Raw genomic sequence first — 115343 nt, forward strand, 5'->3', positions numbered from 1 at the left:
CCGCTGCCACCACGACGTCAGTGACGAACTCATGCAGCAGATGCACGACTACGTCATCAAGATCAACGAGTGGTTAGGCTACGATTTCAATACCGTTGAATTCGCGGTACGCGACGGCATTCCCTACGCCATCGATTTCTGCAACCCCGCTCCGGATGCTGACAAGTTCAGCGTTGGTGAAGAGAACTTCAACTGGGTTATCGAGCACGCCGCCAAGTACGCCATCGAGCGGGCGCAGGCGCAGGAACCCGGCAAGAGCAACCTTACCTGGGGTAAGTTCATCTCCGAATCCGTTGCTGGCACCTACGATTCACGTCGATAGGGCCACGCCAGATTAGACTTGAAAGTCCCCCGCACCAATCTTTGGTTCGGGGGATTTTTCATTCCACCAAAGTGATCTCCTTCACCCAGAAGCCCGGATGCGCCACGGGCGTGGACACACTCAGCAACGTGCTCCCCGCGGGGACCGTTACTCCCCTCAGCGTAGCCTCAGCCCATTCGCGGGGGTAGACTTCCTTGCGTTTGGTACGGTCGGCGACGGGTATCTCCCGCGTCATTGCGGGTGGCAACTCCATGCTATAGGCCTCTCCCTTATCCGTTCCTACGACGATTTCGCGGGGGGCTTCGTCATCCAGGTGGTAGCGGATGTTGACGGTGTAGGCGCGGTCCTCAGACGTGGCGATCGGCCAGGCGGCGCCCTCCGGTCCCAGGTTGATGAAGTAATCATTTGCCCAGCCGTACTCATCGTTGAAGGTGGTCTTGCCATTAGGCTCCCCTTCGTGCGCCAGGAACCGTACGAGGCCGGAGGATGCATCCAAACTAATTGGCGGCGCGATGATGCCGGTCGGTGGAGCTACTTCCACAATCTTTTGCTGGTAAACTTTCATCATCTTTAGGAAGACGTCCGATTGACCTACGAGCAAGTCTCCGGAATTAGGGAGCAGCAAATCTTTCTGTTGTCCCGGATCCCGCTCCAGATCGTAGGCTTCGAAGCGGTCCGCCGCGCGGGCAACGAGGAGGTAACGACCATCACGGACGCTACCCGGGTAGCCAGTAAAGTCGTAGCCCTGTTTGAAGGTATAGATGTACCGGCCGTCTTCCGGCAGCGCTTCGGTAGCCGTTAGGCCGGGCAGTAGGCTGATACCATCTACATCTGCGGGAATAGATTCGCCGATGTAGTCCAGTAACGTGGGCAGTAAGTCAATGTGGGCGGCCGGGCGGTCCGTTACCGTTCCGTTGGCTGGGTGGTCGCCCGGAAAGGTGATAGAGAAGGGCACGCGCACGCTGCCTTCGTTCACCTGCCCCTTCGTCCCCTTCAGTCCCATCCGGAATCGGTCTCCGTTCGGTCCGTTGTCGGTGGAGAAAATGACGACGGTATTGTTCAGGACGCCGGCCGCGTTGAGCCGTTCCAGTAGGCCGCCGAGCCGTTCGTCGATGGATTCAATCATGGCGTAGATGCCGGTATTGTAATCGGTGAGTCCCCGCTGTTTGACGTCGTCCCAGTACTTATCCGCCACCTGCACCGGGGTGTGGGGGGCTTGATAGGTGATCATACTGAAGAAGGGGCGGTCGTCGTCCGCCAGCATGAAGGCGGCGGCGGAGTCTGTTAGAATACCCGTGAGGTCGCCGTGGAAGGAAACAAGTTCGTTGCGCTCGTTCTCCAGTTCACCGTCGAAGTAATCATTGAAGTGGCCGAGGGTAAAACCCAGGAATTCGTCGAAGCCTTGCCCAGCCGGGTCGTAGGGTTTGGTGGCTCCGTTGTGCCACTTACCGAAGAGGCCGGTCCGGTAGCCCGCTTCGCGGAGGTATTCGGGGATGGTCTTTACTTCGGCGGCCATCGTCTCGCGGCGGCGGGTGACGAAAACCGCCCCGGTGCGGGGGTGGTACTGTCCAGAGAGGAAGCTCGCCCGCGTTGGTGCGCAAACGGGGCTTACGTAGAATCTGTTGAACTTAGCGCCGGAACTTAACAGTGCATCCATATTCGGCGTCCGGATCGAGTCATTTCCGTGGAGGGAAAGGTCGCCTATTCCCTGGTCGTCCGTCAGGATGAAGAGGATGTTCGGTCGGTTTTCGTCTGGGTATTCCCCTTCCCTTTCCACGGCACCCGCGCAAGCGCCCAGAATGAAAAGCAGGAAGAAGAAAGGGAGTAAATTAAAAAGTCTCATCTCCACGAATGTACGCAGGGATGAGACTTTCGAAACGGTTTCGGAGCCGCTTACTTGATCACGTTGGTAAGATCGATCCCCATGGATTTGGCCCGGTTGCGCCACCGCTCGCGGGCTAGTTTTTGCATGTCGGAGCTGGTGTCCATCTCGTCCATGATCTCAAGTCCGAGGAGGGTTTCCATCGCGTCTTCCATGGTGACGATGCCTTCCATGCCGCCGAATTCGTCGACGACCATCGCGATCGGTTCGCGGCGTTCCAGCATGTTATTGATCAGATCGTGCAAGGAAGTCGTCTGCGGGATCATCAGCAGCGGGCGGATGAGTGTTTTGATGTTCTCCTGATCCTGATTGTTAATGATGGCCTTATAAACCAGGTCCTTCAGTACGTAGCCTTCGACCTGATCACGCGTCTCCCCGAAGACCGGGTAGCGGCTGAAGGGGCTGTTGTCGTACTTCTCGTAAAACTCACGAATGGTGAGGTGGGACTTAGCTCCGACCACCACCGTGCGGGGCGTCATCACGTCGTGTACCGTCAGGCTGTCGAACATGAGGAGGTTCTGCAGGATCCGGCCTTCCTCCTTGGCGAGTTGTCCGCTTTCGGTCTGGGCGTCGGCCATGGCCATAAATTCGCTACGGCTGAGGGCGCTGGAATGGGGATCGTCGCCGCGCAGCAACAGCTTTTTGATCTTATCGGAAATCCAGATGAAGCCCGTCCAGGTAAAAATCTTCACCATGATGTTGAGGGACTTCACGGTGAAGGGAGCGAGTTGCTTCCAGTAGGTGGCCCCCAAGTTTTTCGGGATGATCTCGGAAAGAATGAGGATGGCCAGCGTCATCACTACGGAGACGATGAGTTCGTAACCGACGGCGTAATCAATGAATGGAATCGTGAAAGCAACCGCATCTACCCCAAAGGCACCCGCCGTGCTGGTACCGACCATGATGGCACCGACCGTATGCGCTACGGTGTTGAGCGAGAGAATGGCCGTGAGCGGGGCGTTGACGTCTTCCTTAAATTTCGTCAGCAGCTCTCCGGTGCTACCACCTTCCTGCTGCTTGATCTGTACGTAACTGGGGGTAACGGAGAGTAAAACGGCTTCCCAGATGGAACACAGGAAGGAAAAGGCAATGGAGACGATTGCAAAAAACAGGAGGGTTCCCATAAGCAAGTGCGGACCACCAGGGTCGCTTTGTGGATATTCAGCACGCCACACGAGCGCACACGGATCATGGTTCGATCCAGTTACTAAGATAAAGCGTTCGTGCGCTTGGTGTTCTACTCAATGTAGAGTTTCTGAAAGGGCGCCGGTACGTCACCATTCCCCATTTGATTCAGTTGGCGCAGTCGCGTCGTAGAAATACCGTAGCGCTGCGCAATGGCGAACATAGTTTCCCCCTCCTGTACAACGTGGTAGGCGCGGGTGCTGGGCTGGTAAGCGGGGGGCGTATTTGCCTCCGGTTGTGGTTGCGCCGGCGCTAGCATCGCCGGTGGCGTTGCGTTCAGCGGCGTACCGCGGAAGGGATCTCCCTGCACGCTGGGTTGCGGGGTCGGCTGTGGCCTAGCGTAGGGCTGGGGCTGAGGGTTCTGGCGGGGCGCCGGCGTTACCCCACGGCCTTCAAGTTGGCTGAGGGTACGCGGTGCCGGTGCTGGGGCTGGTGCGGGCGTCGGGTCACGGTAGGCCGGCCAGGCATTGTTGTACGCCGAGGGGCCGGGGGGCGTGTAGGATGGCGCGGAAGCACCGTAACGCGGCTGTACCGTCCGGGGAGCCGGCTCAAACTCAGGTGGCGCGGGTGGCGCGTAGGGCTGGTTCTGAGGCGTATCCGGCAAGGTGAGTGGCTGCGCCGTCGTCGTCGGGGCCGGCTGAGAATGGTTACAGTGGTCGGTAATTACGCGTTGGCCCGCGTACAGGATATCCGTCGGAGACAGGTTATTGATCTGGCGAAAACGCTCTTCTGTATATCCGCTCAGATAAGCCACACTGGCTACCGTCTCACCGGCGCGAACGATGCGGGTCTTGCCATCCGTCTGGTAAACGGTCGCATTAGGTACGGGCGCGGCTGCACGAGCAGTGGGCGCTGCCGCAGGTGCCGAGTAAGGGGTTGGAGCCGGAGCTGAAGCACTAGTAGTTGAGCTAATCTTAAGGACCTGCCCAGGGTAGATCGTCGTACCCGACATTCCATTGATGCGTTGGATGGCATCCGCCGTCGTACCGTACTTCCGGCTGATACCGTAAAGGGTTTCCCCTTTCACGACGCGGTGGTCCTGGGTCGTTACCGTAGGTGCTGTACTTTCCCGGTAGGCTCGGCTTTCGGGCTGCGGCGCGGGCTGCCGGTAAGGCTGCTGAACGTAGGGTGTTGGTTGCGCGTAAGGCTGCGGCGCTGGCGTGACCCTTGAAGGCTCCGAAGGTGTCACTTGCGTGGACGGAACCGGGACATTGTTATAAGGATTGGACCGGACGACGGCGCCCGTCCCCGCAGTGGCTGCACCCTGCTTCAGGCGGGCACAGTTCTGTACGAGGTACTCCGCCAGTGGGATACCATTCACCGACCGGGCCTGGATGACGGAGCCCATGGAAGTCGTCCCGTTACTACCGAGGCGGCGCTCCAGCAGTCCGATTTCCGGAGAGATCCGGTACTGAATGAGCGGGTGTGCGCTACCCGGCTCCTTGTGTTGGATCAACAGTTCGGGAGAGCAGTTACCCGGTTCCGCTCCTTCCAGAATGACGGATGCTTTGGGGCGTTGGAAGCTGATGTCCGTATTAAGCTCCGCGTACCGCTGGTTGAGTTTGAAGCGGGTGTACTTGGAAGTGTAAATGATTTGGTCGCCCTGCTTTTGCATCACGCTGGCGCCCACAACGGGCGTCACCCGGAACTCACCCGTAAAGGCCCGGCGGATGATGAAGACCTGGTCCGACTGCGTCCAGATGCCCAGACTGAGATTGGAGGTCAGGCGGCTGTCGTTGCAGGAAAGGTAATTGGCGGGGATGGTGCTTTGCGTTTGCCGGCCTTCCATTCCCGTCTCCAGCGTCAGTACGTAACCGTTGGGGAGGTGAAAAGCGTAAGCGTAGTAGTCGTTATTCATTTGCCCCGAACTCGCCTCCTGGTATCGGATTCGGTCGGCGCAGCCATCCTCGGCGAAAATGTAAATGCTTTCCGCGGAAAGCGTCACCACAGCGCACAGCACTGCGGCAATAGCAAGGAGAAAACGTGTCATGATTTTAGATTTGGGATAAGTAAAGGTGGACGTAAACCTATTGGGAGTGTGTATAAAATAAGAAACACAAAGTAACAGAAATTTTCAGAGGTAAGCTCTCTACCTATTGCGACCTACCTCTAGCTGGGTTTGAATCGCGCCTACTCCGTCACATCCGTGTTAAGGAAAGCGCTACCCCGCCTGCGAGACCCGTCGCCTTATTATATTTGCGAAGCGTCGGAATCCGGCTAGCGAATTAATGTGGTAATGACCCTGCCACTCGTTCAGCCCCGGCCGCGCCTTATCAACAACCTCTCTACGTGAATTCATCACCGATAATCGGAAAGCACGGCTGGCCAAAATTGGTCGCCCTTTCTGCCCTCTGCCTCGCCCTCGTGGCGGGCATCGTGGTCGCCAGCCTTACCGCGATGGCCACCCCACCACCGGCACCGGCCCTCACCGAAGCGGCCTTCCCGATGGTCAAGCCCAACCTCCGCTACGGCGTGGCCCTGGATACATTTGACGTCCGGATCGACACGATCCAGAACGGGCAAACCCTGTCCGACCTGCTTTCCGATCAGGGGCTCACCGGCCAACAAAGCTTCGAGTACGCCAATACCTTTAATGGTTTGTTGGACGTCCGGAACCTCCGCGCCGGCCGCGCCTACACCGTGCTGAACAATCCCAAAACGGAAGGCCCCGACTACCTGATTTACCAGCCGAGCATTTACGAATTCGTAAAGCTTGATCTCCAGGGCCAAGGTGGCGACGAGCGCGTAAAACTCCCCGTCGAAACGGAGATCGTCTCCGCCGGCGGCACCATCGAAAGCAACCTCTGGAACGCCATGACCGGCGCCGGCATGAGCATCGCCCTGACCGACCGAATGGAGGATGCCCTGCAGTGGTCCGTCGACTTTTACCACGTCCAACCCGACGATGCATTCCAGCTCGTCTACGAAAAGAAACTCGTGGAAGGTGAGGTAGAAGCCGCCCCCGGCATGGTCAAAGCCGCCCGCTACAGCAGCAACGGAGAAGATATCTATGCTTTCTGGTACGAAAGCGCGGACACTACCCAATCCGGCTACTTCGGCCTGAACGGTGAACCGATGAAGTCCACCTTCCTGAAGTCGCCACTCCGCTTCAGCCGGATGTCCAGCGCATTTAATCGAACGCGTTTCCACCCCGTGCTCAAACGGGTGAAGCCCCACCTGGGTACGGACTACGCCGCTCCCCGCGGCACCCCCATCATGAGCGTTGCCGATGGCGTAATCATCGAACGCGGCCGCCGTGGTGGCAACGGTAATTTCGTCAAGATCAAGCACAACGAGACCTACACGACCCAGTACCTCCACATGCAGAAGTTTGAGGACGGCCAGCGCGTCGGTACCCGCGTCCGCCAGGGGGAGACCATCGGTTACGTTGGTTCCACGGGTTTGGCGACTGGCCCCCACGTTTGCTTTCGGTTCTGGGAAAAGGGCCGGCAGGTGGACCACACCAAGCTCCGCTTCCCCCCCGCCAAAACGATGCCGGATACCCTTATGCCCGGCTTTATCGAGCAGCGGGACGCTTACCTCGAGCAACTCAACGCCGTCGGCAATCCCCACCAGGATACCCAGCAGCAAATCATCGACGGGTTGCAACGGATGGAGGAAATGAAGGGTATCGGAGACGCCAAGTAAGCAAAAAGGCGATCGGCCCGTTACACTCTCAGCCGCCCCAAGTAGCGGCGGTAAATTCACATGCTCCGCGCCTTGCTCTATTTCCTGCTATCCTTATTTGTCCTCGGATGCGTAGCCGCCTACGTCGTGGTCGATCACGTCCTCCCCTACGCCATCCTGAAACCACGGCGGGTCGTCAATAATTCGTTGCCGGACAGCGTTGGGTTGGATTTTGAGCACTTTCGGCTCCAGTCCTCCTCCGATACCATTGAGCTAGATGCCATCTTCGTTCCGGCTACCGTTCCGGCCCGGGCCAATCTCATCATGTTGCACGGTATCGGTTCGTGCAAGGAGGTCTACCTCGGCACCCTGCCGCGGCTCTGCGAACTAGGCTACAACGTACTTCTGTGGGACCAACGCGCACACGGTAAGAGCGGCGGCACCTACGTCACTTACGGTGCCAAGGAGAAGGTGGACGTCTGTCGGGGCATTGATTGGTTAGAAAATAAGGCACCGGATCTCCCGACGGGTATTTACGGAAATTCCATGGGCGGGGCCGTTGCGCTGCAGAGCCTGGCCTTCGAAAAGCGCCTCCAGTTTGGACTCATTGAGAGCACCTTTACGAACCTGCCCGAAATCACCCAGGCTTACGGCACTCGCCTGAGCGGCTACGAGCTTCCGCGCTGGCTCACTGACCGGGTGCTGCGGCGGGCCGGTCGGGTGGGTGACTTCAAACCTTTCGCGATCCGCCCCGTCGACGCTGCCGTCGACATCACCCAGCCGGTTCAGCTCATCCACGGGGATGCGGATTCGAACATAAACGTCAGCCACGCCCACCTGCTGTTCAGCGCCCTTGGCTCGGCGGATAAGGACCTTTACCTCGTCGCCAACGGAGACCACGCCGATCTCTGGCACAAGGGAGGGGAGGACTACGAGGAAGTCTGGTACGGCTTTTTCCGGCGCATGGTCGCTAGGTAATCGGGCGGGTTCTTACCTTCCGGGTATGAACCGACGCAAAGCTCTCCAACTCTCCGCTGCCCTCCCCTTCGCCGCTACTTCCTGCGCCACGGCGAAGTCAACTGCCAGTAACCAGGGCGCTGCCGCAGGTGCCGGGGAAGTGGGAACGGGACCGAGCGCAACACCTTTCAACCTCGCCTTCGCGCCCCACGCCGGCACCTTCAAAGCCACGGCCGGCACGGACGTCCTGGACCAGATCCGCTACGCCGCGGACCAGGGTTTCACCGCGTGGGAAGACAACGGCATGCCAGGGAGAACGCCCGCACTGCAACAGCAAATGGGGGAACTCCTGGAGCAGAAGGGAATGCGGATGGGCGTATTCGTCGCCAATACCATCGATTGGCAATCTCCCACCCTGACGCTGGGGGCGGGTGAACACCGCGATAAATTTTTGGTAGATATCCGCAATTCCGTGGAGGTCGCCAAGCGTTGCAACGCCACCTGGGCCACGGTCGTCCCCGGCGTCCTGGACCACCGTCAGGAACCCATGTACCAATTTGCCAACGTAATGGAGTCCCTCAAGCAGGCGGCGGGCATTTTGGAGCCCCACGGCATCGTGATGGTCCTGGAACCCCTCAATTATCGGGACCACCCCAGTTTGATGCTGACCAAAGCTGCGCAGGCCTACGCCCTCTGTAAAGCGGTGGATAGCCCCAGCTGCAAGATCCTTTTTGACATTTACCACCAGCAAATCCACGAGGGCAACCTTATCCCCAACATCGATGCCAGTTGGGATGAGATTGCCTACTTCCAGATCGGGGATAACCCCGGCCGGAAGGAACCGACCACAGGGGAGATCAATTACCGGAACGTCCTGGCTCACATCCACTCCAAGGGCTTCACCGGTATTTACGGGATGGAGCACGGGAATAGTATGGACGGTAAGGAAGGGGAAGCCCGCGTCATCCAGGCCTATCGAGAGGTGGACGTACTGGGTTAAATGTTATCATTTTAAGTCATCGTTAAAGTCTTGGAGCAGCCTTTGGTCTTACGCAGCGCAGCAAGTAAGGTCAATGGTTCTCCTTTAGACTTGCACGAACTTAATTTTCACCCCAAAGCTGATAAGTTAGCCTGACCGGACCGCCACCCTTGGCCCGGTCCGGTCAGGCTATCTTATCTTAAGTCGGCCACCCTTGGGGTGGTTTCATCCAGTAGATGAATCTGAATCACCGGGGGCACGCTATTGGGTTCTCCAACCCTACGTCTTGGAAGGCTAAGCTTGGATTAAGCACCCCCGGTGAATTCTACTGACGACAAGCCCAAATAGCAGTCCATATTACTAGCATAATAAAGGAGAAGGGACATCGACAGTATTCAGATCAACTGCGATAAACAGTGTTCGAAGATATGAAGTATTCTTTCATCATGGGTATCGACGCCGCCGCCGGCAAGTTCGATTACCACCTCATGGATCGTCAAGAAACCGAGATTTGCTTTGACGAAGTTCAATTGGCCGGGCTCAATGTACAAGCTTGGTTCAGCCAACTCTGCCAGACGGTAGATTGTCCCGTCGACGGCGTGTTAGTGTGCATCGAAAACACGGGCGTATACAGCATTGGCGTGGCTTATGAACTCCACCTGGCGGGCGTAGCCGTTTGGCTAGAAGATGCCTTCCAAATCAAACAGAGTAGCGGGCGAGTAAACAGCAAAACGGATCGCCTGGACGCCATGCGTATTGCTCGTTATGGACTTCGAAACCATACTGATTATCAAGCCTTTGTCGCCGACGCTAAAATCGTCATCAACCTCAAGTCGCTCAACCAACAGCGCGGCCGACTACTTAAAGCTAAGAACCAACTGGCTAATGCTATCGGTGAAGAACGCCGCTACGTACCGACCGACTTACGCCCCACGGATGACTACTACGCCGATACGGAGGATGTGCTCAACCGAATCACTCAAGCTATAAAAGCTATTGAAGCTAAAGTAGCTAAACTCATCCGGCAGGACGCCCGCTGTAAACGCATGAATGAAGTTTTGACTTCACTGCCTGGCATCGGTCCGGTGACGGCTCTCAAACTAATGCTAAAGACAAACCTATTTGCTCGTGGCTTTGACCACCGCAGGATAGCTTCCTATCTAGGCATTGCACCTCATCAGAGGCAATCTGGAAAGCGACTAAACGAGAAGCCTCGAACGCGTAAAAACGTCGACAAAGCTTGCAAAGCCAGTCTGTATATGGGCATGCTACGTCATGTTAATAGCGACAACCGTATCGGCCACTATTACCGCCGCAAGATCGCCGAAGGCAAGCATCACAACTCAGCGATTAACGCTGTATCAAACATCATTTTAGAGACTGCCTGTGCTTGTCTAAGAAAGGATGAACTTTATGTAGAAAAGTTCGCCAAAAACTTGCAAACGTCATAGCAATCCAAGCGCCCGGTCCTGACCGCCAAGCGCCCGGGCTTGACCGCCAAGCGCCCGGTCTTAATCGAGCAGACATTATCAAAGGTGATTCCTAAGTCAGAGATAAGCGACAGAAATAACGCATGAGTATTTCCCACATAAGTTAAATCCCGGATTTTAACGCTCGCTACTGATACGAAGCGCAACACCCGGTGGGGGTCCACGTTTAAGCCTCGAATTGCACTTCGAGGGTCTTCGCGAGACCTGCCCCTTTTGAACTACGCCCCGGTTTCATCGTCATAAACCAACCGACATGAATTCCTTATTTGTTTTACTGCTGGTCTTTACCGGCTTTGCTTCCGCGGGTTTGCACGCCCAGGAAGAATCCCCCACCAACATGGCTGATGCGCTCGCCGCCGATGCCAGTACGAGTACCTTGCTTTCCGCCCTCAACGCGGCCGAGTTAACCGATGCGTTGAGTACGGACGGCACCTTCATCTTGCTAGCACCGACCAATGATGCCTTCGAGAAGTTGCCCGAAAGCACCGTTGCGGGCTTGATGGCTCCGGACAACGTGGATGCCCTACGTTCCCTCCTTCAGTTCCACCTTCTGAGCGGTGCCGAGGACGGCGGTGGCGAAATGGCCTCCGAGAAAATCGAGGCGGCCGGCGCTTCCGTCACCCGCACCATTGATTGTACGAACGGGACGATCTACCTGATCGATACCGTATTACCACCACCTCCCATGCAGGAGGAGGGTGGTGAATAATCGAGCCCCTGACCGAACCCGATGCAAAACCCGTCCCCCGGCGCCTTTATGGTGGCCGGGGGATTTTTATTTTGGGGTTATCTTCCCAAAAATTCAGCCCCCACGTGAGACCAATTGTCACCCTTACCTCGCTTTTCCTATTGCTTTGCACCTGCGTCAGCGCCCAACTATTTGCGCAGACGACGAACTCGGAGACGCCGAAAGAACTGACCTACTACCTGCCGGATCTGGACTACAATCCAAACATCACCACGCCGGAGGAATTTCTGGGATGGCAGATTGGGGACTGGCACATTAGCCACGATCTGCAGCAGGCGTACATGCGTTTGCTGGCCAGCCAGAGCGACCGGATGACGCTCGAAGAAATTGGCCGCAGCTACGAAGACCGTCCCCTGCTGAACCTCATCGTAACCAGCCCGGAAAACCAGGGGCGGCTAGAGGATATGCGCGAGCAACACTACTTCTGGAGCTCGCGGGGAAGTGGCGTGAAGGAGAGCGCCATCAATAACGTGCCCGCTGTACTGTACCAGGGCTTCAGTATCCACGGCAACGAACCGAGCGGGGGAAATGCCGCGCCGTTGGTAGCCTACTACCTGGCCGCCGCGCCTTATTCGGCCGTAGCAAAGGTGCTGGATGACAACATCGTACTCTTCGACCCCTGCTACAATCCGGACGGTTTTAACCGCTTCGCCAGCTGGGTGAACAGCCACAAAAACAAGACGATGACCGCCGACGGGGCCGACCGAGAATACAACGAGGCCTACCCCCGCGGGCGGACTAACCACTACTGGTTCGACCTCAACCGCGACTGGTTGCCCGTGCAACACCCCGAAAGCCGCGCCCGGATCAAACAGTTCCACGAATGGCGGCCGAACGTACTGACTGACCACCACGAGATGGGGAAGGATGCGACTTTTTTCTTCATGCCCGGAGAACCAACGCGGGTGCACCCGATGACGCCAAAAGTGAACCAGGACCTGACTTACAAAATCGGCCAATTCCACGCCGCCGCGCTGGATGAAATTGGTTCTCTTTACTACTCCGGGGAAGGTTACGATGACTTCTATTACGGTAAAGGATCAACTTACCCGGACATCAATGGATGTGTGGGAATTCTCTTTGAGCAGGCCAGCTCCCGCGGCCACCTGCAGGAGACGGATAATGGTTTGCTGAGTTTTCCCTTCACGGTGCGAAACCAGGTCACGACTGCGCTGAGCACCCTGACGGCCTTCGGCGAACTGCGCAATGATTTGCTGACCTACCAACGGGAATTCCTACAGGAAGCCTACGCCGGCAGCACCGGCTACCTCGTCGATACCGACGGTGACCAGGGCCGCGCCCGGGAGCTGATGGACTTGCTCCGCATCCACGATATTCCCGCCAAGCAAAACGGGGACGGACGTGACGTGAAGGAGATATTCGTTTACGAAACGCCGGCCTCCCGCGCCTTCTTTGAACCGATTACGGAGTTTGAGGACAGCCTCTTTTACGACGTATCGACCTTCGTGCTTCCCTACGCCTTCAACCTACCCTACCGAAAGGTGTCGGGTGGCCTACCGCGTGGAGGCGATTGGATGCCGACGGGTGGCACCACGATTGCGAATGAATTGCAAGGGACAGTCAGGGCGAAATACGCCTACCTGCTGCCGTGGGATGACTACTATTCCGCCAAGGCACTCTACCAGCTTTTAGATGAGGAATTGATCGTCAAAGTCAGCGACAAATCCTTTAGCGTGGAAGGGGAAGATTACGGACCTGGGTCCATCATCGTCCCGGTAGAAAACAACCAGGAGCAGACACCGGAAGAGATTTACGCAATCATTCAGCGCGTGGAAAGGGAAGTTGGCATCCCCTTCGTCCCCCTAGCCGGTGGACGCGTAAGTAAGGGACTGATGCTGGGTAGCCGCTCCGCTTACCAGACCCTCAGGAAGCCGGAGGTCGCCATCATCGTGGAGGGCGGCACGGCCAGCCTGGAGGTGGCTGACGCCTGGCACTTGTTGGACCAACGCTTCAACATCCCCGTCACCAAACTACCGATGGACCGCGTTGGCCGAACCGACCTGGACCGCTACAACACCATCATCATGGTGGACGGCAACTACGGTGACCTTGGGAGCGCCGGCACTGACGCCCTTAAAGAGTGGATGGGTTCGGACCGGGTGCTGATCACGCTGAAGCGGGCGGCCTACTGGGCAAAATCCGCCGGCATCTCGAAAGCTGCGGTGCGCAACGCGCCCAATCCAGATAAGGACGATGAAAGTCGCCGACCCTACTCACGCTACGCCCGCGATGGCGGCGGCAAGGTGCTGGGAGGTGCCATTTTCGAAGCGGAAGGAGATCTGAGCCACCCCTTATTATTCGGCATGCAGCGGGCAGATATACCTGTATTCAAGCGTAGTACTTTGTTATTTGATCTGCCCAACAACTACTATGCCTCTCCCCTCACCTTTGGGGATAATGCTTTGCTGAGTGGTTACTCTCCGCGCGGTTTTGAGGAAGAGTTAGCTGGCACGGCCGGTATCGTGGTGAGTGGTTACCGGGGCGGCCGCGTCATTAGTTTTGCGGACAACCCCAATTTCCGGGCCTTTTGGTACGGTACCAACCGGCTGTTCATGAACGCAATCATGTTCGGACACACCATCTCCGGGCGGGCGACGGAATAGCTTATTTACAGAAGAGGGCTTAAAAGGGCGCTCGTCCCAATACCCTTAAAATCACAAGCCCCCCCCTTTACTGGGTTGGGGGGATACTCACAAATCGTAATATGGTACTGGTTGCCTAGCTCACTCCTCGTTAAGCCATAATTCGGACAGACAGCTGACCAATCACCCGCCGGCTTTCTCAACATTACTATCACTACGTCGTTTTTGTGTCCATGATTGCACTGCTTTACGTTGGCATTACCCTCCTCACTATCGCCGCGATGGAGTTCACGGCCTGGGCGGCGCACAAGTACCTGATGCACGGCGCGCTGTGGTTCCTGCACGAAGACCACCACAAGCACGACCACGAGGACGATGGATTCTTTGAGAAGAATGATTCCTTCTTCATCATTTTTGCGGTGCCCAGTGCTTTGTCTTACATGATCGGCCTGAGTTGGCCAGGGTACATGTGGCTGACCTTTGTGGGGATTGGCATCAGTATTTACGGCCTGATCTACTTTCTGATTCACGACGTCTACATCCACCGCCGTTTCAAGTGGTTTAAGCACCTCGATAACAAGTATTCCCGAGCCATTTTGCGGGCGCATGGGCACCACCACGCCGTAACGGAAAAGGACGGAGCCGAGAGTTTTGGTCTTCTAGTGGTTGATAACAAATACTACGGCAAGCGCAAGGACTGGGACAAGTGATCTTATATACCTGAATCAAAGTGGTTTAGGGACAGTAATGCTTACCTTGGGCTACTACGGCGTCTACCTTGCATAGTTGGAAGCCGACTTACTGAATAGCCAAACCTCCAAAATCTTCCATTTCCGTGGATGATCGTTTACTAGACAAGATTGCCCAGCCCTTCAACATTGAGTTGGAGGAGCGGGAAACGATGCGGGAGATGATCGATGAGATTCTTCCCGCCATTCGCCCCTTCAGTGAGCCTCACCTCGACGATGAGGACAGTCCTCTCTTTTCCCGCAACTGGGTTCGGATGACCGACAACCCGGGAGATACCGTAGTGAAGTTGCACACCTTTAGTCGGACGGGAGAGATCATGGTCTCCAACGACGGGGAAATGGATTCTTTGAGCTTTAAGATCACCGATCCGAACCGCATCATCATCGGGGAGGCCATCCACCGCAACAGCTTCCTGTTTGAGTTGGCCTTTATGGATAATGATTTCCTGATCCTCGTCCGCCACGGCAACGAGCGCAACTTCGATAATAAGTACATTTTCTACGCCGTGGAACACATTGGTACCCGGCTGAAGTACAACGAGGCGCTGACAAAACTCGTCACGAAATACCGGAATAATGCGATGCCCTGGTGGCTCGTAGTGGTTGCCCTGTTGGTGATTGCGGCCGTGGTGCTGTACCTGACTTGATTTTTAAATGGTGACTTGACTTAGCCACCGTAATGGTTCCTCTGATGGCAGAGATCCAGCCAAGAATTTACCTGGCTTACTTTCAATATACCTCCGCTGCCATCCGGTAAGTATTGGCGTGGGCTTCAATGATGGTAGCTAAGCGTTCGGAATAGCCGCCGCCCATACTGACGGCTACTGGGAGGCCCCGCTTTTGACACTGTTCGAAAACGAAACGATCACGCTGTTTGCAGCCCTGGATGGTACAGGCTAAGCGCCCCAATTTGTCGGTGGCCAGGATGTCGACACCGCTGAGGTAGAAGACTATGTCCGGCCTCACCCGGTCGAGCAGGGAAGGCAAGATTTCTTCCAGTTTATCCAGGTAGGCTTTGTCTTCCGTGCCGTCCGGGAAGCCCACGTCCAGGTCGGAGGTCATTTTGCGGGTCGGGTAGTTTTTGGCGCCGTGGAAGCTGAGGGTAAAGACTCGGTCATCCCCCGCGAAGATGCTGGCCGTCCCGTTACCCTGGTGGACGTCCAGGTCCACGACGATTGCTCGCTGGATCTCTCCAGTATGGAGCAACTCATTAGCCGCGATGGCGATATCGTTATAGACGCAGAACCCTTCCCCGCGGTCGGCAAAACTGTGGTGGGTGCCGCCAGCGATGTTTAAGGCGACGCCGTCCTGAAACGCAAACCGGGCGCAGTCTAATGTTCCCTGTGCGATGACGCGACCCCGGGCGATCAGGTCCGGACGCATGGGGAATCCGATGGCGCGGATCTCCTTTTTGGAGAGGGTGTTCGTCTTCAGTTTATGCCAGTATTCTGCCGTGTGGGTGCGGAGGATGGCGTCCTCGGGTAGGGGTTCGGGGGCGAAGAAATTTGCTTGGGTGATCGTGCCCTCGTACAGCAATTGCTCCGGGAGTAGGGAATACTTTGCCATGGGGAAACGGTGCTTCTCGGGGAGCTGGTAGCGGTAGGTTGGGGAGAAGGCGATTTTCACGGATGGCGAGGAGGGCTTGGTACTTTGTGTACTTGTTTTCGCAAAGAAGTTTAAGGAGATAAAGAGGGATAAGAAGAAAGGTGCGGTGGGGATCGGCTATTCACTTTTCTGCTGAATCACCTGAGGAAATTATTATGGCTCTGTTTCGCAAAGAAGTATAGGACGGCAAAGAGGATAAAGAAGAGGGGTAAAATGACAATTGCTCTCTATATAGCTTCTTGCGTCGAAGAAATTTATGGTGCTTTGGTGCTACCGGTCCCGCAACAAGTTATCCTGCCAGTGGGAGTGGCCGCCGAGGCGGAACTTGGCGGGGATGACGTAATTCATCGACTCATTGATCTCAAGGCGGCAGAAGAAAGCTAGGTGGGGGAGCGTCTGTGTGTACGAGAATTGTTGCCCGCGGAGACCGTTGAGTACAGGTAGATTATTGGGCCAGCCAAAGATGAAATCTTCGCGGTCCACGAAACTTGGGGGGAAGGTGAATCCCTTCAGTTGAAAGGAAGGGATAGTCACCTTTTTGCCTTGCACCTCGTAGGTCCGGGAGGCAGGCTTTTCCCGCAGAAAAGGGGGGACTTCCTGGCCGAAGGTGGATATATTACGACCCGACACTTGGGCGGAAAGCGTACCGCACCACAATGTGGCAAGGAGGAGTAGTAGGAATGAGGAAGTACGGTAAGTCTTCATCAGCGCTTCTTTTTGTTGTCCTTATAGTCACGGAAGATAAAATCGCCGAGGCCTTGCAAGCCGGAGAAATAGGCTTTGCCACCGTTTGTCTCGGTAAATTTCTCGACGAAGCGGACGAGCCACGGGTCCTTGGCGATCATGAACGTGGTAACCGGGATGGAGAGCTTGCGCAATCTGCCAGCTAGGTTCAGGGTTCGGTTGACGATGGTGCGGTCGAGGCCGGCAGAATTTTTAATGTAGCGTTTCCCCCGTTTGATGCAGGTGGGTTTCCCGTCCGTGATCATGAAGATCTGCTTGTTGGGATTGCGACGGCGGCGTAGGATGTCCATGGCCAATTCTAGCCCGGCTACGGTATTGGTATGGTAGGGGCCAACCTGGAGGTACGGTAGGTCCTTCACCTCAATCTCCCAGGCGTCGTTACCGAAAACGATGATGTCCAGCGTATCCTTGGGGAAGCGGGTGGTGATGTATTCGGAAAGCGCCATGGCGACCTTCTTGGCCGGCGTGATGCGGTCCTCACCGTAGAGGATCATCGAGTGGCTGATGTCGATCATAAGTACCGTCGACATCTGTGCTTGGTAGTGGGTTTCGTAGACCTCCAAGTCGTTTTGAGTCAGTTGAAACTCGCCAATACCGTGGTTGATCTGGGCGTTGCGGAGGGATTCGGATACGGCCAGCTTGTCCAATGCGTCACCGAATTCGAAGGGCCGTCGCTCGCTCGTCCGCTCGTCACCCCGGCCGGAGAAACGGGTGGAGTGGTTGCCACGCTTCGACTTCTTGATATCCCCAAAAATATCCTTCAGTGCCTTTTGGCGAATCTCTCCTTCCATCTTGGCAGTAGGCACGAACGGCGGAGCTCCCGGCCCGTCACCCGGCTTGATGAAGTTCTTATCGATGAGCTCCTGAATGAAATCGCCGAGGGAGTAATCGTCGTTCGTCAGTTCGTACTGCCGGTCGAGCTGGGTTAACCACTGCAGTGCTTCCTGGACATTGCCGGAGGTATGCGTCAGCAATTCCTGGAAGAGTTTGAGGAGTTTTTCGAAATCCGTTTCGTCGCCCTCCCCCGGTAAATAGTTTCTAAAGCGCCAGCCTAGCATAGATAGTTACTTGTATATGGGCAAACGACGGGAGGCCGGGATAGTTGAAGGTGAGTATGTCGGGCAAGGTCTCAATCCGTAAGTGTTGGAGGTTTCAGCCGAATCGCTCGCTTCACTGTTAGATTGTAGCCAGCGCTATTGTCAGCGCCCTAACTATCTTGTCCGCTCATGCGACATCTGTTCATCTCCCGAAATCTTGCACCGGAAAGTCCACTGCGGGCATTTGCCAAAGCACAAGGATGGGCACTTACCGATCGATCGCTCCTCACCTTCTCTCCCCTACCCTACGATCCGCCGAAGGATGCAGATATCTGGTTTTTCTACAGCCCCCGTGCCGTGGAGTTTGGAGTGGGAGGGTTGCGGGATGTAACCTCTAATCCAGCCGTTGCCGCTCTGGGGAAGGGTACGGCGACGGCTCTGACGGAACACGGAATTACAGTGAATTTTACCGGCACGGGCAGCCCGGCCGCGGTCACGAATCAGTTTATTCACCACTTTGAATCTGGACGAGTTTTCTTCCCCCGAGCTCGGCAATCGCGGCTGAGCGTACAGACTGCGTTACCGCCAGAATTTCAAGTGATGGATGCCGTTTGCTACGACAACGTCCCCGTCGCGGAAGTACCCCAAGTCATTGCCGACATTTACGTCTTTACCAGCCCGCTGAATGCGCGTACCTACTTACAAACGCACACTTTACCGGAGAAGGCTACGGTAGTAGCCATCGGGCCAAGCACCGGCGGCGAACTCGCTGCACTACGTATAAATCATCACATTGCGGCGAGTCCTTCGGAGGAAGGAATCATAAAGTTATTGGAAACGCTGAAGGGCTAACCTACCAGACATTATCACTCCCCCCCGGCTCCATCTCGCCAGTTTCGACGAAGCTGTTGATCTTGGGTTGAAGGATCCAGGCGCCAATAACCAGCAGGTAAGTGAGGATGGCGTAGCCGGCGACTTCCCCACCTTTCGCGGGGCGCCCTAATTCTACTGATTTAAGCGCCTTACCGATCCAGTAAGCGGTGTAGACCTGGGCGGCGAAGGCAATGAGGCCTCCGATTACCAGGACAGGTAGCAGGTAGAGCAAATTTTTGATATATTCTTCGCTGGGTGAACCGCCCTCTTCCAGTCCCGCTATTGTACCAATAAAGCTCATCAAGAAATAACCTACACCTCCGTACAAAGTAATCGTGGCGATGAATTGGCCAATGAGGGAAGATCTGACGGAGCTTAGTTTTAGGTTCGTTCCCAGCGGCAGTTCCGTAGAGAATCGGTTGGCGACGGACCAAGCCCACACGTAGTAGACAATCATTCCAAGCAGGGTAAGTGCGGCAAACCCAATCAAGTAGGGTGTGGCTGCGGAGAAGTCCGTAAAGAAGTCCTGAATCACCTCACTATCCTCCTCCTGCAAACTCAGCACGGCGTTATTGACCTTAGCGGATACAAAGTAGCCGTATAGTGTAGGTAGGAGAAGCAGGCCTCCGATGACGTAATTTTTGGCGCGTAGTACGGCTTCCATAGGGTGGTATTGTGGTGTGCTTGTTTGAAGGCTAATTTAGGGAGGCTTGTTCTGTTACTACTACCTCTTACGATGAAGGTAGATTTGAAATCGACGAAATACCTATTAAAGCCGTTACTAGGGTAAATAAGAGCCCTTATCTTCCGGCAAATCCATCCTATGGGACGACCACCAATAGCCAAGCAACACCTAAGTATCGACGAGTGGTTAGCCCTGGAAAAATCCACCGGCGAACGCTACGAATATCATCTCGGGGAAGTATTTGCGATGGCGGGTGGGACGCGTGCACACAGTCTCATCAGTGGGAATGCTTTTTACGCACTGGAGGAAAACACTCGCGCTAAAGGCCTGCCGTGTGAAACGCATGCGTCTGATTTGAAGATTGAGGTGAGTTCTAAAGGCCACTACGTGTATCCTGACATGTTAGTCGTTTGTGAGGAGGTAAAGGAATCAGACAGCGTTGCCGGCGCCATCACCAACCCCCAGTTGGTCATCGAAGTGACCTCCGAAAACTCGGACAGCTACGATCGTGGCGTCAAGTTTCGCTACTACAGCCGCCTGCCTTCCGTGCTGGAATATCTGATCCTCGATCAAACACAAATGGTCGCAACGCTTTACCGGCGGCGCGAGAAAGACGCGCTTTTCGTCCGTGAGGATTTTGAGGGCCTCGAGGCTACACTGGAGTTGCGCAGCGTGGAATTGGAGGTACAACTTGCTGTCTTTTATCGGCAGGTGGAGTTTGCGGTGCAAACAGAAGAATAAACGCTACTCCCGCACGTAAATCCGGTGCACCCGCTGCCCAATCCCCGTCAATATCTCGTACGGAATCGTCCGGGCTGCCGCTGCCAGTAATTCAACCGGATGCTCCGGACCAAAGATGACCGCCTCGATCCCTTCCCGCAGTAGGTGCGGGTCGTGGTCCGTCACGTCCACCATCGTCATGTCCATACAGACGGCACCAACCGTGGGGGCTGCTTGGCCATTGATCAAAACGGAAAATTCACCCTCCCCCGCCAAGCGCGGCAGACCGTCGGCGTAGCCGATGCTGAGAGTGGCAATCAGGCTATCGCGCTTAAGGATGCCACGGCGATTGTAGCCAATAGTCGTTCCGGCCGGGTAGTTACGCAGCAGGGCCACGCGCGTCGTGAGGCGGAGGGCCGGCTGTAGTTCCGTAGCCAGGGTCGCATCGCCAATCCCGTACAGACCGATGCCGAGGCGGACGGCATCCAACTGCAACTTCGGCCAGCGGGCGATACCGTTTGAGTTTAGTACGTGCAGTAGTGGAGTGTAACCCAACGCCGAGGTAATACGTCTGGCCTCCCGCTGGAAACCCGCAAACTGCTCGCGCGTAAAATGGTCGTGTTCCGTTGCTTCACTCGCCACGAGGTGGGTAAAGATGGAATTCACCACGGGCATTTTTGGTGCGAAACGAATACTGTCGGCGGCCTTTTCCAGCGGCATCCCCAGGCGCGCCATGCCCGTATCCAACTCCCAGTGAACGGGTAGGCCCAGTTCACCAGCATGGCGTAAATCGTTTACGGATGCTACAACGGGCTCCAGGTCAAAATCCAGCATTTCGGCAAATTCTTCGCGTTCCGGGTTGAGGACCATGATGGGGAGTTGCACGCCGCCTCGCCTCAGTTCTCTGCCCTCGTCGGTGTAGGCCACGGCGAGGTAGTCGGCACCAGCTTCCGCCACGGCGCGGGCGATTGGTAAACTACCACCACCGTAAGCGGAGGCTTTGACCATCACGATCATTTTTGCATCTACCCGTTGCTGGTAGGTCCGGAAATTGTGCTGGATCGCGCCGAGATCGATGCGCAGATTCGTCCGGTGCTGGTGGCGGCTGAGGGCTTTGGCGACGCGCCCGAGTTGCTGATGGCTGGCGCCCTTCACCAGGATCGGCAGGCTGTTGAAAGCGAGCTCATCCAAACCATTCAGCAGCGCCTCCGTGGTTGGAAAAGTAGCGGTCGCGCGATCCCGAATTCCTGCCTCGTGCTCGTCCCCCACCAACATCAGCGTATCCACGTATTCTTCCAGCAAGTTCATCAGGGCGCTGCCGCGGGTGCCGGGGGAAGTGGGCAAGTGATACGGTTGCAAACTTCCTAAAATGAGTTGCACTTTCCCACTAGAACCCTGATTTGCAGCAAATTGGAGGGCCGCTGCCAACGCGTCCAAATCATTGGAATAACTATCATTAATGACGGGCCCGCCGTGCAATCCCGCGGTCTGCTCGAGCCGGTTCTTCAGGGGGAGTAATTTGCTGGAGGCGTTCCGTAAGGCTTCCGGCTCCATTCCTAACCAATAGGCGGCCGTAAGGGCGGAGTAAGCGTTCTCCCGGTAGATCCGTGGCAACTTAGGCAGGGCGATGTCCAACTCTCGGCCATCGATGACCAATTGGTCCAGGCCGTTGCCTTGGTGCACCAATTCCAGGTTACTACCCTTCAGCGCCTTGCGTACCTCCCGGTGGGCTTCGTTAACGACGACGAATTGGGTCGCGGAAAACAAGCTAAGTTTCTCCCGCAATTTTTCTTCCCGGTTGGCGAATCCGTCGTCGTGGGCCGCGCCAAAATGAGTGAATACCCCCAGCGTGGGTTGGATGATCCGCGCCAGCTTTCCCATCTCCCCCGTTGCGCTAACGCCCGCTTCGAAGACGGCCACCTCGTGCTCCGGCCGCAACTGCCACACGGAGAGGGGGACGCCAATCTGGGAATTGTACGACCTGGGGCTGGCACATACCTTGAACTGTTTGCTCAGTATCTGGGACAGCCAATCCTTGACGATGGTTTTTCCGTTACTGCCGGTGATCCCCACGACCGGGATGTCGAACTGGGCCCGGTGGTGAGCGGCGAGGGCTTGGAGGACTTCCACGGGGTCCGTGGCGAACGTCACCCGGTGCGCTCCGTCCATATTTAGCACCTGCGGCAGCGCCTCATTCTTGTGGGAAATTGGGATAACGAAATGCTCGACACCCGCCTTACCTAAGTCTTCGACGAAGGAAACGCCGTGGGTCTTGCGGCCGGGCAGTGCGAAGAAAAGCGTCTGCTTCGGGCGCGTAACCCGCCGGGAATCGACGACCAAATCGAAGCCCGCGTAACACGCGTAGAGCTCGGCAAGATTATCGGGATGGTAGTTCGCTTCCACCCCGCAAACTTACCGTAATTTGCGCCAAGCCCGTAGTCCTTGATCACGCTAGTGGTGGCCTTGGACTACAGACTGTAGACTACAGACTGTAAATGCAAGTACCGAAGATCAACGCCGCCGTAGACCATTTCAGCGAGTGGCTGACCACTGAAGCCGCCGAGCAGTACCTGCCGCTCTTTGAGACCCAGCAAAACTGGCAGGACCACTTCAACGTGGAAGCCAAAAACCTCGCCGAGGTGTACGATCTGGCGCTCGACAGCAAAACCAACCGCCGCCACTACCGCCGCGGGGGCTACGACCCGAAGACCGCCATGCTGGCCATTCTCCGAACCCAAACCGAGTTCGCCCGCGATGCTTTTCGCGACCTCTTCAGCGAGGACCGGGACGTGGACGGGCGCGTCGGCCGCTTCGAATTCTTCATCAACGAACTCTGGAACCGCTACCGGGACGCCCACCCCAAAGACCGGACACCGGACCACTACCACCGCGATGATTACGCCATGGCTTCCCTCTACCTCATGGGCCAGTACCCGGAAATTTACGCGCCCTACTCTACCGAATTGCTACAATCCGTCTGCACGAAACTCGGCGCCAAAGCTATCCCGGAAGCCGCGGATTTTGGGCGCTACGTCAAATTGCTAAAGACGCTACGTAGCTTCCTGACGAAGGACGAAACGGTGATGGCTAATTACCAGGCGTTACTGCGGCCGGGTGACTACGCTGGTGAATCCGCGCTATTGGTGTATTTGTTTTTTAATAGCTTGAACGGAGACAATTAATAATATACCGCCGGCAACCCGTCACGAGCTTGCGAAGCAAGCACGTAGCTTGCCTTGCCCCGGAGGGGTAAACTTTGTAGCCCGGTGTTCGCCAAAGGCGCGCTCCGGGTTTTCGATAAAATGATTTCAACACCACCCCCAAACATCAACCAAACCCCAGCGTTCGATACCGTATGGCAACACCCCCCGCCCCCATCCAGGCCGTTTTAGACGACCCGCAGATGCACCTTAAAGGCACCGACGTTTGGCTTCGTCTCCCACTGGGCCGCGCCCTCATAAACGAAGTGCTCGACGCCCGGCCGCCGGATACGCCGGTGAAGGACCTGTACATGGATTCTGATCCGGGTAATTTGATCCACCTTCACTTGGAAGCGGCCGCACCGGTCGTAGGCAGCATCAAACGCCGGCTGACGTTTAAGCCCGGCCCCGCCGTCAAGTTTCCGGACCAACCTTGGTTGCACCTGGAGATCACGGAAGGTTTCAAGTTTATGGATAAGCCCGTCATCCGCCTAATGCAGAGCACCATTGAAAAGAAGTTGCCGAAGGGCATCGAATTCACTTCCAGCCACCTGCGCATCCACGTCCCGGCCATGCTAACCAACGCTGGTTACCAACAGCTCGTCCCCCTCATCCAGCACCTGGAAGTCCGGGGCGGTGACGATCAAATTATTTTCCTCTTCAACCTGAAAGCCTAAACCATGCACCCCGTACAGAAACACTTGATGGAGACCGAATTCAGCGGGCTAGAAGGCACCGCCATCGAAGGCACCATCGCCCTCAGCGACGAGTTGATTAACCTGGGTATTATGGAAGCCCTCGCTAAACTGAAGGCTGCGGGCCAGGAAACGACCGCCAAGGGAACCACCGAAGCCGCTGGCACGCAAGCGGCCGCCCAGGCGGAAGACGCTGAAATAGACCCAAAGATCTTCTTGAAGAAACTCAACGTAGATAAGCTGCACTACCGCACGGAGAATGGCCGGATGTTGGTGGATATCAAGGCTAATTTTGGGTAGGTTCATTGGAACTCCAATCTGGAGCCCCGACCTCCGGTCGGGGTTTTCGACGTCATTGGGAATTCAACAATCTCCAATTTTAGGATTGAGCAATTGCTTCCAACTATCTCGAAAAGCACTACAGCATATTTAGCTCGCTTTCAGCCCTTAACCTACCCCGACCAGAGGTCGGGGCTCCACTACCGCGCCCAAGCCTTCAGTAAAATATCCCGCAAAGCCTCCACGTCAATCTCCTCCGCCGAATTAAAGTAATGGCAGCCGTACCGAGTGCGGTCCGCCATGTCCAGGTAGCCGCCGTGCTCAATGTCGGGGGCGTAGTTAAAACAAATCCCAAGCTCACCCGCGTTATTGGGGTTCTTCTTACTCGGCACCCAGAGGTAGCAGATGTTGCGTTTACCGTTGAAGAAGGGAGAACCCCAGGAGATTTTCTCCTTCACCTCCGGCAGTGTTTCGTGGATGAGTTCCCGCAGGACGAGCGCAATCACCTGCTGGTTTTCGGGCAGGCGCTGGTAGAATTCGTCGAGTACTTGGTCTTGGTCTAACATGAGCATTCTGTTCCCGTCCTCCGGACGAGATTGGTGGCGGTTGTGGAGACTCAAGAAACGAATTTTGGTGGATTGGGCGAATGCTAACTAACTACGAAACGATCAGAATATGATCGTGGCGGACTGCGCAAAAGCCCGACCTAGAGGTCGGGAGCCGGGGATTTCCCCAGGGAGGCCGAAGAAATCCCGACGGGACGTCGGAAACCGCTCTCCTCTTATTCTCCTTTTCCTCCCTTACCCTCTTGTCGAAAACGAATCCCGACGAGACGTCGGGAACCATTACCGATCCGCATACTCAAAATGCAGCTTCTCCAACCGCAAGGCCAGCCCCGCTAGGGCCTCTTCCACCTCCCGCAGATTAGCGCCAACGACCTCGGCGTAAGCCTCCTCCACAAAGAGGTGCTTGCCGATCTCCGTTAATTCTTCGGGGCCATTTTCTTTGATGGCCTGCCGCTGCTGGCTGATGTAGCTGGTGAGTTGTTCGTGTCGTTGGTCCCAAAATTTTTCGAGGACGCGATGGGGTTTCTTCCGGATGACTTCGGTCCGTTCAATCAGGGCTGTCTTCAGGGGGAATACACGATCGGTTCCGTTAAAATTAACTTCGATGGTATTCTCCTTCGGCCCCTTCCGGCCGCGGATCCGGTTTACCAAATTCTTCTCCTCATCGTAGAAGTTGACGCTGCGCATCTCCTGGTTGTCCAGGCTGCGGAACTGGTCGATGCTGACGAGGACGCCGCGGAATTGGCTGAGGTCCTTTTCCAACTGGTAGTAACTTTCGGCGACGGGCAGCAGCTGGTTCTCTTCCACCACGTGTTTGATGCGGGTTTCTTCGTGGACGTCCTTTTCAAATTCCGCCACTTCCCGCTTCAGACTCTGCAGGTTGACGGCGACTGAGTAGCCGTGTTTACGGACAGCCTCGACGATCATCTCCCGGATCACTTCACGTTGTTCCGGTCCGTTCCACAGGCAGTGTTCCATCAGAAAGCAGTCCATCAGATTCGTGCGCTGCCGCTGGTGCAAAAATGCGGACGTACGCAATAACCGGACGATCTTCTTCCAGCGCCGGTCGTAGATCCGGATCTGATTGGGCGCATTATTGGGTTGTTGGTTGTACTGCTCAATCTTGAAGAGTAACAGCTGCAGAGTGTTGAGGACTTCAGCCGGGACCTCTACCGCATCGATTTGCTGAGACCATTCGTCCAGCTCCGCCTCCGTTAGTTTGGTTTCGGTGGGGATGTCGTCCTGGTAGACATCTTTGGTATCCACCACCATCTTGACGAAGTTCTCGTACTGGCGGATCTTCCCCAATTCGAGGCGGACAAGGAAGCGGTCCCAGATCGGCGCCAGGTTGGCACTCTTCGGGGGCAGCTCATTGGATGCCGTGATGATGCCGCGGATCCCCACCTTGACGTCCTCCTCCCCGTTGCGGTAGATCTTTTCGTTGAGGATGGTCAGCAGCGCGTTCTGGATGGCGGGGCCGGCCTTCCAAATCTCGTCGAGAAAAACAATGTTGGCGCCCGGGAGGTAGCGATCGGTAAGGCGTTCGTACTTATCCTCGTCCTTCAGCTTCTTAATAGAAATGGGTCCGAAGACTTCGTCCGGCGTAGAGAACTTCGACATGAGGTACTCAAAACTCACCCCATCCCGAAAGGCGTACTTCAGCCGCCGTGCGATGAGGGATTTCCCTACCCCCGGAGGGCCTAGCAAGAAGATGGATTCACCCGCAACGGCGGTTAGAAGGGCGAGGCCCATCGCTTTATCCCGTTCGTAAAGCCCGGCGGTGAGGCTGGTGAGGAGTTGCTCGGTGCGGGCGCGTACGCCTTGGTTAGTGGCCGTTTCCTGAGGAGGGGTTTCGATCATGGGGGTGAAACGATGGCCTTCGGATTTAGTTTGGTGAAATAAGTAATACGAAGATCCCTCACTCCTTGGTTTGCCGAACTTAGTAGTCCAGATCGTCAACCAGGAAACCCCTGACAACCACGTTGACCGTAGTTTGGCTGGAGAGGCTGCGGTTGCTAAATCGCATCTGCTCTCCACCCCGTAATATCATCACCGGGCTGGAAAGGCTACCAATGATGGGGCGGGTGTCATGGTTCGACATAGCGTAGCGGAGGCGGGTTCCCTGGCGAGGAGATCCATTACTACCGGTGATGGCTGACATATCTACGTCCATGCGCTCCAGACTAGACGTACCGTTATTATCCAGGATATTAACGTGCGTAACGATGAAGTAACGCCCCGTAGGTACGGTAGTGAAGGAGGACGGGTTGCTGCCGCCAGTCCGGGCCCTTCTCAGGATTAAGCTCGAAAAGGATTCACCCACCCGAATGAAATTCGTCTCCCCACTGTAATACTCCGGCTCCGAAGGCGCGCCGCCGCTTTTCTCGAGGGATAGTACTTTCCATTCGGCACCGTCGTAGCCTTCAAACTCACCGCTGAGCACGTTGAAGCGCATCGTCCCGGCGGTAGGCGTGGCACCATCGTTACCGACTTTAATTTTACCGTTGACGTCGAGGGTTTGTTGCGGATTCGAGTTGTTTACGCCTACCTGGGCGGAGAGTACTACGGACACAAAAATTGCCAGGAGGGTGATATAGTATCTGTTCATGGGAATGGCTTTTAGTGCTTTATTTTTAAAAATATCGCTTTGTTACAGCTGCCCCGTTATAAGTATTGTAAGTCATGGCTTACAACACCTTAATGAGAGGTCTTAAGGGTGAAGATCTGGCGATGACTTTTGCGTATCCGTAAGCGACAATGGTTCCGGCGCTTTGTGATGATTACCTTAGTCACCGCTCCGCTGTAGATTGAATCATTCAAATTTCCCGCACCATGGCAACTAAGACATTACTCGCAAACCGCGAAATTCACCGTTTCATGTTGATCGCAGCGCTAATCTATTCGGCGTCGAACGGCTTATTCGCTCAAGACTGTGCCAATGATGGCACCCCGCCAAGCTTCAGTTGCCAAAGAGCAGTGGTTGATCTTGACGTCAACGGCGAGGGTGATATTTTGAGCACAGACGTCTCTGATGACGTAATGGATGACTGTACGCCCATCACCAGTGAGCTAAGCCAAAACCTCTTTGCCTGCGAGGACTTGTCCTTCATTCTGTACAGTAATAACATGGACGAGGACATCTCCGAATGGTCCTCACGTGGAGGTAACTTTGTCAATGCAGAAAGTTCCGGGGACTGGGGAGGCATTTTTGACGAATACTGGTCCTTCCAAGCCGACAGTGTAGACCGCGCGTTGACGATGTACAAATCCAGTGGTGGTGATCAAGTATACTGGGACTTTAACCTGCAAAACACTAGTGGGCAGACCATTACTTCCTTTACGATCACTTATGATTTGGAGGTTCCCTGGGTACGAACTACCGGATCCTTACGCACTGCGCAAGTGGTTTGGCAAGAGCGCATTGCGGGTGGAAATCCAGTAAGCATTCTGGGTAGTACGTCCCCAATACTTAATAACCAATCTACCTCGGTCATTGCAACCAGTTGGTTGACCGATGCACAAATGGATGCAGCTAATCTGAGCGCCCGGAGACTGCGGTTCCTTGTCACTAATCTATCTCTTGCGCCCGGAGACGTTTTTCCCCTGCGGGTAACTTCGATCAATAATAATCCTCGGCGGAACATGAACCACGGTATTGATAACCTGGTCATAACCACCAATCTTGGGACCACCACAATTCTAACTGTTGCGGATGGTAACAACAATAGCGACGACTGTTCAGTGGACGTGGATGTCTTCGATGTTACGGCCCCGCAATTGACTGGCCCCTGCCCCGAGAATCAGACAATAACCGAAGGGGAGGCTTTGGATTACTTAGCCCCTACCTACGTGGATAATTGTACCGACGTGACGGTGGTCCGCCTTTCCAACCCGGATTTTAGTCCTGGTAGTATGCCGGGAGTAACAGGTACACCCTTCCAGCTCGTCTACGTTGCTACTGATGCTGTCGGCAATACTAATACTGATTGCAAGTTTTCCGTCACGGTTAACGAGAATCCTGCATTACCCGTCGCTTTGGCTAATTTTTCCGGTAAAGTCGATAGTAAGGGTGTCACCCTTTTCTGGGAAACGTCCACCGAAAGTGATAATGAGTACTTCACGTTGCTACGCTCGGGTGATGGGCAGACGTTCGCACCGTTAGCTACCGTCCCGGCGGGAAATTACCCGGGGGCGGCACAGGCCTATACTTACCTCGATGAAGAACCTGGCACCGGAACCGTTTTCTACCAGCTGACCCAGACCGATCTCGACGGGCAGCAACGGCAGATCGGCACCATAGTGCAAGTCCAGATAAATTGTTGCCACGGTCGATTGATTGAAGCGGTGTACCCCAACCCGGTGCAGCAAATCCTAAACATTCGGGTTCCTCAGGGTAATTCGCAGTCTACTCGCCCCGAGCTACGGCTACTCGACGCTAGTGGCCAGCAAAAAAACACCAGTATTAGCGTTGAATATAAAGAAGATCATTTCACAATTGACTTAGGTGCATTGCCCGTGGGCCTCTACTTCCTTGAAATTCGCACCGGAGGCCTGCGGGAAGTCGAAAGGATCGTCAAACAGTAAAGCTGGAGCCACGTCAAGGAGTGAGGTAGTGGACTTTGCTACACAGAGTTTAGAAACCCGCAAAGGAGACGAAACAACAGCCATACACGTTCCTCAGACCCTACCCGTATCGGAGGACTGAAAGTGTAATGACTAGTGTGACCTGCCATCACCGAATAAAAAAAGTTTGCTGACGGAGAGTACCGACTCCTAGCCACCCGCCCAAACGCAAGAATGGCTACCAAAAGCAAAACTGCTCAGGGTAGCCATTCTCAAGACTTGTCGATTGCTCCTAACAACCAACGTATGTTTTAAAAGAGTTGGGGCAGGCCGTGGACCTAGCGCTCACCGTACTTATCCAAACGGTAAGCTGCTTTGAGCTTCTCCTTGCGGCGTAGGACGCTTGGCTTGGTGAATTCCCGGCGGTTACGCAGTTCGCGGATGACGCGGGTGTTGATGGATTTGCGCTTGTACCGCTTAAGTGCGCGGTCGATGTTTTCTCCTTCTCGGACGTTGATGATTAGCATGCAGTCAGCATAATTTTAGTGGTTTCTCGGATGAGAATTTAGGAATTGGAGCGCAAAGATAGGGTTTTTTCGGTTGCGGGAAAGGGTTTGGTCTTTTTGAATTGGATTTTTTGCAGAAGCCTTTACTGGGTTTCAGGTCTCTATAGGTATTAAGTAATCCAAATACGGTGCTTTGGTATTTTGGTGCTTTGGATCCAACGCACCAAAATACCAAAGCACCAAATCACCAAATCACCAATCACTCTGCCTTAGCCAACGTAATCCCAAACGTACTCCCCAGCCCCACCGAGCTCCTAACGTTGATCGTCTGGTGGTGCGCCTCAATAATGTGCTTGACAATACTCAGGCCCAGGCCGGACCCACCCTTCTGCCGGCTACGGCTCTTATCCACCCGGTAGAAACGGTCGAACACGTGGGGGACGTGCTTTTCGGGGATACCGATTCCGTTGTCCGCTACTTCACAGAGGATGTAGGTCTCCATGTCGTAAAAGCCAATCTTCGTGTGGCCCTGTTCGTTGCCGTACTTGAGCGAATTATTGACGAGATTGATAATTACCTGGCGGATACTCTCGCGATCGGCCCTTACCATGAATCCTGCGTCAGCGCCCTCTTTGAATCCTAACTGTACGCCCACGTCCTTACTCTTGAGGTCCAACTCCTCCAGTACTTCGGCGGCTAAATCGCGGATGTTGAAGACCTCCATATCGAGGATCAACTCCCCACTCTCCAATCGGGAAATGGCGCTGAGGTCTTCGACGATCGTTTGCAGCCGCTCCACGTTGCGCGCCGCCTTGCGGAGGAATTTGCGAACGAATTTTTGGTTGTCCATCACCGATTCGTCATCCAGGATGGTATGGAGGTAGCCCTGAATGTTGAAAATCGGCGTTTTGAGCTCGTGGCTGATGTCCCCAATGTAGCGGCGGCGGTACTTGGCGAAATCTTCGTACTGGTTCATCTCCCGCTCTTTGACGGCGGCCCATTCCTGGACCTCTTTCTCGACGTCGTCAATGATGGGTTGGTCCAGCACGTTCAGGTCCCGCTTAGCTTCGGCCCCTACTTTTTGGTTGTGGATGGTCTTGTAAATGAGTTTGATCTTGCGGTAGATGTACCGGTCGAGGTAACTCAGGACGATTAGGTAAGAGCAGATAAAGCTGCCCAGTAAATCCAGTGGCAGCACCCACCAAACGAAGTTGGCGCCCATGAACCCCGCCAGCAGTAAGACGACCCCACCATTGGCGGCGGTAATGGCCAGGGCCGCACGGGTAGCAATTTGCCGGGGTGTACTGTTTTTCAATCTGCTATCAGCATTACGATCGGTGAAGGGGAAACGTGCCATTCCTTAAAAGACAAATTTGTAGCCAATGCCCTTGATGGTCTTAATGTAGTGCTCCCCTAACTTTTCCCGCAGTTTACGGATGTGCACGTCGATGGTTCGGTTACCCACGATGACGTCCGTGCCCCAAACGCGGTTGAAGATCTCATCGCGGCTAAAGACCTTTCCCGGCTTTGACGCCAACAGCGTGAGTAGGTCAAATTCCTTTTTGGCCAGCTCAATGGTTTCCTTGCCCCGACGGACAACGACTTGCTCGAGGTCGATCACCAAATCGCCGATACTGATACTGGTCACCTCTTCCTGACTCTCGGAACGTTCGTTGCGGCGGAGTAATGCCTTGATGCGACTCAAGAGTACGCGGGGGCGGATGGGTTTGGTGATGTAGTCATCCCCCCCATTATCGAGGGCAGCGATTTGGGAATAATCCTCCTCCCGGGCCGTTAGAAAAGTAATGATGGTGTTCTTGAACTTAGGTTTCGCCCGGAGCTGGCGGCAGACCTCTACCCCATCCATGATCGGCATCATGATGTCCAGCACGATGAGGTCCGGCTCCACGGCTTCGGCTCTTTTGAGCCCTTCTTCTCCGTTGGAGGCGGTAAAGACTTCGTAGCCCTCGCGGGTAAGATTGTACTCCAGGATTTCGAGGATGTCGGGCTCGTCGTCCACTAAAAGGATCTTACCGGAAGTAGGGGTACTGCTCATCTTGCGTTAATTTTCGGAAAACACTAATCGCATAGTCCAACACAAATCTAGCCGATATCGTTTCCCTCGGGGTTAACTCACCGTTAAGCCTCCATTCCCGTTAGCTATGAAAACACTCTACTTCGTCCGCCACGCCAAGTCCAGTTGGAAAGACTTCAACCTGCGGGACCACGACCGGCCCCTCAATTCCCGGGGCAAGCGCGACGCGCCGAAAATGGCCGCACGCCTCGTCGCCCTGGCGGGAGCACCGGATGGCTTACTCACCTCCACCGCAAAACGCGCCAAAACCACCGCCCGCAGTTTCCGCGAAGCTGCCGGGCTAAGCAAGGACGCCGTCTTGGAGCGGGAAGAACTTTACCACGCCGCGCCCCGCGAAATCGAAGCGGTCATCAAGGAACTTCCCGCGGATTGGGATACCGTTTTCGTCTTCGGCCACAACCCGGGTTATACGGACTTAGCCAATCGGTTGATCAATAATGGGTACATCGACAACGTCCCCACCTGCGGCATCGTCGAAGCCACCAGCGACGTTGCAAAGTGGAGAGATTTCAAACTGAGCGAGGCACGCCGGGGCCGGTTTTTGTATCCGAAGGATGGGGGGTGAGTGTGCTGCCCATTTCATGGTCTCTACTTGATAAGGACTCCTCCTGCACTCCAGTTTCCTTAATAGTACTTTGGTGCTTTGGTATTTTGGATCAAAAGCACCAAAGCACCAAAATACCAAAGCACCACACCCTTTCACCGTAAAATAGCCCATGCTCAAACCACTCCTCCTTACCCTCCCCCCCCTACTGTTCCTCGCAACCGCCTGCACCACCGACACCCCCGGCCCCATCCCCGTCGACGCTGACCGACTCGTACCCATGCTCGCCGAGATGCACCTGGCCGAGTCCCTGGTTACGGAGGTCCCCGTGGTATTGCGGGATTCGATGCGGGAGGTATTTTACGACGGCGTCCTTTCGGAGCACGGCAGCACGCAGGAGGAATTCGATAGTTTGATGTGGATTGTCCGCCAGGAGCCGGCGTGGGTGGATAGCCTCTACGTCCGCGCCGGGGCCTATCTGGCCGAGCGTTCAACGCAGCAGTAACTAGGGGTAGACAATAAATCTTAAGCTCCCCACCAGTTGTTGTTCGGTTAACGTATCCAGGGTCCTTATCTTCGCCGTCCTATGTCAAAATTCGTCGTCTCCGCCCGCAAGTATCGCCCCGTCAAGTTCGATGAGGTCGTTGGCCAGCAGCACGTGTCCCAAACACTGAAGAATGCGCTGCAGACGGACCACCTCGCGCACGCCTTCCTCTTCTGTGGGCCACGGGGAGTGGGTAAGACAACGAGCGCACGAATACTGGCCAAAGTCCTGAACTGTCAGAACCGTACGGAAGACTACGAACCTTGCAATGAGTGTTCCAGTTGCGTATCGTTCAACAATAATGCATCCCTGAATATCACGGAGTTAGATGCAGCGAGCAACAACTCCGTTGATCACATCCGTGCCCTCACCGAGCAGGTTCGGTTTCAGCCGCAGGAGGGGGAATATAAGGTGTTCATCATTGATGAGGTCCACATGCTCAGCCAGGCGGCCTTCAACGCTTTTCTAAAGACACTGGAGGAGCCGCCGCCCTACGCCATCTTCATTTTGGCCACGACGGAGAAGCACAAGATCATCCCCACCATCCTCTCCCGGTGCCAGGTCTTCGACTTCAAACGCATCCAGCCGAAGGACATCATTACCCACCTGCAGGACATCTGCCAGCAGGAAGGGATTGCCGCCGAGGATGACGCCCTGCACATCATCGCTCAGAAGGCGGATGGCGCCCTGCGGGATGCGCTTTCCATCTTCGACCGCATCGTTTCCTTCAGCGGTAAATCAATCACCTACGAGGCCGTCATTGAGAACCTCAATGTGCTCGATTACGACTACTTCTTCCGCGCCATCGACTACGTGCTGACGGAAGACCGTTCGGGAATGCTCCTGCTCTTTGACGAAGTGTTGCGTAAGGGTTTCGATGAAGACCTCTTCCTCAACGGTCTGGCCGCTCACGTCCGCGACCTACTCGTTTGTAAGGAGCCCAAGACGCTCAAACTGCTCGAGGTTGGGCAGCGTTTGCGCGATCGGTACCAGCAGCAGGCTACTATCAGCCCCGCTAACCTCTTGCTCACCGTTTTGCAGATCTGTAACGAATGTGATCTGGAGTTCCGCATGGCCCGCAACAAGCGGCTCCACGTGGAGATGAGCCTCCTCAAAATGACGGCGGTCCGGCGGGCTTACCGGAGTGTCGGTAGCCCGGAGGTATCCCTTCCCCCACCCAACCCGGCACCTGCGGCAGCGCCCGTATCCTCCGCACCAAGCGAGGAAAAAAAAAGCCCTGAAGCCACCCGTACCGTAGCCGCAACCGGCGTGCCCGGCGGTGAATCCGTGGCCGATACCAGCGACCCAACGCTGGACGCCCCTACCCCACCTTTGGCGCCGACCGCCTTTAAAACGGTGGATCTCGCGGCAATGATGGCGGCTACCAAACAAGAGTTGGAAACCGTGGACGAGCGCGAGTATCCGGCTCTTAATCCAGAAAATCTGGAGGCAGCGCTGCAGCAATTTCGCAAGGATAACGCCGGCTCCACCTTCGTACTCATGCTCGGCCAAACCGTTTCGGAACTCGGGGAGAACGAGGTAATTTTCAAGGCCGGCTCCCAGCGCGTCATGGCCACCCTGCGCGGAAATACCAGCCTGATCAAATTCCTGCGCGACCACTTCGGGCAGCCGACCCTGGCCATGAAACTGGCCGTGGATGAGACCATGAAGCCGGAGACCACCCAGGTAAAAAAGCGCCTTACCGCCCGCGATAAATTCCTGGCCATGCGCCAGAAAAACCCCGAGATCGACGACCTCCGCAAGCTCTTTGATCTTCGCCCCGAAGAGTAGCCCCGCCCACCAAAATCGAGGCTTACGGCATCTGCCCGGCAAGCAACACCAATCATCATGTCCAACAAAAAGACGCGTCGGGAGACCCCCGCCGTGAACGCCGGCTCCATGGCCGATATCGCCTTTCTGCTCCTCATTTTCTTCCTCGTCACTACCACCATCGCCGAAGAAAAGGGCGTCCTCGTAAAATTGCCAGAGTGGTCCACTGATGAGATCACCGAGCCGTATCCGGAGGAAAAAGTAATGACCGTGCTCATCAACAAAGACAATGAGCTCCAAATTGAGGACGAGTTAGTGGCGCTGCCGCAGGTGCGGGGTTTGTTGGTCGACCACCTCCGCAAACCGGGGGCCCAACCGGGCGAACGCATCGTATCCCTCCGCCACGACCGGGGGACGGCCTACGCCAAGTATCTCGCCGTATACGATGAACTGAAAGCCGGCTACCACGAACTGTGGGACGAGCTATCGCTGAAAAGATATGGGGTCCGCTACGACCTGCTGGACAAAGCTCAGCAAACGGACATCCGCCAGGCCATCCCAATGGTCATCAGCGAAGCGGAGCCAACGGAGGTGTAAGGAAGGCGACCGGACGGCGGATTAGTCGGACATCCCCTCAGCCTCGGATAATGTGTACTTTGGCTAGCCGTTTCCTTTTGGTTTACAGTAAGTTTGAATCCACCAATCCTCCTTCCCATTGCGCTACCTATCCCTGTGCTTACTTGTTAGCCTACTGCTAAGCGGAGCCAGTGCCTTTGCGCAGTCAGTAGCGGATACAACGGTTTCCCCCTACCACCTTTCCTTAAAGCGGGAGGCGATCTACCTCGGCCTGGGGACGTTGATGACCGGCGGCGCTATTGTCTTTCAGGAGCGGGTACCCGAAACGCTCCTGGGCCAACTCCAAATCCAGGATTTCGGGGAGAACAACTTTCTTGACCGCTCCCTCGGCGGCCTGGAAGAACGGACGCCGGCCCGCAAACTCAGTGATAAGTTCCTGAACTTCAACGCCGGCCTGCCCCTGGCGCTCGCCCTGGGTAAACGGACGCGCAAGGACCTCCCTAAAATTGCTCTTCTCTACACCGAAACAATGGCCCTGACGGGTGGGATCACCGGCCTGACTAAGGTCACCTTCCTCCGCGCCCGACCCTACGTACTGAACGACAATTGGGACCCGCAACGCGAATTGAAGTCCGGAGACCGGGCGAGTTTAATCTCCGGCCATACGTCCCTTTCCGCCGCAGGAACCTTCTTCTTCGCCCGCGTCTTTGCGGATTACTACCCTGACAGCAAATTGAAACCCTACGTCTGGGTACTGGCGGCGGGCTTACCGGCGGCAACGGGTTACCTGCGGATCCGTGCGGCGAAGCATTACCCAACGGACGTTCTGGCGGGCTACGCCGTTGGGGCTACGGTTGGTTATCTGGTGCCCGCGCTGCACAAAAAGGCCATCTTGCCGCGCGGGCTACGGGTGAGCGGTGGCGCTACCGGTGTGTACCTGAACTACCGATTCTAGGGCGCAAACCTTAATAGGAGGCTCTACCCCACGGCCAACGGCCGACAAACTAGCGTCAGCGTAAATCTTTGCTGGACAAAGGGTAGATAACAAGCGACAAACTAATTCTTATATTTGCAGCCGCTTAGCGGAATTGGGACTGGGAGGCCCCGATGACGTTAGCGCCGGAAATTCCTACAAAGCTCCTTCGGGGGCTTTGTTCGTGTAGGCCGGCAACTTTTCACCCTTTTTCTAATGCGAGGGTCCCGCCAATAAATTTCGTACGGCGGGTCCGCGCGAACTTAAATTTTTTCACTATGCAAGGCAAGGGAATTATCAAATTCTTCCTTGTGGTTATGCTTCTGGTGACCATCTTCCAGTATTTCTTCTACATCCCGACCAACTCGGTTGAAAACGATGCAGCAGATTACGCCGAAGAGACATCCGGAGAAACCGATGGCAAGGAGTTCCGTGACGCACGGGCCTTATACCTGGACAGTATTTCTGACCAGGAGGTATTCAAAATACCTTTACTCAAATCCTACACTTATAACGACCTCAAGGCCCAGCAGCTGGCCCTCGGTCTCGACCTCAAGGGCGGTATGTCCGTCGTTCTCCAGGTCGACCTTCGGGAGTTCATTCGAAAGATGGCCCGAAACTCAAAGGACCCCGCCTTAGAAAAAGCAATAGAAGAAGCCTCCCAAGCTCAGAAAGCTACCCAAGACGATTACATCTCCCTCTTCGCAGACGCGTGGGAAGCCAACAAAGGAAGCAAGCGCCTCGCGCCTTTCTTTAGCCGCAACGACGCCCTGGCCGGTGAGATCGATCAGAACACCTCTGACGCCGAAGTCATCCGCATCCTGCGGGAGAAGGCAACGGAAACGGTGGGCCTCACGTACAACCTCGTGAGCCGCCGGATCGACCAACTCGGTGTAGTCCAGCCAAACATCAACCTCGACGCCGAGCGTGACCTCATCCTGGTCGAACTACCCGGTGTGGAGAACTCCAAGCGTGCCCGTTCGATTCTGACGACGGCCGCTAACCTGGAATTCTTCGACGTACTGCCCATCGACAACGCAAGCATTCAGGCACTGATTGCCGCCGACCAGGCGCTCGATCGCCGCGCCAAGATCGCTGCCGGCCGCGACAGCAACTACGTTGAGGAAGTAACCTACCGCCTCGATACTTTCTACAAGTCTGATGACCTGGGTAACCTGACCGATGAGATTGACCGCGTTGATTCCATCGAAACGACGAACCAGACCGCCGGCCCGATCTTCTCGATCTTTAGCCCCAACAATGGTAACCTCGGCCCCGCCGTGCTTGGTATCGCCACCAAATCCAACCTGGAAAAGGTGAACGAGATGCTGGCGGACCCCGAAGTAGCCCGTCTCTTCCCCCGCAACGCTACCTTCCGCTGGGAAGCCAACGCGCTGCCCGGCCAGGACGGACAACCTTCTGACCTCTACGCGCTCTACCAGTTGAACATGCCCCGTAGCGGTGAAGCTCCCCTTTCCGGCGAGTACGTAACTGACGCGGACGCTGGCCCTCAGCCCGACGGACAGATCGCCGTAAACCTCGGCATGAACTCCGAAGGTGCCGCTATCTGGGCGCGCATGACGACCGAAGCCTCCAACGCTGGCAACCGTCAGGTGGCCATCGTACTGGATGATCGGATCGTATCCGCTCCCCGCGTTAATGGCCCCATCACCGGTGGTAATACGGCCATTACTGGTGGATTCAACGTAGAGGAAGCGCGTGACCTCGCGAACATCCTGCAGGTAGGTCGCCTACCCGCTCGTCTGGACGTCGTTCAGGAAAGCATCATTGGCCCAAGCCTGGGTGCAGAGAACATCCGTAGCTCCATGATTGCCCTGATCGCTGGTTTCATTTTGGTTCTGCTCTTCATGCTGCTTTACTATGGTGGCGCGGGTGTGGTTTCCATCATTTCCCTGCTCCTGAACCTCGTGTTCATCTTCGGTATCCTGGCCAGCTTCGGTACGGTACTTACCCTTCCCGGTATCGCCGGTATCCTCCTGACGATCGGTATGGCCGTTGACGCCAACGTGATCATCTACGAGCGGATCCGCGAAGAACTCCGGATCGGTAAGACACTGAAGAACGCCATCGACGATGGTTACAGCAACTCTTATTCCGCCATTGTGGATGCTAACGTTACGACGCTGCTTGTAGCCGGTACGCTCTACTTCTTCGGCGTAGGCCCGATCAAAGGTTTCGCCGTCGTTCTCGGTATTGGTGTACTGTCTTCGCTCTTCACGGCCGTATTGGTCAACCGCCTCATCATCGAATGGTGGGTCGAGAAGTACGGCAACATCTCTTTCTGGACGGGCTTCAGCAAGAACCTCTTCGCCAACGTCAACGTGGACTGGATGGGCAAGCGGAAGATCGCTTACGCACTCTCTGCTTTCCTCGTACTCGGTTCTATCGCTGCCATCGTAACCCGTGGTTTTGACCTCAGTGTTGACTTCCAGGGTGGTTACAGCTACATCGTCGCCGTGGATGGCGCCGTGGATGGCCAAACGCTACGCGAGTCCCTGACCGCACCGTTCGACGGAAACGCCCCAACGGTTAAGGCCGTGGATGGTGACAATACCTTCAACGTTGTAACGAAATACCTCGTCAACGAGACGGACCTCGTCAACGGTGAGGAGCCACAGGAAGTCGTTCTCGCCGCTCTCTACGAGGGTGTAAAGGACGCTACGGGCAATTCCGCCCTTACCCTGGAGGACTTCTCCAGCACGGAATCCGCCGGCACGCGCATCACGAGCGTTAGCAAGGTTGGCCCGACGATTGCCGACGACATCAAGAGCTCAGCCTACTGGGCGGGTGGTATCGGTCTGCTGTTCATCGGTCTTTACCTACTGGCACGGTTTAGCAAGATCCGTTACTCTATCGGTGCCGTTGTGGCCCTGTTCCATGACTCCATCATCGTGATGGGTGTCTTCGCCCTCTCCTGGGGCCGCCTTGGCTTCAACATGGAAGTCGACCAGGCCTTCATTGCGGCCATACTGACGGTTATCGGTTACTCGATCAACGATACGGTGATTGTGTTTGACCGGATTCGTGAGTTCCTAAATACCTACGTAAGCCAGGATAAGACGACGGTCATCAATAACGCCATCAACAGTACGGTATCCCGTACGGTGATCACCTCGCTGACGACGGCGCTGGTAGTCCTGGTACTCCTCCTCTTCGGTGGTGCGAGCATCAAGGGTTTTGCCTTCGCCCTGTTGGTGGGTATCATCATCGGTACCTACTCCTCCATCTTCGTCGCTACCCCGATCGTTCACGATCTCACCAGCGATAGCGAAGCCCGCGAAACCGTTGTGGTTAGCGAGCCCGCTACGACGACGGTGTAAGCAATTCCTCCCAATTGCTGACGGCAACGTCACCAACGCCCCCTCGGTCTTCGGACGGAGGGGGCGTTTTTCATTGTCGAGTTGCGAGTTGCGAGTATCAAGTTGTGAGCGTCGCCACTCGAAACTTGCAACTCGAAACTTGCAACTCGAAACTTGCAACTCACTCCGCACCTGCGTCAGCGCCCAACTGTTTGCGTACGGACAGCGCTTCTACGGCAACGGCGGAAAGAATTAATGCGCCCCCACCGATGGCGGATGCGTTGGGATATTCACCGAAGAAGAGCACCCCCAACAGAATGCCGTACACCGGCTGTACGCAACTGAGGAGACTGACCGTGCTGACACTGAAGAAGCGGAAACAAGCCAGGAAGAGGGTGTGGCCAACGGCGGTCGTCAACAGACCGAGGCCGATGAGGAAGGGGATGGATTCGGTAGTAGGCACAGCATCGAAATAAAACCACACCGGGGCAACGAGTACGGTGGCGATGACGGTTTGGTAGGCCATCACGACGGTGCCCTGCAGCTTAGCGATCTCGGTCTTGACGAGCAGATTGCGGAAGGAGTAGATGAAGGCAGAGAGCATCCCGAGAGCGAGGCCGACGGTGGCGCCATCCGCAAAGCTAAAACTGGGCGCCAGCAGATATACCCCACCAATCACCAGGGCGGCTAATAATAGGTGACGGGGCACGAAGGGCTTCTTCAATACGATTGGTTCCAGCAAAGTTGTCATAGCCGGATAGGTAAAGATGGCCAGCATCCCGATGGCTACGCTGGATAGTTTGAGCGCATAGAAATAGGTTACCCAGTGGGCTGTCATCAGCACGCCGGAGAGCACGACCACCCCGAATTGCCGCCGGTCCTCCATCCGGAAAGAATACCCTTTGTACAGGCAGAAGGCGATCAACAGCGCACCGCCAATAGCTGCCCGCCACCACACCGCAACGATGGCCTCCAGGGGAACGAAACGACCAAACACACCGCTCGTGCCGATGAACATCATCGCAATGAGGATCTGGAGGAATGGATTGACGCGGGGTTGGTCCGACGGGTTGATAGGCTGAATATTTTGCCGCAAAAGTACGCAGTTAGCTAGCGGACTGAACGACTATAGCTTTCGTTGAAACACAAAAAATAGCATCCCTAGCACGAAGGCCAGTCCGGCACCCCAGATGTACCAGGAATTAGATGACGGTGTAGCCGCAACCGCCGCCGGCGCACCGTAGTAAGTTAGCGCGCCCCAGTAGTAGGGCGTCCGTAAGTAGGAAGGGACCGTAGGGTCGTTCAAGTAAGCGAGTTGGGCGGATTGAAGGGCGCGAGGCACTGTCTCCCCGGCGTGGAGTTTCGTGTAAAAGGACTCCATAATACCCGCCGTCGAACGGTCATTAAGGCCCCAAAGGGAAGCCACCACACCGGAAGCACCTGCAGCGGTGAAAGCTCGGCCAAGGCTGAGTACACCCTCGCCGCTGGCATCCTGACCGATATTGCTGTAACAGGCGCTGAGCGTGACCAGCCGCTGCTGCGCACGCAAATTATAGATATCGCTCAGGTAGATCGTAGAATCGGCGGTAAGAATGCGTGGGTCCGACGAAGCCGTATTCGACGCGTACGCGTGGGTAGCCAAGTGGACAATGTCCGCGGATTGAAGTCCAGCAATCATGGCTGCGCGGGAAGCTGCATCTCCGGTAGTGATCGAGGCATTAAAAAGCTTTTCTAGTGTCTCCATCTCCGTCTGGCTGGATTGTAGCACGATTTCTCCGTCTCCCTGAGGTTCTGTGTAGGGCGCAAAGGCACTCAGGAGGGTACGTTGGATCGGCTGATCAGCTTTTTCCAAAGTATGAGCGTACACTGCGGCAGACTGACTGTAGGTGATTGGGTGGGCGACTAGGTACGGCGCATCTTCTTCCCCTGGTCCTGGAACACGAGGCAAAGCGGCAAAGGGAAGAAAAGCCAGGATACCATCAGGAATTATTAGCAGTGAATAGTCTTGCTGCAGTCCCGTCCCAAGGAGCAGTTTTTCTGCTAATGTGGTCCCCCAAAACAGGTAGCCATTCGACTCTTCAGCGAAGGCTTGGGGTGAACTGAATAAGCCTAACCACTGCTGGACATGTTGAATGGTTTTCTTAGTGTTCCCCAACTTATGCAATGTGGGCACTCCCCGTTCAATAACGTAAGCAAAGACTTCTTCCTCCCCAACGAAGTATTGCACTGCATAGTCGATGTTGGATTTATCCAGGTTATTGATCGCGGTGGCAAGATCAACCGAGGTCGCACCGGAGACTACCGAAAGCGTGTTCGGGAAACTGCGGCTGACCTCTCTGCGGAAGTTACTCAGGCTATCCTGCAAGATGTTGATGCGAAGATTCAATTCACTATTCCCATCGGTTTCCTTCGCGGAGAGGTCCGTCCGCATTTCAGTCAGCCGGAGAGCATAGTCGTCCAATGCAGCCAGAACGGAATCTGGAAGCATTGCCCGGCGGTCGTTTTCAATCAAGGCCTCTTGCAAAAGGACGGCGCGGCTCCGTTCAAAGAAATCGAACGCTCTGAGGGAGTCCCCCGTACGGTAACAAAGGGAAATAGCACGCTCGTAGGTACCACGCACCTGCTTCCTCCAGAACAGTTTTGAATTGGCGGCCCCTACCCCCTCCTGGATTAAGTCCGTTAGGTCCCCGGCTTTGGCGAGTGCGTCGATGGCTTCGGTCAGCCGGCCATCCGCTTCGTAAGCAATGGCGAGGTCATTGAGGTAGATCAGTAAATCACCCTGATAAACGGAATTTCTCATTTCCGCCGTGGTAGGAAGTGATCGCTCGTCCGTGGCAATGAAGTTGGGGACCAGGGCATTCATCGCCAAACGGATTCGCTGGATGGCCTCGGCAGCGTTTCCTTGGGCTTTAGCCAATTCCGCTCCGTTATCGTAGGCCTGAGCGATCAAGTCCGGATAGCCTAAACGGAGAGCCAGCTGAAGATTTTCTGTGTAATTCTCCTCCGCATCGGTTAGACGCTCACCCTTTATGTTATTGAGTAATCGAAGGCTGAGAGCGCGGCTCAATCGTTCATCATCGGTCTTACGAAAAAGTGGTACTAATTCTTTTAAGAGCCGGCGTGAGGTTTCGTAGTCCGCCGACTTGTAGGCAGCATTAGCCAGGGCCAATCGTGCATCTTGATATTTGTAGGCACTACCTAACTCCTCAAAAACTTCCGTAGCCTGGCCGTAAGCTTCGGCTGCAGCAGAGAAGTCCTCCATTTCCATATATAGGTCGCCAGAGCGGCTGAGTGCATCCGCCAGCACTTTCGGAAAATCAGCAACGTTAGCGTCTTCCGTTACGGCTTGGTAAAAGGCTTCCGACCGCTTATAGTTACCTAAATATTGACTGGTCAACCCAGCCTGCACCGCACTTTTCAGCCGGCGGCGGGTAGCGTCGGGATGGTCAACCTCAAGAAAGGTCGCCACCGCTTTGCTGAAATATTCGTTAGCCAACCGCCACTTGTACTGCCGTTGGTGGAAGATGCCCAGGTTGTGGTAGGTCTTACCCAGCTCTAAGCCAGGTTGCTGACCCGCAAAGAGGCGCTCCTGCGTTTCTGCCGCCCGGCCAGCGTAGGCGATGGCGGCGTGATAATCCTTCTGCGAATAATAGTAGACACTGATATTATGGTAGGCATTACTCAACGAATCATCCAGCGTACTGCAAGTGGCGTAAAGTTGGCCAACGGGCTCCAAAGTAAGTGTTTCTCCGAGTTCCTCTACCGTTGGGCACTGCCCTACTAGCCAGCACGGGAAAAGCAAAGCAAGAAGGGCATAGTACGATCGGACCATAGCGGTGAATTAGCCCACAATGTCGGGACTTTCTCGGAGCTAGCTATTAGTATCCATTCCGTACGGCCCTGGACCCTTTCAAATACCTTGGCCTAATCCTGGCGCACAACCCTGAGTACCCGCGTCTCCAGGTCATTTTTGATGACGATGAGGTAAGTCCCTGGCTCGTCAGTACCCAGTTCCACGTTCAGGGGCTGGCCCGCTTCTAATGGCGCGTTGTCCACCCGGTTAAGCTCTTCGCCGCTGAGGGTCAGGACGCGAATGGTGTACTCCCCTTCCGGGCTATCGGCGGTCACCGAGACCACGGAGGGTTGTTCATCGTCGCAAATGCAGGCGGAGTAAGGAGCGGCGGTGCCGTCATTACCGGGGTCAGTCATTTCACATACATCTTCAATATCCGGGATTCTACCGTTGAAGATGAAGGTTCCCAACTCGGCGGAGTTATCATAAGCATTATTCAGGATTTCCGTGCGCAGTGCCGCCGCGCTCAAACTGGGCGTCATGCACAAATGCAGAGCGGCCGTGGCGCTGAGCGCGGGGGTGGCCATGGAGGTTCCCGTTTTATTTCCCAATCCTCCACCGGGCAGCGCACTATTGATGGCGGTTCCGTAGTAGGAGATATCGGCGAATGAAGGATTGTAATTGGAGTAGGGGGCCAAACTCAATTCAGATACCCCGTCAAAATCAAAAGCGGCGACGCTCATGACCGTATTGGAAGTGTATGTCGCGGGAAATTGATCATCAGCGACCATGTTGAGTGAATCATTACCCACTGCTGCAACGACCAAGGCACCATAAACCGCGGCCGTATCAATTGCTCGGCGCAGAATATCACTTCCCTGACCGTAGAAACCCCAGCTGGCGTTGATCACATCCGCTTCATCGTAGACCGATGCCTGCAGTACGGCACACGCAGCATTGAAGACAGTGCCTACCCCAAAGTTATCGTGCGTTTTGTAGGGCATGATCTGTACCGTACAGTTGTCACATTCGCTTACGGTTTGGGCGACGATTCCCGCTACGTGGGTGCCGTGGCCATGGCCATCGTCTGGGTTGTTGTTACCGTCGACGAAGTTCCAACCGATCAAATCGTCGGTCTGGCAGTTGCTATCGTCATCTTCTCCGTCACCCAGTGGGTCGTCGTTCTTGTACAGGTAGGGCTGGAGCGTCGGGTGATCCAAGTCCAGGCCGGTATCCAGCACGGCCACTTTCACTGCCCCTGCGGGTGCATCGGTAAGAAAGGCCAAATCTCCACTCTGCAGCGGGCTGGTTGGCGCATTAGGGTTACTGAGCAGTTCGTCGTAGGTGAGTACGTTCAGTTCGATGTTGTCTACTTCTCCGGATTCCGCTCCGCTGTTGGTGCTGCTCCCCAGGACGCGCTCCAGAATATCCCCGGGAGGGCCGAGGGGCTGGCCAGTGGCCTCGTCGAAAAAGACACCGCCGCCCATTGTCCATACCTCCAGGCGGTCGCAGACGCAACTCTCTACGGATACGATGTCAAATTCGGCCCGAATGGCATCCCGGATGGCCGGTGTAGCTGTCGCCGCGAAGTCCAGAACTACTTCGAAGGGGACGAAAGGCATTGCCAATGAGTCCACGTTAAAGGGGATGCCAAAGTTGGTGAGTTGCTGCCCGAAGTAGATTGGGAATGTCGGCCAAGCGGGGCGGTCCGTTCCCACCGTCACATCATCCAAAAGCCAAAACTCAATGTTGGTGGCCACTTCAAAAGAGATCTGAAAATCATTCAGCCCATTAGTTTTGAGGAAGCTAAGGTCAATGATTTGAAAGTTACCCGCTGAGGTTTCTTCGTCGCTGACTACATTAGGTACGAGGGGCTCATCGTAGAGCACGTTGCCGCCTGACTCAATTACTTGTAGGCGGATCTGTCCCCCCTGGTTTTGAAAGTAGTGGTAAAAGGAAACGAACAGCCCCGGTTCAGTGTCCGGGGTGAAGATGCGGCTGGTTAGCCGTCCGGCTCCAGTGCTTGAGTCATATAGTGCGGCCCCACCCTCGGAGGCACTTCTTAACCGGCTTCGGTTGTTCCAATTTACGTTTGGGATGTTGTCAGCCTTACCATCCGCGTCCCATTGCCAGCCAGCCGTGACCGGCCAATTACTCAAGTCTGCCGCAAAATCATCCGAAAATGATTGGCCCGAGAGCGTACTGGCTAGTAGTACCAGGCAGATGAGTGTGATTGATTTTTTGAAGAACGTCATGATGTAAATCTTTTCGGTGCATCCAATAAAGCTATGTTTGGCTCCGGAAGGAACCGATTTAATAGGGGGTAGAAGGCAGTAGAAGATGCTAAAACAGTGAGTAGTTGTCAGTCAATTATAAGGCTTCCCGAAGCTTCCGGGCTTTTTCTTGCAGGGCAGCATCACTTTTAGGGATGGCATCAAGGTATTTTTCTACCGCTGCGGCTTCCCCTTTTTTGAGGGCAAGTAAGGCTAGGTACCAGTTGGCGTAACCGGCCATCTCACTATTTGCACTGGCCAATTGTTGAAAGACCTCCTTTGCCTCTTCGTTTTTATTGGTTTCCATTAGAGAAATGCCAAGGGCTAATTGAGCCTGCCCGTTAGGTGCCTGGGTTAATAATTCTCGCAGTGGCGCAATTGCTGCGGCGTATTCGCCAGCGTTGAACTTGGCTTCCGCTTCCTGCGCAATACTCGTTCCCGTACCGCGCTCGACGAGCGCAATGGGTGGATGATCTCCGTAGAGAGAGTCATCAAAACCAGCGCCATCGTTAAAAAATTGGAAGGCAAGAATTAGTAGCAGGATTGTGGCTGCAGCGGAGAGCGCCACCATCCAGGTCCGTTTACGCTTTCGGGGCTCGAGGGCGATCACCTTAGCTTCCCGAGGCGATTGTTGCATGGCTTCGACTATCGTCCTTCTAAAATCTGCTTCCCCCACGGTAGCCCGTAGGTGGGCGTATAGTTCTTCTCTTTCAGCAACGGCCTGAGCAAAAGTGGGGTCCGTTGCCTGCCGGCGCTTAAAATTCGCCAGCTCATCAGCAGCTAGGTCACCGTCCAGCCACCTTTCAATGTCTACGTAATCCTGCTCTTTCATGAGTGACGATCTAAGGCTGTTAACAATTCCCGCCAGCGTTGTAGGCAGGCGTTTTTTCTCCGGTAGACCGTGTTTGCATTACTCATGCCTAACTTCTCGGCGGCTTCAGCGGGCTTGGTGCCTTTGGCGAGCAGCTTTAGTAAGTCCTGGCAGGTTGCGCTGAGCTGAGCCATGGTAGTGTCCAGTTTGCGCTTCCTTAGTGCCGCTTCTTCCTCAATTTCTAGGGCAGAAGCCACGCGGTCTTCACTATCGTATCGCGCTACCTCTACTTCTCTTACCTTTTGTTCCTTGTTTTTTTTACGTAGCTGATCAATCCAACGGTTCCGACAAATCGAAAATATCAGTGCGCCGATGGGGCAAGTCAGCGTATACCCCGGCTTATGAGCGGAGTGGTAGAGGCTTACGAGGGCCTCCTGAAATAGATCCGCCGCATCATCTTCTGACCCATTATTCCGCTTTACCCAGGTCACAATCTTAGGGAAAGACTGTTGGTACAACTCATTCACCGTCGCTGAGTCATTCTCGCGCAGTGCCCGCAGGTACCGTTGGTCAGCGTGTGGTGCCATAAATAAAAGTTGTGCCCGCAAGGTAAGAAGATTAGCCCGCAGCCGATCATGATTCAGTGACGCGTGCGAAAACACACTGCTACCACGGCGTCATGATCTCATAGTCTCAGTTTTGATCCTTTGAATTAGCTGGCTCTTCACTCGAGGGGCCAGCTTCTTTTACTGATCTACGTTCTGAGCATGGGCGCTGCCGCAGGTGCCAACAAATAGGTTAACCGGATCGAGCACTGTACGTATTGGACACCTTCACGCGCAAATCAGGCCGTGTTGAAATGGATCAGCTGATGTTAGATCAAAGGGTAAGACCGCAAGTACTCCGTACAGTCAACCCACAAAAAAACCCGGAAGCATCCTGAGGGACACTTCCGGGTTATAAGGTTTGCATGGGGAAGATTACTCTTCCTCAGCAGCCGGCGTAGCGGGAGCTACCGGAGCGGCGCTCTTCTTACGGCGGCTACGACGGGTCTTACCAGCTTTAGCGGTAGCACCACCTTTCGTGTAGACGTCGTTGTAGTCGACCAATTCGATCATGGCCATTTCGGCGGCATCACCCAAACGGGAGCCGGTCTTGATAACGCGGAGGTAACCACCGGGGCGGTCGCCAACCTTCGGAGCGATCTCTTCGAAGAGGACGTTGATGATGTCCTTATTATTCAAGGCTGCGAAAACGGTACGGCGGTTGTGCGTATCGTTCTTTTTGGCTTTGGTGATAAGGGGCTCAGCGAATACACGGAGGGCTTTAGCCTTGGCCAAAGTTGTGTTGATCCGCTTGTGAGTAAACAAAGCAATGGCGAGGTTACGCAGCGTTGCTTTGCGGTGTGCCGTTTTTCGGCCGAGGTGGTTGTGTTTCTTACCGTGACGCATGTCTGAGGGAAAGATTGGTGGTAACACTTTTCCATCGCCGCGGCAAGGTGGACGCTTGCGAAAGGATGGATGTAATTACCGAAGGTTGAAATTGGAGTTCAATGCCGTTGCCGACAGTCCACATTATTAGTCTATAGTCTGTAGTCTATAGTCTTCAGCACTATAGACTAAAGACTACAGACTAATCTTTTACTCTTCGTCGAGTTTGTACTTGGAAAGGTCCATACCGAAGGTCAGGCCTTTCTCTACGAGTAGTTCTTCGATCTCTACGAGGGACTTCTTACCGAAGTTGCGGAACTTGAGGAGTTCGTGCGTATCGTAGCGGACCAGTTCGCCGAGGCTGTTGATCTTCGCTGCTTTGAGGCAGTTGTAGGCCCGTACGGAAAGGTCGAGGTCTTCGAGGCTGGTTTTGAGGAGCTTCCGCATGTGCAGGATGTGCTCGTCAACGATGCTCTCTTCACGCGTGCCAACGGTCTGGAACTCGATCGCTTCGTTGGTGATGAGTACGAGGTGCTGAATCATGATGTTCGCCGCCTCACGTACCGCATCTTCCGGGTGGATGGTGCCGTCGGTTTTGACTTCGAGGATCAGGTTTTCGTAGTCCGTACGCTGGCCAACACGGGTAGCCTCAACGCGGTAGGCTACGTTCTTGATTGGCGTGTAGATAGCGTCCACGGGAATAACACCAATTGGAGCATTCTTGGAAAGGCTCTCGTCTGCAGGTACGTAACCGTAGCCCTTAGTTATCGTGAGCTCCACTTCGAGGTTAACGAAAGGTTCCATGGTACAAAGTACCATATCTGGGTTCATCACCTTGAAGACGTTGGTGTGGTCACCAATGTCCTTGGCCGTGAACTGGTCCTTACCGCTAATGGTGAGGTACACTTTTTCTTCTTCGAAGCTGTCGTCCGTCTGGATGAGGCGCTTCAGGCGAACCTGCTTGAGGTTGAGGATAATTTCTACTACATCCTCGGTAACACCGCGGATGGTGGAGAACTCGTGGTCCACTCCGGCGATACGAACGGCGGAGATAGCGCAACCTTCCAGGCTGCTGAGAAGAACGCGACGGAGGGAGTTACCGATCGTCTGGCCGAAGCCGGGTTCCAGGGGTTTAAATTCAAAAGTACCGTGAAAGTCATCGGACTTCTGCATCGTGATCTTGTCCGGCTTCTGGAAGTTCAGCATTGTGCTCATATTTCGAATTATCGCTTTGAGTGGTTTTTCGGGCGGCAGTGGCGGGGTAGCCAACCGGACGGAAACACCTGGACTATTAAATTAGTTTGTCCCCAGCGGGCCGGGTGGCCTGGCTGGGGACTGGACGGCGCCCGTAGGGGGGTGGGGAAGTGGGTCGCCGCCCGGGGGGGGATCTTGGGGCCCGCTCCAGTTCTGGAGGAGGCGCCAAGGGTATCCCCGCCTAAGACTTACTTAGAGTAGAGTTCGACGATCAACTGGGTGTTGATCTTCTCGGGGATGTTCTCCCGCTCAGGAACAGCAAGGAAGATACCTTCCATCTTGCTCTGATCGAAAGACAACCAACCGTAGTTGCGTACGTCGCTCTTGCCGGATACGGAGTCGCGAACAACTTCCAGACCCTGAGACTTGGGGCGAACGGTGATCTTGTCACCAACCTTCACGTGAGTAGAAGGAACGTTGTTCAAACGGCCGTTCAACAGGATGTGACGGTGAGAAACGAGCTGGCGGGCAGCGCGGCGCGTTGGTGCGAGACCAAGGCGGAACACGACGTTATCCAGGCGGCTCTCGAGTAGCTGAAGCAGCACTTCACCCGTGATACCACGGCTGGCCTGCGCCTTTTCGAAGAGGTTGCGGAACTGACGCTCGAGCACACCATAAGTGTACTTAGCAATCTGCTTCTGCGTCATCTGCAGTTTGTAATCAGAAGGTTGGCGGCGGCGGCCACGGGTGTTACCGTGTTGGCCTGGCTTGTACTTCTTACGCTCGAACGCGCGGGAGTAGCCGAAGATCGGCTCGTCAAGAGCACGGGCTTTCTTTGCCTTTGGACCAGTATATCTAGCCATAATGACCTGAGTCTTTAGATCCCATCCCTAAACTGAAGTTGGGGAGCGGGGACGTTAGTTTAATGGAGAATGGAGGGGATTATACGCGGCGGCGCTTGGGAGGGCGGCAACCGTTGTGAGGAAGTGGCGTCACGTCCTTGATCTTGGTTACGCGGATACCGGCACCGTCGAGCGCGCGGATGGCGGCTTCACGGCCACTACCGGGGCCTTTTACGTAAACCTCAACGCTACGGAGGCCGGCTTCGTAGGCATCGCGAGCTGCGTTACCGGAAGCTACCTGAGCAGCGTAGGGAGTGGATTTCTTCGAGCCGCGGAATTTTTCCTTACCAGCCGTTCCCCAACTGATCACGTCACCACCCTTATTGGTGATGGTGATGATGATGTTGTTGAAAGATGCCTGGATGTAAGCGAGGCCTTCGCTCTCAACTTTGACTTTGCGTTTCTTGGACGTCGTGCGTCCACCGCCTGATGGTCTCTTAGCCATTATTTAGTGACTTTTTTCTTGTTAGCTACTGTTTTACGCTTACCCTTACGAGTACGCGCATTGGTTTGGGTGCGCTGTCCGCGCAGTGGGAGACCCTTACGGTGACGGAGACCGCGGAAGCAGCCAATGTCCATAAGACGTTTGATGTTCGTGGAAACCTCCGTACGTAGATCACCTTCAACCTTGTACTCGTTCTGGAGTAGGTTAGAGATGGTACGGATGTTCTCATCGGTCCAGTCTGCTACGTGAGTGTCATGGTCAACACCGGCTTTGTCGAGAATCTCTCGAGCCCGGGTGGCCCCTACACCAAACACGTAGGTCAAACTGATAATTCCGCGTTTCTGCCGCGGGAGGTCAACACCTGCAATTCGTGCCATAATGAAGTTGTGTAAAAATTACCCTTGGCGTTGCTTGAACTTGGGGTTCTTTTTATTAATGATGTAAACTTTGCCCTTGCGACGCACGATCTTGCAATCGACGCTACGCTTCTTTACTGAGGGTCTAACTTTCATAATCCAATTAGTTGAATCCGCCTAAAACGAGAAGGCAGCAGCTCAGAGCCTATTTGTAACGGTAAGTGATACGGCCGCGCGAAAGATCGTACGGGCTCATTTCAACGGCTACCTTATCACCAGGAAGAATCTTGATGTAGTGCATCCGCATCTTGCCGGAAATACTGGCTTTGATTTCGTGGTCGTTTTCCAAGCGCACGCGGAACAAGGCGTTCCCCAGGGCTTCTTCGATCACGCCATCCTGCTTAATCAGGTTTTTTTTGGACATGTTTTGAATTTCGGAGGGCAAAGGTAATGCTTTCATTACAGCTACCCAAGTGTTTAGAATATTTGTTTCACTTAAGTAAAGGCACACCGCGTCTATTCGGTTGAATTACAGCTCAATAGCACTGATCTCAACCGCTTCAACAAGTCCACTCTGGACTACCTCATATTGGCAACCCGAACATCCACCAAATTAAGTTTTGAGAATTACGCTTCAGCGGCCTAATTCAGGTACATGACAGCATTCCACAACTGATTTGCCTTCTACCGTAAGAAAATCTTAAAAACACTACCACCGCGGAAGTTAGACCGCTCGCTGCTCGATCAGATACTAGCGGCAACGGGCTGGTAGATGGCCACCAATTCCTCGTCGAGGTTGTCGACGTACTTCAGATTAGGATTATTTCTTATGGCTTCTTCGATTGGGCGGTGGTCGCTCATCAGATCAGCTGGTGCGCCGCCGGGAGAGATTGCAATGGAGTGCTCGTAGTGAGCGGCCGGTTTACCGTCGCGCGTAACGATCGTCCAGCCATCGTCGCGGCCGTGAACGTCCTTGCGGCCCAGGGTGATCATAGGCTCGATGGCAATGATGAGGCCCGCCTTTAGGACTGGGCCCCTACCCCGCTTTCCAAAGTTGGGCACGTCCGGTGCTTCGTGGAGAGAGCGCCCGAGGCCGTGGCCCACCAGTTCTCGTACTACACCGTATCCGTGCTCGCGTTCCGTATAGTACTGAATTGCATGGCTGATATCTCCAACCCGCTTCCCGGCGCGGGCGGCGTCGATCCCCAGATAAAGGGAATGCTTGGTCCGGCGGCAGAGGTCCATGACCTCTTCGACTACGTCGCCGACGCAAAACGTGTAAGCAGCATCTCCGTAGAATTCGTTGACGATCGTGCCACAGTCAATACTAAGGATGTCGCCGTCCTTAAAGACCTGGTTTTGATCCGGCAGGCCGTGGACTACCTCCTCATTCTGGCTGACGAGTAAGGTAGACGGACAACCGTACAATCCTTTAAAGCCAGGGACGGCACCGTGATCGCGGATGAACTCTTCGGCGAAGGTGTCGATCTCCAGGCCGGTGAGACCTGGCCGTAGCATCTTACCTACTTCGGTCAGGGTTTTACACACCAACTGACAGGCAACCCGGCTGCGTTCGATTTCCTCGGGTGTCTTGTAGATCATCTTACGGTCCTTTCTGCTCATACTTTGTGGGGCTTGGCCAGGCTAACGCCCGATCCGGAATTGAGTTGAAAATTTCCGCAAAGATAGCCCTTCCCCCGGGGAGCGGTTAGATTCCGTTGATAGGAACGCTCTTTACTGGCCACCTCTACCCCTCTTCCATTAAGAATAACTTTGGGGCCTATCTTTCCAGCCTAGTCACCTACATATGCTTTACCGACTCATCCCAACTTTTTTACTTGCCCTTTCCCTGGCACCCGCGGCAGCGCAGGATGAACAGATCTACCCCGCGGACCAACCCGTTGTCACTAATCTGTGGCACCGGGCGGCGGATATCAGCCCACGGCTCAGGGCTGTGGAAGCGGGGGAATTCAGCCCGGACGGACAGTACGCCGTTAGCGGCGGAAAATTTGGTTACGAGGTGATCAAATGGAACGTGATCGACGGCACCGTTGCCTGGCGAGCCGCCCACGAAAGCGAAGTGGAATGCGTCACCTTCAGCCCCGACGGTAAACGCATAGCCAGTGGTGGTGAAGACCTTACGTTACGTATCTGGGACGCCGCTACCGGCGCCGCCCTCCACGTGATCCGCCTGAAAGATGCCGGGCTGGACGGCATCGCTTGGAGCCCGGACGGCCGCTTCATCGTGGGCGGCGACGAAGCCGGTAACGCCATCTTCTTTGATGCGACCAGCTACCAGGAAGTCCGCCGCATCAACTGTGGATCGACGATCAACTCGCTGGACTTCACGAAAGACGGGCTTCGCCTGATAGTAGGCGGCAACATCCAAACCCCGGATGCTAACGGACCGGGCGGGAAGCGCTACGAAGGCTTCGCGCGAGTGATTGACGTGGCTACCGGTTCGGTGACGCTGAGCATCCCCCGGCAATCGGGTAGCATAAAGAGCGTCCGTTGGAGCCCCGACGAGCAACTGATCGCAACGGGTGGTTTTGACAACAAGGCCCGCCTGTTCTCCGCCGCAACCGGGGCCTTGGAAAAGGAATTCAGCAACCCACTGAAGATCGAGGCCGTGGCCTTCACGCCCGACGGACAGTACCTGGTAACGGGCGGCCACGCCAAGGCCATCAACTTTTACCGGATGAGCGACCGCGAGCTGGCCCTCTCCCTGCCCTCGGCCCGCGTGGAATACATTGATTTTTCGGCCGACGGCAGGACGATGCTCATCGCCTCCGAAGACAGCGGGCTTTTATCCTGTTACCTGCTACAGAGTGACGTCCAGGCGCGGGGCAACTACCAGCAGATTGCGGATAAGCAACTCAATAATCAGGACCTTAAGCACCGGCCATGAAACGATCGACCTTTTTCAAATCCCTCGCGGCAGGTACGATTGGATTGCCAGTGGCACTACGTCTCCTCGGGGGCAAGGTGAAAGCCCAGGGCAGCGACCAGACCGTGAGCGGGGAACAGTTCCAGTGGAAAATGGTCACCACCTGGCCACCGGGCTTCCCTATTTTGGGTGAAGGTTGCGAGATGTTGGCGGACCTCTGCCGGGTGATGTCCGGCGGACGGCTCGACATCACCGTCTACGGAGGGGGCGAACTCGTACCGCCCCTGGAGATCTTTGATGCCGTCCGCAATGGCGCAGCGGAGATTGGTAGCGGCGCGGCCTACTACTGGGCGGGGAAGGCGCCGGCGGCCCAATTCTTCGCGGGCTTTCCCTTTGGTTTCAACGCCCAGCAAATGAATGCCTGGCTCCTGAGTGGCGGCGGGATGGAACTCTGGCGGGAACTGTACGCTCGGTATAACCTCGTTCCCTTCGTAGGTGGCAACACTGGCGTACAAATGGGCGGCTGGTACAACCGCCGCATCGACACCGTAGAAGATTTTAAAGGGCTGAAAATGCGGATGCCCGGTCTGGGCGGCCGCGTGCTGGAACGACTGGGCGGCACGCCCGTCCTGCTGCCCGGCGGGGAACTGTACACCGGGTTAGAGCGAGGCATCATCGACGCTACCGAATGGATCGGGCCCTACCACGACACCTTCATGGGCTTCCATGAGATCGCTAAGTACTATTACTATCCTGGTTGGCACGAGCCGGGGACGGCCTTTGAGTTCTTCGTCAATAAAGACAAGTACGAAGAGTTACCGGATGACCTACGGGAGATCTTCCGCGTGGCCACGCACTACGTAAATATGTACACCATCTCGGCCTTTGAGGCGAAGAACGCAGAAGCATTGGAAGGGCTCCAGCAAACGGAGGGGCTGAGCCTCCTACCCTTCCCGCCCGCCGTGTTGGCCAAGGCCCGGGAAGCCGCCGCGGAGGTGATCGAGGAATACGCTGCTTCTGACCCCTTCGCTGCCCGCGTCTACGCCTCCATCCAACGATTTCAGGAACTGGCCAAACCCTGGTCCAAAATGACCGAAACGGCTTATTACAACGAGCTGAGTTAGAACTACTAATTAGGCCACATCACCCTCCAACGTCGGCTGAGAAGCATCGGAGTTGAACAGCCCGCAGATCAAGAAGGGGACGCTGAACAGGAAGTAACTCAGGTCCACCTTACTACCGTGGAAGGCCAGGTCGAAACCACTCTGCCAGACGTGAAAGGCGAAGTAAACCCCGACGATCAGGAACAAGAGATAGCCACTCCAAATAAAGGGACGGGCCCGGGCCGGCGGATAGGCCAGTAATCCCGTAGCCAATAGGAAGAAGCCCGCGACAAACGAATGCGGAACCAAAAAACCACCCTGCACGATGAAGGGGTTGATGACCATAAATTCTTCCGGCCAGGCGAGGTAGAACGGCAGAAAGATGAGGGCGAAAGTCACCAACGAAATGATTGCGGAGACCACTACCCTACCTACGTATAGCCGTTGCAATAAGAGTGAACCAAAGATCAACAGGTAAGCCAAACCAAAGACCGAGCGGGTGGCCAGGAGCAGACCGGTTGCCACCGCCAGTAATCCCAATTTTGGCCAATTAGCCTTGGCCTTAATTGCGTAAGCCCAGGCCGCCAACCCTAGGAGCACCAGGATCGTAAAGGTGATCACGTTGCTGCGGACAAGGATCTCCCAGTACAACCAGGCGGAGCTCCCCACCAGGAGGAGCAAGGCGTTTATCCGACGATCGTGGTCAACGCTCTTGGTCAGCCAGTGAGTTCCCGCGATGGGGCCAATTATGGCCAGCAAAACGAGCCATCCCACCTTGTAAAATGGATAAGCCAGAAAGTGATAGACAGGCATCGGCCCCGGCGGGTTCCCCCGGTGCGACTCTGCCAGGTAGGGGTAGCCACCGGCCTCCAAGGCTTCCAGGAAACTGCTGATGACGCTCCACCGGTCAACGTTCAATCCTTCCAGATCGACCCGGTAGTGGACGAAAGCAGCGGCCGCGACCCAGCCAATCGCCAACATCGACCAGAGCACGGTTGGGGAGATTCGACGAAGAAGTTTATCGTAAATCGTCGACGTGAACATTAGCGCCTGCCCTCCCGCAACAGCCAGCGCCAGCACGGGGGCGAAGCGCGTCACCCGCTGGCCGTACTTCCACACGAAGAGGAAGTTGATCGCGATCAACAGCGCGAGCACCCAGCTTTGGTGGTTTTTCGTTGCGTTCATCATTGCGGGTGAAATAGGTCCCCCTTGCCCACAAACCTACTACGCCCGGGGGTGACTACCGGCCGGTCTGTCCGAAAACCGGTCAATTCTCTCCGCAAGTGGAACAATCAGCGTACCTAGCCGTCCGTAAGCAAAACCCCTACCCTATGAGTAATTGGTACGAAGGCTGGACGGACGTCACCTACCCCATTTTTGAAGGCATGACCGGCTGGCCCGGCCAACCCGAGACGAGTTACGACGTACTGAGCTGCATTCACTGCGGCGATACGGCCCGCGTTACCGTCGTGACGATGAGCGTCCACTCGGGCACCCACATGGATGCGCCGAGCCACTTCCTGGCGCAGGGGATCGACATCAGCCGGGCACCCATTGATTTTGGGATGGGCCCGGCACGGATTGCCCACATTGATTGTGACGGGCCCATCACGCCGGCCCATCTGGATGCTTACGTGGCTCGCACCCGTCCGTTGGAAGCCGGGGAACGCCTCATTTTACGGACGCCCAACAGCGATAAGCAATTCTGGCTGCAGGACCCATTCGATACGGAGTACCGGGGCATTGGCCCGGAGGCGGCCCACTGGATTGCGGAGCGGAAACTCAAAATGGTGGGGGTGGATTATCTCTCCGTCGGGCCGTTCCACCAGGGGAACCCGCAGACCCACCGAGCCTTGATGACTGCCGGGGTGTGGATCGTGGAAGGGATTGACCTACGCAAGGTGGCCGAAGGGGACTACGACCTCATCTGCCTGCCCCTCAAATTGGTGGGTTGTGATGGCTCTCCCGTGCGGGTCCTAATTCGGCAAACGGCCTAGCCCTCCCTTCGCTACCGCGGCGCGGACAAACTAGGGATTAGACGCAACGCCAAGCCCCAAAAGGCGTTAACTTCGTGAATACCCCATCGCGATCGTTCTCCCTATGCTACGCACCGTCCTTTTTGTTTCCGCCCTCTTGTTTTCCTTCCTCGCTTCCGCCCAGATGACGCTGGCGGACGGCGCAGTGCGCTATGGCCACGAGTGGATCGATTACGACGCGACCTATCTGCGGGTAAGCGTCGCCGAGGATGGCGTTTACCGCCTGAGCCCGGAGGATTTGCGCGCGGCCGGATTCGACTTCGCAGCGGTGGGCAATACCGACTGGAAATTGGAGCACGACGGTGCCGTCGTCCCGGTCCTGGTTGATCGGGATGGTCTACTGTTTTATGGGGAGAAGAACCGCGGAGAGCTCGACCGCTTCCTGTTCCGGGACGCCGAAAACATGCAGCTTAACGGTCGCCACAGCATGCATAACGATACGGCGGTTTACTACCTCAGCACGGGGAAGGATGGCCTTTTTTATTCCGACTACGCGCCGACCGGTTCCGCCACGCCACTCAACCAAATCACGCGGGAGGCCGAGGTAGTTTTTGGGGATCACCACTCCAAGCTCTTCACGCGTACCAGTGACGGCACGAGCCTTTACTACTCTCACTACGAATTGGCGGAAGGCTTTGGCTTGCGGTCCAATAACGATTTACTTTCCACCAACAATCAGAATCAGACGGTCTTCGATATTCCACTCCCCGGCTCGCTGGGTGGGGCGGCTACGCTAGAGATGCGCTTTGGTCTGGCGTTCGACGAGCACCGGCAGGCGGTGTCCGTAGACGGGCAGTTGCTGACGACCGTCACGGGTAACCGTTGGAGTGTGGAACAGATAGGTCTTCCGTTTACGGCGGGCGCTGACGAGGCGTCCGTATTGCTGGAAGGCTCGGCTTCTGACCGTGACAAGGCCAACGTCGCCTGGGCGCGCGTCACTTACCCGGCGGAATTATCCGGAACCGATCTGGCCCATTTCCTGGCACCTGCGTCCGCGCAAAATCAGTCACTCACGCTGCGCAATTTGGGCGCTGGCGCGGGTGCGATGTACGTACTGGACGCGGACCGGATGGTGAGCATCAGTGGTACCCCCGACGGTGATGGAACGAACTTCGAACTACCGGGCCGCCCGAACGGAGCGAAGTACCATCTCGTAACGGGGAATACGGCCCTACGACCTGCCGGTATCACCGCCATGAATTTCAGCCCCCTGGTGGCTGACAACTCCAGTGTCGACTACTTACTCGTTACCTCCGAACGACTCGCAGGTGCCGAGTTGGATGCGATGGCCAACTACCGGCGCAGCCCCGCCGGCGGTGGCTACAACGTTCAAGTCGTGACAGTGGAGGAGTTGTACGAACAGTTCAGCTACGGCGTGCGTCGCCATCCCCTCGCCATCCGCAATTTCGTAGCTGCCGTAGGGGAAGCGAGCCCTACCCTTCGCTACCTCTTCCTGGTCGGCAAAGGGCGGGAATTCAATGCGTTGCGTACCGCCGACCAACTCGCTGCGGCGCGAGAAACTTTCTTCCTGCCCTCCTTCGGACTCCCCGCTTCGGATAATCTGCTAACGGCACCGGTAGATGGTGTTACCCCCGCCGTTGCGACCGGCAGATTGGCGGCGATCAACCGGCAAGAATTAAGTATTTACCTCACCAAACTGCGCGATGTGGAATCGCAGGTTAACCTCGGTGGCCAGACCCTGGAGGACCGCGACTGGATGAAACAGTTCATACACCTCGGTGGCGGTGGCGTAATTGGAGAACAGAATAGTATCCGCACCCGCCTGGGCATTTTAGAACGCACGATCGAAAATTCAGACCTGGGTGGCAACGTGACCGGTTTTTTCAAAACGAGCACGGACGTGCTGGAAACCAGCCAGCAAGACGCCATCTTCAACCGGATCAATGCCGGCGCTGGAGTGATCACCTTCTACGGTCACTCCTCTACTTCTGGATTCGACTTTAGCATCGATGACCCGGCGAACTACAATAATAAGGGGCGCTACCCTTACATGCTGAGCCTTGGCTGCTACAGTGGGGACGCCTTCGGGCAAGCGCGGTCCATCAGTGAGAAATTTATCTTCTTACCCAACAAGGGTGCTATTACTTTCGCGGCGTCCAAAGGAATTGGGTACATCTCCGCACTCGGCACCTGGGCTAATAATCTGTATGACCTGACCGGTAACGAACTCTACGGACAGGGCGTGGGCGACGTGATGAAAGCCAATATCGCGCACTTTGCCGAGACGAATAACTTCACCGTTCGCCTCCTCACCGAGCAGTTTGCGCTGAGTGGGGACCCCGCCTATCGCATCCACCCCCGCCCGGGTCCGGACGTAGTGGTGGACGCACGTAGCGTGCAATTTATGCCGGACGTCGTTCCGGCCCAGAACCCAACCTTTGAGGTTTCATTCCGGGTGGTCAACATTGGCTCGGAGGGCGGCCGGGACAGCATCACTGTCCGCTTTAATCAGGAATTACCAAATCGCGAAATCCGTACCGTTGGAACGCTGCGGATGCTGACACCCCGTTACGACGAAGAGGTAACGGTGACGTTGCCCAACGTGGGTTTAGAAGCCGTAGGGCAGAACCGCTTCTTCATCAGTCTCGATAGCGAGTTCGACCTGGCGGAAGCCCCCGCCCCAGCCGCGGAAAACAATAACAATCTGGTTTCGGGTGGTCGTGACGGCATCCCGCTGACCTTCATTGCGAATACCGCAAAAGTGGCCTTCCCGCCACAATTTGCCGTCGTTACCGGCGATGTTGAGTTGGTCTCCAGCACCACCGATGCCCTGGCGGAAGAGCGGGAATACCTGCTGCAGGTGAGTAGATCAAAAGACTTTTCCGACCTCCTCGTTGATGATCGCATTACGAGTCCCGGCGGGGTAATCCGCCAACCGCTCAGTCTGTCGATGACGGATAGCACCACCTATTTCTGGCGGATCAGCCCCGACAGTATTTTCACGGAGGGCGCCGGGTACATCTGGAGCGAAAGTTCCTTCACCTGGCTGGCGGGTGATCCCACATCTAAACCCTACTGGGCGCAGCAGCACCCGGGGCAGTTGATTGAGGGGAAATTTGAGAATATTAAGGCGGACGCGAGTTCTCGGGAGTGGGGTTTTGCGCGAAATGCGACGGACATCCGGGTTTTCAATGGCATCTACGAGGACCGGTTTTTCCCCCGGTTCATGCGTAATCAGCAGCGCCTGGCCTCTCCCTTCAGATGGGAAGAACGCTCCGGCATCTCCGTCCTGGTGATGGATAGCCTGAATAATAAATGGAGCACCAATCCTGGCGCCGGCGAATACAATACCCGTGCCCGGGTGGCGGATACCTGGAACTTCAATACCCGCACGGAAGCCGGTCGTGCGGGCCTGATCGACTTCATCCAAAACGGTATCCCGGAAGGAAAGTACGTCTTCGTCTGGAGCCTGCAGCGTGGCAACACCCTCAATTACTACAATGATGGATGGGTGGACGACGAGGCAACGCTCGGTACGACCATCTTCGACGTCCTGGAAGCAGAAGGCGCCCTGGAGATCAAACGGCTGACCACCGTCGGCTCGGTGCCCTACGCGCTCGCCTTTCAGAAAGGATTGGGCCTGATGGGTGAGGTGATGGCCGAGGAGATCACCGACGAAATTGAGTTACGGGTGACCGTCTTCGCGAATTGGGACGAAGGCGTCTGGTCGTCAGCCACCGCCGGGCCGGCAAAGGAATGGCGCTCAGCTAACCTTGACCTTCACGCGGCCGGTCTCGAACCAGCCGATAGCGCGGTAGTTTCCGTCATTGGGGAGGACGCCACTGGTAACCTGACGCCACTAAAGACCATACCCCACCTTTTCCTGGATAATGGACAGTTAGATATCGACCTCAGCGACATTGACGCCCGGACTTACCCCCGGCTTAATTTTGACGTGAAATTACTGGACGAAGAGAACCGGACCGTGCCCTCGGTCAACACCTTCTACCTGGATTACGCGGGCGTGGGCGACGTCGCGGTAGCTCCGAAGGCTACGTTCGTGACGCCCGATTCCCTTGAACGCGGCCAGCCGGCACTAGTGAGCGTCGGTTACGAGAATGTATCCGACGTAGCGATGGACAGCCTGTTGGTTTCACTTCGGCTGATTGACGCGCAGAACAATGTAACCACTACGGTGAAACGCCAGCCTCCCCTGGCTGGGATGGCAAGCGGACGGGTCGATTTCAACGTCCCAACGGAAGCCATCACTTCCAACGTACGCTACGAGGTGGTAGTCAACCCGGAGCGGGACCAGCCGGAAGATATTCTCTTTAACAACGTGCTGAATTCCGGCTTCAAAATTGGTCGCGACGCGGTTGCCCCCGTCCTGACCGTCCTTTTCGACGGCCAACGGATTAACGACGGCGCTCTCGTGAGTGGGTTGCCCGAGATCCGCATTCAGTTGCGGGATGATAATCGATTCCTCCGCCTGAACGATACGGCGGCGTATCAGATTCGACTTACTTCTCCCGACGGGAGCCGGGAAACCATTGCGCTGAGTGACAGCCGGGTGGAGTTCCTCCCCTCCTCCGATGAAGAGAACGAAGCGGAGATCTTCTTCCGCCCCGAACTACTGCAGGATGGCGAATACGAACTGGAAGTCAACGGCCGCGACCGCAGCGATAATAGCTCGGGGAAACTGAACTACCGGCGGACCTTTGAGGTCATCAACGAGATGCGTATCGGAAACGTACTGGCCTACCCGAACCCATTCACCACCCAGACCCGCTTCGTGTATACCCTTACCGGAAATGACTTGCCGAGCACCTTCCGAATTCAGATTATGACCGTAAGTGGGCGAGTTGTTCGGGACATCGATCTGTTGGCCACCGAGACCCTCAAGGTCGGCACCCACCGCACGGATTTTGCCTGGGATGGCACGGACGAATACGGTGATCTACTGGCTAATGGCGTATACCTGTACCGGGTCATTAGCGGTGACACCTCCGGTGGAATGCTCAAGAAGCAGGATACGAATACGGACCAGTACTTTGAACGCGGCCTGGGGAAGGTCGTCATTCTACGCTAGTGGTTTGAGGGTTTGCCTCAGCTGATTTGACTTTCGAGATCAGAAACGATCAACGTCGTAGCCCAGCTTCTTTAGGTCCCTATCGATTAACTTCTCCAGTACTTGGTTAGAGTGGCCATACCGGCCCTCACAGTATATCTCTACCTTATTTCTGAGTGCTTCCAGAAGACGTTTATTCAAGGAATCAGGTATTAATTTGGATATGCAGCCGATAGTCCATTTTCCCAGCCGGCGGGTCAGGCGATTACTGAGAGGAGAGTAACTGTTCAGCGAACTTGAATGGTTGAGCCAGTTTAGCCACCGGAAATGGTAGGCAGTGTAGTGATTTGCCTTGGCATTAATTTTGGCCGTTAGGTCAAGCTGGTCCTTGGCAATGGGAAACCCGATGAAGGAAGACAGGTCGTTCAAAAAACCCTCCTTGTTATCCCTGAAGTCCTCGTAAGTGAGGACTAGTACTTTTTCTGCGCCGAATCGTTCCTGGTAATCCGTAACCAGGAGATGATACTTTAAGCGTTCTGGGTTGAAACCCGACCGTTCTCCATCGTCGGTAAACCGCAGGTATTTGGTAAGGCTGTGCGTACCACCCGCGGTCAAGTATTCAAAGTAGTTGGAGAGGATCCAATCTTGTTGCCTACGAATGACGATCAGTACCTGAGCATTTGGGAATGCCCGGTGTAAGCGGCGGGCGATTGAACGCGTATCCTCACCTCCGGAATTGGGCCCTCCGCTAAGGCGTTCCCAGGATAATAATTCTACCGGGTACAGTACTGGATTGGACCTTTCGATCTCACCATAATGCCTTGTGATCTCTTCCGTGTTATCATCGTAGGGGCTGAGTACATAACCTTCATCGTTCAGGATGAAATTCCAGGCGAGCGTGCTGGAGCCGCGCGGGTTCTTGGAGAGCGGAGCAAATGGGGCCCGCCCCCGAATAAATAGCTGTTGTTGTAACCAAGAGCTACCCGTCTTGTGATACCCGATGTGGATCAGCGTTCTGGGACTCCTGGATAATTTCATAGTTTTGGAAAGTTATTGCAACGCCTATTCGAGTAAGCCCGCAGTAAAGACAACGCAAGTTAGCAAAGCAATGACGCACGATATATCTAGGGTTACCGTAGCCGTCTGCACTTACCGTCGTCCTGAATTTTTAGCTAAATGCCTGGCCTCAATGAAGCATCAGTGCGATGCGGCGGGCCACGTATTGCTTGTCGTCGATAATGCCAATGACCCCGCGACCAGGGCCGTAGCGGAGCAGTTTGCCCGTGAGTACGTAATTGAAGAGCGGACGGGCCTCAGCCACGCACGCAACCGAGCGCTGGATGAAGTCCAGACGGAGTGGATCCTGTACTTTGATGATGATGGCATCGCCCACCCAGATCTGTTAGCAAATTTGAGCGACGCCATCACCTGCCACCCCGAAGCAGTTGCCATTGGGGGTTGGTTTGATCACATCCTACCCGATTCCACACCGGACTGGGTGAAGCACTACTACCGAACACCCCTCAAACCTTCACCGGCGGGGTCGTTCACCAAACTTGCGGAAGGGGAGTACCTATTTGGTGGCATCATGGCGTTTCGGGTATCCGCCCTACGGGCAGTCGGTGGCTTTGATCCGGCGCTCGGGATGTCCGGGAGGAAAGTGGGATACGGAGAAGACGATGGCATCCAGGACCAGCTACGCAAGGCTGGTTACGACATCCACTACGAGCCCAAAATGGGGATGGACCATCATGTTCAACAACATAAGCAAACGATAGAAGACCGGATAAACATGGCAAGGGCCCACGGTTATTCATCCGGCTACCTGATGGAAAGTAGAAAAAGCCTGTTCTGGCTCCTCAGGATGTACGTAAGAATTGCCTGTTTTACCTTACCCTACGATCTGGCGAGAATAGTTTTCCGCCCCAACTTTAAATGGCAGAACGCGATAGTCTCGGTTGCCTCCAAATTAGCCCACGCATTCGGCGTTTACCGTGGGAGCAATCGGGATCAGCGAAAATGATTCCGGAAAAAAGAGCGTAGTCGCTCGATCCTATCGAAGCCCATTATTTTATAAGCTTTAAAATAGCCTGGCATTAACGCTGGGTCCAGCAAACTATGGTCAATTCCGTTCGGGAAGTACTTCTGGAAGGCGGCACGCCCCGCCAAATCGTCAAACGTATAGACTCTTCTCACACCCCGCAATGTTGCGGAATAAAAGAAAGCCTTGTTTGCAGTAAAATAATCTGGCCGGTGAAGGGCTAGCCAATCCACTGCGTTTACCTTTCGGTCCAACTCCTCGATTGCAAGTGGTAGGGGTCTTTCCTGGCTTAGGCTGTCTCCTTCGTCAAGATGGTATACGGAACCGGCGATCGGGTCGTGCACCCAACCTACCTCAGCTTGCAATAATTTGAGGTAGAGATCCATGTCTTCACCGTTGACCAGGGATTCACTAAAGTTGCCCACCGCGGAAAGGGCGGACTTTCGGTACAAATTGGAATTGGTATTTCCCAAACCACCGTTGAAAACAAATCCTTTCCAGGGGTCAGCCGCCAGTGGTGCCGCGGGGTGGGTCCGCCCACGCTCTATTGTCGCCCACTGCCCGATGACCCAATCCACGTCGTCATTGATTAGCCCGAACTGCCGCTCGATCTTTCCCGCCAACAGCTCATCATCCGCATCCAGAAATTGGATCCACTCGAACTCGGCCAAGTCCAGACCAGCATTGCGGGCGGCGGAGCTTCCCTGGCGTGCTTCGGGAACCAGCCAGACAAATTCGGGGTAACGGTCTACGTAGGCAGCCGCCACTACGGCCGATCCATCCGTGGAGTTGTTGTCCACGATCAGGATCTCCCCGACAGCCTCTCCCTGCAGCAGACAGGAGTCGACTGCCCGCGCCAACGTGGCTTCGGCGTTGTAAACCGGGATGATGACGGAACACTTCATACCGATTGTGGCTTGAACAAAGCGTTTCGTGCAGGAAGTGGATCTTCCGGGGAGTAGACCTCGATCCTAAAATACTGAAACACTTCCTCGATCCGAGCGCGATCCGAATCGGACACTTCGTGGAAGTGCTTCCTCAGTTGCTGCTGCGGATCCCGTAATAAATCACCCCGGTGGTCCGTGGCACTCGGCTTGCGGATGTCGGTGCTTTTGAGTCGAGACTGGGTATTTTCGCATAGATCCCATTCCTCAAGTATCCGGCCCAGTTCTTCTTCAGGGCGCAGTAACAGGTCCTCGTAAAATACGGGGATTACCCGGCCGGCCAACGATGCATCCCGCAGAACCGAGTGGTTCCGCATACACCAGATCGCCGTCCAGAACGACAGTAGGGAATGCCCGGATTGTAGGAATTCCCGATGCTCATGGTAAGCACCATTATAAGGTGTCAGTGGCGGTGGCGACCAATCCGCGGGGTCCTTCGTCGGGCGAAACGACCGCAAATAACTCACCGTAGCCGCCACCGGATGCCGCAACAACAGAATCGGTTTGTACTTCGGCTCAAATTGCTCCAGGTAAAAAGCCAGCAGCTGATTAGCCCGCACCATTTTCGTCAGGACGAATTCCGGGCGCAGCAACTGCCCCGGGCGCACGTAACTCATCGTCCAGGGAGAACGCCGTTGCAGGGTTAAGGCTTCCTGGATGATCCGGGCGGAATTGGCATCATCCGCACCAGCCGCAATCGCCGGGTTCCAACCCCATTCTTTTAGCCCTACCCCATTATTGAAGTGGAAGGGCTCATAGTTAATTAACGTCCGGGGGATGGCCCGGTGGAGGGATTCCATCAGCCAATTACTACCGCTACGGGGAGGGCTGAAGATCGTCAGCGATTGATCCAGGGAGAAGGGGCGGGTATTGACCAAGTGGCCAACGAATGGAGCCAGCGCAGCGGTACGGGCCCGCGCGTAGCGCCCCTTTACCAAGCGATTCAAACGGTCGGGGAGGGACCTTCGGGGAGCAGTTTTGTTCCGGTCCGTGGGGGTTCCCTTCGCCATTTCTTGATCCTTAATTCCGCACCTGCGGCAGCGCCCTATTTGAAGGTCTTGACGAACCACTTGTGGTCCAGGCTATAACGGCCGGGGCCAGCGATGAAGATAACTGCAGCCGCGACGGCGTAATGAAGCGGGAAGGACATCTTGCCCCAGGGGTCGCCGGCGTGGGCGATGAAGGCCGCTACCAGCATGGTGATGATGTAGGGGATGGTAGACAGGCGCGTGAAAAAACCCGCCGCAATGAGGATACCACAAATGAATTCCCCGAAAGTGGCAAGGATCAGGCTGGTTGTGGTACCGACGCCAAGCGGGTCGGCGAAGGTGAAGTCGCCGGCAAATACTTTTTGCAGTTTTGGCAAACCGTGCGCAATGGCCATTTCGAGGCCAAACCATACGCGCAGGACGAGCAATCCCAGATCAATATTACCTTTCGTCATCGTTGAACAGCGTTCGGGTGGCGGGGCCGGTACGAGCCCACCGGGCATAAAAAAAAGGCAAGCATACCGAACGCTCAACCTTCTACCCTTGCTGCGTTTCCGCCCTGGGGGAGTTCAAAAGGAGCTGTTCGTATGCTGCCCGGGGCAAAGGTAGGCGCCGCCGGGGGACTATGAAAGCTTTTGTAAGTTTATTTAAAAGGCTCATTCCTTCGATCAAGTTTCTAGTTTCTAGTAGGTAGTAGGTAGTTCCGTAGTAGGCACTAGCCAACTAGAAACTAGAAACTGCCCACTAGGAACTGCCCACTAGAAACTAGCCGCTAAGAATTGTTAATCAAGTTCTTGTTCTCATCCCATTCTGCCATCTCCTCCCGGCGGTCTTGATTGACGTAGAGGGGTAGGTATTTGGGGTCGTAAGCTAAACCGTGTTTGTCGAGTACTTCCTGGGGTACGCCGTCCCAAACGTTGGGCATATTACCCTGGTAACCGAGGGATTTCATCATTCCCTCCCGGCTGGTAAAGTAGCAGACGACGGTCATATACCGTAAGTGGCCGAAGAATTCAGCGCCGGGCTCCATGGGGGTATCCTTGGCCTCTTCCGGGTAGGCGATATCGTCGACGATCTCGATCCGCTGCGCTTCGGTGATCTTGGCAAACGGGGCGCCGAAACGTTGTTTGCTCTCTGAGTTGAGCCACGCCAGGCCTCCGCGCAATTTGGTTTGGTGGGCATCGGGCTGGTCGAGGGCCATGAATTCGAGGAATTCCAGTAAGCCCGTGTCCGTCGCCTTCGGTTCTCCGGGTTCCCCCGGGGCGATGATGTCACCGAGGATACCAAGCGTTTCCAGTTCGGATTCGACGAAGAAATTCTCATTGGCGATCCGCTGGTCATGGGCGATCTCGTGGGGAAGACGCAGGCCGTAACCCTTGGCGGCCGGCTCGATGTTGGCCTCAATTTCTACGGGTGTCTCGCAGCTGGTCGTTTTGGCCACAACGGCGGCACCGAGGCCACCAGCGAGGAGTGTCTTGAGTGTTTTACGGCGATCCATCCTAGATATTGAGTTTTTTGCGTTCAGAAATGATGTGGTCGGCCGCTCTCCAGGCGAGGGCCATGATGGTCCAAGTCGGGTTCTTATCGGCCTGGGACGTGAAGACGCCGGCGTCGGCTACGTAGACGTTCGGGACTTCGTGAAGACGGCTGTTGCGGTCACAAACGCCCTGCTTCGGGTCGTCCATCATGCGCGTCGTACCGACTTCGTGAATGATGGCGCCGGGGGCCAGGAGACCGTGGTCGTTTTCGTAGCTCGGCACTTCGGGCTCAAAGAGCTCGCCGCCCATGGCGGTCAGGATCTCACGGATACTTTCCTGAGCGTGCTTGGCCTGCTTGCGCTCGTTATCCGTCCATTTATAGTGGAACTGCATGGTGGGGATGCCCCACTGATCCACCTTGCTCGGGTGGGTGGTGCAGTAGTTGTCGTACAGCGCCACGCTTTCGCCGCGGGCGGCGATGCCGACGGTCGCGCCGTACATAGCTTTGACTTCCTTAAGCATTGGGTTGCCGTAGCCGCCAACCTTGTGGCCCAGCATTTCCTGGATCTTGGTGAGGTTACCACCAAACCCGTAGCTCGGCATGCCCATGCCGCCGTAGATCTCGAGGTGGTAGCCGCGGGGGAAGTCGAGCTTCTTGCCCTTGCCCCACCAGGGTGCGTAGATGTGCATCCCCCCTACCCCATCTTCGTTGTACATCTCCCGATCCATGAGGGCAGGAATGAAGGCGGAGGTGCCACAACCGGTACTATCGTGGAGGTAGCGCCCGAGGGTACCGGAGCCGTTACCCAGGCCATTCGTCTGACCGGGGGCGGAGGAGTTCATCAGTAGGCGGGCGGTTTCCACGGCGCTAGCGGCGAGGACGATCACTTTGCCTTTGATCTCGTATTCCTGGCGGTCATCCTTAGAGATGTAGCTCACGGCGGTGGCCTTTCCGGTATCGTCGGTGATCACTTCGCGGGCCATGCAGTTGGTAAACAGGTCCACCTGGCCACGGCTCTTCATGGCGGGGAAGATGAGGCAACTGCCGGCACTGAAATCCGCGTAGACGGCGCAGGACCGCGCACATTGGTTACAGTAAAAACAAACGCCACGGTCCTTATTGATCTTCTTGGTCACCATCGAAAGGCGGCCGGGGATGATAGGTATTCCCACCTTCTTACCGGCTTCCGTAGCGTACAGCTCGTGGAGGCGTGGTTTGGGGGGTGGCAGAAAAAAGCTATCCGGATCGTTCGGCAAATTTTCGTTGGTGCCAAAAACGCCAATCAGCTTATCCACCTTATCGTAGTAGGGAGCGATATCGTCGTAAGAGATGGGCCAATTCTCGCCGAGACCGTCGAGGTCTTTGCGGTGAAAATCATCCGGCCCAAAGCGCAGACTAATGCGGCCCCAGTGGTTGGTTCGGCCGCCGAGCATGCGCGTCCGCCACCAGGCGAATTCGGTATCGCCGAGGGCTTCGTAGGGTTCGCCGGGGATCTCCCAGCCACTCAAGCCGGCGTGGAAATCGCCGAAGGAGCGCAACGTTCCGGCACCGCGGCGGGGGCTTTCCCAGGTACCGCGCAACTGGGTTTTCATGTCCTTATCGGCGGGGTCAAAATACGGGCCGGCTTCGATGATGGCGATGCTCAGGCCAGCTTCGGCGAGCACTTTGGCGGCCATTCCTCCACCGGCTCCGGAGCCGACGATCACCGCGTCGTACTCCTTACTACTTTCTTTAATCTGCACGAGTCAAACTTTAATTCTGAGCCAAGATAACACAATAGGTGCGAAAGCTTTTCTTGCTAAAACACCTCTACCAACACATTCTTGGGCGCTGACGCAGGTACCGGGAAATGGGCAAGCAAACAGGACGACTATTCCATGATTCGTCGTAATTTGAGAGCCATAAACCCACCCTGAATGTCCAAATCGAACCGTCCAACTCACGTCTCCAAACCAGTCTACCCGGGTGGTGTAAAAGCGATGCGGAAGTTCGTATCCGCCAACCTGAAGTACCCAAAGGAGGCCCTGAAGAACAAGGTGGAAGGAACGGTCACCATCCGCTACAGCCTCGATTACCGGGGCAAAGTGGTGGCGGCGAAAGTGAAGAGCGGCCTGGGCCACGGCTGCGACGCCGAAGCGATCCGCGTCGTCGAAATGCTACAGTTCAACGTTCCGCAGGCGAGCAAGAAAAAGGTGAGGATTCACCAGGACATCCAGATCCACTTCAAACTACCGAAAACCAAGACCATAAAGGGGAACATCAAGCCCACCCAACCTACGGCGGCGGCAACCGGGACAAAGGTCGTCTACACCACGGCCAAGAAGAGTTCCCAGCAAAAAGGGTCGACCTCCAACGGGTACAGCTATACCATTAATTGGTAGCCTGAGCGGTGAGGCGAGATTCAATCAAGCCGCGTCCGCCAAACACTTGAGGTAGCGCTTGATCGTTTCTTCCAGCCCCAGGTAAAGGGCATCCGTAACGAGAGCGTGGCCAATGCTGACCTCCATCAAACCGGGCATGTGGCTGGCGAAGAAAGTGAGATTATCCAGGTTAAGGTCGTGGCCCGCGTTGATCCCGATCCCGGTGGATTGTGCGTAGGTGCACGCCCGGGTGAAGTCCGCCACGGCAGCTTTTGGATCTTGCGCAAATTTGTTGGCGAAGGGGCCGGTGTAGAACTCGATCCGATCCGCACCGACTGCGAGAGCGCCGTCAATCATTTTTTCGTCCGGATCCACGAAAAGGGAAGTCCGGATGCCGGCCGCGGTGAAGGGCTCGAGGACTGACCTTAGAAAATCGGCCTCCCCTACCGTATCCCAACCGTGGTCGCTGGTGAGCTGGCCGGGCTTGTCGGGGACGAGCGTCACCTGATCGGGCCGGGCTTCCAGGACGACGTCTAGGAAGCGGCCTTCGGGGTAGCCTTCGATGTTAAGTTCGGTGGTCACCACTTCTTTCAGGTCAAATACATCCTGGTACCGCGCGTGCCGCTGGTCCGGCCGGGGGTGAATGGTGATGCCTTCGGCGCCGAAGCGTTCACAGTCCTGGGCGACCTTGACGAGGTTGGGATAGTCCGCCCCCCGGCTATTACGGATGAGGGCGACCTTATTCAGGTTAACGGAGAGACGAACGTTGGACATATTGTGGTGGGCAACTAAAAAAGGAAGAGAAAATGGGGATCGGCCGTCACCGGTGAACCCGTTGTTTGGACTGAACAAATACCAAAAGGTCATTGTGAGTTGAAGGAAATACCCGCAGTTTATTAGGTAGGGTCCTGCGGCTTAGCGTCCTGCAGGTTCTTGTAGTAGATCCGGCTGTTGGGTGGAACGCTGCGCACGATCCAGGTGTTACCGCCGATGATGGACCCAGCGCCAATTATGGTGTCACCGCCGAGGATGGTTGCTCCCGCGTAGATGACGACGTTATCCGCAATGGTGGGGTGGCGTTTCGTCTTGGCCATGTCCTTCCGAACACTCAGGGCACCGAGGGTCACGCCCTGGTAAACCTTCACGTCATCACCAATGATGACGGTTTCACCAAAGACGATTCCCGTACCGTGGTCGATACAGAACCTCCGGCCGATGGTAGCGCCCGGATGGATCTCGATCCCGGTCCGGCGGTGGGCGATCTCGCTGAGCATCCTGGGTACTAGTGGGACTCCCAACTGGCAGAGCGCGTGGGCTACCCGGTGGACGGCCAGCGCGTAAAAGCCGGGGTAGGTACTGATCACTTCGGTCAGGCTCCGAGCCGCTGGGTCTCCGGCCAGGATGGCGTTAGCATCTTCGTCCAGTGCTTCATAGATCGAGGGAAGGCGCTCTTCGAATTCGCTACGGATGGCTTCCGGTGTCCGGGTAAGTTGGCCATTGAGCGTATCCAGGATGGTGAATAGCTTGAGGTCGTTCGTCCGGTAGTGCAAACGCAACGCACGTTCGCTGGGGAAACGTACGGAACTGTAGGCGGGAAAGAGAAACTGGAGGAGGTCCGCCAACCATTCATCGATGAGCCCCGGCGAAGGGAGTTCGTCGGCGGATTGGTGGGCGGCGTAGCGGTCGGAGAAGAATTGGCTGTTCATGCCAGTTCAGTGTTTGGTGAGAAGGGGCCACGCTGGATAAAAAAAGGACCGGCAAAATGCCGGCCCTTCGATTACTGGATCATGGTTAACTTCAATAAACAACCATCAGGTCATACGATGGTTGGCTACAAATAATAAATAGTGCTGGGTTGGTTAATGTAATCTTCAATAGGTCGAACTCCGTGAATCAAAACATGAGAGAGACTGTGGTTAGGTAAGTCTTTCTTTAGTTCAGATTGAATGGTGGTTGTATAGACGTATTGTTTTCTTGGTTAGGCTGAGGGGGCTAAAGAGAGGTATTAGTTTTGGTAACGATCGCCAATCATGGCCTTCATTTTCTGGCGAGCCAGGAAGATGCGGCTCTTGACGGTTCCGATGGGAATATCAAGGTGAGCAGCGATCTCTTTGTACTCGTAACCTTGGTAGAACATCAGGAACGGAATGCGGTAGATCTCACCAACCTCACCCATAATCCGCTTCAGCTCGGCTAGGCGCATATCGTGCTCACCCTTATTAGGGATAGCAGAAGTGCTTTCGAGCGCGAACGTGAAGTTCTCAATTGGCTGGTTGACGTGCTTGCGGCTCTTCATCTTCCGGTAGCGGTTGATGTAAGTATTACGCATGATGGTGGATACCCAACTTTTGAAGTTGGTTCCCATGGCAAACTTCTCGCGGTGACGGTAAGCGCGCATGGCGGTCTCCTGCATTAGGTCTTGTGCATCTTGCTGGCTGCGTGTAAGGCGGAGTGCGAAGGAGAAAAGGAGATTTTCAAGCTTGGCAATCTCGGAAGTGAATTCTTGGTTAGTCATTATTCTAATTGAACTGTGTATAAGGTGATAATGCTCTATCAAAAGTCGTGCCAGAAACGTAAGTAATTGAAATCCAATGATTTAATGCATCATAGCGAACAATCGGATTTACTTTATTTAGTCATTTGACCATTTTTAGTAAATCCGATCGCTTGCTGAAACTATGCGTAGCGGTTTCCGATCATTGCTTTCATCTTGCGGCGGGCAAGGAAGATGCGACTCTTAACGGTTCCAATGGGAATGCCCATGTGGTCGGCTATTTCCTGGTATTCGTAACCCCGGTAGAACATCATGAAAGGGATACGGTAGATTTCCCCGATGGAATCCATCATCTTGGATAGCTCCATCATGCGGACGTCCTGCTCACCATCATTGGTTACCGCCGTCTTACCTTCTAAAGCGTAGGTAAAGTTCTCGATGGGCTGGTTGACGTGGCGGCGGCTCTTTGCTTTGCGGTACTGGTTGATGTAGGTATTCCGCATGATCGTGGAGACCCAGCTCTTAAAGTTGGTACCAACCGTGAATTTATTGCGGTGGCGGTAGGCGCGCAGTTTGGTTTCCTGCATGAGGTCCTGCGCATCTTGCTGGCTGCGGGTGAGGCGGAGGGCGAAGGAGAAAAGCAAGTTGTTGAGCTTGCTTACTTCGTTGGTGAATTCTTGGTTAGTCATGATTTGATAGTTTGAACTGTAATGTGAAATGCGACATGAAGAACATTCTTCATTTTATACTCGCCGATTTCTATACAAACAGCGTGCCAAACTCGTAACTACCTGAAAATCAGTAATTTACATACGTATACATTGCGTTAGACTATTCCAAATATCACCCAATGATTAAATTTAATCACAGCAAAATTCATACCGAATCTCTTAACAAAATGCTGCCGTGATGCAATCGTTTTCTTAACCGTCGGGCATTCCATAATTCCCCACTGTATTCCATCGAGATCTGTATGCAGTGATGCCTTGGCCACTTCCGCATCAATTCCGGAGAACCTGTCTGCTCCTCCGGGATGGTCTAGCACATCAGGTGATTTTCCAGACGAAGCAATAAGAGGTTGCAAGGGAGTGATCATCAGAGACGCCTACAATGATTTACTCGTCCTACTGCACAAAAAAGGGGCCACCAGATCCCAAGATCCAGTGGCCCACTTCAATGTAACGTTGGTTGTTAGTCTACTTCAGTAGCTGCACTCCGTCAGCCAGAAAGCGCAATTCTTTCTTGGGGTCGGTGATGGCGGCGATCTCTTCGGGCGACTTCCCCGCATCTTCAGCGTAGTGGCGCAGTTCGTCCACTGGGGTCACTTGATAGTAAGCAATACCATTCATTACGACTTCGCGGCCACTGATGTCCATAGGCATAAAGAAGCCGTAGTCCTTAAACTTCACCATCATCTCTTCTTCAGTGCCGGCGTTGATGGTCATCCAACAACCTTTGGCCTGGCAGACTTCGTTCACCTCGCCCCGTAGGGTAGTCTTCACCGTATCAGCGAGCGCTTCCGCATTGAACTTGGTCATCAATTGATCGGCGGGGATAACTTCCTCGGCCTGAAACTTGGCGCCGAAGGAATCGGCTACATCCACCGCAGGAACTGCCTCGCCAGTTATACCTGCGTCAGCGTTGCTCGTCTGCTGTGCGCAGGTGCTTAGGGTAATCAGGGTTAGGGCGAAAAGTGAAAAGCGGAGAAGCGTACGCATAAAAATCCTATTTGTTAGGTAGCAAAGATAAGTGTAAGCCCGCATTGGCTCGCCCAAAACATACAGTAGTCCAATATATAAGGACTAGCAATACACCTATTGGTACCCCACCAGGTCAGTGATGAATGCACCGGAGTAACCCAGGTCTTTCAACATCATCTGTAGATCCTGTGCTTCCGACCGGTCCGCGAAGCTCTCGCGGCTTTCAATCACCCACACTTCTTCGCAGGGGCGGTAACGGGCCACCAGACTAGAGTGGAAGGGGAATTCCGAAGGGTCACTGTACCGGAGAATGGCTACTTGCACCTTGTACTCCGTTACGGGCAAACTACCGAATGCCGGCAGGGCAGCCGGAGCGGTGGTGGGGGCATCTACCCCAACTACCGAACCGTAGGCCACGGGGCCATCATCATTACAGTAGGCAGGCTTGGCCGTTTGGCCCATCAACGAGAGGGCGAGGACGCACAGCGCCGAGGTCAAAAAATACTTCATGTGGATTGCTTCAGTAATTGGGAAAAAGTACCGTAATCGTAATCGGTAGAACGCTAAAAGGTGGTGGCGGGAATAAAAGTTCAGCGCCGCATCTACGCTAAAGGTAGTATCTATTCGCCTATTCCACCGAAACCTGCTCCCGGTAGACCACCTTCACCTCCACTTTGCGGTTCAGTGCCCGGCGGCCCGTTGAGGCCAATTCCCCCATCCCAATGATGCGGGTTTCGGTGGCGGTCACCCCCGCCCGGTCCAGTAGATCGGCCACCGCTTGCGCCCGTTGTTCGCTTAGTTTAATGTTGTAACCCTCCGGCCCAGTCTCGTCCGTAAAACCAATGACTTCTATGGAAACAAGCGGCTTATCCTTAATGGATTCAACAAACTTGTTGATGTTCTGCACCTGCAAGGGCAACAAACTGGCGTCGTCAAATTCGAAGCGGACCGTCATATTGCGCTTTACGATCCGAGCCTTCGTACGGATGGTTTCTGTCTCCACCTCTTCCTCCGGTTCGGGTTCCGGTTCTTCCACTACTGGTTCGGGAGCAACCTCCGGTGGAGGTGGAGGCGGGGTATTCTCGGAACGCAACTTGACGTCAATGCGGTAGTACTCCGTGTTATCCCACGTGGGTATGGGAAAGGTCCGGGCGTAAGGAAAGTAAGCCGGGTTGGAAACGGTCAGGTCCAACTCTTCGTTGGCCGGGCTGCAAATGAAGAAGCGGCCTTCGTAGTTAGTATAATAGGTCTTGCCCGAAGGCAGCACTACGGCTTGCTCCGTCACCGGCTCCCCCGTCAGGCTATCAGTGACGTAACCGGAGACGTAGGTGATGTCTCGGCCGGTCAACGCGGCGTCGAGTTCAAATTGGTAGATGTCCAAACCACCACGGCCACCGGGTCGGTCGCTGGCGAAGTAGCCGGTACGGCCGTCGCTCGTGAGGTGGAAACCCAGTTCGCGGTGGGGGCCGTTCACCGGTGGGCCGATGTTCATGGCCCGGGTGAAGCGCTTGGTGAGGTTATCCCACCGGCTCATGAAGATATCCTGGTCCCCCAAACTATTGTGACCCATGCTGGCGAAGAAGAGGGTCTGCCCGTCGTTACTGAGGAAGGGACCTTCTTCGTCCTGGGTCGTATTGATACCATCGCCCAAATTGGTGGGGGGCGACCAAGTGCCGTCCGGGTTTTTCTGGCACCGGTAGATATCACTGCCACCCATCCCACCCGGCCGGATACTGGCGAAGAAGAGTTGCTGTCCATCACACGAGATGGCCGGTTGGCTCTCCCAACTTGGGGAGTTAATGTAGTCGGGTAGCGGTTGCATATCACGGACCTTCCCATTCACGAGCAGGGCACTGTAGATGTCACATCCACCCTGGCTCGTCTCTTCGTGGCAAAGGGTAAAGTAGATCCGTTCCCCGTCGCGGACGAGCGTACACATCCCTTCTGGTTGCAGCGTATTGAAGTTGCCGAAACGGTTGGTAGTCCACTTCCCATCTTCGCTGCTACGCTTTCCCTGGATCAGGTCTTCGTCGCGCAGCTCTCCCTGGCGGGTGTAGTAAAAGCTCTTGCGGTCGTTGGCAAAGAAGGGGAAGTAATCATCCCGCATCGTGTTAATGGGGACGTCCACGTTGCGCACTTCCGTCACGTTGACGAACTGGCTGCTATCCTGGGTGATCTGGGCGGCCAGAATGTCCTGGTCCAATTTCAGTAGAGCAGTTGCTTCGGCGCGCCGTTCCTCGTCGCCATTACGGCCAAACTTGACGAGCGGTACACTTTGGAGGTCCTTAAATATATTGAGGTAGATCTCCGCCTCTTCCGGGCGGGAGAGCTTGTAGTACACCTTTCCCAATTGATAGTAGAGCAGGCGGCTGAAGAGGGAATCGCGCTCCAGGACGTATTCGTAGGATTCCGCAGCTTCTCCATAATTCCCGGCAGTTTCTTCGGCCAAACCGAGCAGCCGGTAGGCGGGTATAAAGTCCTTATCCAACTTCGTAGCCTTACGGAATAGTTTGGCTGCTTTCTCTGCTTTGCCCTGCGTTAGGGCCTCGCTTCCCTTTTGGAACTCCACCGTGGCGCGGGCGCGGTCCTGCCCCCAACAGTGCGCGCTCACCACCGTGCAACAACAGAGTAATAGAATTCTAAGCAGCATAATTCTCGGCCCCGCGCACTGGTAGGGGCGTATTTAAACAGTGAATGACCTTATCCGTAAGGTACGACTAAAAAAAGCTTGGGCCCCGCCGTAAGGCGGAGCCACAAGATAAAATGAGTGCATTAGTAAACTATCGCCGCTAATGTAGGGCAATTTTTCAAAAAGATGGAAAAATTGCCCAATCCAATGAACAATTCCCAGATTTGGTATTAGCGTCCATTTATTGGTCTGCGACAATTCATACCGGAATGGTCCTCCTTGCACCCTGTCCTTATTTCGCACCCGCGGCAGCGCCCTACTGAACGTATTCTGCGTTTACGCGGCTGTCCGTACGCGACACAACCACCAAGGCCGGCGGGGCGTTGTTGACGGCATGAAAATCATCCCCGCCCTCCTCTTGCTTTGCTGTTTATTCGCCGCTTGTGACGCCCCGAACGGGGAGCGAGAAGTAGCTAAAGCCCAACTCAACAGCGCCCCCGCTCCCGGTCAGTTCCGCGGTGAATTGACGGATTACTGGCACCAGGGCAAGGCGGAAATCAACGTGTATGACCTACAGCAGGTACGCTACGGAGAGGTACACCCCGGTACAGTGAGCCTAATTTTCGTGACCGAAGATTTCCTGACCGATAAGCAGGTGAAGAATGACAACTACACGAACCCTAATTCTACACCCATCCTGAAAACCAACCAGTTACGCCGGTTTACGACGGGCATCTACGATTACTCGCAGATGACCTCGGTGTTCACCCCGACGGACCTTGCCAAGCAACCCCACACCCTAAAAGTCACGACATCGGTGCAGGATTGGTGCGGCCAGACCTTCACGCAGTTCAACCACGACGGTGGGGGCGGTTGGGACGTGGAACTCCGCTCTTACTTCGAAAAGGAAGGCGACGTGGAGACCAGCGCACCGGCCGATTTCATTGAGGATGAGATCATGAACCGCATCCGCGCTGGTTGGAAAGAGCTCCCAGTAGGCGACAAAAAAGTCATCCCCGCAAGCGGTTACTTGGTGATGATGCATAAGCCATTCGCGGCCGCCAGCGCTACGCTTACTTTGGGCGCTTACGCGGGTGCGAAGTTTAGTGGAGAAGACTTGCGCAGCTACAAAATTGAGTACCCCGCCCTGAACCGGGAGGTCGAATTCGTTTTCGACGCCGCCGCCCCCCACGTGATTCGGGGTTGGACCGAAACCTACCCCAGCCGGGGAAAAACGCTGACTACCGTGGCTACGTTGCAAAAGCAGGCGATGGAGCCCTACTGGTCGCAAAACAGCCTCGCGGACGGGCCCAAGCGAAAGGCACTCGGGCTGTAGGGCGAACATCCCCCAACCGTAGCGGTTGCAGCAGCGGACCTAATAGCCAGCCCCGATGATGAACGCCCGACTTTCCGCTCTCCTGGTACTGATCGCCCTCTGTTTCAGTACCCTACTTCCCGCTCAGAACGTACCCCAGCCGTACAACCCGAGCAACCGGACGAATGCCATCCTACTGGGTCTGGGCACCACCCTGACGGCTACCTCCGTCTACCTGGATCGGAAGATCCCCAAACTCACCGAGGCAGACGTGACGGCGTTGGACTACGCCCGTATCCCCGGTATCGACCGTTACTCCACCCGCCACTTCTCCCTGAAAACGGACGAGTGGACGGACAAACTGTTGATGACGAGTTTCGCCAGCCCCTTCTTCCTGCTGCTCAACGAGAATGGCCGCCAGAATTTTGACCAGGCTGCCCTCGTCGTGTTCGAAGGTGCGCTACTGAACGCGGCCATGATTAACCTGACGAAGGTCGTCGTGCGGCGACCCCGCCCCTTCAACTACAATCGGAACGTCCCCGGAGACCTGAAACTGAGCAAAAATTCCCGCTTCAGCTTTTACAGTGGCCACGTGGCAACAACGGCCTTCTTCAGTATGACGACGGCCCAACTTTACAGTGATCTAAACCCCAATAGTAAGGCCCGCCCCTACGTATGGGCGGCGGCCGGCATCATCCCCGCCGCGGTGGCTTATGGACGAATGCGCGCGGGCAAACACTTCTTTACGGACGTACTTATCGGCTTCGTGACCGGCACGGCGGTAGCCCTTACCGTACCCGCCCTGCACCGCGCTGGCGGGGAGTAAAGTCTCGCTTTGAGCATCGGTTAATACCGCACTAAAGGTCTTCCCTTTTCGTCAGGACAGGGCGCTAAGGCGCTGCTTCTTAACGTTTGGCTCCCCGTGAGACCCGCCCAAAACAAGATTGGACCCTGGAGCGCCGGCGCACTCGTTGTCGCCAATATGATAGGTACTGGTGCCGTGACCACGCTGGGCTTACAACTGGAATACATCACCAATGGCACTACCCTGCTCCTCATCTGGCTGGCGGGCGGCATCGTAGCTCTCTGTGGTGCAGTGACCTACGCTGAGTTGGGGAGCCGGATGCCGAAGTCGGGCGGGGAAGCCCACTTTTTGGGAGAGATCTTTCACCCCGTGTTGGGATTCCTGAGTGGCTGGGTCAGCGTCACCGTAGGCTTTGCGGCGGCAGTCGCCCTGAGTGCAGTGGCGGTAGGCCACTACCTGGAAGCTATATTGGGATGGCCGCCGGTGGGGACGGCTGCGGCTGCGATTATTCTCCTCTCGGCCCTCCACAGCCTTGGCAACCGCGGGTCGAGCCGCATCCAGAATAGCCTAACGGCCCTGAAGTTGCTCGTAGTACTGGGGTTGGGTCTAGCCTGTGCCCTGTTGCCCGCCGACCCGGTCTCCCCTACTCTTTGGCTTGTTCCGAGTTTAGGCGAACTACGAAACGGTGGGGCGGCCGTTGCGCTCATCGGTGTCCTCTACGCCTTCTCCGGTTGGAATGCGGCGGCCTACATCGTCGGGGAGATCCGCGATCCGGACCGCAATCTTCCCAGGGCACTGATCGGCGGGACGGCACTGGTAACCATACTTTTCCTACTCTTACAATTCGGCTTCCTCCGCCAAGCGGGTGGTGAAGCCCTGAGGGGTGAGATCGAAGTGGGCCGCGTGGCGGCGGAGGTGATGCTGGGGCCGGCCTTTGGGGGCTACGTAAGTGCCGTGATTGGCCTCCTGCTATTAACCGGAATTTCCGCGATGATTTGGGTTGGGCCACGGGTGACTTTGGCCATGGGTGACCAACATTCGCTGTGGCGTTCCTTCGGTCGCTTGAGCCAGTACGGCGTCCCCCTGCGGGCGACCTGGTTGCAGGCAGCCATTAGCTTGTTCTTGGTCTTTACTGCCAGTTTTGAGCGGGTGTTGCTGTACAGTGAGTTCGTCCTTCAGCTCTTCACTTTAATGGCGGTCCTCGGACTAATCGTCCTACGTTATCGCCGGAGTGCGCATGCAGGATACCGGGCACCTTTTTTCCCCGTTCCCCAGATCTTATTCCTTGGTTTTACGGGTTGGTCCCTCGCCTATTTGTTGGTGCACAATCCGGTTGAGAGCCTCCTCGGGTTACTCAACCTGGTGACGGGTTTGATCGCCTATAGATTACGTTGATGAATAAGTAAAAGGTGTAGATCCACGACGCCAGACTGGAATTTGTCCGCCGGGCACCAACATCACCCCGGGTGCTACGTTCCGCAGGCAAAGTAGCAATCTATGGAGCTTAATTTGAAGGGCCAGGTGGCCATTATTACTGGTTCGAGCACGGGGATCGGGGCTGCTTGCGCCAAAGGCTTAGCAGAAGAAGGCGTCAAAGTAGTGATCAATTACCGGTCTTCCGCCGAGGAGGCCGAAGCCGTCCAGCGTCACATTAAAGGCAACGGAGGGGAGGCGATCGTCGTCCAGGCAGACGTCTCCAAGGAAGCCGACGTAGAACGGCTCGTCCAGGCCTGCCTCGACGAGTACGGCCACCTCGATATAATGGTAGCCAACGCCGGCCTGCAGCAGGATGCCGCCTTCACCGAAATGTCGCTGGAGCAGTGGAATACGGTAATGGACGTCAACCTCACGGGCCAGTTTCTCGTCTGTCGGGCGGCGGCTCGGATATTCCGTAAACAGGGCGTCCACAGCCACGGGCGCGCGGCGGGGAAGATCATCTGTATGAGTTCGGTCCACGACGAGATCCCTTGGGCGGGCCACGTGAATTACGCAACGGCTAAGGGCGGCGTCAAGATGTTAATGGAATCCATGGCGCAAGAGCTGGCCCCGGATAAGATTCGCATCAACAGCGTCTCACCCGGGGCCATCAAGACGGACATCAACAAGGACGCCTGGGAGAACCCGGAGGACCTTAAGCAGCTCCTTACCCTCGTCCCCTACGGTCGCATCGGTGAGGGAACGGACGTGGCAAACGTAGTGGCCTTTCTCTGCTCCGACGCCGCTGATTACGTGACTGGTGCCACGCTCTACGTTGACGGCGGCATGATGCTCTTCCCCGGCTTCGCGGACAATGGATAGGCGACCTGGCTTATCTAGAAACCTATTTAGTCTTTTTACAAACTACACGGAATCAAGCCCTTAAGCCAACAAATGGTACCCGGCCCACCTTATAATTGTGAAGGCCAACTGGCTGACAGTATTTATAAACTTTAAAACATTACCAATTATGGAAGCTACTTGCAAAACCTGTAACCACTGGGAAAACGATGCCCCCGCCGTCCAAAACCGCGACAATTTCGGTGAATGCGACGTACTCAGCGAAAGCGGCATGAAATTCGTCCTTCCCGTTCTCCAGGAACAATCCGCCAAGACCGACATCATCACCAGCGCCGACTTCGGCTGCAACCAGTATGATAGTAAATAGTGGGTTAGTCTACTGTTTAAAATTATGAACCCCGTCTCGGCATTTAGTTGAGACGGGGTTTTCTATGTCACGCTTTTAGTAGCGTAGTCGGGTAGTATGGTAGTCGGGTAGTACCGCACTACCCGACTACTCAACTACCCGACTACCCGACTACCCAACTAATTCCTATTGACGATTGCATCCTGGTGGTCAATGCTCTCCTGGTGGATCGCCTTCAGGTACTTCTCCATAAACTCCGGGCTCAGTCCGTGCTTGGATCCGTCATCGGCTGCCTTTTTCAGGATGGCTTCCCAGCGGTCGCTTTGGAGGACGGCGATGTTGCGCTCGGCTTTGAACTCTCCAATGCTGTCGGCGAGTTTCATGCGGCGGCCGATCATTCCGATCAGGTCGTTATCGATCTCGTCGATTTGGCGGCGGAGTTCGATGAGGTCGGCCATTTCAACCTCGCTGGCGCTAGGCTTGCGGAGGCGGAGGTTCTGAAGCATTTCCCCAAATACCTGTGGGGTGATTTGCTGGGCGGCGTCAGACCAGGCTTCATCCGGGCGGGGGTGTACTTCGGTCATCAGCCCGTCGTAGTTGAGGTTGAGGGCTTCCTGGGCGACTTCTTGCAGCGTATCGCGGCGGCCGCAGATGTGGCTGTTGTCCACGAACATTTGCAGGTCGGGGAACTTGCGTTTCATCTCAATGGCCATCTGCCAGCGGGGGACGTTCCGGTAGTTGGATTCCCCGTGGTAGGAGAAGCCCCGGTGGATGAGTCCGATCCGAGTGATGCCGGCTTTGTAGATGCGTTCCACCGCTCCCTGCCACAGACCGAGGTCCGGGTTGATCGGGTTTTTGATGAGTACGGGGATATTCGTTCCACTCAGTGCATCCGCTACTTCCTGGACGCTGAAGGGGTTTACGGTCGTCCGCGCACCCAGCCATAATACGTCGATCCCGGCCTTGAGGCAGTCGTAGACGTGGCTGGCTTTAGCTACCTCGGTCGTCGTCTTCATGCCGGTTTCTTCCTTGACGCGCTTCAGCCACTGCAAGCCTTCCTTGCCAACGCCTTCAAAGCTTCCGGGGCGGGTCCGGGGCTTCCAGATACCCGAGCGGAAGAGGTCCACCTGGCCAAGTTTGGCCAAATCCTTGGCGCACTGCATCACCTGGCCTTCGGTTTCGGCGCTACACGGGCCGGCAATAACTAAACCACGGCCAGGCGTGGGGGTTACGACTTTTCCAATTTTCATTTCCATAACGTATCTAATTTATTATTTCACTTGTATCAGTTGCAAGCACCTTATAAAGGAATTTGCTATTTACTGAATATTTATTTCCATTAGCATCACGGCGTTCATTTACGCCGTCACTGCAATATTTTAGTTATTTCATTGGCTTTCTCAATCCGCTCGTGGAACCCATCAAAATCGCGTTTGATGAGTTGGGTCCGGAAGCGGGAGAGTTGCTCGATGTGTTCGTCCAGTACGTCGAGTACGTGGTCGCGGTTTTGGCGGAAGATGGGTACCCACATATCGGCGGAACTCTTGGCTAAACGGACGGTGGAGCCAAAGCCGGAACTCGCCAGTTCAAAGATCCGCTGCTCATCCTTTTCCTTCTCCAAGACCGTCAGGGCCAGCGCGAAACTGGCAATGTGAGAGATGTGGCTGACGTAGGCACAGTGCAGATCGTGGGCCTTACGATCGAGGTAGCTCATGTTCATGCCGGCACTGCGAAATAGGCGGTGGGCCATATCCAGCGCGTCGTCAGCACTGTCTTCGCGGTCTACGACTACGCAGGTTTTGCCGTCGAAGAGGCCGGGCAGGGCGGCTTCCGGTCCGCTTTTTTCCGTACCCGCCATTGGGTGGCAGGCGACGTAGCGGTTGCGGTTCGGGTGGGCTGCGACTTCATTTAGCAACAGTTCTTTAGTGGAACCGACGTCCACAATGGTTTGGGAGTTGGTTACCCCATCCAGCAAGGTTGGCAGTAGGGTACGCATCACGTCGACGGGGGTGGCGAGAATGAGTACGTCCGCAACCTGTAAGGCACTGCCCAGTGACATTTCTTCCGTGATGAGGCGGCGGCGAATCGCCTTATCCACGCTTTCCGGGTTAGCGTCCACGCCGATTACGCGGGTTGCGAAACCATTCTCCTGGAGGGTGATCCCCAGCGAGCCGCCGATGAGGCCGATTCCAATGATGGCGACTACCATTATTGCAGAGGGCTTAAACGGTGAAGGGCTTCCGTGAGGGTGGCCTCGTCGGAGCAGAGACTAATGCGTACGTAGTGCTCCCCCTGGCTGCCAAAGATGCCGCCGGGCGTAATGAATACGTCCCGGTCGTAAAGGGCGACGTCGGAAATTTCGTAGCCGGTCTTTCCGTTCGGGCAGCGGGCCCAGACGAATAGTCCCACTTGGTCATCAGCGTAAGTACAACCCAGTACATCCATTATTTGGCGGGCGATCTTCCGGCGTTTGCGGTAGTGTCCGTTCAGTGCGGCGTACCACTCCGGCCCGAGTTGCAGGGCGGCCACGGCGGCTTCCTGGAGGGGTCGGAACATCCCGCTATCCATATTACTTTTAAAGCGGAGGATGCTTGCCAGATATTGTTGGGCACCTGCGACAGCGCCCACGCGCCAGCCGGCCATATTCTGGGCCTTGCTCAATGAATTTAATTCGAGCGCAACCTCTTTTGCTCCCGGTATAGACAAAATACTTTTTTGGTTATCGGTAAGAATAAATGCGTAAGGATTATCATTTACCAGTAATATCCGATGCTCGCGGGCGAAAGCAATTAATTCGTTAAAAAAGCCTTCCGGGGCCTGGGTGCCGGTGGGCATGTGCGGGTAATTCACCCACATTATTTTCGTTTTGGCGCTGACGCGGGTGCTCAACAAAGAAAGATCCGGCAACCACCCATTTTCGGGAGATAAATCGTACGATTGAACGACCCCGCCCGCCAGTTCCGTCGCCGACCGATAAGTGGGGTAGCCGGGGTTAGGGACCAGCACTTCGTCACCCTCATTCAAAAAGGCCATGCTGATGTGCATGATCCCCTCCTTACTACCGATGAGGGGCAGGATCTCCGACGCCGGATCCAAACTCACCCCAAAGTAACGGTCGTACCACCCAGCAAAGGCAGCCCGCAACTCCGGCCGGCCGACGTAAGGCTGGTAACCGTGCACGTCGGGCCGTTGGGCGGTGGACGTCAGCGCGGAAATGACCTCCGGCGGCGGCGGCATGTCCGGAGAACCGATGCCCAGATTGATGATAGGTTTCCCGGCTTCCCGCAGGCGGGCCAGCTCCTTCAGTTTCGTACTGAAGTAATATTCTTTGGTCTCCCCCAGCCGGTCGGAAGTGGGAATGATGGTCTTCATCACGGTGTCAGTATTGGTCATGAGGATCAGGGTTTTACACCGGCGTTGTACACGCCCAGGACGCGCAATTCCGTACAAATAGGGGTGATGGCTTCCAGGGCCTGCTCCAGCGTGACGTGGCCCTCCAGCAAGAAATCTACGTGGAAACGATACTGGAAGGGCCGCCCTACGATCGGTTTGCTCTGGATCTTCGTCAGGTTAATCTGGTAGGCCGCCAGGACCATGAGCACCCGGTAAAGACTACCGGCTTCGTGGGTCGTCGAAAAACTGAGGGATACCTTATTACCGACGTCGGCCAAGTGGTCGCGGCCACGCTCCAGCACCAGGAAGCGGGTGTGGTTCAATTTATTCGTTTCGATACCGGGGGCTAGGATTTCCAAGTTGTACAGCTCCGCCGCCGCCGCGCTGGCGATGGCGCCCCGGGTGGGGTCCTGAGACTCGAGTACTTCGCGGGCGCTGAGGGCGGTGTCGGTATCCTCGACGAGTTCAATCTGCGGCCACACTTTGAAGTATTCCCGGCACTGGGCCAGCGCAACGGGGTGAGAATGCACCTGGCGCAGATCCTTTAATTGCGCTCCGGGAAGGGCCATCAGGTTGAGGCGAATACGTAGGTAAACCTCCGCTGTGATGCGCAGATTGGCGGTCTGGAGCAGATCGTAATTATCCATCAGGCTACCGGCGAGGGTATTTTCGATGGCCATCAGCCCGAGGTCGGACACGCCGGATTCCACCTGTTCCACGACGTCGGTAAAAGTGTGGGCGGGGACGGTCACCACCTCCTTCGTGCTAAAGTGCTGGCGGGCAGCAGCCTCGTGAAAGGCACCCGCGTAGCCCTGGATGCTGACGCGTAATTGTTCGACCGAAGGGGTTACCGTGGAGTTCATGGTAATGGAATTAAATAGCTAGATAGGTCATAAAAAAAGTGGCCCCGGCTCAATGCTGGGACCACTTTTTGAATTATCGTTCTTTACAATAAGATCAGCGTCCCTTACCCATTGGGGTAAAAGTAGTAGCTAAACCAGAAGTAAAAATTACGATTATCCATGGTTATACAACCCGGGAGTTTTGCTCCCTTGCCAGCAAACCTACGGCACGATTTACGGACCGCAAAATGTTGTTCTGGCAAGTGACGGCAATAAATTGTGGAGCCGAACCACAGCAAGCAAGCGCAAAGCCGCGCGGATAAAGGATTTATCCTATCTTCCACCCCACTAAACATTGTTAGCATGATCCCGAATAATCCCTGGCTACTGCTCCTAGTGGGTTTGATTCCCCTGCTCGTCGGTGCCCTTTACTACAGCCCGATCGGCTTCCACAAAGCGTGGATGAAAGCCAATAATTTCACTGAAGCTGACCTGGAGGGCGCCAACATGGTGAAAATCTTCGGATTGGCTTACCTCTACGGCGTCATCCTGGCCTCCTTCCTGCCTTCGCTCGTCATGCACCAAACTGGGCTCTCCGGCATCTTCGGGATGTTGCCCGAGTGGGCGGATAAATCCAGCGCCCTCTGGACGGACCTTAACGCCATGGACGATAAATGGGGGATGTTCAGCCGCCACCTGCACTTTGGCCACGGCGTTATGCACGGCATCGTTTCCAGTGTATTTTTGGTAGTACCCATTGTCTCCATCAATTCCTTGTTTGAACGGCGGGGTTGGAAGTACGCTGCGATCCATATCGGTTACTGGACGATCTGTTTAGCTCTAATGGGTGGCGTCCTCTGTGAGTTCCTGGAACTTCCCCTTTAAAGGTTACCTACCTACCCATTTTTGAAGTCATCCTCACAATCCGGCCGTTCCGCGCCTAATGGGTCCCCTCCCCTCTACCCCGCCTGGCAACGGTTGGGACTAGTGGTGCTGCTCCTGATCGCCGTTATTGGCTTTGTCGTTGGTGACTTCCGCCCCCCTGCTACCCCCACACTATACGATCTCCAAGCTCGGGGACTACGCGCGACGTTGGCGCTCCGGGACGGGCAGGAGTTCACCTTCCCGGTGGAGGACTTCCCCTTCAACCCCAACACCGTAACGCAGGAAGAACTCGTCCGCCTGGGTCTTTCGGACCGACAGGCCTCCACCTGGATAAAGTACCGGGGTGATCGGGCGGATGCTTTTAAATCAGCCGGAGACATCAGTAAATTATACACGCTGGACGATGCGTTGAAGGATCGACTGATCGGTTTGGCCGTGCTCCCTACGGATGACTTGCCCCCAGTTTCCACCCGAGCTGAAAGTTTTGCGTTTGACCCTAACGCCGTCACTCAGGCTGAATTGGAACGTCTTGGCCTACAAACCTTCCAGGCCCGGGCCTACCTGAAGTACCGGAGTAAGATTGAGGATGGTTTTACCTCGGCGCGGCAACTTTCTCGACTAAAATTCCTGGAGGACAAGCAACGGGATAACCTGTTGCGCAACGCCCGCTTCCCCGCCCCGCCGGCCCTGGCATTAAAACAGTCTTTTCCCTTCGACCCGAACCTGATCTCTGCCGATAGTCTCGAGCTACTCGGCTTCCCTAAGTATCAGGCCCGGGGTTTGGTAGCTTACCGCGGCGACCGGCGGGTGACCTTTCGCCGGCCCGAAGATCTCCTCCGCGTGAAAAGTCTTGATACGGGGCTGGTAAAGTTAGTCCTTCCGCTCGTGCGCATCGTCTTGCCTACTTCCCTCGCACCTGCGGCAGCGCCCAGAACGTACGCAAAATTTACGCTGCCCGAAACGGCTTCAGTTGACCTGAATACCGCGGATACTACCCTACTAAAGACGCTACCCGGCATTGGGTCTTACCGCGCTAAACGGTTGCTGCGTTACCGTGATGCGCTCGGAGGATTTTACAGTTTGGAACAGGCCGCTGGCACCTACGGCATCCCGGATTCTACCTGGCAAGCCATTGTGCCTTACGTGACGGCGGGGCCAGTTTACCGCAAGATCAACGTCAATGAAGCTGATGTCGGAGAGCTGAAAAAGCACCCCAACATCAACTCTAAGCTGGCGAATGCCGTTGTCCGCTTTCGGGAGAAACACGGGCCGTTCCGTGACGCGGAAGACCTACGCCGTGTCCGCCTTTTTACGGACGACAACCTTCCCGGAATTCTCCCCTACCTCAGTTTTGAATAGCTTCCTATGAACGCGCTTTTTTCCCTGATCGGCAACACTCCGCTTATTAACCTGTCCCACTTTTCGGAAAACAAACAGGTCAAGATCTTCGGCAAATTGGAGGGCCAGAACCCCGGTGGCAGCGTCAAGGACCGCGCTGCCCTCTCGATGATTCTCGGAGCCCGCGAGCGGGGGGAGTTGGCCGATGGCCGAGCCATCGTTGAAGCGACCAGTGGCAATACCGGCATCGCCATGGCCATGATCGCCGCCAGCCTCAACATCCCCATCACGCTGATCATGCCCGAGAATTCTACGGTGGAACGCGTAAAAACCATGCAGGCCTACGGCGCGGAAGTCATCCTCACCCCGGCCGAAAAAACCATCGAGTACTCCCGCGAGCTCGCCCAGGAAATGGCGGCCACCGGCGACTACCTGCTCCTCAATCAATTCGGCAACGACGACAATTGGAAAGCCCACTACCGCACCACCGGCCCCGAGATCTGGCGGGATACGGACGGTAAAATCACCCACTTCGTTTCCAGCATGGGCACGACCGGGACGATCACCGGCAGCGGTAGATTCCTGCACGAGCAATCAGAAGACGTTCAGGTGGTTGGTGTACAACCGCTCGACGGCAGCCGCATCCCCGGCATCCGCCGTTGGAGCCCCGGTTTTTTGCCCGCCATCTACGACGCAAGCGTGGTAGACCAGATCATCGACATCAGCCAGGACGACGCGGTGGCCACCATGCGCCGATTAGCGAGAGAAGCGGGCGTATTTGCTGGCATGAGCTCCGGTGGGTCCACTTTTGCGGCCTTAGAACTGGCGAAGACACTCGAGGAAGGCCTCATCGTCTGCATCATCTGCGATCGGGGTGACCGGTACCTGAGCCAGGATCTGTACTGATTTCTCCTCATCGTATTCACCAATAAAAATTGCCCCCTCCAGAAATACTGAAGGGGGCAATTTATTTACGAGCTAAGTGCTCAGCGTCGGTAGTCTACTGGACTACTATACGCCGCGCCCAGGCTTCACCCGCTTGCGTACCGCGGAGGGTGTAGACGCCCGGCTTGAGACCGCGTAGGTCTAACGATATGACGTCACGTTCATCAACCCTTTGGCCAACGGTAAACGTACGTACTTGTTGGCTCGTACCATTCAGCAACTCGAGTCGGTTATCATCAGCGTCCGTGGCCAACTTGCCGTATTCCAGATAAACCTGTTCGCGGGCGGGGTTAGGGTAGACACTGATCTGGAGAATTTCATCTTGGCTACCATCGTCCTCACCGGAAATCCGAACCAAGCGGCGGCGGACGCTACTATCACACCGGTCTCGATCGTTATTGTAACGCGTGACGCGCATGCGAATATCGTACAGCCCTTCCTCTGGGAAGGTGAACTCTGCGGGGTTGCCTTCCAGGATACCCAAATTACGATTCACCGGCTCGCGTTGGCGGATTTCCCACGACACTTCGTCACAAGAGCCAAAATCTGCATTCGCCGTAAAGTCATAAGTCAGCGAACTGCCCTGCTGCACTACCGTAAACAGTTGGTTCATATCGTTGCGTAGTGGCTCGCACTTACAGTCCGTGATTGCGCAATCCGGCATTACGAGGCAGGCTTCAAATTTGCAGCAATTAAGGTGGAAGTCTTGCCCATCCTCGGTAGTCTCGTGCAGGATCACTTCCACGCAGATCGTATCATTCGCCAGGGCGGGGACGCCGATGGGGAATGAGATGGATGTCGATGCACCGGGAGCCAACGGCGGGAAGGTGATTTCCAGATCGTAAGCATCCAGCGCGGCTGGGAAGTCGATGTAGGCCTCGCTCACCGAAACGTCAGAAGTATTGGTCAGTATACCATTCCAGATGTATACGTTGCCTTCGCAGTACACTTCTTCGGGGGTCAAGTAACCACAATCGGGCTCGCAGAAGAGAGAAACGGTATCGCGGCACACGACCTCACCGTTAATGCGCCATTTGATTTCCAGCAGGTTCTCGGCCTGCGTTCCTGCATCCAGGCATACGCGGGGCAACTGGAAGCTACCGCCGGGCAGAAAGGCCCCTTCGGTCGACGCTACTTTGATGGACCGGCCATCCGTACTCGTCACGGCCTGCAAATCTGCCGCAGGCGTATTGATGGCACTGATGGTAGCGCCTGAATTCGGGTCAATGAGGCAGAGCACGACATCGTCAAAATCAAAGTTGTCCGCATCATCGAACAAGAAGATGTCGTAGCAGCAATCTTCTCCGGTTTCGGCGAGTTCCGCGTACAGATCATCACAGGGGTCACAGTCGGGGATTTCCAGGCACCGCTTCTCTTTCGTCGAGCAACAAAGTGCGGCAGGGTCCTCGTCGGGGTCAGCGCTGTGGGCGACGAGCATGTAGCAGAACTCTTCGCCGGCGGGCAGCGCGGTAGCGGGGAAGGTCAGCGTTTCACAGGTTCCGGGCGCTATCGCAGGTGCGAAGTTTTGTCCGGAGGGGAGCAATGCGGAAGCGGCTGGTGACTGATCGATAAACTGGAGGTGGCTGACGGGGAAGTCCGCATCGGCCGGCACGCAAACGGTGACGGAGAAGACGACCAGTTTGTCCTCCGTACAGATCAGGGTGTCACTGGCGACGTACGCACAGTCGGGGGTAGGCTCACATTCCGTGACGACTTCATCTTCACAGATCACTTCGCCTTCCGCGTCGAGGTATTCAATCAGAATGACCTGGGGGGACTCGGTAATGTTCTCGGGGCAAATGGTCATGATTCCAGCCAGGTTGGTTGGTAGTTCCGTAACCAGACCGGGATCGATCGCCAGTTGAATGGCGCCACCCAGCGTAGTAGACGAGAATCCGAAAATTGGGTTTACGGATCCGGGAGTGATAGCTAAATCCGCATCAGCAGTGGATACCTGAATGAGGTAAGCACCCGCCGGCAGGTCAGTGTAGGCCAGTTCGTAACAACAGCCTTCATCCGTAGTGGAAGCGGATACGCGCGTAGCAACCGTTTCCAGCTCATCGCAGTCACCACAGTTGATCACCTCGAGGAAGAGCTCACCACTCGTTGTACCACATAGCGTAGAGGTGTTCTCTACGTACACCTGGTACATACCTTCCATATCCACGGTGATGGATTGGGTAGTAGCGAACGGCGAACCATCCTTGAACCACTGGTAGGTGTACGGACCGTCAGGACCAGAAATCGTGTAAGGGCGGCAGACCTCGTAGCAACCGGAGGGTACGCTACAAACGTCGGGCAGCGGATTGATGACCACGCTACTCGAGGAGGAACAACCCGTCACGGAGTGCGTAGCGACGACACTGATGGGCCCCGCCAACGTAGTAGTGGTACTAGTGCCCGAGCCACCGTTGCTCCAGGTATAGTTGACCTCAGGGTCGGGGTTAACGATACTGATGGTGTTATCGTCACCCTCACAACCCGTTCCGCTCAGAGCGAGGGAAGCATCGGGGAGGGGTTCTTCCGTCACGTCAAAATTGGCCGTCGAAGTACAGCCGAAATCCGGATTGGTCACCGTCAACTGTACTTGGTGGAGCCCAGCGCCGTTGGCTGCGATGGTGATGGAGTTAGCCGTAGAGGTCTGGCCAGTGGTCAGGTCTTCCCACAAGACGTTTTCGCCGCCGCTGGCCGTAGCCGTAAGGGTGGTGCTTCCAGGGATGCCACAGATGTAAGGGTTACCGAACCAGCCGGCGGATGGTAGGGGTACCACCTGTACTTCTACTCCCTCGACGGCACGGGTACAGCCGAAACTATTCGTCACCGTTACCGCGTAGGTACCCGCAGTCGATACCATAATGGACGGATCGGTGCTTCCGTTGGACCAGGCGTAGGTATGCCCGGGAAGGTCATCAACCGATAGCTCCGTTTCGTCACCGTCACAGATGATCAAGCCATTGCTGGCTTCGATTTCATCCTCAAGTGGAAGCGGGTTCACGGTCACCGTTTTAGTTAGGCTATCGCGGCAACCATTTATGTTGACAGTAAGTAACTCTACCGTGTAAGTCGTAGGAACGAGGGGATCATAGGTCTTCTGGGCCATTTCCGAAACTAGGCTGGTGCCATCGCCAAAGTCCCATTCCCAGTAAACCAGGCCGGTGCCAGCTGGCGTGAAATCAATCACTTCACCCGCACATGCCGTTGAGGAGCTGATGGTGAAATCGGCCGTCGCGATCTGATCTACCGTAATCGTTTCTTCATAGCGGCTTTGGCAGCCGCCGTCGTCGACAATGAGGACGACCGTATAGGTGTCATTCATCGCGTAGGTGTGGGTGGGGTTCGGTCCGGATCCGGTCGCACCGTCGCCGAAGGCCCAAGTGTACGTCAGAGGGCCAGCTAGTAGAGCTGGTGCAGTAAGGGTGCGGTCGGAGAAGGATACTTCACCGCAAATCTCTTCCCAACTGAATTCAGCTTGGTGAGGGATGCAGATATCGATAAACTCAGTCAATCCACACACGACGGTATCAGGCCCGCTCGTGGTCATGGTGATCAAGGAGTCGTAGACCGTACTGTACACCCGGGAGCAACCGACTTCGTTGAGGCGAATACGAATGGAAGTGCTACCACTGGCGACTGACCCACCGGCGCTCAGGATGCTAAAGTCACTACCGAGGCTGTAGAAATCGTGGCGATCCGCACTGTCCGCGGAGAAAGTGGCCGTAACGTTTACCGTATCGCACCAGGGGGACTCTGGGGTAGCCACTAAATCGTGGATGCGAGAAACCCCACTGGCATCACATCCAGGGTTGGGCCCACAAGTCCGTTCGTAAACGAGGACAGGGTCGCTATCCTCAAAACAGCCGTTAGCGTCGAAGATGCGCACGTAGTAGCTGAAAGTACCGGCGGTACCCGTCCAGTTATGGGTGAAGGAACTGTTCGCCGGGCTGGCCGTCCCCTGCGGCGCGTTATTACAGAACCAGAGGAAGTCCACCCCGGTATCCGTAATGGCAGACAGTACGGGTGGCGCTGGATAGGGCGTATTGCTAATACAGATATCGTTATCCCCAGTGATGGTAGCGTCAGCCGACGGGCCACCGGAAAACGAAACCTGGTAATTAGCAAAACCGGTACAACCGTTTACGTCCGTCGTTGTGACCTGGTAGTTACCAGGCGTCGTCACGGTAGTCGTCGAACCGGTAGCGCCGTTGCTCCACGTAGCCATAGGGAAGGCCGCAGCATTGATGCTGAGCTGGGTGGAATTGCCATTACAAAGATTTCCGGTCTGCGTAATCACGGGAGTATCGGCAGTCCGCAGATTGACGGCGTAGGAGAGGGTGAGCGTTTGCCCACACACCGTTATTTCCAGGATGACGGAAGTACTTACGTCGTCCGCATTCCACTGTATTTCGCAGGAAGTCCCATCCGTGGCACTTACTACTGACCCGGCACCTGCGTCAGCGACAAACCAGTTGTACGTGGCGCTTGGATGTTGGGGGGTATCGAGTGAATACATGGCCGTTTCGTTGGTGCAGGCCGGGTCGCCCGTAATGGCGGGTGAGCCAATGAAGTCAATACTCGTCAGTGATGCACTAGCGGTTTCGCTAAAGCAGAAGGGCGCATTAGTATCCTGGCCCGAGACCGCGACGGAAGCACCGGCGGGGGAAGAAAACACGAAGGTCGCCAGTGGCCCACCCTGCCCCTGAACGATGGCACCATTAGTGGCCGTCCAGTTATAGTTGTAGCCCGGCGCGGGGTTAGTGATTTCGAAAATCACACTATCGCCCACGCAGTACTCGGAAGGACCAGTGATGATCGGTAGCAACTGCTCCTCCACAAAAACGGTGACTTGCTGCACGGGGCGGCAGTAGTCCGACGCATTATCTACCGTTACTTCTACCGTGTAGGTGCCGGCGGCCGGCCAATTGATGCTGTGCGTTGAGCCGGATCCGGCAAGGCTTGGTTCTCCCAGAACTTCCCAATCCAAATTAGCGCTGGGATCGATGTTACTGGTGGCGCTCAGGAAGGTCGTACCATCCACGCAAGCTGGGTTTGGGGAAGCAAACACAGTGAAGTCGCCGAGTACCGTGACTTCAAACGTAGCCGTGCCCTGACAATCCGACGCGTCGTGGCCGGGAAGGCCCTGCAGAAAATCACTTTGGTAGGTGGCCGTGATTACGTAAGTACCGGGCGTCGTGCCCCAGGTAACGGACATGATGTTGCCCGTAGGCGTACCGTTGATGGTGCCACCTCCACTAATGGACCAACTGTAGGCAGTCGTCATCCATTTAGGCAATTCGTAGGTAGCCGTAACGCCGGGGCAGACGGAGTCGTCTCCTTCGATTGGCCCATCGTCAGAAATGATGGGGACGATGGCTACTGAGGGGACCGGACAATACTCGTCGTCACAACCCAACGCTTCAAGGGTGATCGTACCCGTAGGGCCATCACCCCAGGAGACCGTGATGCGGTCCGTCCCAGCGCCGGCGGTGATGGTACCGTTACCGGACACACTCCAGTCGTATGTGCTGCAGTTTTTGGCATCCGTCCAGTATTCGCTTTCGTCGCCTTCGCAGAGGGTAGAGATCCAGTAAATGGCGGGGCCGGGGTCTTCCGAGACATCGATCACGTAGGAGATAGAATCGGTACAGCAACAGCCCTGGGAGCCATCCGCGTTGATATTCTCCGAGGTGGCGTAGAGCGTTACCGTTTTGGGGCCAGGCGTAGTGTAAGTATGGTTTGGGTTAGCGACATTTTGGGCCGTTGTGCCGTCGCCAAAATCCCAGTCGTAAGTGGCCGGGGGGCCGGTGGTCATATTGGTGAAGTAAACGGCCTGGTCGAGGCAGACATCGGTTGGCGCGCTAAAGTCGGCGACCGGCGTCAGGTTGAGTTCTACGCACCAGGTACGGGTGTACAGTAGCTGTCCATCTTCGTCAAGCACATCCACCGAGAGTGAGCCCGTAGAGGCGGGGCCCCACTCGACTAGCAGTTCGTTTGAGCCATCCGTGTAGGATGGGTCGCCGTTCGTAGCGGACCAATCGTACTGAACGTTTTCACCGGGCGTGAAAACGTAGGTGATGAAGCTGTTTTCACAGGCGACGAGGCAGTCTTCGTCCTGCATTCCATCGCTCTGAGGGTTTGGTGGGGATAAGTCTAGTTCTACGAGACTGCAATCCGGTTTCGGGCACTTAATGGTGAGGGCAACCGGTTGGACCACGACCGGATCTCCAACGCCACCGGCGGGGTCCGCATCAAAAAAAGTGATGTTGAACGTGTCGGTGAAACCGCAACAGCGTTCTTCGGTAGCCTCCCGGCTGAAGGAGACGTTGCCCTGCTGATCAACCTGGTAGCAGAGCCCTCCGGGGCCTTCCGCGAAGTAGGGTTGGCCGACCAGAAACTCCGGCGTCACGTTAGCGATGACACCCTGACCGAGGGGAGCGCAGAGGTCGCGCAAAGGGAACTGTTCTTGCGCCGCCATGGCAACGGAAAGCAAGAGGAGGAAGAAGATGGTGTAAAGTTTTCTCATGATGGCAAATGCGTTGTGTCCCCTGCCGAATCGGACCGGGTCCCGTGAAAGATTGAAGGCTTAAGTGTTTGGACATCGTCTTCAATTTAGGAATCTTACCCCCACCCCGGAAAAATATTTACAACTGTACTTATTTGCGCCTTGAAGACACCCCCAGCCCAATACTTAAAGTGAAGTTTTGAGCTCAATTGCTGGCATGGTATGCTAGTCCTCACCAGCTAGCACGCATGGGGATTGCCGGAATAAATTGTATCATGAGTGCTTATTGCTTTAGCCCACTACCCACCACCTTATGCTAGACCGCCTTTACATCGCCGCTACCTCCCAACACGTGGGGAAAACTACCTGTACCCTTGGCTTAATGGCGGCCATCCGAGCCCGGGGCCACAAGGTCAGCTACTGCAAACCTGTCGGGCAGGAGTTCGTGGAACTCGGTGAATTGAAGGTGGATAAGGACGCGCTGCTCTTTTCGCGGGGGATGGATTTCGAACTGAGTTCAGAGTTGCACAGCCCCATCATCATTGGCCGCGGCGTCACGGCGGAGTACCTGGATGACCCGACCCGCTTCAACTTTGCGGATGGCATCACCAAGGCCAGCCGGCGGCTGCAGGCGGAGAACGACTTCGTCATCTACGAAGGCACCGGCCACCCGGGGGTGGGGTCGGTTTGTGATATGTCCAACGCCCAGGTGGCCCAACTCCTGGGTTCGCCCGTCGTGATGGTCGTGGAGGGGGGCATCGGCAATACGATCGACAAACTCAACATGAACCTGGCCATGTTCCGGGAGCGGCGGGTGCCGGTGCGTGGGGTGATCGTCAACAAATGCATCCCCGGCAAACTGGAAAAGGTGCGGCACTACGTGGACATCTACCTCAAGAAACTGGGCATTCCCCTCCTCGGCGTACTGCCCTACGAGCGGCAGCTGAGCAGCCCGATCATGTCGTCCATCCGCCGCGCCCTGAACGGCAAGACACTCATGCACCGCAAGCGCATGGATAACCGGGTAGAGAACATCGCCAGTGGCAGCCTTTTGGCGCAGGAGGAAGTGGAGAACCTGAAGAACCTCCTCATCATTGTCAGTCACCGCCGCTACGACGAGGCGATCGCGGCCCTGCAGCTGATCCTGGCCGAACGTGGCTTACCTGGCTCCACCATCAGCGGTATCGTGATTACCGGCATGGTGGATACGGAGCTTACGCACGTAGATTTTCTCGATGCGTTTAAGATTCCCGTCGTGTCCTGCCCGCTCGATACTTACGGGGCAGCGGTGCGCATTAATGCGATGGAGGTGAAGATTAATTTGAAGACGCCGTGGAAGATTCGGCGGGCGGTGGAGTTGATTGAGGAGTATGTGGATATGGATTTGTTGTTGTAGGGGGGGCGTTTTGTGGGGTTTTATCTTAGCCTTCTTTTCGTTGGGATCTTTCTTGACATTTCTTTCGCCGGGATCTTTGCTGACCTTCTTTTCGCCGGGATCTTTCCTGACCTTCGGTCAGTCTGATGCGCTTCGCGGCTACTGCGTGGTCCGGGCTATCTTGGTGATGCGCTTCGCGTCTACTTCGTGGTCCTATCGGGATCGGGTGTCATCCCTTCCGGAGATCAGGGTTCATCCTTATCGGGATCTGGTGTTATCCTTACCGAGATCTGGTGTTATCCTTACCGAGATCTGGTGTTATCCTTACCGAGATCAGGTGTCATCCTTTCCCAGGGTCGTCGGCCTGCGGCCTTGGGACCCTGGGTTAAGGGGGACCCCTTCAGGGTCTGGCGTTTTATATTCGTGGCTCATGAAGAAGATTTTCGCCTGGTCCGTTCACATTTTTACTGCTTCCGGTTTGCTGGCGGGGTTCATGGGCCTGCTGGCTACGGTGGCGGGAGACTACCGGGCGGCGATGCTGTGGTTGCTGGCTACCCTCGTGATTGATGGGATCGACGGGACGTTTGCGCGCATGGCTAACGTGCAGGAGGTACTGCCCGGGGTGAGTGGGAAAACGATTGATTACGTGATCGACTTTTTCACCTACGCCATTCTGCCTGCTTACCTCTTTTACGTGGCCGTGGACATGCCGGATACGCCGCGCCTCATCGGGAGCTTTTGTATGCTGATGTCCGCCGCCATCTACTACGGGTTGGATGGGATGGTGAGTGAGGACGGTAAGCACTTCGTCGGTTTTCCAGTGATGTGGAACATGGTCGTCTACGCCTACATCTTCGTTTTTCCGGACGTTGGCTGGCCCGTCCTGCTGGGTCTTACGGTCTTCTTCGCGGTCATCCACTTCGTACCCATCCTGTTCCCCTACCCCAGCCGCGGTGGCCGCTGGTGGGTACTGACGATCGTGGCGACGGTGGTCTTTATTGCTACCGCGGTAGTCAACGTGTGGTACTATCCGGAGCCGGTGGCGTGGGCGCGATGGGCGACGGTGGCGGCGATTGTTTACTACGGAGTGGTGAGTACCCTGGATACGATCTCGGCCCGCCGGAAGCAATCACATAAGTGATATCCTTTTATCGTATGAACCTGAAAATCAATAAGTAACTACCCTGTCACTGATTGATTTAATATCTCGAATTAGTAAATTCCTTCAGGCTTACACCGCGCAGATAACCACATTACTGCCTGCGCGCGAATAGGGTTTCCAATGGATTTAATTGGATAACGGACCGCCCCGTGTCGCCTCAAGACAGTCATGCCGATCCAGAGAAACACAACGCAGCCTCAGGAGAGAAACGGAAGTAGGGGGGAGTACATCACTTAGCGCTGGGTGGTGTGTCAACCTTCACTAATCAACCAAAATCTAATCGTGATGACCCTCCGTTTTTCAACTTATTTTTCTCTCCTACTTGCGGGTTTGGTCCTGGTCGGCTGCCAGGAAGAGCAGCTCGTTACCCCCAGCGAAACCATTGATGATTCCGCCAGCTTCGACCTGGTCGATGACTTCGCGGCCGAAGACGCCGAAATGTTGAAGTTGGACGCCGACGAATACGTTTCCTCCGCTGAGCTCGCCGCCATGGTGGAAGAGCAGTTCGCCGCTAAGGGTGATGCGCTCCAAAAGAATACGACCAACCGCCGGGGTACCACCGTCTACACCCTCACCAACAGCGTCGTTGACAACGAAGTGATCGTCTTCGATGCAGCCGACGATGGCACCCTCACCGAAAGCGGCCGGTTCCGGACGCAGGGGCAGGGCAGCGACGATAACCTCGCCAACCAGGGTGCGTTATTTCTCGACAACCGCAGTAACCTCCTGTACGCCATCAACGCCGGCTCCAACGAGTTAACGGTATTCGGCGTCAACCGTAATGGTAGCCTTGGCTTTCTGGATAAAATCGCCACCCAGGGTGAGCGCCCCGTTAGCGTAACCGCTTATGAAAACGTGATCTACGTCGTCAACGCCGGTACGGATAACGTAGAAGGGTTCCGCCTGAACCGCAATGGCCGCCTGCGCCAGATGAACAACAGCGTCCGCCCACTGAGTAGCACGGGTACGGCGCCGGCGCAGATCAGCTTCAAACCCAATGGTCAGGCCCTCCTCGTAACGGAGAAGGCCACGAATCAATTGACGTCCTACCGCGTCAACCGAGCCGGCCGCCTCAGCCGCCCGAGCTTCCTCACGGCGGCCAACAACACCCCGTTTGGGTTTGACTTCCTCAGTGGCCGGACCATCGTTTCCGAAGCGGCCGGCGGCAACGACGGCCTCGGCACCGCCAGCGTTTACCGCCTCAGAAACGACGGCACCGTCCGCCTACTCAGCGGCCCCACCGAACTCGGGGAAACCGCTACCTGCTGGATCTCAGCCAACCGCCGGACTGGTAACGTCTTTGCGACCAACACTGCTTCCAGCAACATCAGTAGCCTGGCGCTGGCCGGCAATGACCTCGCCATTACCAATGGTGGGCAGACAACGCCTGCGCCCACCATCGTGCACGACGCCGGGCAGAACCGGGAAGGCACCTACCTCTACGCGGTAACGATTGGTTCCGACGAAGTGCTCAGCTACCGCATTGGCGATAACGGCAGTCTGGTCCAGATTGATACGGACCCAACCTTAGCTGACTTTGCATCGGGCATCGTCGTACGTCGGTAATCGATTCAGCGATATATAATAGTCCAAAAGCGCCGCTTCGTCCCCTGGATGATGCGGCGCTTTCCATTTCTTAATTCCATCGTTCGGAGCTCGGTACCGGGCAACAAAACCTACCCTACCTTTGTCTTCCCACAAACCGCAACCAATAGATGATCGACCTGCCCGTAACCAACGCCCGGCCCCAAACGGAAGCCGCCGCTCCCGTTAAGCTCGATAAAAAAGGACGCGCCCGTAAGCCCGACTGGCTCCGGGTCAAACTCCCCATCGGGCCGGATTACAAGCGGGTACGCGCGCTGGTGGATGAGTACAATCTCCACACCATTTGCCAGTCCGGCAACTGCCCTAACATGGGCGAATGCTGGGGCGCCGGCACGGCCACGTTCATGATCCTCGGCAACACTTGCACTCGTTCTTGTTCCTTCTGCGCCGTCAAGACCGGCCGGCCTACGGAGTACGATACCGACGAGCCCCGCCGCGTCGCCGAAGCCATCGATTTGATGCAAGTCAAGCACGCCGTCCTCACCTCCGTCAACCGTGACGAACTCAAGGACCGCGGCGCCGAGATCTGGTACCAGACCGTCGTACAGATCAAGGAGCGCACGCCGAATACGACCATCGAAACGCTGATCCCCGACGTCCGTGGTAACTGGGACGCTCTTTACCGGATGATCGACGGCGGCCAAGAAGTGGTGAGCCACAACATGGAGACCGTCCGCGAGCTCTACCGCAAGGTCCGGCCCCAGGGCAAGTACGACCGCAGCCTCGAAGAACTACGCCGCATCAAGGAATACGGCAAACGCACGAAGACCGGTTTCATGGTCGGGCTCGGCGAAACGGAAGCCCAGGTCGAGCAGATCCTCAAAGACCTCCGCGAAGTTGGGGTGGACGTCGTCACCATCGGCCAGTACCTCCAACCCACCGCCATGCACCTGGCCGTCGACTCCTTCGTCACGCCCGACACCTTCGCGCACTACAAAGCGATGGGGATGGAGCTGGGTTTTGACTTCGTAGAGAGCGGGCCATTGGTTCGGAGTTCTTACCATGCGGAACGGCATTTATAGTCTGTAGTCTGTAGTCAACAGTACCATGTCCAATTAAGTACGCGCTTCAATCAAAGCGGATTCATGTCAAGTGCGGTAGCCAATCAGTCCTCGCCAATCGAGACTCGAGAATCGAGAATCTACCGGCCCACCCCCATCCACACCCTAGTCTTCCTCCGCATCGCCCTCGGCCTGCTGGGTGGCGGCGATATTTTGGGCAACGGGATTTACTATCACTGGTACCTGGACGAGTTCAGCGGGTTCACCTTTCGCTACTTTGGGTTTGAGTGGGTGCACCCGTTTCCGGAACCCTTCCTGTCCCTCTTTTTCATCGTTGGTTTTTTGCTGGGTTTGGCCGTCGCAGTCGGTTGGCGATTTCGGGTTACGGCGCCGTTATTCGCCCTGTTTTTCAGCTACCTCTTCTTTCTCGAAAAGGCCCACTACCTCAACCACGCCTACCTATTCATGGTCCTGGCCTGGCTGCTGTGTCTGACGCCGGCCTGGCGGGAATTTTCCTTGGACGTTCGCCGAAACCCGGCCGATTGGTCGCCCGTCGCGCCCGCTTGGAGCGTGTATTTATTCCCCGCGCTAATGGGGGTCGTTTATTTTTTCGGCGGCATCAACAAGATCAATTACGACTGGCTCATCGAGGCAATGCCCCTCCATTTGTGGCTCGAAAACCGGCGGGAGATGCCCCTGCTGGGTCCAATTTTCGCTAAGAAAACCACCGCCTACGTCATGGCCTGGGGTGGTATGTTACTCGATCTCACGGCGGGTTTCCTCCTGTGCCACCGTACGTTACGTTGGGTGGCTTTGGGCCTGCTTTTCTTCTTCCACGCCACCAACCACCTCATCTTCAACATCGGCATATTCCCCTACCTCAGTATGGTGCTGACAAGCCTCTTCTTTGCACCTGATTGGCCAAAACGCCTGGTGGATTGGATCGCCGATCACGCTTCTTGGACTTGGGCGCGGACGCAGGTGCAAAGTTGGCGGGACGGGTGGCAAGCCCGGATTACAGGACGAGACGCCAGCCAAGGGACGAGACCCTTCTGGCAGGACCAACCGCAGTACCGAGTGGGAGTGGCCGCCTTCCTGATCCTTTTATTCGCCGTAAACATCTTCCTCCCCCTCCGCAACCACGCCTTCAACAACGACGTCAACTGGACGGAAGAAGGCCACCGCTACAGCTGGCGGATGATGCTCCGTAGCAAACAGGGAAGTGGCTACTACCAACTGACGGACCAAGCCACGGGGGAAGAATGGAGGGTATCTCCCCGGGACAGCCTCCACCCCAAGCAAGCCCGTAAAATGGCCACCCACCCGGATATGATCCTCCAGTACGCCCACCATTTGCGGGATCTCTATGCGGACCAGGGAAAGGATGTTGCCGTCCGCGGCCGTTTCAAGGTGAGGCTCAACGGCCGCCGCCGCCACCCCTACATCGACCCGGAGGTGGACCTCGGCCGTACCCCCTGGACCTGGGGCGAAAAGGACTGGATCCTGCACGAACCCGCCCCGGAGCCAACCAATAACTAAAACTCTACCTTCGCCCAATGCCCACCAAGCTGCTGGCCACTTTCTTGTTTTTAGGACTTCTCTGCCTGCCCTTCCTCGGCCTGCAGCGTTGTGCGACCCCGACGGCACCGACCGGAGGACCGCGGGATAGCCTCGGTCCCGTCCTGGTGGTGGAAGAAAGCACCCCGAACTTTCAGACCAACTTCCGGCCGGAAGAGATCGTCCTGACCTTCGATGAATGGGTGGAGATCGACCCTAAGCAACCCATATTGATCTCCCCACCCCTGGAGCTGGGGGAGCTAAACCGCCCTCAATTGCGCCGGCGTAGCCTCGTCATTAATTTAGAAGGTTTGGAGCTGCGGGATAGCGTTACCTACGTCGTCAACATCGACGCAGCGATCAAGGACCTCAACGAGGGAAACCCCACGGATAACCTGCGCTTCGTTTTTGCCACAGGGCCAGTACTCGATTCGGCCACCGTTTCCGGTACGCTGGTGACGGACTTCTCCGGGGAGCCGATCGAAAACGGGACCTTCACCTTATTCAGCAACCTCGCGGATACGGCGGTGACCACGGAAAACCCGACCTACTTCGCCCAGACGGATGAGGACGGGAAGTTTACGGTGTACAATATCCGTCCGGGCACCTACCGAGCGGTGGCCCTGCAGCGAAACCCGTCGGCGACCAACTATTTCTACGACCTGAAGGGCTACGCCCAACCCCAATCTGCCGGCTTCGTGGACTCCTTGATTACCATTGAAGACGGAACCAACGAAGTGGGTACCATCCGCCTCTCCCCCATCCAAAAACCGGTACGGATCAACGCGGTGGATATGACCGTCAACGGCGTCATTCGCCTGACGGTGAACCAAGCCGCCGAACTGGTCGACCTGGAGTACTCCGGTGACTACGAGCGGCAGGATTTGAACGATACGATTGCCCTATTCTACCGGACGCCTACGGTGGATACTGTTTTCGCCGTCCGCAACGGGGAGCGGGTGGATACGGTGGTGATGGAGGGGCAGCCCGGGGCGGTAGTCCGCAACTTCAGGCTCCTGCGTTCCCCCGGCAGCCGAATCTTTACTGGAGATGGGATCGAGGTGTTGCTGGACCGGCCGTTGGAGCGGCTGGACACCAGCTTGGTATCACTTACGCAGGACACCTTCACGGCGCGGTTACCCTACACTTATGCGTTGGATTCCACTCAAGCCGGGCGGATCACTTTTCAGCGGAAGTTCAACCCCAGCTCCCGCTACGAACTGAGTTTCCTGCCGGGCGCTTTGACGGACTGGGTGGGGAACGTGAATACGGATACCATCGTCACCCGATTCACGGCGGATGAGGAGGAGAAGTACGGTTCCCTCGCTCTCCAGCTTACGGATCTGGACCCGACTTCGAACTACATTCTGCGTCTCGTCCAGAACGATAAGGTGTTGATCGCTACGCGGCGCTACGTTGAGAAGCGTTTTGCGTACGATGTGACGTACCGAGGACTGAAGCCGGGGACGTACACGGTGGAACTGTTGTATGATTCCAATGAGAACAACCGGTATGATTCGGGAGATTTCTTGTTTGGACGGCAGCCGGAGGAGGTGCGTAGGATTGAAGTGGAGCCTCTGCGGGCGAATTGGGAGGTGGAACAGGTGATTAGTTTGAAGACTGGTGGGGAGCGGGAAGCGGTGGAGGAGCGGTAAATATTTTGGGCACGGGTTTGGGGTACGGCTAAAGCCGTCCCTACCGGTATAGTGCTGGCGGGTACGGCTAAAGCCGTCTTTTCGGGTGGTGGGCTGGCTAGGTTACGGCTGAAGCCGTAACTACGGACGCTGCGCTTCGCTGGCGGGTACGGCTAAAGCCGGACGCTACGGGCGAACCATGGGGGGAAGTGTGCGTTGCCTATGCAAAACCATACTCTATGAGCTTGCAAGACAAGTACCGCAGCGTCCTGAACATGGGCGAAAAATTCAATGCCCGCGATGGCTACGTAGAAGAAGCCGACGGCAAACTCCGCATCGGCGGAACGGTGGAATACCAGCACCAGAAAGACCAGATGTGGGACGAAATCAAACGCGTTGGCGGCGAACAGGCCCGCGACATCGAGGCAGACATCAAGGTCACTAATAAGACCGTCTACGCCCGCCACACCGTGGAGAAAGGTGAAAGCCTCTCCCTCATCGCCAAGGAATACCTCGGTGACGTGATGGCCTACAAAGAACTCTTCGCCTTCAACTCCGACAAACTGGACGATCCGAACAAGATCTTCCCCGGGCAGGATCTGGCCATTCCCTTTCCGGAGGGGCGGAGCGCAGATGCTTAACTAGACGTTAGATTTTGGACGTTAGATTTTAGACGTCGGACGGCCGGATCATACAGTGATTCGGCCGTTTTTGCTTCGTAGTTGGTCTTTCAATTGAGCGCTGCGTACGCCGTTACTATTTTGATCATGTCCTCAACACCGAACGGAGCCATTTATACTCTACGGCACCGTACGTCACTATCAGGGCAGCGAACATCGCGATTCTTGCCCCTAAACCTGCATCCAGCGACAGCGCCCCGTACACGGTGAGGGCGGAGAGGATGATATAAAGGAGAATGCGGAGAAGTGGATAGGGGACCGGAAAAACCCGGCGGGTGACCAACCAGGCGAGGACGCACATCGTTAAATAACAGGCCAGCATGGCGAGCGCGGGGGCGATGATGCCGTACTCCCCGATGAAACCGATGCCCACCGCAGCACAGATGATGCTGCCGGTAAAGGCGATGATGCCGCCGAGATAGGTCTTGTCCGTGAGCTTGTAGGCGATGGAAAAATTGCTGTAAAGGCCGAGAAAAAAGTTACCCGCCAGGATGAAGGGTAGGACGAAAAGCCCCTCCTGAAGGTCGCGGCCGATGAAGTCTTTGAGCCAGGGTAAGAAGACGAGGATGCCGGCGCAAACCAGGGTGCCGACGATGGCGTAGGCGCGGGCGGCGTCGGCGTAAATGGTGCGGTCCGCCGTAGCCAGGTCGCTACCCGCCTGGCGGAAGAAGAAGGGCTCGGCGGCGTAATTGAATGCCGTGACGAAGAGGTTGAGGATCACTGCCAGCTTGAGGGCGGCGGAGAACTGGCCCGTCCAGTAAAGGTTGCTCGTCACGTCGTCCCCGAAAAATTCTTTAATGACGGCCAGGCCGGATTGAGCGTTGTACACCCCGGCCACAGCCACCAAAGTGAGCGGCGCGCTGTAGGCCAACATCTTGCCGTAATTTGGGGAACTGGACCAATCGGTCTTGCGCTTGCGGTAGCGCCACAGGCCGTCAGCGAGCAACAGCAAGTATCGAAAGGCCGCCGCCACCGCGATCGCCCCCATGTAGTAGACGACCTGGTAACTCTCTTCGTAGGCGACGCCGAATAGCGTACCCCATTCCGGCCAGAAGTGTAGTAACGTAAAAACCAGCGCCAGCAGCAGGAGGACGTTGCCCAGATTCACGAAGACGAAGAACCAGGCCCGCCGCTCCAGCCGCAAACGGGCCAACGGGACGGCACTCAGGCAATCGCAGGCCACCGTCAGTAAAAAGAGGACAACATACACATCGCGATCGGGGTAGGACATCCATTCCGCCACGTTGCCAGCGAGTAACAAACCAGTACCCACGACGGCCAATACGGCGCCGACGACAAAGCGTTGCGCCTTGCGGAAGACGGCCCGCGCGTCGTACTCCTTCCGGCTGGCGAAACGAAACACGACGGTATCCATCCGGAACGTGAGCAGGGCGATGAGCAGGGCAATCCAGAAGAAGAGGTCACCGACCACGCCGTAGTCCTCACTCACCATCACCGCGGTAAGGAAAGGCACCAAAATGACGAAGTTCAACAACCGGGGGAGGATGTTGGCCAGTCCGTAGATGATGGTTTCGCCGCCTAGTTGCTTTAAAGACATTTTAATAGTCTGGAGTCTACAGTCTGTAGTCTGGAGTCTGGAGACTTTCGGCTAATGGACAGCAGGTCAGGATGGTTGGCAAAAGTAGGTGGTTGGGGGTTGGGGAGGGAACGGGCTTGGTTAATTTTGCTAAATGATGGGTTTGCTAAACGTGGGATTATGTAGATGCGGAAGCAATCGTAAGGAAATCGGAGATTTCAGCCCCTTTCTTCTCATCCATCTCTTCCGCCTTTCACTTCTTTGCGCAACAAATGCAGCGGTTGCAGGGATTCGCCACACTTCGATCATAAGTAAAATTCCAATGGCTGCGTGAAGGCACGACAATCGCTAATCGAGTATCATGACCACGAAGTAGCGCAGAGCAAATCAAGAATCGAGTATCGAGATTCGCCAATCGAGAATCCTAGAGCTCTTCCTCTACCCCATCCGCCCGTTCGTCGATTAAGGCCCGTGCGCTTCCGGGGCCTTCGTACCTTCACCCCCATGGGTCTTCTAGAAAATTTTCGCGTAGCCCTGCGCAGCGTTAACGCCAACCTTTTGCGCGCGCTGCTCACTACGCTCATCATCGCCGTGGGCATCATGGCGCTCGTCGGTATCCTGACGGCGATTGACGTGGCCATTTATTCCTTGTCCTCCAATCTCTCCAGCCTGGGGGCGAATACGATTGAGATCGAGCGCGTCAGCACCACCGTTAGTGGCGGGCGGCGGCAGGGGCGGCGGGGCGTCAAGAAACGCTCGGACCCCTTCACTTACGACCAGGCGATGGAATTCAAGGAGCGCTACCAGTACCCGGCCGAGATCAGTGTAAGCAACTTCGCTACGGGGGCTACGGTCGTTAAATACGGTGAGGAGGAGACGAACCCCAACGTCAGTGTCTTCGGCGCCACCTCCAACTACCTCGACACGAAAGGGTACGAGATCGAGGCCGGCCGCAACATCACCGAAAAGGAAGCACTAGAAGGTGGCAACCTCGTCGTCATCGCTTCCGACCTCGTGGACGCCCTCTTCGACGGCAAACCTCAGGAAGCCATCGGAAAGGAAATCAGTGCCGGGCCACTCCGTCTCTCCGTGATCGGCGCCCTCAAAAGCCGGGGCAGTTCGATGAACGCCAGCCAGGATCGCCGGCTCATCATTCCCCTTCAAACCGCCAAACGCTACTACGGCTCCAGCCGGACGAATTACGATATCCTTATCGCCATTCCCGATCCTACGGGAGTTGACGCGGCGATGGGCGAAGCGACCCTCACGATGCGGGGCGTCCGCCGCCTGAAGGCCGGGGAGGAGAATGACTTTGAAGTCAAGAACAGTTCTGACCTCGTCAGCATCATCAAAGAAAACACGGTTACGCTACGCTCAGCGGCGCTCGGTATCGGCCTCATTACCCTGCTGGGGGCGGCCATTGGGCTGATGAACATCATGCTCGTTTCCGTGACCGAACGGACGCGGGAGATTGGCGTCCGCAAAGCCCTCGGGGCCACCAAACGCAACGTGCTCCTACAATTTCTGATCGAAGCCATCCTCATTTGTCAGATCGGCGGTGTGCTGGGCATCATCCTTGGCGTTGCGGCGGGTAACGTCATCGCACTCGTGCTGGGCGGAAGCTTCATCGTCCCCTGGGTGTGGATTGGTCTGGCCCTGGTTACCTGTACTATCGTGGGCTTGATGGCAGGGCTTTACCCGGCGATGCGAGCGGCGGCTTTGGACCCGATTGAGTCGTTGCGTTATGAATAGATATTAGATTTTAGAAGTTAGATATTAGAGGGTTGTGTGTCTAAAATCTAAAGTCTAAATTCTATTGTCTTCATCTGGAAACGCAATCTTCGGCTCAAACGCCAACGCTTCCTCCTCAGTCATATACCCGTAGGCAATGATGATGACGACATCCCCCACCTGGCAGCGGCGGGCGGCGGCGCCGTTTAGGCAAATGATCCCACTCCCTTCTTCACCACGGATGGTATAGGTCTCGATCCGCTCCCCGTTGTTGTTGTTGACGATCTGTACTTTTTCGCCTTCAATGATGCCGGCCGCGTCGAGCAGGAGGCCGTCGATGGTGATGGAGCCCACGTAGTTGAGGTCCGCTTCCGTGATGGTCGCGCGGTGGATCTTTCCTTTGAATCTCTGAATCAGCATAAATCGGCAATCTGGTGGGGTCAAAAAAAGTAAATCGGTACACTTAGGACGTCGAAACGGCCGCGAAGGCAACACCTCAATTTGTTAAGGGTTGGCTAAAAGCTTGTCCGGACAATAAAATTATCAATCAGCCGGACGGGGCCGCAACGGACGGCCGTGGCCACGACCAACTCCCGGACGGGAGCATCCGCGGCCCAGGGCTGAAGGGTGTCACCATCGAAGATGCTTACGTATTCGGGGGCGAGTAGTTCGTGGTGGGCCATCTCCCGAAAGGCCGTTTTTTCCAATTCCTTAGGGTCCCAACCGGCAGTCAGACCGGCGGCGACGGCTTTGAGGTGGAGGTTGATGGTCCCGGCGGCCAGGCGTTCGGCATCATTCAGCCGGCGGTTGCGGGAGCTGAGGGCCAATCCATCCCGTTCACGGACGGTGGGGACGACGGTGACATCCACCTTCACTCCCAATTGCTCGATCATGGAACGGATGACTGCCACCTGTTGGTAATCCTTCTGCCCCAGTACGAGGGTGGTGGGCCGGACGATATCCAATAACCGGTAAACCACTTGTGCCACCCCGGCAAAATGCCCCGGTCGGTTCGCGCCTTCCATGACGGCGACGAGGGGGCCAAAATCCAGTCGAGATGTCCGGTCTTCGTAGTCCGATGGGTATACGTCTTCCACGGCGGGTAGGTACAGGGCATCGCAACCGTGAAGCTGCAGCAGGTCTGCATCCGCTTCGGGGGTGCGGGGGTAAGTATCCAGGTCGCTCGCTTCGTTGAACTGGGTGGGGTTGACGAAGATGCTGGCCACCACCACGTCGTGGCTGTCCCGGGCCGCAGTGATCAGGGCCATGTGCCCGGCGTGGAGGGCGCCCATCGTCGGAACGTAGGCTACGGTTTGATCATTGGGGAGTCCGTCCAAATAAGTCCGTAGTCCGGTGGCAGTGGGGAAGGTCCGCATGGATAAAGCTGGTATTTATGGTTGGACGGTAGGTCCCATTTTGCTTGCCTATTTCTTGGCACCCGCGGCAGCGCCCAAAAGCGGCCACACATTGAGGTAACGTACACACGCTTAGGCAGGTAGCCCGTTGGTGGACTTCCTAAGGGGCCGCGAAGATAGTCCGTCCGGATAAAATTTTGTAAATTTGCGTTTAGCCACGCTCCGGAACTCCCCAATTTTTGGTATAACCGGCCCCGGTGTATTGTATAGACACAGACATTAATATGAGTAAGACAAAGGTGCTAGTAGTCACCCAGGAAATGGAGCCTTACACGATTGCGAAGGACATTTCCACCACCGTGCGGGCCCTCGCCCCACACCTCCAGCGTAACAAAATGGAAATCCGCGTGCTGATGCCCCGCTACGGCACGATCAACGAACGCCGCCACCGTCTTCACGAAGTTGTCCGCCTCTCCGGCATGAACATTATCGTGGACGACAATGACTTCCCCCTGATCATCAAAGTGGCTTCCCTCCAGGACAAAAGCACCCGCATGCAGGTCTACTTCCTGGACAACGAAGACTTCTTCAAGCGCAAGTTCGTCCACACCGACAAGGCTGGCAAGTACTTCGACGATAACGCCGACCGCTCCATCTTTTTCTGTAAGGGCGTGATCGAAACCGTCAAGAAATTCGGTTGGCCGCCAGACATCATCCACTGCCACGGCTGGATGACCTCCCTCATCCCCTTCTACCTGCGCACAGCCTACGCGACCGAGCCCCTGTTCCAGGACAGCAAGATTGTGTACAGCCTCTACCAGGAAGGCGCCGAGGATAACCTCGATGAGGACTTCGCCATGAAGGCCTCCATCAACGCCCTCTCCGAAGAAGATCTGGCCCCATTCATGAACGGCGACAAGCCCGACGTGCACGCCGGCGCCCTCAAGTACGCCGATGCCGTCATCAAAGGCACCTCAGAATTGAACGAGCACAATGCCAGCCTGCTGGAAGGCCTCGAGATTCCCGTTCTCGACGTACAGGGTGAAGAAGCCCCCGCGGCGAGCGTGGAATTCTACCATAGCCTCCTCGAAGAAGAAGTAGCAGAGTAAACCACCGCCCAGCCGACAATCTTCCGAAGCACCGCAGTACTTTCTGCGGTGCTTCGGTGGTTTAAAGATCCCGGTAGGGATCATCACGATAGCCGGGGATCAGGCTTGACCGCAGGTCAAACAGATCCCCGGCTAAAGTCCCAACCAACCCTAACCAAGAAAGCCCCATCTTTGCGGCAAATTTGGGTTCAGCCCTCACTACCCCATTACGTAAGTACTCCCGATAGCACCACCGAATGAAACAATTTCCTTTTATCCTTTGCCTGTTGCTCCTTGCCCTGGCTTCCTGTACCGACCCAATTACGGTCGGCGCGGATATTCTGCGTGGCGATCAGGCCGACGTAGGCCAGATCAACGACTTACCAATGACCGTCCGTACCGTGCGTGAGGATAGCCTGGCGGTATTCGCCGTGGAGGAAAACGCCTTTCGGGAAACCTTCTCCTTCGGCCGTTCTGAGGACGATATTTTCGGCACCTGGACGCAAAGCGTGGCCATCGCCCCCGGTCTGCAGCAGACGACGGGCTCCCTCTTCCAGGAAGTGATCGTACCCGAGTTCGTGGAGAATCCGGATGCCAATATCGACTCCATCGTGCTCATCCTACCCATCGATACATTCGCTGGCTTTTACGGGCCGGGCCGGACGTTCAACGTGACGCTCAGCCGTTTGATCGATCCCATTCCTACGGACCAGGATATCTTTTCCTCTTATGACCGCCCCTTAACGGGTAGCAGTTTGACGGACGACGCGTCCTTTGTCGCAAAAGCCGAGGCGACAATTCTCTACGATACGATCTATTCCGACGGTGATACCGTCAGTTTGCCCCACGTACGGCTCCGGCTGAACCAGTCTTTTGTGGATGTGATGAATACCTTGGATTCTACGAATTACGTATCGGATACCGTCTTCCGCGAAACCTTCGCGGGAGTCTACCTGGAGCCCAACGACGACGTGGATGGCTTCTTCACCATCCGCCCCCGCGGTACTACCGGTACACTGGAGCGCTCGGGCTTCTACTTTTTCTACCCCGACCCTTCCGACAATGATCCGGCCTCCTTCTACCGCGTTCCTTTCAACGGTTGGTTCCCCCGCTACAGTTTTGATTTTGCGGGAACCCTCGCCGGGGAACTGCTGAACGGTGATGATTCCACGCAAACTCTGGTGGGAGGCACCGGCGCCTACATGACCGAGATTACTTTTACGGATCTAGACGCATTGCAGGACAAGCTCATCAACCGCGCCGAGATCACCTTCTACCGCGAATTGATCGAAGATTACGACTACGGCACCTACCCCGCCCCAAGTTTTCTTGGCCTTTACTACCGCAACAACAGTGGTGATCTGGTCAACATTCTCGACCAGGAATTGCTCCAAAACAATACGGATGCCGTGCGATCCTTCCTTGGCGGTTTCGCCGAAACGGACGCTGACGACGACACGCAAAGCTTCTACCAGAACCGCTTATCCGTCCACATGCAGGGCATCATCGACGGTGATTTCGCCGAGCCGAAAATCTACCTGCGCGTCGTCCCCATCGCTTCCGATCCATCGCGGGCGGTCCTTTCCGGGCCGGCTGCGACTTCTAATGGCGCGTCCAACGTCATTACGTTTACCAACATCCAGTAGCACTGGGCGCTGCCGCAGGTGCAATGTAATTGGACGGGGGAACGGGCCTATGCCGGAGAGGGATATTCAGCACAATGGTGGGAAAGGAAAGGTGGACAAACTATCCCTTCCGAAATTCCGTTGCTAAAGAGAATTAGCTGGCCCGCGGGCCGCAAGACTTAAAAAAGGGGCCAACCCCTTCACTCACTAGACTTCAAATATATGTGTGGTATTGTCGGTTACATCGGCCCCCGACAGGCGGATGAACTCATTATCAAAGGGCTCGAACGCCTTGAATACCGGGGCTACGACAGCGCCGGTATTGCCATTATGAACGATGGCCTCCAGGTTTTCAAAAAGCAGGGAAAAGTAAAGGGCCTCCGCAAGCTCATCAGTGATAAGGATACGTCCGGCCACCTCGGGATCGGCCATACCCGCTGGGCCACCCACGGGCCACCGAACGACGAGAACGCCCACCCCCACACCGGGGAGAGCAGCCGCCTGGCACTCGTCCACAATGGGATCATTGAGAACTACGCCGTCCTGAAATCTGCCCTCATCGCTGAAGGCCATACCTTTACGAGTGACACCGATACGGAAGTGCTGGTCCACCTCATTGAGGAGATCCAGAAGGAAGGTAATCTACGCCTTTCCCAAGCCGTACGCCTCGCCCTTAACCGGGTGGAAGGTGCGTACGCCATCGCCGTGATTGACCGGGACGATCCGAACGTACTCGTCGGTGCCCGCAAGGCCAGCCCACTCGTCGTGGGTGTCGGCGAAGGAGAATTCTTCATCGGTTCGGATGCCTCCCCCTTCCTCGACTCCACCAAGCGCGTGGTCTACCTCGAGGACAACCAAGTAGCGACCATCACCCTGGAGCACGGCTTGCAAATCAAGAACACGGACAACGAAGAGATGCCGCCCTTCATCCAGGAGCTTGACCTACAGATCGAAGCTCTTGAGAAAGAAGGTTACGATCACTTCATGCTTAAGGAAATTTACGAGCAACCTAAGACCATTAAGGATGCCATGCGGGGACGCATCAGCTCCAAGAACGGCAAAGTGTGGCTGCGCGGGGTGGATGAGTACGCCAACCGTTTCGTTCGGGCGAACCGCATCATCATCGTCGCCTGTGGTACCAGCTACCACTCCGGCTTGATCGGGGAATACTTAATTGAAGAACTGGCCCGCATCCCCGTGGAGGTGGAATACGCCAGTGAGTTCCGTTACCGCAACCCCATCCTCAGCGAGCGCGACATCGTGATCGCCATCAGCCAGTCCGGTGAAACGGCCGATACGATGGCTGCCCTGGAGATGGCTAAGAAAAAGGGTGCCATGATCTACGGCATCGTCAACAGCGTTGGTTCCAGCATCGCACGTCTGACGGACGCCGGGAGCTATATTCACTGTGGCCCGGAAATCGGCGTCGCCAGTACGAAGGCCTTTACCGGCCAGGTGACGGTGCTGACGTTGATGGCCCTCAGTTTGGCCCGCCGCCTCTCCACGATCAGTAATACCCAGTTCCAGACCTTGATCCGGGAGTTGGAGTTGATCCCCGGCAAGGTGGAATCCGTCCTTCAGCAGAATGACCATATCAAGGCGATTGCCAGTGAGATCAAGGACCACCATAATGCGTTGTACCTTGGCCGCGGTTACAACTTCCCCGTTGCTCTCGAGGGTGCGCTGAAACTGAAAGAGATCAGCTACGTTCACGCAGAAGGCTACCCCGCCGCGGAGATGAAGCACGGACCGATTGCCCTCATCGACGAGAACATGCCCGTGATCGTGACGGCTACTAACCGTTCCGCCTACGAAAAGATCGTCAGCAACGTGCAGGAGGTACTCGCCAGGAAGGGCCGCGTCATTGCCGTGGTTAACGAAGGAGAGACGGCAATTGCCGAGATTGCGGACCACGTGATCCACATTCCGGCTACGGAGGAACCTTTCTCTCCGCTGCTGTCCGTCATCCCCCTGCAGTTGCTGAGCTACCACATTGCCGTTGAACTCGGCAAGAACGTGGACCAACCCCGCAACCTGGCCAAATCCGTAACGGTAGAGTAGCCAGCCCGCCGGGTCTTCCGTTTGGGAGGCCCACCAACTTAACTGATAAAAGAAGAAATTATGGAATGGGATATCGCCTATAACACCACCCAAGCCCAGCTGATCAACAGCGAATACGGCCGTGGCGTGCAGGATCTCCTCCGCAAGGCCAACGCCGTTGAAGACGACGCCGAGCGCCAACAGTACGTGGAACGCGTCATCCAGCTCATGCTACAGATGCAACCGGACATCAAAACTCAGGAAAACTACATCGAACGCCTGTGGCGTCACGCTTTCGTGATTGCCGGCGAACCACTCAACGTTGAGATCCCCGAGGGCATCACCATCGAAGAAGAAGCGGAGAAAGAGCGGCCAACGCCCCTTCCCTACCCGGACCAGGCCAAGACCCGGATGCGTCATTACGGCCAGAACGTCCAGCAGCTCATCAAGGCTGCCGTCGCATTGGAGGAAGGCCCCCAACGCGATGCGGCCACCTACACCGCTGCCTATTACATGAAAGTGGCATTAGACACGTGGGACCAGGGTAAGTTCGTCAACGAAGAAGTCATTCGTAAGGATCTGTACGAAATGTCGGAGAAGCAACTCGTGCTGGCCCCCGACGTCAAAATTGGTACGCCCGGTCCTAATCAGCCCGACCAAAACATCAACCTGCGTAAGCGCAAAAAGAAGAACAAGCGTAACAACCAGCAGAAGAAGCAAAAGCCCTCGGCTTACGGCAACGGCGGCTCCAAAAACAAGCGAAGAAATAAGCGCCGCCGGTAGGTAACGGCCACCCTATTTTAGCAAGCATTAGTAAGGATGGATCTCCGCCCCGGCGTCCCGAGATCCGGGTAATGGAGGTCACGTGAAATTTACGGCGGAGCAGGAGACGATTTTTGATTTCGTGCGCGCGGGCAGCGGCCACGGCATCATCGACGCTGTAGCCGGAGCGGGTAAGACTACGACCATCATGGAATGCGTCCGCTTTACGGAAGCACCGAACCGGGTGCTTTTCTGTGCCTTCAACAACGCGATCGCTCAGGAAATTCGCCGCAAATTCAAGAAGCGGGGGCTGGGTATGGTGTCCGTCCAAACGAACCACTCCCTCGGCTTACGCTTACTCCGGCAGAACCCAACTTTTGATCGCAAGTCCAAGATTTCCGACCTTAAGTATCTCAGCATCTATAAAAGTGACGCGATGCAGCGTACGCTCGGGCCACTTAAGACCGAGCTGGTAGAACTTAACGGACTGAAGGGAACGAGCGGGGGAGCCCGGGCTTTCGCCGCCAAGAACCTGGAGTTCAAGATTCAACGCAAGCTGCTGGACATGAACCAGAAGCACCGGTCCTGCCTCAACGGGCCGAAGGAAACCCGGTTCCGGGAGATGGTCATGCACTACGGCATCTTCAACGACGCGGAGGAATGCGGTGAGCATTTTGAGGAGGAATTGAAGATCTACTTCCAGATGCACCGCATGCTGCTGGAAGAAGGGAACCGCGTGGCAGCTGAGGAAGGCTTGATCGACTTCACGGACATGATCTACCTGCCCTTCATCTGGAAGTTGGAGTCGCCCGTC

Annotated in this window: 98 protein-coding genes and 1 other RNA gene (2 of these 99 running past the window's edge); 48 read left to right on the forward strand and 51 right to left on the reverse strand. The window is 55.8% G+C overall.

Translation table 11 applies throughout. From position 1 onward, the window contains the following. Positions 1 to 322, forward strand: partial view of a RimK family alpha-L-glutamate ligase gene (locus tag A3850_RS00760; RefSeq protein ID WP_068212906.1) — the end only. It extends 641 nt beyond the left edge of the window; 322 of the gene's 963 nt are visible here — the last part of the coding sequence; its start codon lies beyond the left edge, outside the window; the stop codon is at positions 320 to 322. 58 nt (positions 323 to 380) lie between these two features. Here A3850_RS00760 and A3850_RS00765 read toward each other — a convergent pair whose 3' ends face one another. The 3 genes from A3850_RS00765 to A3850_RS00775 form a co-directional block, all read right to left on the reverse strand. Then, positions 381 to 2165: a sulfatase-like hydrolase/transferase gene (locus A3850_RS00765; protein ID WP_068212910.1), complete on the reverse strand. Its 1785-nt coding sequence runs from the start codon at positions 2163 to 2165 to the stop codon at positions 381 to 383. Positions 2166 to 2215: 50 nt separating this feature from the next. Continuing rightward, on the reverse strand, positions 2216 to 3328 hold the full coding sequence (locus A3850_RS00770) for a hemolysin family protein (protein ID WP_068212913.1): 1113 nt from the start codon (positions 3326 to 3328) through the stop codon (positions 2216 to 2218). Between the two features lie 113 nt (positions 3329 to 3441). Next, on the reverse strand, positions 3442 to 5379 hold the full coding sequence (locus A3850_RS00775) for a LysM peptidoglycan-binding domain-containing protein (protein WP_068212917.1): 1938 nt from the start codon (positions 5377 to 5379) through the stop codon (positions 3442 to 3444). Positions 5380 to 5678: 299 nt separating this feature from the next. Here A3850_RS00775 and A3850_RS00780 point away from each other — a divergent pair, with 299 nt between their 5' ends. The 8 genes from A3850_RS00780 (at position 5679) to A3850_RS00815 (ending at position 15189) form a co-directional block, all read left to right on the forward strand. Next, on the forward strand, positions 5679 to 7037 hold the full coding sequence (locus A3850_RS00780; RefSeq protein WP_157500794.1) for a peptidoglycan DD-metalloendopeptidase family protein: 1359 nt from the start codon (positions 5679 to 5681) through the stop codon (positions 7035 to 7037). Positions 7038 to 7097: 60 nt separating this feature from the next. Further along, positions 7098 to 7994, forward strand: a complete 897-nt coding sequence (locus tag A3850_RS00785; RefSeq protein ID WP_068212923.1) for an alpha/beta hydrolase — start codon at positions 7098 to 7100, stop codon at positions 7992 to 7994. 25 nt (positions 7995 to 8019) lie between these two features. Continuing rightward, positions 8020 to 8973: a hydroxypyruvate isomerase family protein gene (locus A3850_RS00790; protein WP_068212926.1), complete on the forward strand. Its 954-nt coding sequence runs from the start codon at positions 8020 to 8022 to the stop codon at positions 8971 to 8973. A 407-nt stretch (positions 8974 to 9380) separates the two neighbouring features. Continuing rightward, complete coding sequence (locus A3850_RS00795; protein ID WP_068212929.1) at positions 9381 to 10403, forward strand: IS110 family transposase; 1023 nt, start codon at positions 9381 to 9383, stop codon at positions 10401 to 10403. A gap of 292 nt (positions 10404 to 10695) precedes the next feature. Then, positions 10696 to 11151: a fasciclin domain-containing protein gene (locus A3850_RS00800; RefSeq protein ID WP_068212932.1), complete on the forward strand. Its 456-nt coding sequence runs from the start codon at positions 10696 to 10698 to the stop codon at positions 11149 to 11151. A 104-nt stretch (positions 11152 to 11255) separates the two neighbouring features. Then, the gene (locus A3850_RS00805; RefSeq protein WP_231915264.1) at positions 11256 to 13814 is read left to right on the forward strand and encodes a M14 family metallopeptidase; all 2559 of its coding nucleotides are present in this window, start codon (positions 11256 to 11258) and stop codon (positions 13812 to 13814) included. A gap of 212 nt (positions 13815 to 14026) precedes the next feature. Beyond that, a complete protein-coding gene (locus tag A3850_RS00810; protein WP_068212937.1) occupies positions 14027 to 14503 on the forward strand; it encodes a sterol desaturase family protein in 477 nt (158 codons plus the stop codon). Positions 14504 to 14628: 125 nt separating this feature from the next. Then, a complete protein-coding gene (locus A3850_RS00815; RefSeq protein ID WP_068212940.1) occupies positions 14629 to 15189 on the forward strand; it encodes a hypothetical protein in 561 nt (186 codons plus the stop codon). Positions 15190 to 15271: 82 nt separating this feature from the next. On the opposite strand, the gene A3850_RS00820 is transcribed toward A3850_RS00815, so the two are convergent. The 3 genes from A3850_RS00820 to A3850_RS00830 form a co-directional block, all read right to left on the reverse strand. Further along, positions 15272 to 16108, reverse strand: coding sequence for a histone deacetylase (locus A3850_RS00820; RefSeq protein ID WP_082921553.1), 837 nt, complete (start codon positions 16106 to 16108; stop codon positions 15272 to 15274). A 309-nt stretch (positions 16109 to 16417) separates the two neighbouring features. Beyond that, the gene (locus tag A3850_RS00825) at positions 16418 to 16852 is read right to left on the reverse strand and encodes a hypothetical protein (protein ID WP_068212958.1); all 435 of its coding nucleotides are present in this window, start codon (positions 16850 to 16852) and stop codon (positions 16418 to 16420) included. Beyond that, positions 16852 to 17949, reverse strand: coding sequence for a VWA domain-containing protein (locus A3850_RS00830; RefSeq protein ID WP_068212961.1), 1098 nt, complete (start codon positions 17947 to 17949; stop codon positions 16852 to 16854). Before A3850_RS00830 ends, A3850_RS00825 begins: the two co-directional genes overlap by 1 nt. Positions 17950 to 18117: 168 nt before the next feature. Between A3850_RS00830 and A3850_RS00835 the strand changes: the two genes are divergently transcribed. Beyond that, on the forward strand, positions 18118 to 18780 hold the full coding sequence (locus tag A3850_RS00835; RefSeq protein WP_068212964.1) for a uroporphyrinogen-III synthase: 663 nt from the start codon (positions 18118 to 18120) through the stop codon (positions 18778 to 18780). 1 nt (position 18781) lies between these two features. Here the strand turns inward: A3850_RS00835 and A3850_RS00840 are convergent, their stop codons facing one another. Next, positions 18782 to 19465 carry a hypothetical protein gene (locus A3850_RS00840; protein WP_068212968.1) on the reverse strand — a complete coding sequence of 228 codons (684 nt, stop codon included), beginning with the start codon at positions 19463 to 19465 and terminating at the stop codon, positions 18782 to 18784. A gap of 159 nt (positions 19466 to 19624) precedes the next feature. On the opposite strand from A3850_RS00840, the gene A3850_RS00845 reads away from it, so the two are divergent. Beyond that, the gene (locus A3850_RS00845; RefSeq protein WP_068212971.1) at positions 19625 to 20227 is read left to right on the forward strand and encodes a Uma2 family endonuclease; all 603 of its coding nucleotides are present in this window, start codon (positions 19625 to 19627) and stop codon (positions 20225 to 20227) included. Positions 20228 to 20230: 3 nt separating this feature from the next. On the opposite strand, the gene alr is transcribed toward A3850_RS00845, so the two are convergent. Next, the gene (alr, locus tag A3850_RS00850; RefSeq protein ID WP_068212974.1) at positions 20231 to 22609 is read right to left on the reverse strand and encodes an alanine racemase; all 2379 of its coding nucleotides are present in this window, start codon (positions 22607 to 22609) and stop codon (positions 20231 to 20233) included. A gap of 92 nt (positions 22610 to 22701) precedes the next feature. Here alr and A3850_RS00855 point away from each other — a divergent pair, with 92 nt between their 5' ends. From A3850_RS00855 to A3850_RS00865, 3 genes are all read left to right on the forward strand, one after another. After that, positions 22702 to 23388, forward strand: coding sequence for a hypothetical protein (locus A3850_RS00855; RefSeq protein WP_068212977.1), 687 nt, complete (start codon positions 22702 to 22704; stop codon positions 23386 to 23388). A gap of 173 nt (positions 23389 to 23561) precedes the next feature. Next, on the forward strand, positions 23562 to 24083 hold the full coding sequence (locus A3850_RS00860) for a hypothetical protein (RefSeq protein WP_068212980.1): 522 nt from the start codon (positions 23562 to 23564) through the stop codon (positions 24081 to 24083). 3 nt (positions 24084 to 24086) lie between these two features. Then, positions 24087 to 24401, forward strand: a complete 315-nt coding sequence (locus A3850_RS00865) for a hypothetical protein (protein ID WP_068212983.1) — start codon at positions 24087 to 24089, stop codon at positions 24399 to 24401. Positions 24402 to 24580: 179 nt separating this feature from the next. Here the strand turns inward: A3850_RS00865 and A3850_RS00870 are convergent, their stop codons facing one another. The 3 genes from A3850_RS00870 to A3850_RS00880 form a co-directional block, all read right to left on the reverse strand. Further along, positions 24581 to 24946 (reverse strand): DUF1801 domain-containing protein, encoded by a 366-nt coding sequence (locus A3850_RS00870; RefSeq protein ID WP_197493959.1) that lies wholly within the window; start codon positions 24944 to 24946, stop codon positions 24581 to 24583. Positions 24947 to 25225: 279 nt separating this feature from the next. Further along, on the reverse strand, positions 25226 to 26806 hold the full coding sequence (locus tag A3850_RS00875) for an AAA family ATPase (protein ID WP_068212988.1): 1581 nt from the start codon (positions 26804 to 26806) through the stop codon (positions 25226 to 25228). Positions 26807 to 26885: 79 nt separating this feature from the next. Continuing rightward, complete coding sequence (locus A3850_RS00880; RefSeq protein WP_068212991.1) at positions 26886 to 27554, reverse strand: hypothetical protein; 669 nt, start codon at positions 27552 to 27554, stop codon at positions 26886 to 26888. Positions 27555 to 27778: 224 nt separating this feature from the next. On the opposite strand from A3850_RS00880, the gene A3850_RS00885 reads away from it, so the two are divergent. Further along, the gene (locus A3850_RS00885) at positions 27779 to 29530 is read left to right on the forward strand and encodes a T9SS type A sorting domain-containing protein (protein WP_082921542.1); all 1752 of its coding nucleotides are present in this window, start codon (positions 27779 to 27781) and stop codon (positions 29528 to 29530) included. Between the two features lie 317 nt (positions 29531 to 29847). Here A3850_RS00885 and rpsU read toward each other — a convergent pair whose 3' ends face one another. From rpsU to A3850_RS00900, 3 genes are all read right to left on the reverse strand, one after another. After that, positions 29848 to 30036 (reverse strand): 30S ribosomal protein S21, encoded by a 189-nt coding sequence (rpsU, locus tag A3850_RS00890; protein WP_020569255.1) that lies wholly within the window; start codon positions 30034 to 30036, stop codon positions 29848 to 29850. Positions 30037 to 30274: 238 nt separating this feature from the next. Beyond that, positions 30275 to 31372, reverse strand: coding sequence for a cell wall metabolism sensor histidine kinase WalK (locus A3850_RS00895; RefSeq protein WP_068212997.1), 1098 nt, complete (start codon positions 31370 to 31372; stop codon positions 30275 to 30277). Between the two features lie 3 nt (positions 31373 to 31375). Next, positions 31376 to 32071 carry a response regulator transcription factor gene (locus A3850_RS00900; RefSeq protein ID WP_068213000.1) on the reverse strand — a complete coding sequence of 232 codons (696 nt, stop codon included), beginning with the start codon at positions 32069 to 32071 and terminating at the stop codon, positions 31376 to 31378. Positions 32072 to 32177: 106 nt separating this feature from the next. Here A3850_RS00900 and A3850_RS00905 point away from each other — a divergent pair, with 106 nt between their 5' ends. The 6 genes from A3850_RS00905 (at position 32178) to secDF (ending at position 39858) form a co-directional block, all read left to right on the forward strand. Continuing rightward, positions 32178 to 32675 (forward strand): histidine phosphatase family protein, encoded by a 498-nt coding sequence (locus tag A3850_RS00905; RefSeq protein WP_068213003.1) that lies wholly within the window; start codon positions 32178 to 32180, stop codon positions 32673 to 32675. 151 nt (positions 32676 to 32826) lie between these two features. Continuing rightward, entirely contained in the window at positions 32827 to 33159 is a 333-nt protein-coding gene (locus A3850_RS00910; RefSeq protein WP_068213006.1) for a DUF4296 domain-containing protein, read from the forward strand. An 81-nt stretch (positions 33160 to 33240) separates the two neighbouring features. Further along, the gene (gene dnaX / locus A3850_RS00915) at positions 33241 to 34989 is read left to right on the forward strand and encodes a DNA polymerase III subunit gamma/tau (RefSeq protein ID WP_068213008.1); all 1749 of its coding nucleotides are present in this window, start codon (positions 33241 to 33243) and stop codon (positions 34987 to 34989) included. Positions 34990 to 35046: 57 nt separating this feature from the next. Continuing rightward, positions 35047 to 35565: a biopolymer transporter ExbD gene (locus A3850_RS00920; protein WP_068213011.1), complete on the forward strand. Its 519-nt coding sequence runs from the start codon at positions 35047 to 35049 to the stop codon at positions 35563 to 35565. A gap of 118 nt (positions 35566 to 35683) precedes the next feature. Continuing rightward, positions 35684 to 36499, forward strand: a complete 816-nt coding sequence (locus A3850_RS00925; protein WP_068213014.1) for a phosphatase PAP2 family protein — start codon at positions 35684 to 35686, stop codon at positions 36497 to 36499. 296 nt (positions 36500 to 36795) lie between these two features. Further along, entirely contained in the window at positions 36796 to 39858 is a 3063-nt protein-coding gene (secDF, locus tag A3850_RS00930; RefSeq protein ID WP_068213019.1) for a protein translocase subunit SecDF, read from the forward strand. Positions 39859 to 40018: 160 nt separating this feature from the next. On the opposite strand, the gene A3850_RS00935 is transcribed toward secDF, so the two are convergent. The 13 genes from A3850_RS00935 to map all read right to left on the reverse strand — a co-directional run bounded on the left by A3850_RS00935 (position 40019) and on the right by map (position 52664). Then, positions 40019 to 40933: a DMT family transporter gene (locus tag A3850_RS00935; RefSeq protein WP_231915265.1), complete on the reverse strand. Its 915-nt coding sequence runs from the start codon at positions 40931 to 40933 to the stop codon at positions 40019 to 40021. Positions 40934 to 40963: 30 nt separating this feature from the next. Further along, positions 40964 to 43669: a CHAT domain-containing protein gene (locus tag A3850_RS00940; protein ID WP_082921543.1), complete on the reverse strand. Its 2706-nt coding sequence runs from the start codon at positions 43667 to 43669 to the stop codon at positions 40964 to 40966. Positions 43670 to 43761: 92 nt separating this feature from the next. Then, positions 43762 to 45885, reverse strand: a complete 2124-nt coding sequence (locus tag A3850_RS00945) for a S8 family serine peptidase (protein WP_068213029.1) — start codon at positions 45883 to 45885, stop codon at positions 43762 to 43764. 115 nt (positions 45886 to 46000) lie between these two features. Next, positions 46001 to 46735 carry a hypothetical protein gene (locus A3850_RS00950; RefSeq protein ID WP_068213032.1) on the reverse strand — a complete coding sequence of 245 codons (735 nt, stop codon included), beginning with the start codon at positions 46733 to 46735 and terminating at the stop codon, positions 46001 to 46003. Continuing rightward, positions 46732 to 47301, reverse strand: a complete 570-nt coding sequence (locus A3850_RS00955) for an RNA polymerase sigma factor (RefSeq protein WP_068213035.1) — start codon at positions 47299 to 47301, stop codon at positions 46732 to 46734. Before A3850_RS00955 ends, A3850_RS00950 begins: the two co-directional genes overlap by 4 nt. Before the next feature lie 393 nt (positions 47302 to 47694). Next, positions 47695 to 48165 (reverse strand): 50S ribosomal protein L17, encoded by a 471-nt coding sequence (gene rplQ, locus A3850_RS00960; protein ID WP_068213038.1) that lies wholly within the window; start codon positions 48163 to 48165, stop codon positions 47695 to 47697. Positions 48166 to 48354: 189 nt separating this feature from the next. Next, entirely contained in the window at positions 48355 to 49359 is a 1005-nt protein-coding gene (locus A3850_RS00965; protein ID WP_068213409.1) for a DNA-directed RNA polymerase subunit alpha, read from the reverse strand. Positions 49360 to 49586: 227 nt separating this feature from the next. Continuing rightward, positions 49587 to 50201 (reverse strand): 30S ribosomal protein S4, encoded by a 615-nt coding sequence (gene rpsD / locus A3850_RS00970; protein WP_068213041.1) that lies wholly within the window; start codon positions 50199 to 50201, stop codon positions 49587 to 49589. A gap of 79 nt (positions 50202 to 50280) precedes the next feature. Further along, the gene (gene rpsK / locus A3850_RS00975) at positions 50281 to 50685 is read right to left on the reverse strand and encodes a 30S ribosomal protein S11 (protein ID WP_068213044.1); all 405 of its coding nucleotides are present in this window, start codon (positions 50683 to 50685) and stop codon (positions 50281 to 50283) included. Continuing rightward, positions 50685 to 51062, reverse strand: a complete 378-nt coding sequence (gene rpsM, locus A3850_RS00980) for a 30S ribosomal protein S13 (RefSeq protein WP_068213046.1) — start codon at positions 51060 to 51062, stop codon at positions 50685 to 50687. Before rpsM ends, rpsK begins: the two co-directional genes overlap by 1 nt. Positions 51063 to 51080: 18 nt before the next feature. Then, complete coding sequence (gene rpmJ / locus A3850_RS00985) at positions 51081 to 51197, reverse strand: 50S ribosomal protein L36 (RefSeq protein ID WP_068213048.1); 117 nt, start codon at positions 51195 to 51197, stop codon at positions 51081 to 51083. A gap of 49 nt (positions 51198 to 51246) precedes the next feature. Next, positions 51247 to 51465 (reverse strand): translation initiation factor IF-1, encoded by a 219-nt coding sequence (infA, locus tag A3850_RS00990; protein WP_068213050.1) that lies wholly within the window; start codon positions 51463 to 51465, stop codon positions 51247 to 51249. A 320-nt stretch (positions 51466 to 51785) separates the two neighbouring features. Further along, the gene (gene map, locus A3850_RS00995; protein WP_068213052.1) at positions 51786 to 52664 is read right to left on the reverse strand and encodes a type I methionyl aminopeptidase; all 879 of its coding nucleotides are present in this window, start codon (positions 52662 to 52664) and stop codon (positions 51786 to 51788) included. 184 nt (positions 52665 to 52848) lie between these two features. On the opposite strand from map, the gene A3850_RS01000 reads away from it, so the two are divergent. Beyond that, complete coding sequence (locus tag A3850_RS01000) at positions 52849 to 53949, forward strand: WD40 repeat domain-containing protein (protein WP_068213055.1); 1101 nt, start codon at positions 52849 to 52851, stop codon at positions 53947 to 53949. Then, positions 53946 to 55052 (forward strand): TRAP transporter substrate-binding protein, encoded by a 1107-nt coding sequence (locus tag A3850_RS01005; RefSeq protein WP_068213056.1) that lies wholly within the window; start codon positions 53946 to 53948, stop codon positions 55050 to 55052. Before A3850_RS01000 ends, A3850_RS01005 begins: the two co-directional genes overlap by 4 nt. Positions 55053 to 55061: 9 nt before the next feature. Here A3850_RS01005 and A3850_RS01010 read toward each other — a convergent pair whose 3' ends face one another. After that, the gene (locus A3850_RS01010) at positions 55062 to 56219 is read right to left on the reverse strand and encodes a hypothetical protein (RefSeq protein WP_068213060.1); all 1158 of its coding nucleotides are present in this window, start codon (positions 56217 to 56219) and stop codon (positions 55062 to 55064) included. A 143-nt stretch (positions 56220 to 56362) separates the two neighbouring features. Here A3850_RS01010 and A3850_RS01015 point away from each other — a divergent pair, with 143 nt between their 5' ends. Then, the gene (locus A3850_RS01015) at positions 56363 to 57028 is read left to right on the forward strand and encodes a cyclase family protein (protein ID WP_068213063.1); all 666 of its coding nucleotides are present in this window, start codon (positions 56363 to 56365) and stop codon (positions 57026 to 57028) included. A 103-nt stretch (positions 57029 to 57131) separates the two neighbouring features. Next, complete coding sequence (locus tag A3850_RS01020; protein ID WP_068213066.1) at positions 57132 to 62117, forward strand: C25 family cysteine peptidase; 4986 nt, start codon at positions 57132 to 57134, stop codon at positions 62115 to 62117. Between the two features lie 39 nt (positions 62118 to 62156). On the opposite strand, the gene A3850_RS01025 is transcribed toward A3850_RS01020, so the two are convergent. Beyond that, positions 62157 to 63134: a sulfotransferase domain-containing protein gene (locus A3850_RS01025; RefSeq protein ID WP_068213069.1), complete on the reverse strand. Its 978-nt coding sequence runs from the start codon at positions 63132 to 63134 to the stop codon at positions 62157 to 62159. A 70-nt stretch (positions 63135 to 63204) separates the two neighbouring features. On the opposite strand from A3850_RS01025, the gene A3850_RS01030 reads away from it, so the two are divergent. After that, complete coding sequence (locus A3850_RS01030; RefSeq protein WP_197493960.1) at positions 63205 to 64119, forward strand: glycosyltransferase family 2 protein; 915 nt, start codon at positions 63205 to 63207, stop codon at positions 64117 to 64119. Here A3850_RS01030 and A3850_RS01035 read toward each other — a convergent pair. From A3850_RS01035 to A3850_RS01060, 6 genes are all read right to left on the reverse strand, one after another. Next, a complete protein-coding gene (locus A3850_RS01035) occupies positions 64107 to 65042 on the reverse strand; it encodes a glycosyltransferase (RefSeq protein ID WP_068213074.1) in 936 nt (311 codons plus the stop codon). The two genes, A3850_RS01030 and A3850_RS01035, sit on opposite strands and share 13 nt — an antisense overlap. Then, positions 65039 to 66091, reverse strand: coding sequence for a sulfotransferase (locus A3850_RS01040; protein ID WP_068213076.1), 1053 nt, complete (start codon positions 66089 to 66091; stop codon positions 65039 to 65041). Before A3850_RS01040 ends, A3850_RS01035 begins: the two co-directional genes overlap by 4 nt. 35 nt (positions 66092 to 66126) lie before the next feature. Further along, positions 66127 to 66525, reverse strand: a complete 399-nt coding sequence (locus tag A3850_RS01045; protein WP_068213411.1) for a DoxX family protein — start codon at positions 66523 to 66525, stop codon at positions 66127 to 66129. A gap of 49 nt (positions 66526 to 66574) precedes the next feature. After that, positions 66575 to 66669, reverse strand: an RNA gene (gene ffs / locus A3850_RS01050) — signal recognition particle sRNA small type. A 173-nt stretch (positions 66670 to 66842) separates the two neighbouring features. Further along, positions 66843 to 67568: a gluconate 2-dehydrogenase subunit 3 family protein gene (locus A3850_RS01055; RefSeq protein ID WP_068213078.1), complete on the reverse strand. Its 726-nt coding sequence runs from the start codon at positions 67566 to 67568 to the stop codon at positions 66843 to 66845. A gap of 1 nt (position 67569) precedes the next feature. Next, on the reverse strand, positions 67570 to 69291 hold the full coding sequence (locus tag A3850_RS01060; protein ID WP_068213081.1) for a GMC family oxidoreductase: 1722 nt from the start codon (positions 69289 to 69291) through the stop codon (positions 67570 to 67572). Between the two features lie 174 nt (positions 69292 to 69465). Here A3850_RS01060 and A3850_RS01065 point away from each other — a divergent pair, with 174 nt between their 5' ends. After that, positions 69466 to 69930 carry an energy transducer TonB gene (locus A3850_RS01065; RefSeq protein WP_068213083.1) on the forward strand — a complete coding sequence of 155 codons (465 nt, stop codon included), beginning with the start codon at positions 69466 to 69468 and terminating at the stop codon, positions 69928 to 69930. A 24-nt stretch (positions 69931 to 69954) separates the two neighbouring features. Here A3850_RS01065 and A3850_RS01070 read toward each other — a convergent pair whose 3' ends face one another. The 8 genes from A3850_RS01070 to A3850_RS01100 form a co-directional block, all read right to left on the reverse strand. Continuing rightward, positions 69955 to 70683: a pyridoxine 5'-phosphate synthase gene (locus tag A3850_RS01070; protein ID WP_068213086.1), complete on the reverse strand. Its 729-nt coding sequence runs from the start codon at positions 70681 to 70683 to the stop codon at positions 69955 to 69957. A 122-nt stretch (positions 70684 to 70805) separates the two neighbouring features. Beyond that, on the reverse strand, positions 70806 to 71615 hold the full coding sequence (gene epsC, locus A3850_RS01075) for a serine O-acetyltransferase EpsC (protein ID WP_068213089.1): 810 nt from the start codon (positions 71613 to 71615) through the stop codon (positions 70806 to 70808). Between the two features lie 299 nt (positions 71616 to 71914). After that, the gene (locus tag A3850_RS01080; RefSeq protein WP_068213092.1) at positions 71915 to 72424 is read right to left on the reverse strand and encodes an RNA polymerase sigma factor; all 510 of its coding nucleotides are present in this window, start codon (positions 72422 to 72424) and stop codon (positions 71915 to 71917) included. A gap of 161 nt (positions 72425 to 72585) precedes the next feature. Beyond that, entirely contained in the window at positions 72586 to 73092 is a 507-nt protein-coding gene (locus tag A3850_RS01085; RefSeq protein ID WP_068213095.1) for a sigma-70 family RNA polymerase sigma factor, read from the reverse strand. Positions 73093 to 73229: 137 nt separating this feature from the next. After that, positions 73230 to 73499 carry a hypothetical protein gene (locus tag A3850_RS20060; protein WP_157500799.1) on the reverse strand — a complete coding sequence of 90 codons (270 nt, stop codon included), beginning with the start codon at positions 73497 to 73499 and terminating at the stop codon, positions 73230 to 73232. Positions 73500 to 73599: 100 nt separating this feature from the next. Beyond that, positions 73600 to 74121: a DUF4920 domain-containing protein gene (locus A3850_RS01090; RefSeq protein WP_068213098.1), complete on the reverse strand. Its 522-nt coding sequence runs from the start codon at positions 74119 to 74121 to the stop codon at positions 73600 to 73602. 96 nt (positions 74122 to 74217) lie between these two features. Beyond that, on the reverse strand, positions 74218 to 74613 hold the full coding sequence (locus A3850_RS01095) for a hypothetical protein (protein ID WP_068213101.1): 396 nt from the start codon (positions 74611 to 74613) through the stop codon (positions 74218 to 74220). Between the two features lie 118 nt (positions 74614 to 74731). Continuing rightward, complete coding sequence (locus A3850_RS01100; protein ID WP_082921545.1) at positions 74732 to 76753, reverse strand: OmpA family protein; 2022 nt, start codon at positions 76751 to 76753, stop codon at positions 74732 to 74734. Between the two features lie 373 nt (positions 76754 to 77126). On the opposite strand from A3850_RS01100, the gene A3850_RS01105 reads away from it, so the two are divergent. The 5 genes from A3850_RS01105 to A3850_RS01125 all read left to right on the forward strand — a co-directional run bounded on the left by A3850_RS01105 (position 77127) and on the right by A3850_RS01125 (position 81496). Then, positions 77127 to 78068, forward strand: a complete 942-nt coding sequence (locus A3850_RS01105; protein ID WP_068213106.1) for a hypothetical protein — start codon at positions 77127 to 77129, stop codon at positions 78066 to 78068. A gap of 55 nt (positions 78069 to 78123) precedes the next feature. Continuing rightward, entirely contained in the window at positions 78124 to 78873 is a 750-nt protein-coding gene (locus tag A3850_RS01110) for a phosphatase PAP2 family protein (protein WP_068213110.1), read from the forward strand. A gap of 96 nt (positions 78874 to 78969) precedes the next feature. Beyond that, positions 78970 to 80247 carry an APC family permease gene (locus A3850_RS01115; protein ID WP_076639912.1) on the forward strand — a complete coding sequence of 426 codons (1278 nt, stop codon included), beginning with the start codon at positions 78970 to 78972 and terminating at the stop codon, positions 80245 to 80247. Between the two features lie 102 nt (positions 80248 to 80349). After that, positions 80350 to 81150, forward strand: a complete 801-nt coding sequence (locus A3850_RS01120) for an SDR family oxidoreductase (RefSeq protein WP_068213112.1) — start codon at positions 80350 to 80352, stop codon at positions 81148 to 81150. 148 nt (positions 81151 to 81298) lie between these two features. After that, the gene (locus A3850_RS01125) at positions 81299 to 81496 is read left to right on the forward strand and encodes a hypothetical protein (protein WP_068213116.1); all 198 of its coding nucleotides are present in this window, start codon (positions 81299 to 81301) and stop codon (positions 81494 to 81496) included. A 158-nt stretch (positions 81497 to 81654) separates the two neighbouring features. Here A3850_RS01125 and A3850_RS01130 read toward each other — a convergent pair whose 3' ends face one another. From A3850_RS01130 to A3850_RS01145, 4 genes are all read right to left on the reverse strand, one after another. Continuing rightward, positions 81655 to 82731, reverse strand: a complete 1077-nt coding sequence (locus tag A3850_RS01130) for a chorismate mutase (RefSeq protein ID WP_068213130.1) — start codon at positions 82729 to 82731, stop codon at positions 81655 to 81657. Between the two features lie 110 nt (positions 82732 to 82841). Continuing rightward, positions 82842 to 83684, reverse strand: a complete 843-nt coding sequence (locus tag A3850_RS01135; RefSeq protein ID WP_068213132.1) for a prephenate dehydrogenase — start codon at positions 83682 to 83684, stop codon at positions 82842 to 82844. Then, on the reverse strand, positions 83684 to 84868 hold the full coding sequence (locus A3850_RS01140; protein ID WP_231915266.1) for a pyridoxal phosphate-dependent aminotransferase: 1185 nt from the start codon (positions 84866 to 84868) through the stop codon (positions 83684 to 83686). Before A3850_RS01140 ends, A3850_RS01135 begins: the two co-directional genes overlap by 1 nt. Before the next feature lie 5 nt (positions 84869 to 84873). After that, a complete protein-coding gene (locus A3850_RS01145; protein ID WP_068213135.1) occupies positions 84874 to 85731 on the reverse strand; it encodes a prephenate dehydratase domain-containing protein in 858 nt (285 codons plus the stop codon). A gap of 342 nt (positions 85732 to 86073) precedes the next feature. Here A3850_RS01145 and A3850_RS01150 point away from each other — a divergent pair, with 342 nt between their 5' ends. From A3850_RS01150 to cysM, 3 genes are read left to right on the forward strand one after another with little or no spacing between them, the layout of a single operon-like run. Further along, complete coding sequence (locus A3850_RS01150) at positions 86074 to 86595, forward strand: DUF1761 domain-containing protein (RefSeq protein WP_068213138.1); 522 nt, start codon at positions 86074 to 86076, stop codon at positions 86593 to 86595. Between the two features lie 21 nt (positions 86596 to 86616). Continuing rightward, on the forward strand, positions 86617 to 87954 hold the full coding sequence (locus A3850_RS01155) for a helix-hairpin-helix domain-containing protein (RefSeq protein ID WP_068213141.1): 1338 nt from the start codon (positions 86617 to 86619) through the stop codon (positions 87952 to 87954). Positions 87955 to 87960: 6 nt separating this feature from the next. Further along, complete coding sequence (gene cysM / locus A3850_RS01160; protein ID WP_068213144.1) at positions 87961 to 88839, forward strand: cysteine synthase CysM; 879 nt, start codon at positions 87961 to 87963, stop codon at positions 88837 to 88839. Positions 88840 to 88933: 94 nt separating this feature from the next. Here the strand turns inward: cysM and A3850_RS01165 are convergent, their stop codons facing one another. Next, positions 88934 to 95398 carry a PKD domain-containing protein gene (locus A3850_RS01165; RefSeq protein ID WP_068213147.1) on the reverse strand — a complete coding sequence of 2155 codons (6465 nt, stop codon included), beginning with the start codon at positions 95396 to 95398 and terminating at the stop codon, positions 88934 to 88936. A gap of 292 nt (positions 95399 to 95690) precedes the next feature. On the opposite strand from A3850_RS01165, the gene A3850_RS01170 reads away from it, so the two are divergent. From A3850_RS01170 to A3850_RS01200, 7 genes are all read left to right on the forward strand, one after another. Further along, positions 95691 to 96773 carry an AAA family ATPase gene (locus A3850_RS01170; RefSeq protein ID WP_068213150.1) on the forward strand — a complete coding sequence of 361 codons (1083 nt, stop codon included), beginning with the start codon at positions 95691 to 95693 and terminating at the stop codon, positions 96771 to 96773. Between the two features lie 409 nt (positions 96774 to 97182). Further along, entirely contained in the window at positions 97183 to 97893 is a 711-nt protein-coding gene (locus A3850_RS01175; protein WP_068213152.1) for a phosphatidylcholine/phosphatidylserine synthase, read from the forward strand. Positions 97894 to 98199: 306 nt separating this feature from the next. Next, entirely contained in the window at positions 98200 to 99480 is a 1281-nt protein-coding gene (locus A3850_RS01180; RefSeq protein WP_068213154.1) for a beta-propeller fold lactonase family protein, read from the forward strand. A gap of 149 nt (positions 99481 to 99629) precedes the next feature. Further along, complete coding sequence (gene lipA, locus A3850_RS01185) at positions 99630 to 100541, forward strand: lipoyl synthase (protein ID WP_068213156.1); 912 nt, start codon at positions 99630 to 99632, stop codon at positions 100539 to 100541. Positions 100542 to 100604: 63 nt separating this feature from the next. Beyond that, on the forward strand, positions 100605 to 102059 hold the full coding sequence (locus A3850_RS01190) for an HTTM domain-containing protein (RefSeq protein ID WP_068213158.1): 1455 nt from the start codon (positions 100605 to 100607) through the stop codon (positions 102057 to 102059). Between the two features lie 17 nt (positions 102060 to 102076). Continuing rightward, a complete protein-coding gene (locus A3850_RS01195) occupies positions 102077 to 103732 on the forward strand; it encodes a carboxypeptidase-like regulatory domain-containing protein (RefSeq protein ID WP_068213159.1) in 1656 nt (551 codons plus the stop codon). A 218-nt stretch (positions 103733 to 103950) separates the two neighbouring features. Next, on the forward strand, positions 103951 to 104352 hold the full coding sequence (locus A3850_RS01200; RefSeq protein WP_068213162.1) for a LysM peptidoglycan-binding domain-containing protein: 402 nt from the start codon (positions 103951 to 103953) through the stop codon (positions 104350 to 104352). Positions 104353 to 104476: 124 nt separating this feature from the next. Here the strand turns inward: A3850_RS01200 and A3850_RS01205 are convergent, their stop codons facing one another. Next, complete coding sequence (locus A3850_RS01205) at positions 104477 to 105949, reverse strand: lipopolysaccharide biosynthesis protein (RefSeq protein WP_068213165.1); 1473 nt, start codon at positions 105947 to 105949, stop codon at positions 104477 to 104479. A gap of 483 nt (positions 105950 to 106432) precedes the next feature. Here A3850_RS01205 and A3850_RS01210 point away from each other — a divergent pair, with 483 nt between their 5' ends. Continuing rightward, positions 106433 to 107680 (forward strand): ABC transporter permease, encoded by a 1248-nt coding sequence (locus tag A3850_RS01210; protein WP_068213166.1) that lies wholly within the window; start codon positions 106433 to 106435, stop codon positions 107678 to 107680. Between the two features lie 54 nt (positions 107681 to 107734). Here the strand turns inward: A3850_RS01210 and panD are convergent, their stop codons facing one another. After that, on the reverse strand, positions 107735 to 108079 hold the full coding sequence (gene panD / locus A3850_RS01215; RefSeq protein WP_068213168.1) for an aspartate 1-decarboxylase: 345 nt from the start codon (positions 108077 to 108079) through the stop codon (positions 107735 to 107737). A gap of 95 nt (positions 108080 to 108174) precedes the next feature. Further along, a complete protein-coding gene (gene panC / locus A3850_RS01220; protein ID WP_068213171.1) occupies positions 108175 to 109035 on the reverse strand; it encodes a pantoate--beta-alanine ligase in 861 nt (286 codons plus the stop codon). 263 nt (positions 109036 to 109298) lie between these two features. Between panC and A3850_RS01225 the strand changes: the two genes are divergently transcribed. The 5 genes from A3850_RS01225 to A3850_RS01245 form a co-directional block, all read left to right on the forward strand. Next, complete coding sequence (locus tag A3850_RS01225; protein ID WP_068213173.1) at positions 109299 to 110123, forward strand: glycogen/starch synthase; 825 nt, start codon at positions 109299 to 109301, stop codon at positions 110121 to 110123. 236 nt (positions 110124 to 110359) lie between these two features. After that, on the forward strand, positions 110360 to 111748 hold the full coding sequence (locus A3850_RS01230) for a DUF4270 family protein (protein ID WP_068213175.1): 1389 nt from the start codon (positions 110360 to 110362) through the stop codon (positions 111746 to 111748). Positions 111749 to 111949: 201 nt separating this feature from the next. Then, entirely contained in the window at positions 111950 to 113788 is a 1839-nt protein-coding gene (glmS, locus tag A3850_RS01235) for a glutamine--fructose-6-phosphate transaminase (isomerizing) (protein WP_068213178.1), read from the forward strand. Positions 113789 to 113848: 60 nt separating this feature from the next. After that, positions 113849 to 114550 carry a DUF4290 domain-containing protein gene (locus A3850_RS01240; protein ID WP_068213180.1) on the forward strand — a complete coding sequence of 234 codons (702 nt, stop codon included), beginning with the start codon at positions 113849 to 113851 and terminating at the stop codon, positions 114548 to 114550. Positions 114551 to 114632: 82 nt separating this feature from the next. After that, a protein-coding gene (locus tag A3850_RS01245; protein WP_068213183.1) for a UvrD-helicase domain-containing protein crosses the window boundary here: on the forward strand, positions 114633 to 115343 show its 5' end (the start). Its footprint extends 969 nt past the window's final position; only the first 711 of its 1680 coding nucleotides appear in the window; it begins with the start codon at positions 114633 to 114635; its stop codon lies off the right edge, out of view.

Origin of the sequence: Lewinella sp. 4G2 (assembly GCF_001625015.1) — a bacterium.
Classification (GTDB): Bacteria; Bacteroidota; Bacteroidia; order Chitinophagales; family Saprospiraceae; genus Neolewinella.

Coding starts and splice junctions, on each gene's coding strand:
- glmS (WP_068213178.1), top strand. CDS start 111,950: ATGTGTGGTATTGTCGGTTACATCGGCCCCCGACAGGCGGATGAACTC.
- A3850_RS01210 (WP_068213166.1), top strand. CDS start 106,433: ATGGGTCTTCTAGAAAATTTTCGCGTAGCCCTGCGCAGCGTTAACGCC.
- A3850_RS00825 (WP_068212958.1), bottom strand. CDS start 16,852: ATGAAGACTTACCGTACTTCCTCATTCCTACTACTCCTCCTTGCCACA.
- dnaX (WP_068213008.1), top strand. CDS start 33,241: ATGTCAAAATTCGTCGTCTCCGCCCGCAAGTATCGCCCCGTCAAGTTC.
- A3850_RS01145 (WP_068213135.1), bottom strand. CDS start 85,731: ATGAACTCCACGGTAACCCCTTCGGTCGAACAATTACGCGTCAGCATC.
- A3850_RS01085 (WP_068213095.1), bottom strand. CDS start 73,092: ATGACTAACCAAGAATTCACCAACGAAGTAAGCAAGCTCAACAACTTG.
- A3850_RS01165 (WP_068213147.1), bottom strand. CDS start 95,398: ATGAGAAAACTTTACACCATCTTCTTCCTCCTCTTGCTTTCCGTTGCC.
- A3850_RS01035 (WP_068213074.1), bottom strand. CDS start 65,042: ATGAAGTGTTCCGTCATCATCCCGGTTTACAACGCCGAAGCCACGTTG.
- A3850_RS01005 (WP_068213056.1), top strand. CDS start 53,946: ATGAAACGATCGACCTTTTTCAAATCCCTCGCGGCAGGTACGATTGGA.
- A3850_RS00910 (WP_068213006.1), top strand. CDS start 32,827: ATGCTCAAACCACTCCTCCTTACCCTCCCCCCCCTACTGTTCCTCGCA.
- rpsD (WP_068213041.1), bottom strand. CDS start 50,201: ATGGCTAGATATACTGGTCCAAAGGCAAAGAAAGCCCGTGCTCTTGAC.
- A3850_RS01105 (WP_068213106.1), top strand. CDS start 77,127: ATGAAAATCATCCCCGCCCTCCTCTTGCTTTGCTGTTTATTCGCCGCT.
- A3850_RS00770 (WP_068212913.1), bottom strand. CDS start 3,328: ATGGGAACCCTCCTGTTTTTTGCAATCGTCTCCATTGCCTTTTCCTTC.
- A3850_RS00835 (WP_068212964.1), top strand. CDS start 18,118: ATGCGACATCTGTTCATCTCCCGAAATCTTGCACCGGAAAGTCCACTG.
- A3850_RS00900 (WP_068213000.1), bottom strand. CDS start 32,071: ATGAGCAGTACCCCTACTTCCGGTAAGATCCTTTTAGTGGACGACGAG.
- A3850_RS00795 (WP_068212929.1), top strand. CDS start 9,381: ATGAAGTATTCTTTCATCATGGGTATCGACGCCGCCGCCGGCAAGTTC.
- A3850_RS00880 (WP_068212991.1), bottom strand. CDS start 27,554: ATGAACAGATACTATATCACCCTCCTGGCAATTTTTGTGTCCGTAGTA.
- infA (WP_068213050.1), bottom strand. CDS start 51,465: ATGTCCAAAAAAAACCTGATTAAGCAGGATGGCGTGATCGAAGAAGCC.
- A3850_RS00885 (WP_082921542.1), top strand. CDS start 27,779: ATGGCAACTAAGACATTACTCGCAAACCGCGAAATTCACCGTTTCATG.
- A3850_RS01180 (WP_068213154.1), top strand. CDS start 98,200: ATGACCCTCCGTTTTTCAACTTATTTTTCTCTCCTACTTGCGGGTTTG.
- A3850_RS00775 (WP_068212917.1), bottom strand. CDS start 5,379: ATGACACGTTTTCTCCTTGCTATTGCCGCAGTGCTGTGCGCTGTGGTG.
- A3850_RS00865 (WP_068212983.1), top strand. CDS start 24,087: ATGCACCCCGTACAGAAACACTTGATGGAGACCGAATTCAGCGGGCTA.
- A3850_RS01205 (WP_068213165.1), bottom strand. CDS start 105,949: ATGTCTTTAAAGCAACTAGGCGGCGAAACCATCATCTACGGACTGGCC.
- A3850_RS01135 (WP_068213132.1), bottom strand. CDS start 83,684: ATGGTAGTCGCCATCATTGGAATCGGCCTCATCGGCGGCTCGCTGGGG.
- A3850_RS00810 (WP_068212937.1), top strand. CDS start 14,027: ATGATTGCACTGCTTTACGTTGGCATTACCCTCCTCACTATCGCCGCG.
- A3850_RS01000 (WP_068213055.1), top strand. CDS start 52,849: ATGCTTTACCGACTCATCCCAACTTTTTTACTTGCCCTTTCCCTGGCA.
- A3850_RS00965 (WP_068213409.1), bottom strand. CDS start 49,359: ATGAGCACAATGCTGAACTTCCAGAAGCCGGACAAGATCACGATGCAG.
- A3850_RS01015 (WP_068213063.1), top strand. CDS start 56,363: ATGAGTAATTGGTACGAAGGCTGGACGGACGTCACCTACCCCATTTTT.
- A3850_RS00785 (WP_068212923.1), top strand. CDS start 7,098: ATGCTCCGCGCCTTGCTCTATTTCCTGCTATCCTTATTTGTCCTCGGA.
- A3850_RS01170 (WP_068213150.1), top strand. CDS start 95,691: ATGCTAGACCGCCTTTACATCGCCGCTACCTCCCAACACGTGGGGAAA.
- A3850_RS01020 (WP_068213066.1), top strand. CDS start 57,132: ATGCTACGCACCGTCCTTTTTGTTTCCGCCCTCTTGTTTTCCTTCCTC.
- A3850_RS00870 (WP_197493959.1), bottom strand. CDS start 24,946: ATGTTAGACCAAGACCAAGTACTCGACGAATTCTACCAGCGCCTGCCC.
- A3850_RS01090 (WP_068213098.1), bottom strand. CDS start 74,121: ATGCGTACGCTTCTCCGCTTTTCACTTTTCGCCCTAACCCTGATTACC.
- A3850_RS01080 (WP_068213092.1), bottom strand. CDS start 72,424: ATGACTAACCAAGAATTCACTTCCGAGATTGCCAAGCTTGAAAATCTC.
- A3850_RS00840 (WP_068212968.1), bottom strand. CDS start 19,465: ATGGAAGCCGTACTACGCGCCAAAAATTACGTCATCGGAGGCCTGCTT.
- A3850_RS01200 (WP_068213162.1), top strand. CDS start 103,951: ATGAGCTTGCAAGACAAGTACCGCAGCGTCCTGAACATGGGCGAAAAA.
- A3850_RS00945 (WP_068213029.1), bottom strand. CDS start 45,885: ATGACGTTCTTCAAAAAATCAATCACACTCATCTGCCTGGTACTACTA.
- rplQ (WP_068213038.1), bottom strand. CDS start 48,165: ATGCGTCACGGTAAGAAACACAACCACCTCGGCCGAAAAACGGCACAC.
- A3850_RS00940 (WP_082921543.1), bottom strand. CDS start 43,669: ATGGTCCGATCGTACTATGCCCTTCTTGCTTTGCTTTTCCCGTGCTGG.
- A3850_RS01010 (WP_068213060.1), bottom strand. CDS start 56,219: ATGATGAACGCAACGAAAAACCACCAAAGCTGGGTGCTCGCGCTGTTG.
- A3850_RS00895 (WP_068212997.1), bottom strand. CDS start 31,372: ATGGCACGTTTCCCCTTCACCGATCGTAATGCTGATAGCAGATTGAAA.
- A3850_RS00905 (WP_068213003.1), top strand. CDS start 32,178: ATGAAAACACTCTACTTCGTCCGCCACGCCAAGTCCAGTTGGAAAGAC.
- A3850_RS00950 (WP_068213032.1), bottom strand. CDS start 46,735: ATGAAAGAGCAGGATTACGTAGACATTGAAAGGTGGCTGGACGGTGAC.
- lipA (WP_068213156.1), top strand. CDS start 99,630: ATGATCGACCTGCCCGTAACCAACGCCCGGCCCCAAACGGAAGCCGCC.
- A3850_RS01130 (WP_068213130.1), bottom strand. CDS start 82,731: ATGGAAATGAAAATTGGAAAAGTCGTAACCCCCACGCCTGGCCGTGGT.
- A3850_RS01100 (WP_082921545.1), bottom strand. CDS start 76,753: ATGCTGCTTAGAATTCTATTACTCTGTTGTTGCACGGTGGTGAGCGCG.
- A3850_RS01240 (WP_068213180.1), top strand. CDS start 113,849: ATGGAATGGGATATCGCCTATAACACCACCCAAGCCCAGCTGATCAAC.
- A3850_RS00860 (WP_068212980.1), top strand. CDS start 23,562: ATGGCAACACCCCCCGCCCCCATCCAGGCCGTTTTAGACGACCCGCAG.
- epsC (WP_068213089.1), bottom strand. CDS start 71,615: ATGAACAGCCAATTCTTCTCCGACCGCTACGCCGCCCACCAATCCGCC.
- A3850_RS01225 (WP_068213173.1), top strand. CDS start 109,299: ATGAGTAAGACAAAGGTGCTAGTAGTCACCCAGGAAATGGAGCCTTAC.
- A3850_RS00855 (WP_068212977.1), top strand. CDS start 22,702: ATGCAAGTACCGAAGATCAACGCCGCCGTAGACCATTTCAGCGAGTGG.
- rpsM (WP_068213046.1), bottom strand. CDS start 51,062: ATGGCACGAATTGCAGGTGTTGACCTCCCGCGGCAGAAACGCGGAATT.
- A3850_RS00920 (WP_068213011.1), top strand. CDS start 35,047: ATGTCCAACAAAAAGACGCGTCGGGAGACCCCCGCCGTGAACGCCGGC.
- A3850_RS01190 (WP_068213158.1), top strand. CDS start 100,605: ATGTCAAGTGCGGTAGCCAATCAGTCCTCGCCAATCGAGACTCGAGAA.
- A3850_RS01030 (WP_197493960.1), top strand. CDS start 63,205: ATGACGCACGATATATCTAGGGTTACCGTAGCCGTCTGCACTTACCGT.
- A3850_RS01230 (WP_068213175.1), top strand. CDS start 110,360: ATGAAACAATTTCCTTTTATCCTTTGCCTGTTGCTCCTTGCCCTGGCT.
- panC (WP_068213171.1), bottom strand. CDS start 109,035: ATGCGGACCTTCCCCACTGCCACCGGACTACGGACTTATTTGGACGGA.
- A3850_RS00765 (WP_068212910.1), bottom strand. CDS start 2,165: ATGAGACTTTTTAATTTACTCCCTTTCTTCTTCCTGCTTTTCATTCTG.
- rpmJ (WP_068213048.1), bottom strand. CDS start 51,197: ATGAAAGTTAGACCCTCAGTAAAGAAGCGTAGCGTCGATTGCAAGATC.
- A3850_RS00845 (WP_068212971.1), top strand. CDS start 19,625: ATGGGACGACCACCAATAGCCAAGCAACACCTAAGTATCGACGAGTGG.
- A3850_RS00820 (WP_082921553.1), bottom strand. CDS start 16,108: ATGGCAAAGTATTCCCTACTCCCGGAGCAATTGCTGTACGAGGGCACG.
- A3850_RS01025 (WP_068213069.1), bottom strand. CDS start 63,134: ATGAAATTATCCAGGAGTCCCAGAACGCTGATCCACATCGGGTATCAC.
- A3850_RS01045 (WP_068213411.1), bottom strand. CDS start 66,525: ATGACGAAAGGTAATATTGATCTGGGATTGCTCGTCCTGCGCGTATGG.
- rpsK (WP_068213044.1), bottom strand. CDS start 50,685: ATGGCTAAGAGACCATCAGGCGGTGGACGCACGACGTCCAAGAAACGC.
- map (WP_068213052.1), bottom strand. CDS start 52,664: ATGAGCAGAAAGGACCGTAAGATGATCTACAAGACACCCGAGGAAATC.
- A3850_RS00875 (WP_068212988.1), bottom strand. CDS start 26,806: ATGATCGAAACCCCTCCTCAGGAAACGGCCACTAACCAAGGCGTACGC.
- A3850_RS00790 (WP_068212926.1), top strand. CDS start 8,020: ATGAACCGACGCAAAGCTCTCCAACTCTCCGCTGCCCTCCCCTTCGCC.
- A3850_RS00800 (WP_068212932.1), top strand. CDS start 10,696: ATGAATTCCTTATTTGTTTTACTGCTGGTCTTTACCGGCTTTGCTTCC.
- A3850_RS01175 (WP_068213152.1), top strand. CDS start 97,183: ATGAAGAAGATTTTCGCCTGGTCCGTTCACATTTTTACTGCTTCCGGT.
- A3850_RS01070 (WP_068213086.1), bottom strand. CDS start 70,683: ATGTCCAACGTTCGTCTCTCCGTTAACCTGAATAAGGTCGCCCTCATC.
- A3850_RS01040 (WP_068213076.1), bottom strand. CDS start 66,091: ATGGCGAAGGGAACCCCCACGGACCGGAACAAAACTGCTCCCCGAAGG.
- cysM (WP_068213144.1), top strand. CDS start 87,961: ATGAACGCGCTTTTTTCCCTGATCGGCAACACTCCGCTTATTAACCTG.
- A3850_RS01195 (WP_068213159.1), top strand. CDS start 102,077: ATGCCCACCAAGCTGCTGGCCACTTTCTTGTTTTTAGGACTTCTCTGC.
- A3850_RS01055 (WP_068213078.1), bottom strand. CDS start 67,568: ATGGATCGCCGTAAAACACTCAAGACACTCCTCGCTGGTGGCCTCGGT.
- rpsU (WP_020569255.1), bottom strand. CDS start 30,036: ATGCTAATCATCAACGTCCGAGAAGGAGAAAACATCGACCGCGCACTT.
- A3850_RS01095 (WP_068213101.1), bottom strand. CDS start 74,613: ATGAAGTATTTTTTGACCTCGGCGCTGTGCGTCCTCGCCCTCTCGTTG.
- A3850_RS01065 (WP_068213083.1), top strand. CDS start 69,466: ATGTCCAAATCGAACCGTCCAACTCACGTCTCCAAACCAGTCTACCCG.
- A3850_RS20060 (WP_157500799.1), bottom strand. CDS start 73,499: ATGATCACTCCCTTGCAACCTCTTATTGCTTCGTCTGGAAAATCACCT.
- A3850_RS01120 (WP_068213112.1), top strand. CDS start 80,350: ATGGAGCTTAATTTGAAGGGCCAGGTGGCCATTATTACTGGTTCGAGC.
- A3850_RS00830 (WP_068212961.1), bottom strand. CDS start 17,949: ATGCTAGGCTGGCGCTTTAGAAACTATTTACCGGGGGAGGGCGACGAA.
- secDF (WP_068213019.1), top strand. CDS start 36,796: ATGCAAGGCAAGGGAATTATCAAATTCTTCCTTGTGGTTATGCTTCTG.
- A3850_RS01110 (WP_068213110.1), top strand. CDS start 78,124: ATGATGAACGCCCGACTTTCCGCTCTCCTGGTACTGATCGCCCTCTGT.
- A3850_RS00955 (WP_068213035.1), bottom strand. CDS start 47,301: ATGGCACCACACGCTGACCAACGGTACCTGCGGGCACTGCGCGAGAAT.
- A3850_RS01150 (WP_068213138.1), top strand. CDS start 86,074: ATGATCCCGAATAATCCCTGGCTACTGCTCCTAGTGGGTTTGATTCCC.
- A3850_RS01125 (WP_068213116.1), top strand. CDS start 81,299: ATGGAAGCTACTTGCAAAACCTGTAACCACTGGGAAAACGATGCCCCC.
- A3850_RS01140 (WP_231915266.1), bottom strand. CDS start 84,868: ATGACCAATACTGACACCGTGATGAAGACCATCATTCCCACTTCCGAC.
- panD (WP_068213168.1), bottom strand. CDS start 108,079: ATGCTGATTCAGAGATTCAAAGGAAAGATCCACCGCGCGACCATCACG.